The organism is Micromonospora sp. M61 (assembly GCF_018070245.1).
In the GTDB taxonomy this organism is placed as follows: domain Bacteria; phylum Actinomycetota; class Actinomycetes; order Mycobacteriales; family Micromonosporaceae; genus Micromonospora; species Micromonospora zamorensis.
The window spans coordinates 57,672-156,735 of the sequence record NZ_JAGPYA010000010.1; the positions used below are offsets into that span (position 1 = coordinate 57,672).

A 99,064-nucleotide genomic window follows, 5' to 3' on the forward strand; every position below is an offset into this window, starting at 1 on the left:
GCCGGTCGACGCCCGTCTCGGGCGCCGCTGCGGCCCTGGTGGCCCGGAAGGTCCGCGACAAGGCGCGGATCATCGCCTCGGGGATGCTGGAGGTGTCGGTGGCCGACCTGGAGTGGGAGAAGGGCGCGTTCCACGTCGCGGGCGACCCGGGCAGGTCCGTCACCATCCAGGACATCGCCATGCGCGCGCACGGCGCGGGTGACCTGCCCGAGGGCATCGAGGGTGGGTTGGAGGCGCAGATCTGCTACAACCCGTCGAACCTGACCTACCCGCACGGCGCGTACATCTGCGTGGTGGACATCGACCCCGGCACCGCGCAGGTGAAGGTCCGACGGTTCATCGCGGTCGACGACTGCGGCACCCGGATCAACCCGATGATCATCGAGGGGCAGGTGCACGGAGGGCTGACCGACGGGGTCGGCATGGCCCTGATGGAGATGATCGCGTTCGACGAGGACGGCAACTGCCTCGGTGCGTCCCTGATGGACTACCTGATCCCGACGTCACTGGAGGTGCCCGACTGGGAGACGGGGTTCACCGTGACGCCGTCGCCGCACCACCCGATCGGTGCGAAGGGCGTGGGCGAGTCCGCGACGGTGGGGTCGCCACCCGCGATCGTCAACGCGGTCATCGACGCCCTGAAGCCCTTCGGCGTACGCCATGCCGACATGCCGCTGACGCCGTCGCGGGTCTGGGACGCGATGCGCGGCCAGGCCCGGCCGCCGATCTGAGGGAGCCGAGATGACCACCATCGCGGAGCGCGCCCGGGAGCTGACCGACACCCGGGAGCCGTTCGTCCACGCCACAGTGGTCCGCGCCCAGGACCCGACGTCGGCCCGGCCGGGCGACGCCGCGGTGATCCGGTCCGACGGCTCGATCGAGGGCTTCGTGGGTGGGGTGTGCGCCGAGAGTTCGGTGCGCGCGGCGGCGCTCGACACCCTGCGCGACGGGACCGCCCTGCTGCTGCGGGTGCTGCCGGAGGGCGCGGTCCCGTTCCCGGAAACGCCGGGGGCGCGGGTGGTGGTCAACCCGTGCCACTCCGGTGGGGCGATCGAGGTCTTCCTCCGACCGATGCTGCCGGCGCCGGCTCTGCGTGTCGTCGGCAGCACGCCGATCAGCGCGGCGGTGGCCAACCTCGCCGCGTTCCTCGACTTCGACGTCGTCACGGCCGACGACTGCACCGGCTGCACCGCTGTCGTCGTGGCCGGGTTGGGCAAGGGCGAGCAGGAGGCGATCCGGGCCGCGCTGGACGCCGGCGTCGGGTTCATCGCGCTGGTGGCCAGCGGCAGGCGCGGCGCGGCCCTGCTCGACGAGCTGGGTTTGACCGACGAGGAGCGTGCCCGCGTCCACTCGCCGGCGGGTGTGGACATCGGCGCGCGTACGCCGGCCGAGATCGCCCTGTCGATCATGGCTGAGGTGGTCCGGGCGATCCGGGTGGACGGGTTGGCCCCGGCCTCCGGCGCGCCGGCCGCTCGACCCCAGCAGGCCGTCGACCCGGTGTGTGGGATGACAGTGCTGGTCGGGCCGGAGACGCCGCACGCGCGGGTCGACGGGCAGGACTTCTGGTTCTGCTGCGCCGGCTGCCTCGCGAGTTACACGGCGGCGTAGCCCGTGTTCCTGACCGGCCTGGTGCTCGCCGCGGGCGCGTCGGTGCGCCTCGGCGAGGCGAAGCAACTGCTGCCGTACCGGGGGCGGACGCTGCTCGACGCCACTCTCGACCTGGCCCGCTCGTGCGGCTTCGACCAGCTGCTCGTCACACTGGGCGGCGCGGCGAGCGGCATCCGCGACCGGGTCGACCTGACCGGGTGCCAGGTCGTGGAGAACCCGGCGTTCAGCACCGGCTGCGGGTCGTCGGTCAGCACCGCCGCGCGGGCGGTGGACCCGCGCGCCGACGCGCTCGTGCTGCTCCTCGGTGACCAGCCCGGCGTCCGCGCCGCAGACGTCCGCCGGGTCGCCGAGGCGGCCACCCCGCTGGCCGTCTGCCGGTACGCGAACGGGCTGGGCCACCCGTTCCGCTTCGGCCGGGCTGTCCTTCCCGAGCTGTACGACCTGCACGGCGACAAGGCCGTCTGGAAGCTGCTGCACTCCGGCCGCCACCCGGTGACCGAGGTGCCCGTCGACGGGCCGGTGCCGATCGACGTGGACACCCATGCGGACTACCAACGCCTGTTGGCGGGCGAGGCATGAGGGACGCCCTGGCCGTGCGGCACCGCCTCGACGCCGTCGACTACCTGGTCGACGACGGCCTGGCGATGGCCCTGTTCCTCGCGTTGCGCCTCGGTCGGCCACTGCTGCTGGAGGGCGAGCCGGGTGTCGGCAAGACCGCCGCCGCCAAGGCGTTGGCCCGCGCGCTGGAAACGCCGCTGATCCGGTTGCAGTGCTACGAGGGGCTGACCGCGGGCGAGGCGCTCTACGAGTGGAACTACCAGCGACAACTGCTGGCGATCCGGCTCGCCGAGGCACAACAGGCGCGGCTCACCGACGCGGACCTGTTCAGCGCCGAGTTCCTCCAGGAACGGCCGATCCTGCGGGCCGTACGCCACCGGGGGCCGGTCCCACCGGTGCTGCTGATCGACGAGATCGACCGGGCCGACGACGAGTTCGAGGCACTGCTGTTCGAGTTCCTCGGCGAGGCCGGCATCACGATCCCCGAGCTCGGCACGTTCACCGCCCGTACGCCGCCGGTCGTGGTGCTCACCTCCAACCGCAGCCGGGAGCTGCACGACGCGTTGCGCCGCCGCTGCCTGTACCACTGGATCGACTTTCCCGAGCCGGCCCGCGCCGTCGAGATCGTCCGCCGTGCCGTGCCGGGCGCCACCGAGCCGCTGATCCAGACGGCCGTCCAGTTCGTCGGCGGCGTACGCGGCCGCGAGTTGGAGAAGCCGCCCGGGATGGCGGAGACCATCGACTGGGTGGCCGCGCTGTCCGTGCTGGGCGTCGCCGGTCTCGCCGCCGACGACGTCGCGCTGACCATCGGCACCATCGCCAAGACCCCCGACGACCGCGCCGTGGTCGCCGCCGCGCTCGGCGCCTACCAGGAGAGCCAGCTATGAAGATCACGAACGAGTTCGCGGTCGCTGTCCCGATCGACGAGGCGTGGGCGGTGCTCACCGATCTGGAGGGGATCGCGCCGTGCCTGCCGGGGGCCCAGTTGACCGGCGTCGACGGTGACGTCTACCGGGGCAGGGTGAAGGTCAAGGTCGGGCCGGTGATCTCGGAGTTCGCGGGCACCGCCCGGTTCGTCGAGAAGGACGACTCCGCCTACCGTGGGGTGATCGACACGAAGGGCCGCGACGCCCGGTCGACGGGGAACGCGTCCGCGCTGGTCACCGCTCACCTACGGCCGGACGGCGACCGGACGCTGGTCAGCGTGGACACCGACCTGAAGATCTCCGGCAAGCTGGCCCAGTTCGGCAGCGGCATGATCAAGGAGGTGTCGGGCAAGTTGGTGGCCCAGTTCGTCGCCAACCTGGAGGCCAAGCTCGCGGCCGACCACTCGGCCCCGGCCGTGCCGGCACCACGCGCGGACTCCGAGCCCGTCGCGCCGTCGTCCGTAGCGCCCGAGGCGCTTCCCGCCGCGTCCGCGACAGCGGTCGCCACCACACCCAGGACCGCCGCCGTCGCGCCGTCACCGATCGAGCCGTCACCAGCCTCTTCGACGGCGGCGTCGTCGCCGATCTCGCCGTCGCTGCCGTCGGCGGCGGCGTCGTCGGCATCGTCATCGTCATCGCCGTCAGCGTCGTCGGCATCGTCATCGTCGTCGGCGGTCGAGTCACCCGACGGCTCCACCCGCGTGGCGGTGGCTGCCGAGCCGGAGGCGCTCGACCTGCTCAGCATCGCCGGCGGTTCGATCACCAAGCGCCTCGTACCCGTCGTCGTCGGTCTCGTCGCCGTGGGCGCGGTGATCGCCTGGCTGGCCTCGCGCCGGTGAGCCCGGGCGTGCTGCGCGGGGTCGACCGGGCCGCGTTCGCGGTGGCGCTCGTCGGCCGGCTGCGACGAGCCGGCGTCCCGGCCGGCCTCACCGACGTCGACGACTTCGTCCGGGCGCTCGCCGCCAGCCCACCAGACTCGATGTCGTCGCTCTACTGGACGGCCCGGATCTGCCTGGTCCGACGACACGCCGACCTCGCCGCGTTCGACCGGGTCTTCGCGGCGATCTTCGCGGACCCCCCACCACTGCCCCGGCCGTCGCGGTCCGCGTCCCCGCCTGACGCTCACGACGACGTGTACGCGCGTGTGCCCGCCGACACCGACGACTCGGATTCCGGCGGTGGCCTGCCGTGGGCGACGCTGCCGCCAGCCGTGGCGGAGACACCGGCACACGACACAGCGCTGCTGCTGCCCGAGCGGCGCCCCAGCGCCCTCAGCGGGCTCGCCGACCGCCCGTTCGACGCACTCGACAGCGCACAGGTCGCACGGCTCGGCGACGCCCTGCGCGCTGCCGTCGCCGGCTGGCCGACCCGGCGTACCCGGCGATTCGCCATCGGCGTGGCCGGTGCCCGGGTCGCGCTGCGGCCCACCATCGCCCGGGCCCGCCGCACCGGATGGGAACCCGTCGAGGTCGTCCGCGAGCGACCGGTGCGACGACCACGCCGGGTCGTGCTGCTCTGCGACGTCAGCGAGTCGATGCGGGCGCAGGCGACCGCGTACCTGCATCTGATGCGGGCGTTCGCGGTGGTCGCCGACGCGGAGGTCTTCGCGTTCGCGACGACGCTGACCCGGCTCACCGTGGTGCTGCGACACACGTCGGCGGCCGAGGCGGTCGCGCAGGCCAGCGCCGCCGTGACCGACCGGTACGGGGGCACCCGGATCGCCACGAACCTGCGCTCCCTGCTCACCTCCCACCACGCGGACGCCGTGCGCGGGGCGGTGGTGGTGATCGGGTCGGACGGCTGGGACAGCGACCCGCCGGACGAACTGGCGGCCGTGATGGCCCGGCTGAGCCGCCGCGCGTACCGGATCGTCTGGTTGAATCCCCGCGCCGGCGCACCCGGCTTCACCCCCAGGGTCGGCGGCATGGCCGCCGCTCTCCCCTACTGCGACCGGATGCTGCCCGCCGGCACCTTCCAGGACCTGCTGGTCGTCGCCCGTCAACTCCAGAGCGTCACGTGCACCGACGGCCGGAAGTGGCCGACGCTGACGCCCGCGCCGCGCATCATCGCCTGAATCGCCCTCGGCGTCGACGAGAAGCGCGACAGCTCGTCGGCGGCCGACATCGCGTCGGGGGTGGCGAGCACCTGCGAGTGCCACACCGCCTCCATCGTCGCGTTCGGCCCCGCCACCTGCGCAAGATGCCCCTGCCGGACGTCCGGCGCGACGGTGAACGCGAGGGCCGGCGAGACGCCCTTGCCCCGCTTGGCCTCCCCCAGCGCCGCCGCGTGGCTCTGGAAGATCTGCTGCCGCTCGTCCGGCACGGCGAGGCGACGCAGCATCGCCGGCACCCCACCCAGATCCGTGGTGGCGGACGGCCCGAGCAGCCAGGTCTGCTCCCGCAGCTGCCCGGGGGACGCCGGCACACCGGCCAACGGGTGCTCCGGGCCGACGACGAGAACGAGGCGGTAGTTCATCACCGGCCGGCTGGCGGTGGCGCTGTCCACCACCGGCGGTTGCGGGCCGATCGCGATGTCCACGGCCCGAGCCAGCAGCAGCGACCCGAAGGCACCCGGGCTGCGTACGCTCAGCTCGACGTCGAGGTCGGCGGCCCGCTTGGCGAAGAGCTCGATCAGACCGGGCGCGGCGAACTCGGCGAACAGGCTCGACGCGGCGACCCGCAGCAGCCGCCGGCCACGCGTCGCGGCGCTCACCTCCCGGATCGTACGGTCCTGAAGCCCCAGCAGCTCCGCGGCGCGACTGGCCAGCCGCAGCCCGCCGGGGGTGAAGGCGAGGCCACCCGCCGTCCGGGAGAAGAGCTTGTCGCCGAACTCCCTGCGCAACTGGGCGATGTGGAGCGACACGGCCGACTCGGAGACCTGCAGCTCCGCGGCGGCCTGCTTGACGGACCCCAGCCGGACCACGGCGACGTACGCGCGCAGCTGCGTCGGGGTCATCGGTGTCACCCACCTCCCGCGCGATCGCGTGGCTCGGCTCTCCGTCGAGACGAACCCCGATCATGCCCCGGTGACGTGTCCACCGCCATCAGTGATTCACCCGACCGACGTGCTCGTCGTCGACGATCGGGGGCTCGACGCGGCGCGGGGCCCTCGCTGCGGTCGGGCTTGCCGCCCCGGCGGTGGGGTGAACGTACCCGTCCGGAGCCAGCGGAGGCCGCCAGGGCGCCGAAACAGCTTGTCCACGCGTCGGTGCGGGCCTATCGTCGTCAGGCGCCTTCCGGTGCGCAGGCAACGGCTACTTCCGCTCTCAACGGGGAGACGTGGGTTCGAATCCCACCGCCACCTTGGGTGGCGTCGACCAGCGGCCCAGGTCACCTTGGCCCGCAAGGGCCGGTCGCCGTCGCCGCTTCGATCTCGGGAGGCGCGCTCACGCCGCACGCCCGGTGCGACGGACACGGCTACTTCTTTGGCGAAGGCCCGGGAAGGGCCCGCGGTTCGAACCCGCGAAAACCGTGTCCACTTTTGATCTCGGGTGTGTGGCGTGACCAGGCGGGCACCACTGCCCTCCCGATCACAAGATCGCAAACTCCGTTGCCCGGCCGTCGGCGCCACCGCTAGCGTCATGACCGCACTTCCCGGTGCGCAGGTGACGGTTACATCTGGAGGGGTTCCGACCTCGGTGAAGGACCATCCGTCGCCGACCTCGATCTCGGGAAGCGCGACGACACCACACACCCGGTGCGCAGGCAACGGTTACTTCAGGGGTCCGCAGATGGGGGTTCGAGTCCTCCGCCACCTTCGGGTGAATAGTTCAACGGACAGAACGGCGGACTAGTCCGTGGCCGATTTTGATCTCGGGTGTGCGGTGGGGTGGCGTTTCCGAGCTGATTGACGTGGGGGACGTCATGGCCAAGTTCAACATCAAGCTGCGCAAGGGCCGCCAGCAGCCGGCGACCGCCCAGGGCGCGCCCGGCTTCGCCCGTGAGCCGCGCGTCGAACTCTTCCTGCTCGGTGTCTCCATCATGGTCGGCGAGGACACCTTCTACGAGGGCGCCACGGACCGGGACGCTCGCTTCCGAGACCTGGTCGCCACCGTCGCCGTAGCTGACCCGGACTGGTTCGCTCGCTTCGTACCGTGGCTTCGGTCCGTCGCCATGCTGCGCTCGGCGTCCGTGGTGGCGGCTGTCGAGGGCGCTCGCGCCCAGGTTGCCGCCCAGATTCCGGGTTCGCGGGCAGTCGTGGACGCCGCGTTGCAGCGTGCGGACGAGCCCGCAGAGGCTCTGGCATACTGGCTGGCTCGCCATGGCCGGGCACTACCCAAGCCGGTGAAGCGGGGCATCGCCGACGCGGCGGTCCGGCTGTACACCGAGCGGAGTCTGCTCAAGTACGACTCCGTCGGCAGCCAGGTGCGCTTTGGCGATGTCATCGACCTGACGCACCCCACCGCGAAGGACGAGCGGCAGGGCGACCTGTTCCGGCACGCGCTGGATCGGCGGCACCGGCGGGACAACCCGCTGCCGGCGTCGCTCGGGATGCTGGCGGCCCGGGACACGCTCATGGCGTTGCCCGTCGAGCAGCGCAGGGAGGTCACCGATCCGGCGGTGCTGGGCGCGGCCGGCATGACGTGGGAGGCCCTGGCGGGCTGGCGACAGAGCGCAATGGACGCCTCGGCATGGGAGTCCGTCATCCCGACCATGGGCTATTTGGCGTTGCTGCGCAACCTGCGCAACTTCGACCAGGTCGGGGTCAGCGACACCGTGGCGGAGACGGTGGCGGCCAAGCTCTCCGATCCGGGCCAGGTTGCCGCCTCTCGGGTGCTGCCGATGCGCTTCCTTTCGGCGTACAACGCGGCACCGAGTCTGCGGTGGGCGTACCCGCTGGAGAAGGCCTTGCAGCATGCCCTGGCCAACGTGCCTGCTCTGGGCGGGCGGACCCTCATCCTCATCGACACGTCGGGCTCGATGCAGAGCCCGTTCAGCAAGGACGGCACGCTGCTCTGCTGGGACGGCGCCACGGTGTTCGGCCTGGCGCTGGCCGCCCGGGCGCGGGCGGCCACGGTGGTGTCGTTCTCCAATGACAGTCGGGTGTTTCCGTCGTTGGCGGGCGAGTCGGTGCTCGCGGCGGTGCGGCGGTTCAAGGACGACGGCTACTTCTTCGGCATGGGCACCGACACCGAGAAGGCGGTGCGCAAGCACTACGACCGGCACGACCGGGTGGTCATCCTCACCGATGAGCAGGCCCATTGGCACAACGCGGCGGACGTGGCCGCAGCGGTGCCCGCTGAGGTTCCCGTGTACACCTGGAACCTGGCCGGATACCGGGTCGGGCACACGCCGACCGCAGCGAACCGGCACACCTTCGGCGGGTTGTCCGACGCCGCGTTCGCGATGATCCCGCTCATCGAGGATGGCGTTAACGAGCGGTGGCCCTTCTGAACGTCGGGACGCCGTGACGGCTCCTTTCCGGTACGCGGGCAGTGGCTACCGCCGCTTCGGATCGTCATGCGGCGGTGGCTGTCGCAACCCTCCCCGGGACACGCAGTACACGTCGCCGGCGTTGGTCCGGTGCGGCAGGTCGCGCAGGTGTGCTGCCACGTCGCTCGCGGGTAGCCACCTCTCGAAGGTCATCGACTTGTCGTCGCCCAGCGCCACGTCGAAACCGTCGAAGCCGAGCGCGGTCAGACGGTCGAGACACCGGTAGGCAACCGCACGTGCGATCGTGGTGAACTCGAACGACAGAGCGGGCAGCGGCCGGCTCAGACCGGCCAGCACCTCGTCCTCGAAACCCTCCACGTCGATCTTGGCGAAGCTCGGTACGCCGTACTCGTGGATCAGCGCGTCGACGGTGACCACCGGGACCTCGATGTCCCCGTCCCACACCTGGCCCTCCCAACCGCCCGCGCCGTGCGCCGCCCGGATGAAGTCGGACGAGGCGGTCGACACGGTGGGGTTGGCGGAGTTGACGTGCAGCCGTGTGCTCCCGGCGGCCGCGCCACATGCCCCTTCGACCAGCGTCACCTGGTCGTCGTCGGCGTAGATCGTCCGCAGGGCGCGCAAACACAGCGGCTGCGGCTCCACGGCGACGACCCGGGCTCCGAGTCGACGGAAGCTGCCGATGTGGTCGCCCACGTGGGAGCCGATGTCGAAGACGAGGTCCCCCGAGGTGACGAACCGGGAGTAGAACGCGTCCATCCTCGCGTCCCGCTGTGGGTCGCCGTAGTAGACATCCAGCGACCGGTGCAGGAGGGACATGGCCGGATCGGCCCGGAGCGCAGCGATCCTGGCCTCGGTGGTAGCCGTCATCTGTCTGTCGTCCAGTCCGTGAGTGGGGCGCGAGGTGGCCGGGGTTACGGCCCGAAGGCGGTCAGGAACCGGTCCCGGAAGGTGTCCATCCGCCAGACCGGTGCCTGTGGCCCGGGCTTGAGCCCGTCCTGCCAGCCCCACCCGGTGATCCGGTCCAGGACGCCCCGGTCCCGGGTGATGATCGTGATCGGGACGTCGTGGCTGGCGTTCTCGCCGGTGACGACCGCGGCGGGCTGATGGTCGCCGAGGAAGATGAACACGAGATCGTCGTCGCCGTAGGTCTGGACGTAGGAGACGAGCGTGCTCAGCGTGTACTGGATGGACTGCCGGTAGTCGGCCCGGATCTGGGCGGTGCTGCGCCGCCGCTCATCCTCCTCGCCGGCGGTGCCACGGTAGATCGCCCCGTCGCCGACGGTGGCCCAGTCGACCAGTCGCGGGACGGGCGTCCACGGTGCGTGGCTCGACACCAGCGCGAGCTCCGTCATCACCGGGTTGCCGTCCTGTTTCGCCTGCTCAAGGCGCTGCCAGCTGGACAGCGTGAACTGGTCGGGCATCGTGCCGAAGCTGAACTTCGGACCACGGTACCCGAGCGCCCTGGCGTCGTAGAACCGCTCGTAGCCGAAGAAGGAGCCCTCCGGCCACGCCCTGCTGACGGCGGGCATCACGCCGACGGTCTGCCAGTTGGCCCGTCGGAAGGCGCCGTTGAGGGTCATCCGGTCACTCGCCAGCAGGGTGCGGTGCCGCTGGTCGTTGTCGATCCACAGACCGGAGAGCAGGGTGTCGTGCGCGAGCCAACTGCCGCCGCCGAACGTCGGCGAGGTGAGGAAGCCGGACTGCGCGGCGAATCCCGCCGCCTGCAACTGGCTGGTGCCGCTGTCCAGGACGGCGCCGACCTGCGGGGCGAACTCCGGGTCCTCGACGGCGTCCCGGCCATAGCTCTCCACGAAGGCGATGACCACGTTCTTGCCCCGCAGCGCGGTGAGGAGTTGGTCGCCGGGAGTCTGCTCGAACCGGTCGTCCTCGAGTAGCGCGGCGAACTTCTCCCGGTCGTCGAGTCGCAGGCGCACCTGGAAGCCGTGGCCGTTTGTCAGCGTGGTCGCCGACGTGTCGGCGACCGCTACGCCCTCGACCACCCGCACGTTGAACGCGGCGCAGGCCACCCAGACGACCACCAGCGCCGCCACGATCCGGGTGGCCCCGGTGCGGTGCCCGATCACCAGCCGGCGCAGCCGCCGCACCGACAGCGTGACCAGGACCGGCAGGCCCACCGCCACCACCGCCAGGGCGATCGCGGCGCCGACGGCGGCGGGCCGACCGTACGACTCGCTGAGGAAGGCGAACGCCTCGTCCAGCAACGCCCAGTCGAGCACCAGGTCGAACGCCCGGCTGAGGGCGGCGGAGAACCCCAGGTCGAGCAACTTCAGCAGGCCGAGCAGACCGAGAGCCACGCCAGTGAGCGTCGCGACCAGCCGGCTCCCGCGCGATGGCAGCGCGAGCAGGAGGGCCACGACCAGCAGCGCCTCCAGGGGGATCCGCACGAACGCCGCCGGGGTGAGGCGACCGAAGTCGTACGGTGCGGTGAGCACGAGCAGCACCAGCAGCGCGGCCAGGACGGTCACGAGTCGGGCCCGGATGGAGCGGCCCGGCCGACCCTCGGGTGCGGTGCCGTCGGTCTCGGTGGCGTCCGACAGTTCGCCTCTCATCGCCCTCCGTCCCTGGCTCGACTGCTGACGTACGCGCGTCAAGAGCGACAACCCGGGCATCCTTCCATGATCTTCGTGGGGCGTGGCATCCGGGCGGCTCAGACGCGGGCGGTCCCGCGTCGGGCCACGGCGACCGGCCTGTGCTCCGGCCAGGGCATCGCGTCAGGCGCATCGGGAACGTGTGCGACGTGCTGGGTGATGGCGGCGTGCTGGGTGACCGGTGCGTAGTGACTGGCCGGGGCATCGTGGGTGACCGGGGCGTCGTGGACGAGGGTGCGGCGCAGGTGACGGGTCAGCCACAGCCACGTGACGTCGCGCCCGAAGGACTCGACGAGCAGCGCCAGCGACACCACCAGCATGGCGGTCGTCAGCGGCCCGGGCAGCGCGTCACCCATCGCCACCGTCAGCACCACGCCCTGGATCGCCGCGACGACCTTGCGCCAGTAGCGCGGCGGCAGCGACCCGCGCATCCATCCCAGCACCCAGCTCGCGGCCACGAAGACGTACCGCATCGCGCCGATCGCCAACACCCAGGCACCCACCGAGGGGGCCACGTAGAGGCACAGCACCAGCACCAGGAACGAGTCGATCTCCATGTCGAAGCGCGCGCCGAGCTCGCTGGTCGTCCCGGTGCGTCGGGCCGTGTAGCCGTCCACCGCGTCGAGGACCAGCGCCACGGTGGTGAGGGTGACCATCAACGCGACCGGCGCCGGCCGGGTGAACGACTCCGCGGCCAGGGCCGTCACGCCGCCGACGAGGATCGCCCGGCTCAGAGTCACGCGGTCGGCCGGGCTCAGACCAGGCGCGGTCGACCGGGACATCCCCCGGCTGAGCAGGAGGCACAGGCCCACTCCGTAGGCCAGCCCCGCCAACCATCCCGCCGCGCCCAGACCGACTGTCCCCGCGAGCACCGCCAGCACGACGATCTGCACGATCAGCCCGACGAGCGGACCAGTTCGAACCGTTGACATCGTGCCTCCGCGAATCTGGTGTGTGACCCTGACCGTCATCACGGAAAATATGACCGATCGGTTCATTTTGAACGGGACTCACCATGTATACGGACGAACGTGCCCCGTCGGATGCGGATTAGTCGTAGACGGTGGGTGCAGCTCGTCGCCGCCGACGACGCCACGGACGCGACGACGGTGCCGAGGTCAGGCCACGCCGGCCGCGGGCGTGCCGAGGGCGTGGAGTGCGGCGGCGGTCACCGGGTCGGCCGGAAAGAAGGCCTCGACGGCCAGCCCCGAGACGGTGACGTCCAGCGGGGTGCCGAAGAGGGTGGTCGTGCTGATGAAGGCCAACTCCCGGTCGCCGTGGCGGTACCGCAGTGGGATGACGACACGCGACAGCTCGTCGCCGGTCGGTGCCCCGATGTCGTCGCCACTGGGATAGCCGCGAAGCTCGTCGAGCAGATCGGACAGGACCGGGTCGCTGGTCGCCGCGGCCTGTTGGCGCAACCGCGCGAGCAGGTGGGCCCGCCACTCGGGAAGGTTGAGGATTCGCGGGGCCATGCCGTCGGGGTGCAGGCTGAGCCGCAGCACGTTGACCGGTGGGGTGAGCAGGTGAGGTTTCGCGTCGGCGGTGAACAGGGCCACGGCGGGGTTGGCCTCGACCAGCTGCCAGTGCTGGTCGATGAGCACCGCCGGGTACGGGCTGTGCCCGTCGAGAATCTGCCGTACGGCGGCCCGGAACGGGGCGAGTTGCGGGTCGGTCAGCTCGTGGCTGGGGTAGGCGGGGGCGTAGCCGCCGGCGAGCAGCATCGTGTTGCGCTCGGCCAGCGGCAGGTCGAGCCGCTCCGCCAGCCGCAGGATCAGGTCCGGGCTCGGCCGGGATCGCCCGGTCTCCACGAAACTCAGATGCCGGGCCGACACACCCGCCTCGATCGACAGGTCGAGCTGACTCATTCCGCGGGTTCGACGCCAGTCGCGCAGCAACTCCCCCACCGGTCGGCCCGGCCTGGTCCTGGTCGTCACCCCCCGACCCTAGTGACCACACCGGAGGTACGCCCCATTACCTGCGACGTAATCGACAGCGCGCACCGACGCTCGCGATCATCTCTACGAAGCGTCCCCGACGATCGGAGAATCATGACCGCGTACGCGCTCGCTCATCTGCGTAGGGCACCTGTCCATGCCGAGGTGCTCGAATATCTGGAGCGCATCGATGCCACCCTGGCACCCTTCGAAGGTCGGTTCATCGTCCACGGTGGGCCGGTCGAGGTGCTGGAAGGCAGTTGGCCGGGCGATCTTGTCGTCATCGAGTTTCCCGACTCGACCAGGGCCCGCTCCTGGTACGGCTCCGATGCGTACCAGGAGATCAAGCAGTTGCGGACGAGGCACCTGGCCGGCGACGTGATCCTCGTCGAGGGGGTCGACGCCGACCACAGCTCCGCGGAGATGGCTGCCGCGATCCGCCGGGCCGATGGTTCCTGAGGTCGGGATCAGGCCTTCGGCAGGGTGAGCACGTCGGCTCCGTCGTTGGTGATGGCGATCGTGTGCTCGCTGTGCGCCGTCCGGCAGCCGGTCACGCTGCGCAGCGTCCAGCCATCGGCGTCGGTGACGAGCTTGGCGGTGTCCGCCATGACCCAGGGCTCCAGCGCCAGCAGCAGGCCCGGGCGCAGTCGGTACCCGCGTCCGGGCCGCCCGGTGTTGGAGACGTGCGGGTCCTGGTGCATGGTCGAGCCGACGCCGTGACCGCCGAACTCGGTGTTGACCGAGTATCCCGCCGCGGTGAGGACGGAGCCGATGGCATGGGAGATGTCACCGATGCGGGCGCCCGGGCCGGCGGCGGCGATCCCCGCGCTCAGTGCGCGCTCGGTCGCGTCGATCAGCGCGACGCTCTCCGGGGGCTGCACGTCGCCCACGATGAAGCTGATGGCGGAGTCGGCGACGACTCCGCCCAGGGAGACGGCGAGGTCGAGCGACAGCAGGTCGCCGTCGGCGAGGGTGTAGTCGTGCGGCAGTCCGTGCAGCACGGCGTCGTTGACCGACGTGCAGATGTAGTGGCCGAACGGCCCACGCCCGAAGGACGGCTCATAGTCGACGTAGCAGGACTGCGCCCCGGCCTCCATGATCATGCTGCGTGCCCACGCGTCGATCTCCAGGAGGTTCGTGCCGACCGCGCTGCGGCTCTTCAGCGTCCGCAGGATGTCGGCGACCAGGGCGCCGGAATCCTTCGCTCGCAGCAGGTCGGTGGGGGTCAGGATCTCGATCATGCAGCGCCTTCCTCGCACTTCCAATAACTATCCCGGCCATATTATCCCGGTACTAGAATCGGGCCATGGTCAGGTTGCCGCTCACTCCCGAAGAGGTCGAACGCGGACAGCGGCTCGGCGCCCTGCTGCGTCGAGCCCGGGGGGACCGTTCGATGCTCCTCACCGCACTGGACGCGGGTGTCTCGCCGGAGACTCTCCGGAAGATCGAGTCCGGTCGCATCGCCACCCCCGCCTTCCCGACCATCGCCGCCATCGCCGACGTCCTCGGCCTCTCCCTGGACGCGGTGTGGTCGGAGATCAACCACTCCGACGAGGGGGCCGGGCTGCCAGGCTCAGGTCGCGACACGGTCGAGCGGTTGGCCTCGTAAGGTCCGACACGAGCCCAAGATCCGCACAAGAACAAGGAAAGTGCTGCCTCACTCGCCGCCGAGGCACCTACATCCCCGAAGTTGTGCAGATCTTGGTCGATGCGGAGCGTGTTGCGGCTTCAGGGCGCGTCGGGTCCCCACCACGGCGTGAGGACGGCCGGGTCGGCGACGAACTGCTCCACCTGCGTACGCTCCGGGTCGGTCAGGGTCAGCGCCTGGAGGCGGGCGCCCCACTCGGGGACGCGCTCCGCCTTCCCCAACGCCACCGACAGCTCGATCAGGGCGGCCAACGCCATCGCCTGCTCGACCACCGGCGCGTCGTCGGCGCGGCGGCGCATTCCGGAGTCGAGCGCCCGGTAGGCAGCTCGGTCGTCCATCTTGAACTCGCGCAGGATCCGCGCGTTGTCGAGCACCCGCGCCAGGCCCTGCAACTCCGCCGACCCGCCGTACTCCAGGTCCTCCGGCTCGTCGCGCTGGATGAAGGTGATGGTGTTGCCCGACGGGTCGACGATGCTGAACCGCGACGCCCCGGCCCGGTAGCGGGTCATCCGGGGTAAACCCTTGACCAGCACCTTGCCGTAGCTGCGACGCATCGTCTCGGCGAACGTCGCGTGGTACGGCGCGACCGCGTCGACCATCACCAGGCAGCCGCCGGACGTCTCCTTCGCCGGGTCCAGGTCCTTGGGCGCGGGGCCGTAGTGCAGTTGGAACCCACTCCACTGCAAGGCCAGGTACACGTACGGCTTGAGCTGCTTGTAGGTCACCTCGAACCCGAGCGCCTGCCAGAACGCCAGGGTCTCCTCTGGCGCGGGGCAGGGCAGCAGCGGCAGTGTCGTCTCGTTCGGCCGGACGCGATCCTCTGTGGTCGTCACTGTTCGCTCCCCGTGTGGTCGGCAGACCGGCCATTGTGCCAGCGCGGGCGACGGTCCTCGGCGGGATTCGCCTCCTACCCAGGGAGGAGACCCCGCTCCGACCGCCGGCCACAACCGGGGCTCGCGGTCGGACGCGAGCGGCGGGCACTGTCGCGACCATCTACAGACATGACAATCGATCTGCGCCGGACGGCACGCTGGCACCGCCCACTGATGTTCCTCGTGTACGCGATGGCGGCGCTCGCCGTGGTCTGCGCGGTCGGCATCGTCGTCGACCCACGCGTCCTGGTCGGGGCGCCGATCTGGCTCAAGCCGTTCAAGTTCGCGGTGTCCTTCGTGCTGTACGGCGTCACCCTCGCGTGGATGCTCTCGCTGCTGCCCCGTCGGAGCCGGCTCGCGGAGCGGATGGCCACCCTCATCGTCGCCGTCGCGGCGGTCGAGAACGTGGTGATCGTCGGACAGGTGGTGCGTGGGCAGACCAGCCACTTCAACGACAGCACCCCTCTGAACACCGCCCTCTTCGCGGCGATGGGCGCGGCGATCGGCGTGCTGTTCTTCGCGCACCTCGTCCTGGGGATCGTGGTGTTGATCCGCCGGATTCCCGACCTGGTTGCCCGCCGCGCGGTCGGCTGGGGTCTCGGCCTGTCACTGCTGGGCATGGTGGCGGCGGTGCCGATGGCACTGCCCGGTCAGGACCCGGGGATCGAGGGGGTCGCCGGGGCGCACAGCGTGGGTGTGCCGGACGGTGGGGCGGGTCTGCCACTGGTTGGATGGAGCACCATGGGCGGAGACCTGCGGATCGGGCACTTCGTGGGGTTGCACGCCCTCCAGGCCCTGCCGCTCCTGGCGATCCTGCTGAACCGGTTCGCGACGCGGTTGGACGAGCGCACCCGGGCACGGCTCGTGGTCGTGGCGGGCGCGGCGTACGGCGTACTCACTGTGATGTTGACCTGGCAGGCACTGCGTGGGCAGGCGCTGCTGCGGCCGGACGCTGTCACCCTCGCCGCGGTCGCGGCCCTGGTGGTCGCGACGGCGACCGCCGCCGCTCTGGTGCTGGCCCGGCGGCGCCGCTCCGACCTGGCGTTGGCCGCATGACCGAGATGCTGTTCGTCCTGACGTTCGCGGTGGCCGCGCCGTTCTGGGCCATGATGATCCTGCTGCCGCGATGGTCCTGGACCGCCCGCGTCATCTCGTCGCCGCTGATCGTGCTGCCGGTGGTGGTGATCTACGCGCTGCTGGTGATCCCGGCGTTCGGCGACGTGCTGCCGGCCGTGGCGTCGCCGACCCTGGCGGGGGTGCGCGACCTGCTCGGCACCTCCGACGGGGCGGCGGCGGGCTGGGCGCACATGATCGCGTTCGATCTGTTCGTCGGGCGCTGGGCATGGTTGGACAGCCGCGAACGGGGGGTGCCGGCGCTGGTGATGGCTCCGGTCCTGCTGCTGACCATCCTGCTCGGCCCGCTCGGCCTGGCCGCCTATCTCGCGGTCCGCACCCGGTGGCGGTTGCCGGAGGGCGCTGCCACCGAGCCACAGCACCTAGGCTGAGCCCGTGCGCTGGCTGGGTCGGCTGTTCAACACGCGCGACACGCTCGTGCGGCTGACGCTGCTCGACCTCGCCGGGGTGGGCTACCTGGTCTTCTGCACCCAGGCGGGCCGCACGCCGACGGTGACACAGTGGATCCTCGCGGTGGGCGCGTTCGCCGCGGCGCTGCTGCTGCACCGTCGGCCGGTCGCCAACATGATGGTGCAGGCCGCGTTGCTGGCCGCGGCGATCGCCCTGCTCGACGACATCATGATCAATCAGGTCGGTGCCAGCTGGGCGTTGATCGAGATCACCATCGGGGCGTACCGCGCCCGCACCATCTGGTTGGCCGCCGGGCTGCTGGCCGTGGTCGACCTGACCAACACGATCGGCGATCCGGCCGACCGGGTCGCCGCCGGCGTCGTCGGCCTGGCCCTGGAGGTCGGCATCCCGTTGCTGCTCGGCCTGGTCATCCGCGCCAACTGGAATCTCGCCCGACAGGCCCAGGAACGCGCCGTCGCCGAGCAACGGCAGCACGAGTCGGAGAGCCGCGCGGCACGGGCCGACGAACGCAGCGCCATCGCCCGCGAGCTGCACGACGTCGTCGCGCACCACGTCGCGTCGATGGTGCTGCGGGTCGGCGTGGCCCGGCACGTGCTCACCGACCTGGATCCCCGGATCGACGAGGTGTTCGACGACGTGCACGGCACGGGCACCGCGGCCCTGGGGGAGCTGCGCCGGCTGGTCGCGGTGCTGCGCGACCCCGACGGGGTACGCGGCGACGCGGCGCTGACCGCGATCGAGCCCTCCGCGTTGCCGGCGGCGATCGGCGCGGCGATCGACCGGGCCCGTCAGGCCGGCATCACCGTGGAGGCCGACCTGGACCCGGCGATCGGTTCGCTCGACGCGGTGCGCGGCATGGCGGTGCTGCGGCTGACCCAGGAGGCACTGACCAACGTGGCCAAACACGCGGGTACGTCCGCTGTGGCGCACCTCGTGGTCGCCGTCCGCGACGGCGTCGTGCACTGGGAGGTCGCCGACACCGGTCGCGGCGGGGTGCCGGCGGGTGTGCCGACCGGCGGTGGCCTGTTGGCCGGTGTGCCGACCGGCGGCGGGCACGGCATCACCGGGATGCGCGAGCGCGTCGAGGTCCTCGGCGGCCGGTTGGAGGCGGGCCCGTCCGGCACCGGGTGGCGGGTGCGCACCGCCCTCCCGGCCGTGGTGGCCGCCTCCGACCGGGCACCGGTCCGGTCGGTGCCCGGTGAACGCGGGGCCCCGGCCGACTCCCCCGCACCGGAGTCGGCGTGATCCGGGTGCTGCTGGTCGACGACCAGCACCTGATCCGGGCCGGGTTGCGGATGCTCTGTGCGTCCCAGCCCGACATCGAGGTCGTCGGGGAGGCCGACAACGGCCGCGAGGCGATCACACTGGCCGCCCGGCTCCTTCCCGACGTCGTCGTCATGGACCTGCGCATGCCCGGCGTCGACGGGATCACCGCGACCAGCCGGATCCTCGCCGCGCGACCAGCCGCCCGCATCCTGGTGCTGACCACGTTCGGCGACGACGACCACCTCTACCCCGCGCTGACTGCGGGCGCCTGCGGGTTCCTGCTCAAGGACGCGCCCCCGGCTGAGCTGCTCGACGGCATCCGCCGGGCGGCCGTCGGTGACAGTCCGTTCAGCCCGGAGGTGCTGCGACGCCTCGTGCAGCGTGCGGTGCACGCCCGCCCCGAGACACCACGGTCGGTGCAGGGCCTGACCGCCCGCGAGCAGGAGGTGCTGAACCTGGTCGCCGAGGGCCTGTCGAACACCGAGATCGGCGACCGCCTCCACATCGGCGTCACCACGGTCAAGACCCACATCACCAGCCTGATGACCAAGACCGACAGCCCCAACCGGGTCCGCCTGGCCCTGTTCGCCCGGGGCGTCTGACGTCAGGCCCGCATCCGGGCGGACACGCCGATGACGAGCACCAGCGGCACGATCAGCAGCGCCGGGGCGACGACCGCCAGGTGCAGGGCGACCAGTGCGCCGACGGCGGCGCCGACCATGAGGGCCAGCAACACCTGGGCCTTGGGGCGCAGGTTGCCCCACGGGCTGCGCGCGGCGACGCCGGCGATCAGGCTGGTGAGCGTGCCGGTCAGGTACGTGGAGGACAGGCCGGGCACGCCGAACCGTTGGATGGCACTGCTCTGCACGCCCAGCGCCACCGCCGACAGCATGAGCAGCGCGAGGTGGACACGCGCGTCGGCGGTGTGCAGCGTGACCTCCCAGACGACGAGGAACACGACGAACACCAGCAGCTCCAGGACGAGCGCCCAGGTGACCCGCCGGGGCCAGACCCTGTCGCCCGGTCGTGCCGAGCCGACGACGCGGGCGCCGGCGAGGACACCGACGATGAAGCTGACGATGGCGCAGCCGGACGTCAGGGCCAGCTCGGCGTCACCTCGGCCCGCCGAGAGTCCGAGCAGGACCATGTTGCCGGTCATGACGCTGGCGAAGGCGCCGCCGAGGGAGAGGAACCCGATGGCGTCGGCGCAACCGGTCAGGAAGGTGAGCACGACGACGAGCGCGTGCCGTCGACGCAGGAGGCGCGGGTCCTGCTGAGCCGCAGGGCGGGGCTGGATGACGTTGGGCACTGTGCTCGACACTGTCGGCCACCCTCCAAGAATTGTTCTTCGTATACACTTTGTCCGGACATGTTCACGGAGAGGCGACCAGGTGGCTGAAGATCTGCGGGACAAGCTCGGCGCGCAACACCTGCCGCTACGCGATCAGGTCCTCGCCGCCCTGCGCACCGCCATCATCGACGGCAACTACCTACCCGGTGAACGGCTCACCGAGGACCGGCTGGCGGAAGACTTCGGCGTCTCCCGCAACCCCGTCCGGGAGGCCCTGCGCGTCGCCGAGGCGGAAGGATTCGTCGTGATCCTCCCCCGCCGGGGAGCGGTCGTCGCCTCACCGAGCAGCGGCACCGTCGCCGACATGTTCGCCGTCCGCGTACGCCTGGAGACGCTGGCCGCCCGGCTGGCCGCCGAGCGGGCGACCGCCGCGGACGTGGTGGCCCTGCGTGCCCTGCTGGACGAGGGACGCGAGGCGACACAGCGGCAGGACCTGGCCCGGGTCGCCGAGCTGAACAGCACCCTGCACCTGCGCATCCTCCAGGTCAGCGGAAACCCCTGGCTGTCGTCGATCGCCAAGTCGCTCTACCTCCATGTCCAGTGGGTCTTCCGGCTCGGGGCGGCCGAACGCGCGCCACACTCGTGGGCCGAGCACATCCAGCTCGTCGACGCCATCGAGTCAGGCGACGGCGACCGCGCCGAGCGGGCCGCGCTCGACCACCTCGACGCGGCGTCCGCCGCGGCCCACGAGAACGCCGAGGGTGGCTACGCCAGGCCCTAACGCCCGCACGCGTAGCCCTGCATCCCCCGGGGGTTCGCCCCGGCGGAGAGCACGCCCGTCGCCGGGTCGCGGCTCACCGCGCAGAGCCGACCGAGGCTCCACGAGTCGGTGACCCGCACCTCGTGCCCGTACGCCCGCAGGGCCGCCAGCACGTCGTCGTCGAACCGGTCCTCCACCACCAGGACGCCGGGCTCCATGTCCCGTGGGTAGAACGACCCCGGCAGGCTGAGCGTGTGCCACGCCGGCGCGTCGATGGCCTCCTGGAGGGGCTGGCCGCCGACGAGGTGCCGCAGCAGGAACGGCAACTGCCACTGGTCCTGCTGGTCGCCGCCGGGTGTCCCGCAGGCCAGCACCGGCTCCCCGTCGCGGTGCACCATCGTCGGGCTCAGCGTCGTACGCGGCCGACGGCCGGGGGCCAACGACGAGGCCAGCCCCTCCTCCAGCCAGAACATCTGCAACCGGCTGCCCAGCGGAAAGCCGAGTTCCGGGATGGTGGGCGAGCTCTGCAACCAGCCACCACTGGGGGTAGCGGAGATCATGTTTCCCCAGCGGTCGACCACGTCCACGTGGCAGGTGTCGCCACGGGTCACGCCGTCCGACTGCACTGTCGGCTCCCCCGTCGTCGCATCCGTCGGGTCGGCACGCCGGCCGGCGCCGGGTCGGACGTGGGCCGCCAGCCGTGGCAGCGCCCCGTCGGGACGCCCCGGCCGCAACTGGGCCGACGCGTGGTCACCGATCAGGGCCGCCCGCTCCCGCGCGTACTCCCGGGAGAGCAGCGCCTTGGCGGGCACCTCGACGTCGTCGCCGTACCAGGCCTCCCGGTCGGCGAAGGCGAGCTTGAGCGCCTCGACCTGGGCGTGCACGCCCCGGGCGGTCGACGGGTCGTACGCGGTGGGGTCGTCGAGCGCGTCGAGGGTGGCCAGTGACTCCAGCAGCACCGGGCCCTGGCCCCAGAAACCGGTCTTCGCCACCGTGTAGCCGTGCCAGTCGAGGGTGGCGGGCGCCTCCCAGGTCGCCGAGTACGCGGCCAGGTCGTCACCGGTGATCAGCCCGGCGTTCGGCCGACCGCTGGAGTCCTGGAACGGCTGGCGGCTGAACGCGTCGATGGCCTCGGCGACGAAACCCGTACTCCAGGCGCGACGCGCGGCCTCGATCTGCGCCTCCCGGTCCGCGCCCGCCGACTGGCCCGCCTCGACCAGCCTGCGCAGGGTGCCCGCGTACGCCGGGTTGGTGACCATCTCCCCGGCGGCGGGTGGCCGGCCGCCGCGCAGCCAGAGCGCGGCGGAGGTGGGCCAGTGTTCCTCGAACAGCGACCGCACGGCCGCCACGGTGTCACCGACCCGGCCCACCAGCGGGTGTCCGGCGCCGGCGTAGCCGATCGCCGGCTCCAGCACCTCGGCGAGGGTGAGCGTGCCGTGCTCGCGCAGCAGCAGGAGCCAGGCGTCCACCGCGCCGGGTACGGCCGCCGCGAGCGGCCCGGCCCCCGGGATGAGGTCCATGCCGAGCGACCGGAAGTGCGCGATGGTGGCACCGGCCGGCGCGGGCCCCTGCCCGCACAGCACCTTCGGCGTCGGGTCCGCCGCGGTGGCCACGATGGCGGGCACCTCGCCGCCCGGCCCGTTCAGGTGCGGCTCGACGACGTGCAGGACGAACCCGGCGGTGACTGCGGCGTCGAAGGCGTTGCCCCCGCGTTCGAGGATGCCCATCGCCGCCTGGCTGGCGAGCCAGTGCGTCGAGGAAACCATGCCGAAGGTGCCCTGGAGCGTGGGTCGGGTGGTGAACGTCATGACAACACCTCACTGGGATCTGCGGTGCGAACGTCGGGGCCGGTGCCGTCGGGCCGGACCAGGTGGCACGCGGCCATGCCGTCGCCGATGGCCGTCCGCGCCGGCACCTCCGTCGCGCACCTGTCGAACGCGAGCGGGCACCGGGTCCGGAACCGGCACCCGGACGGCGGGTCGAGCGCGGACGGCAGGTCGTCGCCGAGCAGCACCGGCTGACGCTCGCGTTGGCGCACCGGGTCGGCCACCGGCGCGGCGGACAGCAGCGCCTGCGTGTACGGGTGGGCGGGCCGGGCGAAGATCCGCTCGCGGCTGCCCTGCTCGACGAGTTGGCCGAGGTACATGACGGCGATGTCGTCGGCCAGGTACTCGACAGCGGACAGGTCGTGGGTGATGAACAGGCAGGCGAACCCGATGTCGCGTTGCAGGTCGGCGAGGAGGTTGAGCACCGACGCCTGCACGGACACGTCGAGTGCGCTGGTGGGTTCGTCGGCGATGAGCAGCATGGGCTCGGAGATCAGTGCCCGGGCGATGCTGACCCGTTGGCGTTGCCCGCCGGACAGCTCGTGGGGGTAGCGTCGTGCCACCTCGGCGCGCAGGCCCACCCGTTCGAGTTGGGGGGCGACGCGGGCGTCCCGGTCGCGCCGGGAGATCCGGTTGCCGGCCAGCCGCAGCGGCTCGGCCACGATGTCGCCCACCAGCATGCGCGGGTCCAGGGACCCGGCCGGGTCCTGAAAGACGATCGACACCGCGCCGCGATGGGGGCGCAGTCGCCGTCGGGACAGGTGCGTGACGTCCGTCCCGGCGATCCGGACCGTCCCGGCGGTCGGCTCGACGAGCCGCACCACGCATCGACCCACTGTCGACTTCCCGGAGCCGCTCTCCCCCACCAGGGCGGTGACCCGGCCCCTCGGGATCGTCAGGGACACCCCGTCCACGGCGCGGACCGGGCCGAAGTGCATCACCAGGTCCTCGATCTCCAGGGCGTTGGGCTGCGGCGTCATCGGGTCGCCTCCTGGGGTGCCGTTGGTGCCGTTGTGCAGGGGTGCCAGCAGGCCGCCACGTGGTCCGTGCCACCGACGCCCTCCAGAGGCGGGGCGGAGTCGCGGCACGTCGCGTCGGCGGCCGGGCACCGGTCCGCGAAGGTGCACGCGTCGGGTTGGGTCGACAGGACGGGCACCAGCCCGGGGATCTCGGTCAAGCGGTCCGTGCCGGCGTGCCGGCCCGGCTGCGGTGACGCCGACAGGAGCCCGGCCGTGTACCGGTGCCTGGGGTGGGCGAACAGGTCGTCGACCGGTGCCCGCTCCACCACCCGTCCCGCGTACATGACGACGACGCGGTCGGCGATGTCGGCGATCACGCCAAGGTCGTGCGTGATGATGAGGATGCTCGTGCCGAGCCGGTCGCGCAGGTCCCGCAGCACCTGGAGGATGCCGGCCTGGACGGTGACGTCCAACGCGGTGGTCGGCTCGTCGGCCACCAGCACCTTCGGGCCGCAGGCCACCGCCATCGCGATCATCACGCGCTGGCGCATGCCACCGGAGAGCTGGTGCGGGTAGGTGTCGACCCGCTGCGCCGCGGACGGGATCCCGACCAGCGTCAGCAGCTCCACGGCCCGGGCCCGCGCGGCTCGTCGGGACATCCGTTCGTGGACCTGGAGCACCTCCCCGATCTGCCGCCCGACGGTGAGCACCGGGTTCAAGGACGTCATCGGCTCCTGGAAGATGTAGGCGATCTCCTGGCCGCGTACCCGGCGCAGCGCCGACTCGCGGGCGCCGACCAGTTCGACGCCGTCGAGGCGTACCGAGCCGGTGACCCGGGCGCTGCCGGGCAGCAGGCCGGCGATGCTCATCGCGGTGACGCTCTTGCCGCACCCGGACTCGCCCACCATCCCGACGATCTCCCCGGAGGCGAGGTCCAGGCTGACCCCGTCCACCGCCGAGACGGTGCCGGTCTCGGTCGGGAACGACACCGAGAGGTCGCGGATCGCCAGGACGGGCGCGGCAGTGCCCGCGGGGGCCGTGGTCATCGGCGGTCTCCCTTCGGGTCGAGGGCGTCGCGCAGGGCGTCACCGAAGACATTGAACGCCAGCGCCAAGCCCATGATCACGACACCGGGAAGGACGGCGGCCCACGGTGCCCGGGCGGCGAACTGCTGGGCGGTGGCCAGCATCGTGCCCAGGCTGGGCGCCGGGGGTTGGATGCCGAGGCCGAGGAAGGACAGCACTGCCTCGCCGAGGATCGCGGCCGGGATCGCGACGGTGGCCTGCACCAGGATCACCGACGTCGCGTTCGGCAGGATGTGCCGGGCCAGCACCCACAGGTCACTCGCCCCGTCGACCACGGCCGCCGCGACGAAGTCCAGCGACTTGAGGCGCAGCGTGTCCGAGCGGACGACCCGGATCACCCCGGGGATCTGGGCGATGCCGATGGCCACCGCCGCGTTGCCGAGGCTGGCACCCCGGATGGCCGCCAGCCCCACCGCCATGATCAGGAACGGGAACGCGAGCAGCAGGTCGGTGAAGCGCGAGATCATGGCGTCCCAGGCCCGGAAGTAGCCGGCCGCCAGCCCGAGTGGCACCCCGATGACCAGGGAGGTGGCCACCGCCAGGAGCCCCACCTGCAACGACGCCCGCGCGCCGAGCATGATGCGGGAGAGGACGTCCCGGCCGAGGTCGTCGGTGCCGAGCACGTGGCCGGAGGTGCCGGGCGGTGCGAACGTACGGGCGAAGTCGGTCTGGTCGACGGAGTAGGGCGCGATCCACGGCGAGAGCAGCGCGGTGGCCGCCGCCAGCGCGAGCACGACGAAGCTCACCACGGCGAGTGGGTTGCGGCGCAACCGTCGCAGCACCCGTGCGCGCCGGGTGACGCTGACCGAGGTCTCCGCCATCGGTACGGTGAGGACGGTCATGCCGGATCTCCCGTCACCCGGATGCGGGGGTCGATGACCGAGTAGAGCAGGTCGACGAAAAAGTTGATCACGATGTAGGCCGTCGCGGTGAGCAGGACGACGGCCTGGATCACCGGGTAGTCCCGTTGGAACACCGCGTCGATGGTCATCTTGCCGAAGCCCGGCAGCCCGAAGATCTGCTCGGTGACGACCGCGCCCGAGATCAGGCCACCGAGCTGGAGGCCCACGACGGTGACCACCACGATGAGACTGTTGCGCAGTGCGTGCCGGGTGATGACGGCGCGCGGCCGCAGGCCCTTCGCCTTGGCCGTGCGCACGTAGTCGGAGGAGAGCGAGTCCAGCATCGCCGACCGGGTCTGCCGCATGATGATGGCGGCGAGACCGGTGCCGAGGATCACCGCCGGCAGGACGATGTGGTGCAGGTTGTCCACGGGATCCTCCAGGATCGGCACGAAGCCGGAGGCGGGAAACAGCCCGGTCGCCACGGACAGGTAGAGGATCGCGAGCAGCCCGAGCCAGAAGTGCGGCACCGACAGACCCACCAGGGCCAGGCCGTTGGCGAGCCACTCCGCGGGCCGCCCACGACGCACCGCCGCGAGCACGCCCGCGCCGACCCCGAGCGCCGAGGCGATGAGGATCGCCAGGACGGACAGTTCGACGGTCACCGGCAGGGCGGTCGTGAGCATCGACGACACCGGCGTACCGGTGCGGATCGACACCCCGAAGTCGCCCTGCGCCATGCGCTCCACGTACTGCGCGAACTGGACCGGCAGCGGCTGGTCCAACCCGTAGTGCCGACGGATGGCCTCCAGCGCCTCCGGCGAGCGGTCCTCCCCGGCCAGCGCGAGGGCCGGGTCACCGGGCAGGGCCCGCACGCCGACGAAGACCACGATCGTCGACAACAGCAGTGTCAACGCCGACTGCCAGGCGCGGGTGAGCAGGTAGCGGGCCACTGTGACCTACTTGGCGAAGCCGGCGAAGGCCGCCCGGAGCACACCGTCCGGGAAGACCTGCAGGCCCTGGAGCTGCTTGCTCACGGCGGTCAGGTTGCGCTGCCGGTAGAGGTAGATCAGGGCGTCGTCCTGCTGAAGCAGGGTGACCGCCTGCCCGTACAGCTTCTTGCGCTCCTCGACGTCGCCGGCCTGGCGGGCCTGGGTCAGCAGGGTGTCGAGCTGCGGGTTGCTGTAGCCGGCGACGTTCTGGCTCGCCTTGGTGCCAACGAAGTTCGTGATGTTGGCGTCCGGGTCGATCCGCCCGCTCCAGCCGAGTTGCAGCAGCTCGAAGTTGCCGCGGTCCTGCTCGTCGAGGAGCGACGAGTATTCCACCGGGTTGATCTTCAGGTCGAACCCGCCGTCCTTGACCATCGACTGGAGCGCCTGCGCGAGACGCAGCGTGTCGGGCGTGTTCGAGGCCAGCATCGTCACCGTGTACGGCGTCTGCACACCCGCCTCCGCCAGCAGCTGCTTGGCCTTTGCGGGGTCGTGCGCCGGGCAGGTCTGCGCCTCCGCCGACGAGAACGCGCTCGCGGGCGAGATCGGTGAGCAGGCGACGGCGTGCAGACCGTTGAACACCGCGTCGACCAGGGCCTTGCGGTCGATGGCGTGCTCGAAGGCCTGCCGTACCTTGGCGTTCTGCGCGACCGGGCGGTTGATGGGCTTGGGTGCCGTGCCGATGCCGTCGACGTTGCCGATGTTGATGGTCAGACCCTGGTAGCCGAGCGACTGCGACTGCAGGACCGAGACCGCGGCGTCCTGGCGCAGGGCGGCGAAGTCCTGGGTGGAGACGCTGTCGGCGACCTGCACGTCGCCGGAGCGCAGGTTGGCGGCACGGATGCTCGCGTCGGTGAGGATTCGCCACGAGATGCTGTCGAGGTGCACCTTGCTCGCGTCGTAGTAGTTCGGGTCCTTCACGACCTCGATCGAGTTCTGTGGCACCCGCTTGGCGAACTTGAAGGGGCCGACGCAGACCGGCGCGGAGGCGAAGTCGTCACCCAGGCTCCGCAACGCCTGGGCACTCATGATCATGCCGGCGCGGTCGGCGAGGGCACCGAGCAGCGGCGCGAACGGCTGCTTCAGTCGAAGGACGACGGTCTGCGCGTCCGGGGTGTCGACGCCGTCGATGGGCCCGAGTTCGCTCTTGCGCGCCGACCGGGCGTTGGTGAGGTGGCGTTGCAGGGTGGCCTTCACCGCGGCCGAGTCGAACGGCGTCCCGTCCGCGAAGCGCACGCCCGGGCGCAGCGGGATGGTCACCGTCCGGCCGTCGCCGCTCGTGGTGGGCAGCGCGGTCGCGAGCTGCGGTACGACCTGCGCCTTCTCGTCGACGTCGTAGAGCTTCTGGCACATCGCCTGGAAGACGTAGCGGGAGTAGAGGCTTCTCGACAGTGTCGGGTCCAGCGCGTCGGGCTCTGCGGAGAGGGCGATTTCCAACTTGCCACCCTGCTTCACGGCGGCGGGGTCTGCCGGCGTGCCGAAGGAATCCTGGCCGGCCGACTGGTTGTCGCCGGACGTGTCGCCGCCGCTGTTCGACACCGGTGAGCAGGCAACGATCGTGCAGACAGCGGCGGCCGCCGCCACTGCGGCCCGGAGCACGCGGGGGCGGGGCAGGCGCGTTTCGCTGGCGGAGAGGTTCGTCATGGAGAGCTCCTCAGGTGGGCGATTTGGGGAGCGTATGTTGTATACGATGACCGCCGCAAGACCTCCGTGATTGGCTTTCGGCAGCCCAGAAGACCGCTGACATTTCCTGCCGACCGGGCGGCCAGCCGCCAGCCTTTCGGCGTCAGCTCAGGGCGCGGACCGGGTCGTGGGCGGGGCCGGGTCACGCCGCAGGAGGCTGAGCAGGACGACGACCGCGAGCACCGCCACCACCGCGCTGAAGACCTCGCCGGCGGGGCGCAGACCGATCGTCTGGATCAGCAGACCGACCCCGACCGCGGGCACGCCCAGCATGGCGAACAGGATGGCGAAGAACGTCGACACCGCCTCGGCCTGGTGCTGCGGCTCGGTCTTCATGGTGATCGTCGCGATGCCGTCGCCGACCGCCACCCCGGACGCGACCCCGATGAGCGCCGCACTCACGAGCAGCGTGGCCAGCAGCGCCATCCACATGCTGAACGCGAGCAGGCCGGCTCCCACGATCAGGCCGACGCAGGCGCTGGCCAGCGCGGCGCGCGAGGACAGCACGCGGGTCAGCAGCTGACCGAACGCGGCACCGGCGAAGGCCACGAAGACCACCAGCGCGGCCAGGGTGTGCGAGGTCTCGTGCAGGACCATGCCGAGGAAGAGCCCAGTTACCGACGTGAGCACCCCGAGCGCGGCGAAGCCCGCACCGGCGGTGATCGCCGAGCGGACGAAGGCACCGCGAATGGCCGCGGGCACGTGCAACCGTTGCACCCGCAGGGTCACCGGTGAGCGCTCGCGGACCGTCTCCGGCACGCCCCGCAACGCGATGATCGCCAGCACCGCCAGGATCAGCACGATGGCCCAGGGCAGCCGCAGCGGGTCGGGTGCCACGTCCGACACGATCCCGGCCAGCAGGGTGCCGGTGGCAAGACCGCCCAGGTTCGCGAAGATCGACACGGTGGCGGCTCGTTTCGGATGCCGCCGGTCGATCAACTCCGCCAGCGCCGCGGTCGCCGCACCGATGATCAGCGCTGCGGACAGACCGGCGAGGATCCGACCGACGATGATCATCGCCAGGTCCACGGCGAACAGGAAGACGGCGTCCGCGGCGACGGAGAGCAGCAGCGCGGCGAGGATGACCGGTCGACGGCCGATCTGGTCGGAGAGCCGCCCGAAGACCAGCAGCCCGACGACCACGCCCAGCGCGTACAACGCGTAGACCACTGTCACCGTCAAGGACGAGAAGCCGAACTGCATCTCGTAGAGCGGGTAGAGCGGGGTCGGCACGGTGGTGCCCACGAGCGTGATCCAGAAGGCGAACGCGACCCGTACCGCGCCGGACGTGGAACCGGAGCGTGTCACCCGTACAGCATGGGTCTTGACCTTGGCGGAGGTGCGGCATCGGCCCTAAACGCCCGCATCAGGTGGTGGCGGGGCAGGAGGGTTGGTGCGCTGCCGGCCGACACTCCCCCGCCTCGACCCCCGTCAGCTCGCCGGCCCGCCATCGGGGGGCCCGGGTTCCCGGGGGTGGTACTCGGGGCGCAGCTTCGCGCTGGCGAACGCCGCCTTCACCGCCGCCGAGAGCGCCGTGATGTCGTACGCGCCGTAGTGCCGCCGGCCGTTGATGAAGAAGGTCGGGGTGCCCGTGACGCCACTGAGGTCGGCGGAGTCGGTGTCCTCGGCGACCCGGTCGACACCCATCCGCTTGACCATGTGCTCCCGGAACTGGTCGACGTCCAGGCCGAGTTGTTCGGCATAGCCGAGCACGTCGTCGGGGTTGAGGGCGTCCTGGTGGGCGAGCAGCAGGTCGTGCATCTCCCAGAACGCCCCCTGCTCGCCCGCCGCCTCGGCAGCCTCGGCGGCGAGTTGGGCGTGCGGGTGGACGTCGGTGAGCGGCAGGTGCCGCCAGACGTACCGGACGTTGGCGAAGTCGGCGAGCAGTTCCCGGACCACCGGCTCGGCCTGCCCGCAGTAGGGGCACTCGAAGTCGCCGTACTCCACGACAGTCACCGGCGCGTCGAGCGACCCGCGCATGTGGTCGCGCTCCGGGTCGACCGGCAGCATCAGGTCGACGATCCCCTCGGCGACACCGAGCAGCGCGCGCGCCCGCCGTGCCGGCGACAGTCGCCCGACCGAGCGGAACACCAGCCAGGTGACGAGGGACGCCCCCAGTGTCGCGACGAGGATGCCGAGCTTCGCCTCATCCAGGGCAGGGCCGCTGAGGGCATGGGTGGCGATGAGGAGCGCGACGGTGAACCCGATGCCGGAGATCGTGCCGACCCCCACGACGGCGACCCAGCCGACCGGTGGTCGGAACCGGTTGCCGCTGAGCCGGGCCACCAGCCAGGAGACACCCACGATCCCCGCTGGCTTGCCGACGACGTAGGCGACCACGACGCCGAGCGTGACCGGGGAGACCACCGCCCTGGCGAGAAGATCCCCGTTGATCACGATTCCGGCGTTGGCCAGCGCGAAGAGCGGCACGACCACATAGCTCGCCCACGGGTGGTAGATGGTCTGCAGCCGCTCGTTCGGCGACAGCGCAGAGGTGAGCCCGGCCCGCGCCATCCGGGCCAGTTGCGGGGTGGGCTGTTCCCGGAAGAGGCGGAACTGGTCGCTCGCCCGCTGCAGGTCGTCGCGGCCGGGAGCGTAGGCGTAGGTCAGCAACCCCATCACCAGACCCACCACCACCGGATCGACACCGGACTCCGAGACCGCGACCCAGGCCGCCACCCCCAGCAGCGCGTAGACCGGCCCGAACCGCACACCCAGCGCCCGGACGAGCAGGACGACGCCGAAGATCCCCACCGCGGCGAGCAGCGCCGACAGCGAGGGATGATGCGGGTACGCGATTGCCAGCACCGCGATCGCGACCACGTCGTCGACGACGGCGACGGTCAGCAGGAACCCGCGCAGCCGATCCGAGAAGCGTGGCCCGAAGACGGCCAGCGCGCCGAGCGCGAGCGCCGTGTCGGTGGCCATCACCACTCCCCAGCCGGCGGCGGTGCTCTGCCCGACGTTGAACGCCAGATAGATCGCGATCGGCAGGAGCATGCCGCCGAAACCGGCCAGCATCGGCAACGCCAGTCGACGCCGCTCGCGCAGCTCGCCGATGTCGAACTCCCGGCGCAGTTCCAGCCCCGCGACCAGGAAGAAGAACGTCATCAGCCCGCTGTTGACCCAGGTACGCAGGTCGTGTGACAGGGACCAGTCGCCGAGCCGAACCGAGAGCGAGGTGCCCCACACCGACTCGTACGACGACACGTGCACGTTGGCCCACACGAGCGCCGCCACCGCGGCGACCAGCACCACCCGGGCGCCGCCGGTCTCGGTGCGCAGGAACGAGCGCAGCGGAGCGTTGAACCGACCCTCCCAGGCGGTTCGGCTGGTCCATCCCCGGTGCGGGTTGTCGCTCGTCACGGAGACAATCTTCGTTGACCTGATCGTCGCGTGGTCCGGATTGGGGCACATGGCGGCCGGCCGATACGAGCACGGGGTCGGGCGCGGGGCATACACGGAGCGCCACCAGTTGGTAACGTGCGGGTGATCACGCTGGCTGTCGTTGGCGGTGGTCCCCTGGGGAGGGTCGACATGTGGGCGGACGACGCTGCGCTCGACGCGGCCGGACACCGGCTCGACGAGTGGGAGTCGTCGCTCGCCGAACGGGCGGCACGGGCGAAGACGCTCTCGGCGAGGATGCAGGAGCTGACCGGCACCGCCCACAACAACGACCGGACAGTCGACGTCACAGTCGAATGCTCCGGCCTGCTGATCGGCCTGTGGCTCGACGAACGCATCCGGCAACAACCTGCGGCGCGCACCGCCCAGCAGATCCTGGAGACCACCCGAGCCGCGCGCACCGACCTGCTACGCCAGGTCCGCGAACTGACAGTGGAGTTCCTCGGCGACGACGCGAGCGCCAAGGCCATCATCGAGTCGTACCGCAGCCGGCTGGCTGGTGACGAGGGTTCGAGCGATGCCGACCGGTGACGGCATCCACGTCGACCCGGACGACCTGACCGCCCACGCCGCCCGCCTCGACCGCTGCGCCGGCAGCCTCGACACCTCCCAACGGGCAGGCCAGCACGTCCGGTTGGGCGCCGACGCGTACGGTCAGCTCTGCGCCCTGATGCCGACACTGCTCGACGGCCTCCAGCGAACCCTGGTCGACGGCATCGGCGCCGCCGCCGCGTCGGTGCGGGACACCGCCGGCAAGCTGCGGGTCGGAGCAGACCGCTACCGAAGCTCCGACGCCCACGCGAAGCAACTGCTCGACGGAGTACGGCAGCAGCACCTCGATGAGGTGCGGCGGCAGCCGTGACGTCCAACCCGCTCGTCGCCGCCGCAGCGGACACTCCACCCAGCGCATGGGCGGGCATCTGGATCTGCGAGGACATCGAACTCATCGCCCAGGGCGTACGCAACGGCAGTTGGATCGACGGCAGCCTCGGCGTGGTGAGCGCCGGCCTGGACGCCCTCGCCTTCGTCTCCGACCCGGTCGGCGCCCTGCTCCAGTACGGGATCGCCTGGCTCATCGAGCACGTCAAGCCGCTCAGTGAGGCGCTGGACTGGCTCGCCGGCGACCCGGCGCAGATCACCGCTCACGCCCAGACCTGGCGCAACGTCGCCGCATCGCTCCGCGAGGAAGCCGGCGCGCTGACCCGCGCCGTCCGCACCGACGTCGCCGGGTGGGGTGGCAGCGCCGGCCCCGCCTACCGCGCCTGGGCCGCCGAACAACAGCAGGCCATCACCGGCCTCGCCCAAGGCGCCGACGCCATGGCCGCGATCACCGAAGGCGCCGCCGGCCTGGTGGCCGCCGTCCGGCTCCTGGTCCGCGACGCCATCGCCACCTGCGTGTCCCGTCTCATCGTGTACGCGGGCGAACTCGTCGTCACCGGCGGACTGGCCGCGCCGCTGGTCGTGGAGCAGGTCACGACTCTGGTGGCGTCGTGGGCGGCGCGGATCGCGCGGCTGTTGCGGGGGCTTCTGGCCAGCCTCCGACGGTTGATCCCGGAGGTACGCCGGCTCGGCGACCTGATCGACAAACTCAAGCAGGCACTGGGTCGACTCCAGCGTGCCGGGGCAGACCCGGGCGACCTCAGTCGGGTTCGCGGTCGCGGAGCTGGTCCTCGAATGCCCATGAGGATGGAGGCGGTGACGAGCCTCGCCGCCAAGTACGGGATTGATATCACCGACATCCGGCTCACCATCAACAATCGGGTTTCTGGTGTGTGCGGACTGACGAAGCCTGACGAGTCGGTCATGCTCTGTCGAGAAGCCTTCCGCAGTGAGGAGGACCTGGCCCGTACGCTCGAACACGAGCGGTTCCACGTCGCCGATCTCCGCCAGGGGCGCCCGTACCCGGCCACCCGTCATGAGATCGACGCCTTCGAGGATCGGGCCTACGCCCATGAGGAACAGTGGTGGACCAACCACTCGGTCAGGCCGGAAGGAGCGCACTGATGGCCACGTTCGATGAGTGGTTGACGGCATACGACGTCGTCTACCGCGCGCTGCCGGCGACCTCCGATCTTGCCTGCCCGAACTGCGGTCACCGGACCCTACGGATCGTCTTCACGGCACGGCCCGCTGCCGAGTACGGGTATGTCTCGTTCTGGTGCGACACCTGCCTGGAGGGGATTTACGTGTCCCGGGCACCTGTTCCGGTCGGTGTCACCGCACGATCGACAGACGAGCCGGTCGAGGAACGCAACCGTGGTATCCCCGACTACCGCCTCGTGACGTAAGAACCCGTTCACCGGCGTAGGCGGCGGGAGCAGGCGCCGTCGTGGCCGTCGTGGAACAGGCAGCGCCGGCCGCCACACAGCCGTAGGCATCTGCACCTCGGATGGTGACCATCTCATTCCCGCCAAAGGAAGGTTGCCATGTTGGAGCTGTACGACGTGGTTGAACTCCGAGAAGCCATTCCGGGAGAAGAACTGCCCGCGGGGGCAACGGGAGCCGTCGTGCATGTCTTCAACGGCCCCCCGCCTGCGTACGAAGTCGAGTTCGCCGACGCCGATGGCCGTACGGTCGCCATGGTCACGCTCCGAGCCGACCAGGTAGTTCAACGCGGGGCCGGACGAAGCCCAGTGAACGGATAGATCCACTGCGGATGTGATGCCGAGATCGCCTGCACGCAATCATCGTTGATGATGACTGAATGTGACATCACGTTGGGCGCGGGAAGTCGGCTAACTTGCATCACCATCCGAGACTTCGTGCCGCTTTGCCGCCACCCGCAGCGCTGCCATCACGACGTGCCCTGGGTAGTCGATCAGCGTGGGGTAGCGCCGACGGAGGTAACAGTCCCAATAGCTGGCAACCCGTTGGCCGGTGAGCGCCACGAACGCCGGGTTCTCGGCCGCAAGTCGCCCGTAGACGGCTTCCGTCGGACTGTGTGGAACGACCAGTTCCGGCGCGAGAACCCGCCGAATGACCGACACAATCTCGTCCACGTACTCGCCCACCAACTGCACCACGAACGGCGCCACCCACGGTTGGATCAAGCCGACCACCCGCTCCAGCCGCCGCTGCCTTACCCGGCCATCGTGGTGGCGGGTGTACAGGCAATCGAGCACCGCACGCTGGGTGGCAGACAGCGTCGCCTCAGCGGCAACGGACGGCGCGTCGGAGTAGATCCGGGATGGAATCACGACCGTCTCGCCATCGACCAGCACACGGAATGGCGACGTCGGCGCGTGCGGCGCCGGCGGTAGGACTGCCAACGCCTTTCGTACGTCATCACCTAGACGACGTGGGAAGGCAGCATCCAAGGCTGCCGTCTCACCCAACTCCGAGCTCACGAATTGCACGGCCGATCGTAGCCCCGGCGGCGCCGGAGCCATTACGAGACATCGCTTAGCCGACCAGATGCTCCGCTCACGCCTGTTACCGATACGAATGGTGACTCTCGTCAGCTTCGGGTAAGGCGGCCCTCCTGGTCGAAGCGGAGGCGTCCGCTGGTCACGGCGACGTGCAGCCCGTACCGGAGTAGCTTGTCGATTTTCTCGGTGCGGCGGCGGTAGCCGAGCCGTTCCAGGCCGGCGCGCAGCAACCGTTCCTCGTCCATGCTCGGCATGCCCTGGAGCACGTGCACGAAGGCGTTGGCCACCTCCTCGGGTGGCACTTCCTCGAACGCGCGGTCGTTGCTCGCCTGCGTGACCCGGTACGCGCGGTACGTCTGCGGGTCGGCGCCTTCGGGCCACGCGTACCGACTCACGGTCGGGTGCGTGTAGAGCCGGCGGGAGTCGACGAGCGACAGCACGGCGGTACGGCGGTCCTCCCGGGTGCGGAGGAAACCGAACCGGGCGAGGGCGAGGCGTGCGAGCCGGTGCTGCTCGATGGGCCCCTCAGCCTCGATGATCTCGCGGAGCGCGTTCCGCATCAGGTCACGTACGCGCCGGTCGGTGGCCAGGAGGTCGAGGTCGGCCTGGTCTCCGAGCGAGGTCGGAACGTACGGAACGAATGGGCTCACCGTGATGGTGTCCGCGGCCGAGGTCGCCGTGGTCGTGGCGGCCAGTGCGGTGACGGGTGCCGCCGATTCGCCCCGGAGCGGCTCCTCGTCCACCGCGAGGCGCGGCTGCGGCAACTCGGCGGTCGGTGCCGGGTGCAGCGGCTCCACATCCGTTTCGGAGCGCGGCTGCGGCAGCTCGACGGCTTCGGGCGCCGCTGCGACCGGTGACGACTCGGGCTCGGCGGTCGTGGGGGCGTCGGCCCTGGTGACCGCTTCGTCGACCCGGTCGAGCAACGCCGACCGGTCGTGGATCCACGCTGGCAGCCAGAACCGCACGACCTCCGGCCAACCCATGATCGAGCGGAGGAGCGTGGGCGCCGAGTCCCGGTCGGCCACCGTCGGGCGTGCGCTCCAGTCCGGGCCGTCGAGCATGACGGCCACCTGCCACAGTGGTGAGCCTGGTCTGCGTACGGCGATGTCCACTGTGAAGTCGGAAAGGCCGTGCGAGGTACGGACCTCGTGGCCGCGGTCGCGCAGCGCCGCGGCCACCTCGTCGCGGATCCGGCTGCGCCGCTCGGTGCGGTCGGTGGCGAGGTCGCCCAGGCGCTCCGCGCCGGCGGCGGCCATCTCGCAGTACGCCCGCAGGTGCTGGGTGCCCAGCGCGGACGTGCGGGACAGGTCGATGTCGGACGGGTCGAAGGACGAGTAGAGGATGACCTGACGGCGGGCGCGGGTGATGGCCACGTTGAGCCGCCGCTCGCCGCCGGCCTGGCTGAGCGGGCCGAAGTTCAGCGGAAGCTGGCCGGTTTCCAGGTTGGTGGAGAAGGCCAGCGAGAACAGGACGACGTCGCGCTCGTCGCCCTGCACGTTCTCCAGGTTCTTGACGAAGATCGGCTCCGCGACCGCGCCGGACAGGTGCTCACGGATGATCGGGTCGGGGCTCTCCTCCAGCAGGTTGAGGATGAGGTCCCGCTGCTGGATGTTGAAGGTGACCACGCCGACGGACTGGGTGGCGGTCGCCGGGTCGTGCAACCGACGGGTGATGTCCGCGAGGATCGCCCGCGCCTCGACCTCGTTGGTGCGGGATCCGCCCCGGTCGTACCGGCCTTCGACGCGCCGCCAGCTGACGCCGGCCGAGCTGGCGGCACCGGGCGACGGGAGGCTGGAGAGCTTGTTGTCGTAGTAGTAGCGGTTGGAGAAGGCGATGAGTGACTCGTCATGACTGCGGTAGTGCCAGGAGAGCCACCGTTGTGGCAGTCCCGACTCGACGGCCTCGCTGAGAATGCTCTCCAGGTCCTCCGGCACCGGGCCGTTGCCCTCGTCGACCTCGTCGACGCTGTGGCTGGCCTGCATGATGCTGCTCGGCGGCATCTGCCGGGAGTCACCGACCACCACCACGGCGCTGCCCCGGCCCATCGCGCCGATCGCCTCCGCCACGCGGATCTGCGAGGCCTCGTCGAAGATGACCAGGTCGAAGCGTTGGCTCCCCGGCGCCAGGAAGTTCGCAGCGGACGCGGGGCTGACCAGCACGCACGGGGTCAGTGCGAGCACCGCGTCCGCGTACTGCTCGAACAGCTCCCGGAAGGACCGCCCGCCCCGCTTTCGGCGCAGCTCGGCCGCGAAGTCAGCGAAGCGACCACGCCGGTCGGCAGGGCTGAAGGGGCGGCGGCGGACCAGCACCGACGGCAGCTGCGTCGGCAGCGCGGACCGCAGCTCACCGGCGGCCGCCTCGAACTGGCTGATCTCGTCGTCGTGCAGTTCCGGGTCGAAGTACTGCAGGCCGCCGGCCCGTACCCGCTCGGCGAGGGACGCCGTCGCGACTCCCCGCCGGTAGACCTCCTCGGCGAGATGCGCGGGCACCTCGGCGCGCAGCAGCTGGTCCCGATAGTCGGTGAGACCGGCCGAGGCGAGCACGTCGGCGTGGGCCAGGACGGTCGCCCATCGGCGCAGTGGGAACAACTCCTCGGCCTGCACCTCGTGCAGCCAGGCCGCCCCGTCGCGCTGCCAGGCGTCGGTCCAGTGCGAACCGGCGGCCCACAGGATCAGCTCGGCCTCACCGGAGCGCAACACCCCGCGCCAGGCCCGCCACCGGGAGGCGAACCGGTCGAGGAGCACCGCGTGAACATCGGTGAATCCGCCGTGAAACAGCTCCCAGGCCTGCGGGTTCCGGGCCAGGAGCGTCCGGCCGACCCGGGTCGCCTCGATCGCCTCGGTCAGCCGCTCCTGCGCGTTGGGGTCTGTGGGCTGCCACTGCGACAGCCGCAGCCCGCCCACCGCGACGAAGTGCTGGTAGAGGGCCGCCGCATGCGCCTGGGCGGCCACCAGCCGGCCGGTGGCAACCTCCACCCGCTCGACGTCGAGCGTCGCACCGGCAACCAGGTGCACCGCCAGCCGATCCACGATGGCCTGTCGACGCTTGCGCTTACCGATCAGCTTCTTCGCCACCTCCTGGGCCTCACCGTGCCAGGCGGTCAGCTCCGGTCGAGCGAACACGTCCGGCCGGAAGGTGGCCAGCTCACCGGCGAAGCCCTGCCGGAAGGCCGCCAGGTCCGCCTGGAGCCGGGCCACCGCCTCGTCCCACCGTCGGTCGCTGGCGTGCAGGGTGGCCTGCCGGTCCGGCAGCAGTCCGCGTACGGCGAGCCAGGCGCCCGCCTGCAGCTCGCTCACGGTCTCCGGGGCGGGCAGCGTCCGCAGCAACTCGACCAGGTGCGGGTGGGCGGCGAGGTCGGCGCGGAGGCGTTCGAGCTCACCGGCGATCTCGGTGACCGCGGCACCGTGCAACCCGTCGAGGGTGCGGCAGCCGCTGATCGCCCACGGGTGCGCCGTCCGGAGTCGGGCCGATCGTGCGGCCGCCGGGAACTCCCGCAGGGACGTCTCGACCTGCGCGCGGGCCGGGGCGGGTGAGTGCAGGTAGGCCACCGGGATCGGGGCGACCGGGCCGCCCCCGTACGCCAGGGTCTGCTCGTAGGCCGACCAGAGCGACATCCCGACGGGGTTGGTGGTGTGCACCTGGGCCGGGTATTCGGTCAGTGGGGCGAGCCGCGTCCGGTAGGCCGTCTCGACGGCGGTCCACGTCCCGTCGCCGCCCTGGTCGTACTGGTCGAGCGCGTCGCGCAGCTGCTGGCGGATCGCGTTGAGGGACTGCTTGCGCCCGTGCAGGTCGAGCGCGAACGGGCCGAGACCGATCTGCTTGAGGCGGCGCTTTACCACCTCCAGGGCGGCCTGCTTCTCGGCGACGAACAGCACCGACCGGCCCGCGCTGACCGCCCGCGCGATCATGTTGGTGATGGTCTGGGACTTGCCGGTGCCCGGCGGGCCCTCCAGGACGAAGGAGTGGCCCCGCTCGGCGCGCACGATGGCCTGCATCTGCGACCCGTCGGCGGGGATGGGCAGGTGCAGGTCGGCCTCGTCGACAGCGATCTCGACGTCGTGCTCCGGGCGGGCAGGATCGTCGAACGTGGCGCCGGAAGACTCGACAAGGTGCCGGACGACCGGGTTCTCCATGAACCGGGGCCAGTGGTCGGTGAGGTCCCGCCACATCTGGAAGGTGGAGAACTGCAACAGTCGAAGGCTGGCGGTCTCGTCGATGCGGTAGTTGAGCCGGTTGTCGAGCAGCCCGGTGTTGATCGCGGCCAGGGTCTTGGCGATGTCGATGCCGTGCTCGTCGAGGACCGGTCGCTCCAGCTCCGGGATCCGCACGCTGTGCTTGACCCGCAACCACTCGATCAGGCAGTAGTTCGGGCTGGCGACCTCGGTGCCGTCGATGACCATCGCGTACGGGCGACGGCCGCTGCCGCCCTCGATGCGCACCGGCAGGAGGAACAGCGGCGCGTACGCCTCTCCCCCGGTCGTCTTCGTGTGCACCAGGGTGCCGATGGTCAGGTACAGGTAGTTGCTGCCGGTCTCCTGCTCCATCGTGCGCGCCTCACGCTGCAACGCGCGCATCGCCGTCTTGTAGCGGGCGTCGGTGACCGCGCCGTAGACCCGCCGGTCGGTACGCAGCTCCCGGGTCAGGATCTCGGCGTCGAGGTCCTGCGCCCGACGTGCCCCGGCCAGCTCGTGGACGTGGCTGATGTCGTCCTGCGGAATGACCTGCACCTGACGGCCATCGTGGATGAGGTCGTCGAGCAGGGCCAGCGCACCCGCCGGCACGTGCAGATCCAGGCCACGGCCACGCTTGGGCAGGTTGAGCAGCGGGTTGCGCAGGCTCAGGTCGAGCAGCGACTTCTTCCACTGCTGGATACGCGCCGGTGACCCGTCGGACTGCTGCGGCACCTCCTCACCCTCGTCGGCGATCTGGCGCAGTTTCGCGGCGGCGACGCCGGGCGGAAGGTCGAGGGACGCTGTTATCTTCGGCGTCGCCTCGGCGTCGACCGCGGCGGGCGCGATCAGTTCGTCGGGCGACGGCAAGGGCTGAATGCCGGAGCGATGGGCCAGGTGCACGTCGACGACGCCCTGCATGCGTTCGCTGTCGCCGCGGAAGTGGCCGAGTCCGACGCGTACCGCCTCGGTGAAGGTCGCCGACTGCGCGCCCGGCCCGATGCGGGTCAGCTCGACCGGCACGGCCCGGCCGGAATCCACCATCGAGATCAGCAGGTTGGTCTCGGTCACGGCGGCCGAGCGCAGCCGCTCCTCCTCCAGCAGGAAGCCACCGAAGGCATGCCCCGCGCTGATGAAGATGAGCGGGTGCAGCCCTGTCGCCTCCAGACACGCGGCGTACGTGACGGACAGGTCGAGGCAGTTGCCGAGCCGACCGTCGAGCACCGCCGCGGTGGTGCGCACCTTCTGGCCGGTGTTCTCGAAGGACGCCGGCAGAGTCTGGTAGGTGATCTCGAGTTGGCGCAGCGCCTCGTACACGGCACCGGCGATCAGCGCCGCCCGCTCCGAACCCTCCTGATAACCCTGCAACGAGCCGGAGCCCGTCCGCGCGAGCAGGAGCTGGGCGGCTGCCCGCAGGACCGCCTCCACCGCCCGGGTGTTCGGCTGCACGAAGGCAGCAAGGCTGTCGTACAGGGCGGGGCTGTTGAACCACTCGTTGTGCGCCAGCACTCTGGACGGGGCGACCAGCCGCAGTGTCTGCTCCTGCGCTTGCACCCGGAGGGTGTAGTCGACCGGGAACGCCTCGTCGGTGCGGTACAGGAGCACGCGGTCGGGCGTGAAGTCGCGGAAGTCGTCCCAGCTCGTGCTGGCCCCGGGCCGCAACGGCGCAGCGAGGGTACGCGTCCACGGCTCGGTCAGCGCGCCGTCCGGGCCACGCAGTTCCAGCGTCAACGCGACATCGGTCAGCTGCACCGCACCTCGGTTGACGAGCGTGAGGTGACGGACCAACGGCACCCGGTTGTGCACCAGGGCGGCGTTGATCGCCGGCTGCACGATCAGCCCAACCTCGAGCTGATCGTCGTCGGCGGTGAACTGCGCGAAGACGCTGTCGGACATGGGCGTTTCTCCAGGTGGGGAGACCAGGGAGGGCCAGCCTAGCGGTCAACCGACCGGTGGAGACGGCCCCGGCCGCAAGACGATCTTGGAAGCCGTTTGACGATCTTGGAAGTCGCACGTCTGAGGCAGGATGTGCGCCATGACGACGCAACACCAGCACCTGGTCTACGGCCACGCCACGGCGCACGACTGCCTCGCCTTCGCTGACGCCGGCACCGCGACCGAGGAGGCCGCGGAGATCCAGGCGCTCGCCGCCGCGCGAACCTGGGGCGAGGCCCGCCAGGTCCGGACGACCCACCTGTGGAACCCTGCCGGCCCGGAATACCACGAGCCGGAGGACGGGTACGCCGACGACAAGCCCTTCACCATCACCGAGGTGGGTGCGGTCGAGGACGGAACCTGGCCGCGGATGATCACCGAGCGGGCGTTCACGCTGCTGCCGCCGGACCTGCAGGATCGGTACGGCAAGCGTCAGGTCACCGTGCACGACGGCGACTACCTGGAGATCCCTGTTGCTGGCGAGGCCGAGCTGGTTGCGGAGCTGCGACAGCGCGGCTACGAGGTGACCCGCGACGACGAGCTGATCAACCTACTCGACGGCTTCAGCCTGGGCTCGCTCACCGCGTGAGGCCTGACGGAGACCCCGGCATCGCCTCCGAGGGTTGACGCTGGTCGGCCGGCCCGACACGTGCCGGAGTCTCCGTCGCTGGTGCTCAGCGTCGGCGCTTGTTCAGACTCGGAAGGCCACCCGACACGGTCCGCACAGTGCCGTCCGGGTTGCTCCGGCCCGGCTTCTGTTGGGCCTCTGCCACTCGCCGCCCGGCGAGGTCGGAGGCGCTCAGGTTGACGACGACCGGGTCTGTCCGCCGCCAGCTCTGTAGCTGAGCCTGAGCTTGCTGGCTGTCGGTGGCGCCCGTCAACGCGCGGATAGCCGGCATTGCCCGGGACGGGTCAGCGAGCAGGAGATAGGCGACGTCGGCTGGGGTCAGATTGCGCGGCGAGGCGTTGCCGGCCGGAACGAGTGACCCATGGATCTCCCCATTCTCAATCCACAGCCACACCGGTCTCCGGCCATCGCCGGCTCGCATCACCGGCGTCGTCGACGGGACGCTTAGGTTGGTGGAGGTCTGCCGGGCCGAAAGGTGGGCTCGTAAGGCGGCCGCCAGCTGCGCCCGTTGCCGCGACAGGGCCGCAACGTCGGCCGCCGGGCGGGACAGAGACACCTGACCCGGCGATGCCACCCCGCGGACTTGCGGCGGCCTGGTCGGGGAGGCTCGTCGTTCCCCCGCTCGCCGTCCGCCGGCTCGCCGTTCCTCCATGAACCAGCCGGCGAACTTCCACTGCTCCCGCGTGAAACCGACCGGGATGGCCTCGGTCAGGTCCGGCGCCGACGTGTCCTGAATGGAGAGTTGAGCGTGTCGCTTCGCCTGTTCGGTCGCGGTGACTGACCAGATGCCGAGGATCGCGGCCAGCGGTATCCGCCTAACGTAGGCCTTCGGCCACGGCAGCAACCGCCAACGCCGGAGGACAAGGTGCTCCTCTTCGAACCTGGCGTCCCAACGCCGAGCGACCATCCACGCCACCTCCCGTGCTGCGCACGCTAGCGGCCTGATGATCATCACCGCACTCGGCACAACGGGCAGTTGAGGTGCCGGATCGTCTGGTTGCGTCAGCGGCGCAGCCGACGGGTGCAGTCGCCGTCGTGGCCGTCGCGGAGGAGGCAGCGCCGGCCGCCACGCATCCGCAGGTCGCAGAAGACCCGGTGGCGGAGGAACTGCTGGTCCTCCTCGGAGACGGTCGTCTCCCCCGGGTCGGCCATCGGCAGCACCAGCATCCACCGGCCGATGACCCTGGCCAGCCGTTGCGCGGCAGGCAGGTCGTTGGCGACGACGGGCAGGTGAATGACGTACCGCTGGCTCATCGGGCCTGGTCCCGCTCGTTGCGGGCACGGGCCTGATCGGTCTGCCAGCGACGCAGCGCGCCCTTGATCCGGGCCGTCTCGCGGCGGCTCTCGGCGAGAGCCGCGTAGACGGCTGCCATGTCGACGGCGACCCGGTCGAGGAAGGCGTACACGTCGTCGGGGTTCAGACCGCGACGCCCGAGCCCGGTCGGCGCGAAGCGGCGCTCGCGCACCTGCCACGGCAACAGACTGGTGTACGCGGCAGAACGGTAGGTCGCGCCACCGCCGACTGGGGTTGGTCGCTGGTTGCGAGCGTTCATGTCCATCCGCCTTCCTGATCGTGGACAGGGCGGGCATGCTCGCCCATCTGGTGCGGCAGACACACCCCGCCCGGACACCGCAGCTGCTCTCGGCGGTACGGCATCACGCCCGCTCAACGTGGGTTGTTCGGGGAAGCACGGCGGCCGTTCGGGGGGGACCGGCCGGCCGCCGTGCTGGGATCAGCCTGCGATGGGCGGGAGTGGAGACGCAATGTTTCAGGCAGCGATTTCGCCGGTGTGCATTGATTTTCTTTGCTGCAATCAGTGTGAGTTGCAGGAGAGGCTGATGCAGTGTTGCGGGGTGGAACGTCAGCGGATTGAGAGCGGACCGCTGGCGTCGGTGGATTCGCCTATTTCAAGCTTGCATGCCAACGCCTGCTGTCGGCACTCCTCGACAAGATCCTGCTCCTCGTCCGACTGATCGAGGTCTCGAGCCAGCGCCGCGAACGCGTGATGCGCTTGCCGGAAGTCACCTGCGAGCATCAAGAGGTTCGCGAGATCCACTCGTAGCGCCACGATCTCGGTGGCGAGCCGCTCGCCACCTTGGGGCACCATGCGGAGGGCCCGCTCCAACATCTCGGCTGCCTGCACGAAACGCTCGTTCTCGGCGAGCTCCCTCGCCTGCGCCCGCAACTCCACCAGGTTCTGTGGGGATCTCTGCAGCGGAACCGGGACGGGGGCGGTGTGCGCGGCAGTGCTGGAGAACGTGTTGTCCGTTCGGGCGGCCACCAGCCCCGGAGAGTCGCCGTCGTCGAGGAAAGGCATCAGGAGCTGACGAACCTCACCGGCCGATGCTGGTCTTTCCGCTGGGTCCTTGGCCAGCAGGCAGTAGATGAGGTGCGCCAGGTCATCGGGGACGTCCGATCGATATTCAGTGATGATGGGAATGGGCGCATTGATATGACGGCGCATCATGTCCGGGGCGTTTACCGCCTCATACGGAGGGTTCCCACCAAGCATCTCGAAAAGGATGCAGCCCAAGGCGTACAGGTCGGCAGAAGGCCCGACAGGGCCACCCTGGGCCTGCTCGGGTGCGATGTAGGCGGGGGTCCCGAGCGTCCGCCCGGTTGCGGTGAGGCGGGATGCCTCGGCCGGGCCGAGCAGCGCCGCCACACCGAAATCGAGCACCTTGACCACCTTCGACGGGGTGATCATGAGGTTCTGGGGCTTCAGGTCACGGTGTACGAGGGAGGCGGCGTGGGCGGCCACGAGCACCGAACAGACCTGCGCGGCAATGGAAGCCGCCTCGCCGACAGGCAGTCGTTCCTGCTCGGCGATGTGGTCGGCGAGGACGATCCCCGGCACGAGCTGCATGACGAGGAAGAGGTCTTCACCGTGCACGCCCAGGTCGTGCACGGCCGGCACGCCAGGATGGTCGAGCCTGGCGGTTGCTCTCGCCTCCCGCCGGAAGCGCTTGCCCGCCGTCTCACGCTCGTCCTCCGGCACCTCCAACTGCCAGAGAAACTTGATCGCCACCGGCCGGTCGAGTCGCTCGTCGAAGCCGGCCCAGACCTGACCCATTCCTCCGCGACCGACCGGATACGTCAACTCGTACCGATCACCGACACGATCCCCCGCCTGCACCTACAGCCTCCCCGCATCCCACGCCGATCCCGCTGAGCAGGAGCGGCAATCAGGCTAGCTGTCGCTGCACGAGCCGCCCGGTCAGGAACGGGCTGGGCGTGCCGTGCCAGAACACCGCAAGCTCGTCACGCGCACGGGTGGCGGCGACGAACAGCAACGACCGGTCACGCTGGCGTTCGCGCTGGTAGCGCTTCGGGTCGGTGTCCCGGTACCTGCTGATCATCTGCCGAGGCACCAGGCCGTCGCTGACCCCAGCGATGATCATGCGCTGATACTCGAGGCCCTTGAACCGGTGCATGGTGCCGATGTGCACGCCGTCAGGGCGCTTCGGGCCGTCCGGGCCGATCTCCACCACGTCCAGGCCATCAGCCTCCAGTCGGCTGATGACCTCCGCCGCCAGGTCCCTGGTCGGTACGCAGATGGCAACCGAGCCGTCCGTCGGACTGCCCCAACCGCGTAACTGCTCGACGATCAGATCCCGCTCCTGCGCCCACGTCGCGGCGCCACGGAACACGGGTCGGCCACCACGCAGCAGCGACCGGTAGCCGGCCAGGTCCTCCTCACCGCCGTCGAGGTCGTCGTACACCTCCCCCGTCATGATCTGCAGCGCATCGGCGAGGATCTGCCGGGTCGTGCGGTAGCTCAGGGTGAGCCGGGACGACCGACCGCGAATGTTGACGCCGAGGCTGCTCAACGTGACGTGGTTGTCGTAGATGCGCTGGTGGGTGTCGCCGGTGAGGAACATGTCGTCCGGGCCTGGGGCGACCATGGCACGCAGCATCTTCCAGTGGGCGGCGCTGAGGTCCTGCGCCTCGTCGACCACCACGTGGCGGTAACGCGGCCGGTAGAACCCGCCGGACGACTCGCCGGCGACGCCAGTGTTCTGGGCTGTGCGGTCCATTTCGAGGCGGGCAGCCCGTTGTGCCACCTGGCGCCAGGTCCAGACGCCGCGATTCTCCAGCCAGGTGGTGAAGCGTTCGGTCAACTGCCAGATCTGGTCCCGCTCGATCCGCGAGAGGCTGCGACCGCGGTTGGGGCGGCGGGCCTTGAAGTAGTCCGTCCGCGAGTTGAGCACCTGACCGAGGATCACCTGGGTCCACTCAGCGGCAAGGAACTCCGCCTCCCAGGCAGTCTCGCCGGTCTCGATGAGGAACTCGTCCCACAGCTCAAGGACCCGATTGTCATCCACCACCCGGCGGCTGCCACCTGCCTTGGCTTCGGCCACCACCCTGCTGGCCAACCGGTCGATGTTGACGATGTCGACGCGCGACACCAACTCCTGCCCACCCAACGCCATGAGCCGGGTCCGCAGGTCGGCAGCCAGATTCCGGTTGAAGGTGGTGAGCAGGATCGGCTTGTCCGATCCGTCTGGCAACTGCCGGGCGAGGTGCGCCACGCGGTGCAGAGCGACGATCGTCTTGCCGGTGCCCGGGCCACCACCGACCCGTGCCGGACCGTTGTAGCGGCGCTCGACCAGCTTGCGCTGAGTGGGGTGCAGGAAGATCTGCCACCGTTCGAAGGCTTCGCCGAGCATCGCCTGCAACGCCTCGTCGTCGGTGGTCACCTGCGTGGCGGGCCGTTCCACTGCCGCCTCGAAGTCCTCGGGGTCGACTGGCTCGTCGGCGCGGACCGGGTCCGTGACCTGTTGCAGCACGTCGTCGTAAGGGGTGCCGTCGAAGAGCGCGAAGAGCACGTCGGTGGTGAGCTGCGGCGCCCGGTCCAGCAGTTCCAGCAGCTCGGCCTCGGTGGTCAGTTCCCGGATCTGTGGTAGCAGCGGCTCGGATACGCCGAGATCCACCAGCTGGGAGTCGGTGTACGTGTCGAAGAGTGGTTTCTGCGCGGGCTCCGGTTCCACATCCGGCGGCACCACACGACCGATGATGCTGTCACCAACGGGCGCCATGTCGATGACCTCGATGCCGCCGGTGATCCGGTTGATGCGGTACGCGTACCGGGAGAGGTCGTCATACACCTCACCGCGGTGCTTGACCGCGACGAGCAGGTAGTCGCGCTCGGAGATGTGCAGCAGCAGCGCGCGATAGTCCTTGTTGACCCGGGCGGACATCAGCCGGGAGTCGCTGTTGAGCGCCTTCAGGTTGAGCCCCGGGTTCTCCGGGTTGTGCCGGAACTTGTGCATGAACTCGTAGACCGCTCCGATGTCGGCGCGGGTGAGCTTCATGACCTCCTTGTCAGCGCGGTCCAGCATCCGCAGTGTCGTTGCTCCGGTGCTCATCGACGTTCTCCCCCGCTCGTCGCCTTGATCTCTGCGGCCAACTCGTCAACCGACCACTCCCGAGCGGTACGGGCGTGCCAGCCCGCTTCCGCGTACGCCCGGTCGCGATCTTCCGTCTCCGGGTCGTCGGACGGACCGGTGAGCACGATCGCGATCCGCCGGTCGGGCCAGGCCAACTCAGCCTGCCAGCCCTGGTCGCCCAACTCGTAGCCGACGACCGGTGCGGGCAGATCCTGCCGCGCGAGCTGTTGGACCAGTTGGTCCAGGGTGTTCTCGGCCGGGTCCAGATAGCGCAGGACGTCCCGCCACGGCGACTCCGTGTCGAGTGTCTCGGGCTCGGCGACCGGCTGCGCCGAGACGCCAAGCCACGTTGCCGTCTCCTCGTCAAGCGGCAAAGCGCGTTGAGCGAGCACGAGCCCGGTGCCCTCGGTGACCGCCATCGAGGCCGGCTCGAAGGCATCAAGTGTGGACACGGCGAGCTGGCCTGCATCGCCGCCACCATTGCCGAGGAACTGGATGACGTTGCCCCAGGCAAGCCACGCGGCCCAACGGTCCTTGTGGCCCTCGTCCGCCACTGCGGCGGGCAGATCGTCGATGACGGCGAGAGCTGACATCGTCGCCATCGGTTTGCTGCGCGCGTCGAGGACGATCGTCACCGGGCAGCCTGCGTTGTCCTGAGATCGGGCGACCATGATGTGCCGCGCGGTCGACGGGGGCAGAGAGCTTCCACGCAGAGCGGCGTTCAACCTTTCCGCGACGCCTACGGAGTCGGTGGTGCTGTTGTCCCGGGCCTGCTTGAGCATGCCCCACAGAGCGGCTTCCGCCCGCCGCTGCCAACGGTCGAGATCAGGATCGGCGAGGAAGCGCATGAGCTGTTCGATCGGATTGACCCAGATCGTCTCCTCAAGCTCTGCGGGATCCGCGCCAGGAAGCATGCCGCGGAACTTGTCCCTGGCGGTCTGCTTGCTCAGTCCGCCGTACGGCATCCACCGCCCCTGCCCCTCCGCGCTCCCCCAGGTCTTGACGTCGTCCCAGGTGGCCGCGAAGACCAGGTAGCCGTGGGCGCGCAGCCGGGCACGTTTCTCCGCGTCGTCGGCGAGCCGGTTGTACTGGGATGAGGCGTGGTACTTGAACCCGTCCAGATAGACCGCCACCTCGGGTGAGGGGGCGTCGAGGCGCTTGAAGTGGACGTCGGGGCGGGTGCCCCGAACGGTGTTCTGCAGCTTCATCTGCCAGTGGGTGACGCTCTGGCCGTTGTCGCGGACGAACCGAAGGTCGGCGATGCGCGCGCCGTCATGATCGGTGCGCCGGTCGATCCGCAGGCCCGAGTTGGGTGTCTCGCCAAGCGCCAGCAACTTGGTGAGGAAACGCATCTCCAACTCGCTCTCGACCTGATGGATCAGCGAGATCTCGTCCGTACGGGTGCCCTCCTGGACGTCCCAACTGTCGAGGAGCTTGTCCAGCATGCCCAACGCCTCGTCACGGCTCATCAGGGCGAAGTGCTCGTTGCGCGCGTGACGGAGGAGACAGCGGTGACACACCGCCCTGCCTTCGTTTCGGCAGACGCAGTCGGCAATTCGCTGCCGCGCGAGTTCCAGGACCGCGCGGAACTCCTCCGGTTTGGCGAGGCGGTGCAGATAGCCGGTGCCCTGCGGCTGAGTGTCGTAGACGACCACGAAGTTCCGTGTTCCGTCGCTCTGCCCATCCGGCATGGTGGCCGACACGGCTTGAAGGTGCGCCGGGTCGCCCCCGTACTGCGCGGCGATGCCGAGGCGGATAGCCGCGGCGAACGACGCGATGCGCTCCTGCACGACGGCGGTCGCAGCGGGGATAAGGATGCGCAGCGCCTCGGTTTCCAGCTCGTGGGCGAGGATGAGATCGACGTGGGTGTCTGCAGCGGCAGCCGAGCGCCGGTGCGGGCACCAGGGCCGGTGGTGCTCGGCGCCCTTCACGACGGTCGACCCGGAGGCCTCTGCGGCGAGTTGTTGGCCTACTGCGGGGACGCCATCAACAGTGGTCCCGCCGCATGCGGTGCAGGTGTGGAACCGATTGATCCGCACCTCTTCGCCCGCGAAGAGTTCAGCCGCCCGGTCGTAGCGCTGCGCTCCAAGGTTGAAGTGCCGGATCATCGCGTGCCGGCTGTAGTCGACACCGAACGTGTCATGAGCGTGCCGCCAGGACGAATCAACCTTGGCCGGATCCACGTCGACGGCGACGGTGGTGGCGTAGAACCGTCGGTCCCGGTCGTCGCTGTCGTCACGGATGCGGGCGTCGTCGCGCTTGTCGCGGCTCAGCACCCGGGTCGGCTGGAGCACCTGGAACAGTCGTCCGTGATCGGCGATGCCCGGGTCCGCGCATCGCGGGCAGGCGCTGGTGTCCTCCTTGGCAAGGTGGGTGCGGACGTAGCCACACTGCGCGCAGATCCGCCACTGCTCGTACGCCGGCCGGTCCGCCGGACCGACGTCGAGCCCGGAGATCTCGTGTTTGTAGCCCCGCACGTAGTAGCTGTTGCCGGGTGCGATCTCGACCAACGCCTGGCGGGCGGGACGTGCGTACTCGCGAAGTTCGCTGTGGAACCGACGGTCGCCGTCGGTCTTGTCCTCCCAGGTCAGGGTGGCTTCCAGGTCAGTCCGGCTGTCGATGAGCGCATAGTTGGGCAGCAGACCGAACTCGACCAGGGTGCCGTGGGCGGCAGCCGCGCTGACCTCTCGCAGGCGGCGGCGGACTGCACCCTCCTCGGCCTTCAACATCTTGATCTCGCGGGCGTGGTCCGGGTCGCTGGGCACCAACGTGCCCCGGGCGGTGGCAAGCTCCTGCATCCGACGACGCAGGTCGGCCAACCGGAATTCCCAGATCTCGTCGGCTTCCTTGACCCGGTGGACGATGCCGTCCACCGCGAACTCACGCAGCTGGTCGGCGGCGGCCCGCAGGACCTTGTCGCCGAAGAGGGCCAGGAATTCCTCCACCAGTCGGCCGCCGTCGCGTCGACCAGCTTCGGCGAGGCCCGTCAGCCAACCCGTCGGGCCGAACAGCACGTGCGCCCGCCGTGGCATCGGCAGCACTCCGGCGAGTCGTCCGCGGGCGGCCAGGTCGATCAGGTGAGCCAGGTACTGGCGGCGCAGAATCTCCACGGCGGAGAGAAAGCAGCCGGGCGGGACGATCTGGCCGGCGATCATGTCGCGGGGATCGGTGAGGTAGTAGCGATCCCGCTCGGTTCGTCCCACGAGGGTCAGCACGAGCGCGTTGCCGCTCTTGCGGCCGGCGCGGCCCGCCCGCTGGACGTAGTTGGCCGGACCGTGCGGGAGCGAGGCGAGCACCACGGCGGAAAGGGCACCGATGTCGATGCCCATCTCCAGTGTGGGCGTGCAGGAGAGCACGTTGGGGTCGGTGTAGCGCTCGCCTTCGCGGAACTGCTTCTCCACCGTCTCCCGCTGGGCGCGGGTGAGCATGCCGGTGTGTTCGCCGGTGACCACCCGGAACACCGGGCTGTCCAGGTAGAGCCGCCGGTAGTAGTCGTCGGCTGCGGTGTCGTCGTGGGCGGCCTGGAGTTGGCCGCGGCAGCGGTACTGCCGGCACGGCTGGCCGAGCCAGTCGGCCACCCGGTCGGGGTGCTCGGTCTGCTGCCAGTGGCAGGTGTCGCAGCCCACTCCGGCAGTCACGGCGGAAGCGTCGTCCAGTCGGGTCACCCGCAGGTGGCCGGGCATCAGCCCGTACACCTTATTGCCGTCCTCGGTGTCGCCAACGGCGACCACGCCGTCTGCGGCGAGGGCCGGCAGCAGCTGGCTGAGGAAGCCGGCAGCGTCACCGGAGTCGAGGCCAAGGCAGCGCGACGTCCAGTCCTGATACCAGTTGCCGCGCGCGGTGATCACGTCGAACTCCGAGCGGGACTTCGGCGTGGCGAGCAGGAACGCGGGCGCGGACAGACCCTTCGGGAAAGCGGGCATCCCGGCGGGCCGGCCGCCCCAGATCTGCCATCGGGTGCCGCCGCGCTTCAGGTACGGCACCAGCCACTCGTGGAACACCGCACCCCGGGTCCGTAGCCGTTCCAGCAGACCGCGGAGGAAGGCGAGGTAGCGGGCGTCGTCCGGCGCCATTCCGGCCAGGTGACCGGGGCCGGTGAGGTGGACGTCCCGGCAGATCGCGGCGGCCCGCGCCGGATCATCGAGGGCAACCTCGACGGCGACACTGCGGGTCAACTCCAGGGTGCGGCCCTGCCGGGAACGCAGCCCGGTCTCCATCACGGTCGCGAAGACGAGCCGCTCACTGATCAGCTCCCACGTTTCCCGGCTGCCGCTGTGCTCACCGGCAAGCAGGCTGTCGACACCGGGCTGATCGTGCAGGTCTGGCGGCACCACGGTGGAGAGGATTTCCGGCTGTGCCGCCGCCTCGACCATCTTGGCGAACAGGTCGTCCAACCCGACCGACTTTCCCGACTCCAGCCGGCTGGCGAGCAGGGAACGCAGCGAGAACGAGTAGGACCGGTTCGCGACGAAACCAGCCCGGTGCGCGGCGTCCTGCACCGAGTCGTTGAAGAGCAGCGTCTTCTTCTCGGCCTCGTCGAGTTCCCCACCGGTGAAGAGTTGCGTGATCGCCACCGAGGCGAGGGTGGCCAGGCCGGCGCCGAGGAAGCGGATGCCGTGGTCCAGCTCGCAGGACGGGCAACGGTCCTTCTCGGCGCCGTCGATGTCGAGAACGTCGCCGAGCACGACGACGGCGTCGTCGGTGGGCTCCCGGTCCCGCTGCTCGTCGAAGGGGCGCACTCGACGGCCGTACTCCAGGACCAGCAGGCCACGGGAGCGCTGACGTACCTCGTCCTCGGTCGCGGCGATCAGCGCGCGGACCCGGCGCTTGTCCCGACCGACGCTGGCGCGGTAGATCTTGTCCGGGTCGGTCTCCAGCTCCTGCGGGTCCTTCTCCGGTGACAACGCCATCCAGCCCGAGCGACCGCAGTGCCGGCAGTAGATGGCCGGCAACCGTGGGTAGCGGTTGTCGGCCACAACCACGTCCGCGTCTGTGGCGTACGGATCCAGCTCCCGCGGCGCTTCGCCGTACCAACCGAAGGCGGCCTGGTGGGAAGTGCCGCGCAGCAGGCGGGAGACAGCGCGTACCCACAGGTGGGTTTCGATGTTCAACAGAGGGCGGCCGGGAGCCTCCGGGTTCTGCGCCACGGAGAGCAGGGCGACGAAGCGGGCGAGAGCCTTCGCCGTGATCTCGGGCGGGGTCTTCATCACGCTGCCCCAGCCGGTGGCGTTCTTCCGGGGCAGCACGTCGATGATCTCGTCGAGGGTGCACGGCCGCGCCTGGAGCGAGTCGAGCACCGCCTTCGTCAACGGATGCTGCCGGAGCACGTCACCGAGGCGGGTCGGGTTGTCGAGGCAGCGCTCGCCGAGGACCAGCTCGGCAACCTCGGCCATCATCGCCTCGGGGTCACGGTCGTCGACGGCCGCGAGCTGCTCGGGGGTGGGCAGTGGCAGGCTGAAGTCCTGGCGGGCGATGAACTCGCCAGCCTCGTAGCGGTCCTCCCCCACCAGCGACCCGGCGTCGAATGCGACGCCGAACACCTGCTCTGCGACCTCACGGATCGCGGTACGACCGTCCCGGCCGCCGCCCTCACCGAGCGTCGCGGAGGTCGCCACCGGGCAGATCGGCCCGAGCGGCCGCTCCGGCTCATCGAGGTCGAGCGCGGCGGCGAGCCGCCGCAGCAGCATCGCCACGTCGGTGCCCTGCGCGCCGTCGTAGGTGTGGAATTCGTCCAGCACCACGTACGCCGGCTCGGCGCCCTCCCAGAGCGGCAGGTCGTCGGCGCGCTGGAGCAGCAGGTCCAACATCTTGTAGTTGGTGATCAGGATGTCCGGCGGGGTGCGACGCATCTCCGACCGCTTGGTGAAGACATGCGCGTACTCGATGGCCGCAACGTCACCGATGTAGAGACCAGCAGTGACCTGGCTGAGCGCCGGGTCGGAGAGCAACTCGTTGATGCGAGACGTCTGGTCCGTCGCGAGGGCGTTCATCGGGTAGAGCAGGATCGCCTTGACTCCGGCCCTGCCCTGCTGCTTCTGCCGCCGGCAGTGGTCGAGCACCGGGATCAGGAACGACTCCGTCTTACCCGAGCCGGTGCCGGTGGTGATCAGGGTCGGCTGGGCGGCCCTGCCCTTCGTCGACAATCGGGCGAATGCGTTCGCCTGATGCAGGTAAGGGGTGAAGCCGGCCGGCGCCCAGTCCAGGTTCGCCCGCCAGTCCCCCTCCGCCGGGCGGAAGGGGGTGCGGATCCGCAGGTAAGGGCCGCGGAAGATACCCTGCTCCGGGTGGGAGAGAAAACCCTCCAAACCATGACGTACGCCGTCCTCGGTCAACCCGAAGGTGGTGGTCAGGTACTGGGTGAGGGTTCGGCGCAGGGTGTCGGCGGCGAGGGTAGGCCTCATGAACGGATCACCGCCGCATGCTACTTCACCCCTTACCGCGGTTGACCTGCGCAACAGTCCGTCACGGCAATGAGTCGGATTCGCGACAGACATGCGCCGGATCTGACGCTGAACGCGCCCCCACCACGAGTTATGTTGCGGCAAGCACCCTTCCACTCCTGCGGGCAGCAGTGGAAGGGTGTACGGCTCTTTGTAATCCGCCCTATGATCACGGGCCGGAATGGATCCGGAACGGATGAGGTGACGGCTTCCGATGGTTGCAGCGGCACAAACGAATCTGCAAGGCCTGCTCGAAGGTACGAAGCAATACCAGGTGCCCCTCTACCAGCGAACGTACTCCTGGCAGGACCACCATCTGGAGCGCCTGTGGGACGACATTATCCGGCTTACCGAAGATCGTGCTGAACACCCGAAGACGACCCATTTCATTGGCTCGCTGGTACTGGCCCCCAGCCCCAACAACGGTCCCGCCGGTGTCGTCGAGTTCCTGGTGGTCGACGGCCAACAGCGGTTGACGACGCTCTCGATCCTGCTTTGCGCCATCCGGGATCACCTGGTGGCCACCGACGGCGACCAGCACCGTGACCGACTCAACGACCAGTATCTAATCAACAAGTACGAGCCCCTGCGACGGTTGAAGCTCGTCCCCACCCAGGCCGACCTCGACGCCTATTTGGCCTGCGTGGACTCATCGGCGCAGGCTGGTGGAGGCGCGGTCGGCGCCGCGTACGAGTTCTTCCGTACCCGGCTAGCGGAGCCGGCTGTGGCGGTGCAGGTGTACCAGGTCGAGAAGGCGGTGATCTTCGGGTTGGCGCTGGTCTCGGTCATTGCGCATGCCGACGACAACGTCTACCGGATCTTCGAGTCGCTGAACAACACGGGCCTCAAGCTGACCCAGGCCGATCTGCTGCGCAACTACCTGTTCATGCGCCTGTCGAACCGCAGCAAGACCGTCTACGACGCGCACTGGCTGCCGTTACAGAAGCGGTTCAACTCGACCGAGTTAGAGAACTTGTTCTGGCTAGATCTGGTGCAGCGCGATCCGCGGATCACGCAAGGTGACACGTACGCGCGGCAGCAGGCGCGGCTCGACCGGCTCAGCACGGAGGACGACGTCGAGGCCGAGGTGCGTCGGTTTGGTCACCTGGGCACGCTGCTGGAGAGCATCCTGCATCCCAGCAAGGAGCAGGACCCGGGCGTACGTCTCCGGCTGGAACGTTTGCAAGCCTGGGGCAGCAGCACCGTCAACCCACTGCTGCTGCATCTGCTGGAACGGCGCAGCCTGGGCACCGCGACCAGCGCAGAGGTTGCCTCCGCGATGCGGTACGTAGAGAGCTTCCTCGTCCGGCGGCTGCTCATTGGCCGCGCTACGGCCAACATCAACCGCAACCTGGTATCCATCGTTACCGAGATGAACAAGGACCTGCCGGTCGACCAGGCTGTGCACGCCTACCTGTCAGACGGGCGCAAGTACTACGCGACGGACGCAGACGTACGTCACGCGGTCCGGTCGCTGCCGTTCTACACCAACGGGCGGGCGTCGCAGCGTTCGCTGGTGCTGCGCTGGCTGGAGGAGTCGTACGACAGCAAGGAACCGGTCTCCCCGGCGAAGCTGACCATCGAGCACGTCCTGCCGCAAAGCATGGGTCCAGAGTGGCAGCGCATGCTCGCTGCGGACCTCGAACCCCACGAGAACGTCGTCGAGGTACACGGTGCCCTGAAACATACTTTGGGCAACCTCACCCTGACCGGTTACAACGCCGAGTTGGGCAACAGCCCGTTCGCGGTCAAGCGGGTCGACCTCGCCAAGAGTGGAGTCCGCCTCACTCGGGACATCATCGCCTGCGAACGCTGGGGACGGCCGCAGATTCATGCCCGCGCTGATGCCCTCGCCGAGCGGATCATCAACCTTTGGCCGGGTCCCACTGGGTCGACGGTGGATCAGTCTGAGGTGCGCTGGGACCTCATGGAAACGGCGCTCGCCGCGATGCCGGCCGGATCCTGGACAACCTACGGGGACCTCGCCGCCTTGATCGGCACCGCGCCCCAGCCAGTCGGCAACCGGCTGCGCGCCGTCCCGGTGACTAATGCTCATCGGGTGTTGCAGGCCGAGGGAACGAAGGCCGGTGGGTTCCGTTGGCCCGACGGACGAACGGACGACCCTATCGCGGCGCTACAAGCCGAAGGGGTCTTGTTCGACCAGCAGGGTCGGGCGGACCCGACCCAGCGCATCGACCTCGATGAGCTGGCGCAACTGAGCGGCTTAGCCCCCGACGAACTGCCCCGACGGCTGCCTCGGCCGCGACCTGGTGACGGGCAGTCCCGTGCCGACCGCTTCGCTGAGCAGATCGGAGTGTTGCAGGACGTCTTCGTCGCCGGAGCTGCCCTGACGCTGCTCGACCGATGGACCGAGATGGGCGGCACGCTCCTCTACGGCGGTGGAGCGGAGACGTCCTGCTTCCTGATGGCCCGCGAGCGTGGCCACCGCGACGGCGACATCTGGCCCGTGACGCTCTATCCCAGCGGAAAAGTCGAGGTGGTCTTCCAACACCTGGCCAGTCGCTTGCCATTCGACGACGTGACGCTACGTGAGCAATTCCGGCAACGACTAAATCAGCTTCCCGGCGTGAGCATCGCCGCCGCGAAGCTCACCCTGCGCCCAAGCTTCCCCCTGACCGTCCTCGCCGACAGCGCCACCGCCACAGCCCTCTTGGAGCACCTGCAGTGGTTCTACGAGCAGGCTCACCAATCCGAGGAAGAGGACGAGACTCTCACGGTCTAGCGGGCGGCAGACGTCTTCTCCGATCTGTCGATCTGCCTTAACAACAGTCGAGGGGTAGCACCGTGTCCGCGCTCACCAGTGAGGTAAGGGACGCCAAGAGCCCGGTGGCCCGGTGGCTTCGGTCGACGTTCCCGCACCACCACGACGTACAGGCCGATTACCGGGAGGCCATCGGCTTGGCCCGGGTACTGCCGTCCCCTACGGTCGCTCGCTGGACGCAGGGAGCGGCCATCGACTGGTGGTTGCGATTCCTGATCGACCCTGCCCCTTCGGTCCGGCTCGCAGTGGCCGGGATGCGCTCGCGGCGAGCACCATGCGAACGGGCTGGCCTGGAACTGCTGCACGATCTGGGCGCGGTCGATGACGGCGGCAATCACACCGGGCCGATCCGCCCTGCCCGGCTCATTGAGCGCCCTGATGAGTGGTGGGCACGAATGTCCTACGCGCTCGCTCTCCTGGTCGAGCTGTACCGGGCGGCTCGGGTAGACGGATCCCGCCTGATGCAGCTCGGCCCGGACAGTCGGGCGTCCGACCTGCTGGCATTGGCCAACGCCGACGAGGTCGCCGACCTGATCGCGATGCGCGACCTTGCCGTGGAGACGCTGCTACCAGGGCTGCCGCTCGGACCCGTGGCCACCGGATCGACGTTCGAGGGCAGCGCCGACCTCAACGCTGACGCCGACCTCATCGTCGGCGGCGTGCTCGTCGACTTCAAGGCCACCCAAGGAAGGGCCCGGTCGGACGGCAGTCGTGCGGCCGGGCTGACGAGGGCCGACATCGACCAGTTGCTGGGGTACGTGCTGCTGGACTACACCGATGCCTTCGCACTGCACTCGGTGGCCATTTACGCCGTCCGCCATGGACACTACGCCGCATGGCGCTTGGACGACCTGTGCGCGGAACTCGCTGGACGGCCAATTGACCTCGCCGCGATGCGGCAGGAGTTCGCACAGGTGGTGCGGGTCGAGTTGCCGGGTTACCGCAGGGCGTCAATCGTCGACCGAATCCAACGGCGGTTCGCCGCCAGATAGTCGATCACCAGTCGCGGGCCCAGTCCGGTGGCGGCACGACCGCGAGTTGCGGTTCACCGCTGATCGGTTCGAGAGCATGCACGACCCGCAGGTCCCCGTCGGCCGCAGCGTCCTCGTCGGTGATGACCCTCCCACTGCTGCCATCAATGCTGACCAGAAGCCACCGGTCGGGGTGGATGCTGCCATCGTCGACCAGCGCCCGCACTCCGAAGGTTCGGGCCAAGGTGGCGGCCAGCTCCCGCTCCCCCTGCCCGGTGGCGTCGGCGAGTTCGGCGTCACCGGTCAGAATCCAGCCGAAACCCTCGCCCTCGTCTGGAGGATTGAGCATCGCGACCGGCCGAGGGCCGTCGACTGCTCGGTCCTCGGTCCTCCCCACGTAGACCGCGTCCGGCGGGATGCCGAAGTCCTCGCTCAGGCGTCGGCGCAAGGCGTCTGCGGGTAACTCGCCCTCGAAGCGGACCTGATAGCGCAACGACTACCTCCGGTCTCCGTCGAACTCTCAGTGCACTCAACCATTCGTCATCCGAGTAGGACGAACGGCCCCTTCCGACGCAACTCCGCCGTCAATAACATCGACCGGTCCGCAGCCGGCCGGCGCCGGTTATTCGTCCGGTTGTACGTGCTTCTCAGCCGAAAACCTGCTTCGCGTGCGGCGTGGTGCCGTCGCTGCTTGGGACGTGCCGCTGCTCCTGACGTCAGCGGCGGGCCGGGCCGTCGCCGAGATGGATGCCGCCATGGACGTCTCGCGCCTGCACTACCGACCCGTGAACGTCACCGGAGACTGAGTTCGCGACGCCGCCGGCGCCTTCGGCAAGGGTGACCTCGACCTGCGACCACCGCGCACGCAGCTCAGCACCGAAGGCCCTGTCGCGGCGCGATTCACTGTCGAGCAGCTCGGCGAGGCGACCCACGGCCTCCGGTGACGGCTGCTGCAGAGCGCCCTCAATGACGGCATGTGAGGACGGATCGTGCTGAAACCGGGTGCGTAGAAACCCGATCAGGGAGGACACCGCCGCCCGCCCACTCTGGGCCAGCTCGGTGGTCGCCCACGCGATGAGCGTCGTCGCCGCGGTGACCATGATCGGGTCTGTCATGCGTCCGCCTTCCGCCATCGCGCCCGGCTCGTGGAGACGCAACACGGGCGACAGTCATCAAGAAGATTCAATGTTACCCTCGGTGCTCGCATGAACACCTGATCTCGGAGGTCGCCGTGAGCGGACAGCGTTGGGAAGCGGACCCTACCGCCGAGCTCACGCGCCGATGGGGCAAGTCCTCCCACGAGCTGGGCAACACCTCCGGCGACGGCAGCTGCCCCGACGTCTGGGAGTTGAGCAACGGCGACATCGCGGTGATCGGGCAGGACCTCACTGAGACGTATCAGGAACGACTCCCAGCCGGTGTCTCCGTGGATCCGGGCGAGCGGCTTATCATCATTCCCCGATCGACAATGATCGCGGCGAAGGTGGATATACCTGATGCATGACCTGTTCCGCGGGGATCCTGGCGAGCAACTTCGCCTGGCGGACTACTGGGCGGACTTTGAGGATCGGTTCTGGCAGACCGGCGATCCGGGCTTTTGGAAGCTGGAACGCCAGCAGACCTTCAAGGAGCCCGGCGACGAGGGTTGGCAGGCGTTTGCCGACGGGCGGTGGGAGGATTCGCTGCGAATCCTCGACGCGCGCCGCCCTGAATTTCAGAGCTACTACCGGCGGATCGCCGACAGCGGGTTCGCCACCCGACGGGTACGGGTCGCCGAAGAACCCCTCACCCCTTACCTTCAATGGGAGCTGCACGTGCTGCGACTGCGGCACGAGTACGGCGGTCTGACCCATGTGGTCGGCGCGGACGCGGTGGCGGCAGCCGAGTCGGGTGGACCGGTTCCGGAGATCTACACCCTCGGCACCGAGGTGATGTACGAGGCCGTCTACGACGCCGACGGTGTGCTGGCGTCCGCCCGCTGCTGGCGTGACCCTGACTTGGTGGCAAGCTGCCAATCCTTCATCGAGTCGCTCTACCAGGGCGGTGAGCCGCTCGACGAGTTCTTCGCCCGTGTGGTGGCGCCGTTGGGACCTCCCCGCGCGGGGTGAGAGATGGAAGGCGCCGGGTCAGACGGGGCCGGGCAGCGGCCCGCTCAGGTGAACCGGTCCGCGCTGTCCGGACCGGCGGAGCTGGTCCAGGCCCGCGACGTGTACGGCGGTGTGCACTTCCACGGCGAGGCAGCTTCCCAGGAGCGACCGCAACAACTCCCCGGTGATGTCCGCGGATTCGTCAACAGGGTGGAGGAGCTACAAACGCTCAACCGGCTGCTGACCGACGGGGAAGGGAGCGTCAATGTCAGCCTGTCGGTGATCACCGGGACGGCCGGCGTCGGTAAGACCTCAGTCGCCCTGCGCTGGGCGCACAGCATTCGGAGCAGGTTTCCCGACGGGCAGCTCTACGCCAACCTGCGTGGTTACGATCCGGGCCAGCCGGCGCAGCCGGATCAGATCCTCGACCGCTTCCTGCGGGCTCTTGGCGTTCCACCTTCAGCGGTGCCAGCAGATCTGGATGAACGGGCGGCGCTGTACCGCTCTCGACTGGCCGGCCGGCGCGTACTGGTGGTGTTGGACAACGCCGCAACCGCGCGTCAGGTGCGCCCACTGCTGCCTGGCACGGATCACTGCCTGGTCGTTGTCACGAGTCGGAACATGCTCTCCGGGCTGGCCACCCGCGACGGCGGTCGACGGCTGACGCTGCGCATGTTGTCCGAGGACGACGCCGTCACCCTGCTGCGCGCCATCACCTCGCCCTACCGCAGCGGCGACGACCCCGCCGACCTGAGAGAGCTGGCCCGACTCTGCGCTCGGCTGCCCCTCGCACTGCGCATCGCCGCCGAACGGGCGGCGAGCCGGCCATTCATGCCCTTCGGCGAGCTGATCGAGGATCTACGAGACGAGTCGGCCCTGTGGGACGCACTCACCGCCGAGGAGGACGAGGAGTCCGACGCCGTACGTGCGGTGTTTGCCTGGTCCTACCGCGCCCTGAACCCGACGGCCGCTCGGCTGTTTCGACTTCTCGGGCTGCACCCTGGCCCGGACTTCAGCGCCCCGGCCGCCGCCGCGCTGACCGGCGTGGCAGTGTCCCGCGTAAGGCAGCCGCTCGATGCTCTGGTCAGCGCGCACCTGCTGGAGCAGAGCGCTCCGGGACGCTACCAACTCCATGACCTGCTGCGCGCCTACGCGGTCGACCAGGTCCGGCACCTGGAGAGCGCAGAGGATCGGCAGGCAGCACTGCGCCGCGGGCTGAACTGGTATCTGCACACCGCCGATGCCGCGCTGGCCCGTACTCTGCCCTTCTACCGGACCGTACCGTTGGATCCGCTGACCGACGTCACACCGCTCGCCTTCGCGACCAACGCCGAGGCAGACGCCTGGTTCGACGCCGAACGGGACAACCTGGTCTCCGCCACACGAATTGCGGCCGATGCCGGCCTACCGCGGACCGCCTGGCAATTGGCTGCGCTGCTGCGCAGCGTCTTCATGCATCAGAACGCCTTCGAGAGTTGGTTCGCCACGGCCCGGATCGGGCTGGCGGCAGCCCGCACGCTCGGCGACCGGCGCGGCGAGGCGGAGGCACTGGAAAGCCTCGGCAAGGCCCACTTCCAAGCCCGCCAGCTCACCGAGGCCGCCGAACACCATCAGGCCGCACTGGTCATCCGGCGGGAGGTCGGCGACGAGTACGGCACAGCAGTGTCAATCAGCGCGCTCGGGTTGCTGGGTCTGCGCAGTCGTCGTCTCACCGACTCGCTCACCCACTTCGGCGAGAGTCTGGCGATCTTCGAGCGGCTCGGCAACCGGCGGTGGCAGGCCCTGCTGCTGAGCAACCTCGCCGAGACTCGCTACGAGCTGGGTGAGCTGACTGAGGCGGCAGCCTTGCTTGAGCAGGCGCTTGTGGTGCAACGGGAAATTGGCGATCGGGGGCAAGAGGGCAACTCGCTCTTCTTCCTGAGCATGACCCTGCGGGAACTCGGCCGCGTCGACGAGGCGTGGGCCGCGATCGAGTCAGCCATCGCCATCGCCGAGGGCGCGAGCCAGGTGTGGCTGGGGCATTGGCTGGTGGAGTATGCGCGAGTGCTGCGCGCTTCTGGTCGGCAGGCCGAGGCGCTGGAGGCCGTGCACCGGGCGGCCACAATTCAGCGCCAGCTCGGGGACCGCAGCCGCGAGGCGATGGCCCTCGATGGCGCCGGCGAGGCGTACCGGGAACTGGGGCAGGCGGACGAGGCGATCGCCTTCCACCTCCGCGCGGCGGCAGTCCACCGACAGCTCGGCGACAATTGGCAACTCGCCCTGACGCTGGACCACCTGGCCGCTGCGCTGACGGCGACGGGCCGCCCCGAGGAAGCCGGACAGCACTGGCGGGAGGCTCACGACCTGCTGGCCGGGTTCGACGACGCACGTGCTGCCGCGCTTCAGGAAGGCATCGCGGCGGCGCTATCGACCAGCACGGAGTGAGAGCCCTGCGTCGCCGGCCTGTCGGCCCGCATGGCCCGATGGGGTGCGGGGCGGTGCCCCGTTCGGTCCATAGACACTCCTGGTCCACGCTGGCAGGGTCCGATCATGACGTTCCGGCTACCTGATGCGCTCCGGACATCCGATGACGCTGCCGCCGTCGCCTTGCTGAAGCGTTACTACGGTGCGCCGTATCTCGGTCCCGGTTGTGCCGACGGTGCGAACTTCGACACCTGGGCGATCGATAGCGACCCCCATGCGCTTCACGGCCGATGACCTGATCGCGATCAAGTTCCTCTCCGTCGAGGCACCGAAGACAGCGGTACGTGCACTGCTCCGTGATCGCTCGGACGAGTTCTCCGGGCTGCTCGTAACCCTCGGCCCGGACCGCGACCTGGCCAACGAAAACGCACTCCTCGACCACACCTGGGCTGGCTGGCGGATCATGGATGAGCTGCGCTCAATCCCGGGTGTCGTACGACCACCGCGTCGAAGCTGCTGGCGCGGAAGCGGCCACGCCTGCGACCCATCTGGGACACGGTGGTCGCTGCCGTGACCGACACTGTCCCGGCCCAGTGGGAGCCGCTGCGCACGGCACTACACGCCAACAACCTCGCGCTGCACCACCGGCTGCTGCGCCTACGCGACGTGCTGCATCTCCCGGAGGAGATCGGCGCGTTGCGCATCCTCGACGTAATCGCGTGGCGCGAAGGCAAGGATCGCGGCCTGTAGGACGGAGAACCATGCCGGTCATTCACTGGATCTATCCGACGAACGAGAAGAGCAACTACTACCTCGACACCACGAACGGGGACACCGAGGTATCGCCGCAGCAGCTGTTCAACGACATCCAGCAAAGCCGCAGCGAGGTTGACCGGTGGGTCTTAGGAACGGGCTTCCGTCAGATGCGTCCTGGTGACGCCATCTGGGTCTACGCGTCGGCCCCTTACCAGTACATCTGCGCGCTTACTCAGGCCATCGACATCGATTCCGACGGTGACATCTGGCATGCTTCGCTGGTCTGGAACCTTGACGCGACCCAGCGCCTGATGCACGACCCGATCCTACGGTCGATGTTCGGCCAGATCGCGCAGAGGGCAGCTGTCCGAGCCAACCGGCACACCGCAGAGGTGCTTGACGACTGGCTGACGACCCAGCACCTGGCGCTTCCCGATCTGGATTCCAGAGCCAAGCCCTGGCGAAGACACCCGGCTCCGTACCCTGCGGACCATCGTTCAACGGCAAGGGCAGCACGCTTTTCGGCAACGTCTGCTCGACGCCTACGGCGGGCGGTGCGCCGTTACCGGCGAGCGAGCCGTGGAAGTCCTCGAGGCGGCGCACATCGACGGGTACATGGGACCGCACAGCCATCTGGTCCCCAACGGACTGCTTCTTCGCGCAGACCTGCGCACGCTGTTCGATCTGCATCTCATCGGAGTCGACCAGGAAGGCAAACTTGTCGTCTCAGAAGGCCTCGCCGGCTCGTCTTATGCAAAGCTGCACGGCAAGTGCCTTGGCCTTCCCTCTCGGGCGCAGGACCAACCCTCAAAGCGCCGCCTCGCCGCCCACCTCCGCCTGCTGAGCTAGTTCGCCGGGTGATCGTGCGGAGGGCCAGCTGGCAGACATGGCGGTGCTCGCGGAACTTCCCGGCATCGACGGGGGCAAGCGCAGAGCGTATGCCGACTGGATGGCTACCTACGTGGACACGCGCCTACCGATCATCGCCGAGATGAGCGAACACGTGGTCGGCGCCGCCTGGCTCCTCGTCGCGCAGCGAGTGCCCAGTCGACATCCAGCCAGTCGCGGTACGCGAGGATTACCCCAACCGCCGCGTCGGCGGGTGTACTGATGGCCGCGATCCTGACCGAGGCCCGAACTCGGGGCTGCTGCACGTAACTGTGAGAATCAATGCGACCGTACGCAAATTGCGCTTCTGGGAGTTACCCGCCGATGACGTCAATTAACCAAGCCCGGCACCGGTGACGACTGTCTACAGTTGTCCGACAAACGACGGGAGCAGTTGAGCCGGATAGCCGACAGGGTAGTTCTTCAACCACCGAGCTAATCTGCTTTCGGCGATTCCAAAACAGGCGGCCATCCCGAAGGAGAATGTCATGTTCATTGTGGCGACGCAGGATCCAAATACACGCGGCCAGTCTGAAGGACCCGAATCGGGTGCGGCTGCGTGGGGCGCGCTCCTGCCCATCGACGCCGGCCTCACGCAGGCCGAGGCGGATCGGCAGTTGGCCACCTACCTGGCCGGGGTGCAGGCGGGCGAGCCGCTGTGCATTCGTGCGCACGGCAACGACGAGGAGATCGGTGACGCCGAGGCCGGCGCCAAGGACTGGGGCTGGACCTACAAGAAGTTGGCCCGGATGCTGGCCACCCATCTGACCGCCACCCCGAGCGTCGTCCTGATCCGGTCGTGCGCCGAGGAGGTGACCAACTTCCCTACTCAAATGGCGGTCCGCTTGGAGTCGACCTGGCCGGGCGCGAACCACCTCGACGGGGTCGTCATCTACGGCTACAACACGTCTGTCAACATCAGCACGCCCGTCCCCTCGCCGCAGCAACTCACCAAGAATGTCCAGGTCCAGCCGGTCATCGTCTCGTTGTAACCCGCGGCTGCGCCTAGCAATTCATCCCGTACGCCCGACTCCTCTCAGTATTTCGGCCCGCCCACGAAGCGAGCTGGCGCATTCGCACGGCATTGACACTCAGAGATTCTTCGATCACTCTGGGTGCCTGTCTCGTGTAGTGCGTCAGCACCGGGGGTGGGCGTGGAGATTGATTCGCTCGTGCAATCCCTGAGCTACCCGTCGCTGCTGGCGCTCAACTCCTCCGATCAGCTCGTCGACGATGTGCTCCGGTATGCCGAGACACACGCCAAGACGCGCGAGGCGTACTGGCACCACAAGACGTTGACCCCGGTGGACGTCGGCAAGGGCGGGATGCGGACCAGCCCGGCACAGGTGTTGCACGAGCTGGGGGTCGCCACCACCCTGTTGACCGCGTCCCCGCTGTCGCAGGTGGCTCGGCACTGGGCCGCCGTCCGCTACTGCGCAACGCTCACCAAGAACGGAGGACGTCTCGCTCTGACGCCGGATGCCAACGAGGTCGTCTACCACCACAAGGTGACCCAGTCCGAGCAGTTGGGCATCGGCCTGGCCCTCGTCGTCGCCAAGAATCTGCTGCGCCGGCAGTATCGGGGCTGGACGTTCCACGCGGTCGACGCAGAGGTGGCGTTGAAAGCCGGGTTCGTGGACGGGGTCGGTGCGGTGGAGTCGGTCTCGCGCACCAAGAAGCGACCGGACTACATCCTGCTCGGCCACCACGCCACGAAGACCCGCAGGCGAATGAAGATCGTGATCCTGGAGTGCAAGGGCACCCACCAGCCGCCGAGCTTCATTCACGGGCAGCTGGCCCGAGCCGCCGTGCAGGTGGAGGCGCTGTCGGTGGGCGGAAGCCACCCACCGTCGCTGATGGTCGCCTCGCACCTCACCCAAACGGGGATCACCGCTTACGTGCTCGATCCGCCCGGGGATGACGAGTTGTGGTCCGGCGACGACGAGGAGCTGGACAACCTGTTGAGCACCAGCCCCGAGGACCAGTTCTGGCGACCGCGCACGGCCACCCCTGACGAGGTCGAAGCGAGACAGGCGCCTACCGGCCTGCCCTCCCCGGCCGACGAGACCGTCACCGAGCCGGACCTGGCCGAAGAGTTGCCGCCGGGCGCACCCCAGGTCTTCGACATACCCGAGCAAGAGCGTGGCTGGTTCACGCAGATCCTGACCCGCGCCGTGGCGGCCACCGCCCTGCTCTTCGCCGGAAACAGCGAAGCCGCCAGCGGCTATGCCACGCCCCGCCAGCGCGGAACGGAGGATCCGGCATTCCAGCCAGGGCTGTTCAACCTGGACCCTGCATGGGCGACGAGCAGCGCTGCGACGTTCGCGCTACCCAACGGGCTTTCTGCGGAGGGCACCCGGCACCGCGCGCCCCTGGGCCGGGGCCGGGTGCTGGAGGTCTTCCGAGGCGTGGAGAGCCGCCTCTACCGCGAGCTGGCCGACGGCCGGGTCGGCTCCTACCTGAGGGATGCGCCGATCTTCTTCGGCAGGCGAGCGGCGCTGCCGGCCGACGGCAGCGTGTACTCGTTCGGCCGGGATGGCACGGTCCTGGTCGTCCGGGTCCTCGACGGCGGCGGATGAGGCGGTCATCCGGCGCACCGGACACCCTGACGACAAGCATCAAAGGGTACGAATGGCAGCCCGCGCCGCCCAACTGGGACGCACCGCTGAGCGCCGAGCCGCGCCCGGTCCCGCCCCTGACGGCAACGCCTGCCTCGACGCCGCCAGCCCCAACTGGTGGTGGCGGTCTCGATCGGCGTCCGGCCGAGCAAGGACGTGCCCTGGATGAGGATCGGGCTGGTCATTCTCGGCATCCTGCTCACCTGCGGCCTGGCCCGGATTCGCCACGAACTCTAAACCTCGCCCAACACCATTCCACCCCCGACAGTACGCAGATCAGGCGCGTGTGGAAATTGCGCGCTCATGGCTACTGTCGGGAGTGTCTTGTATGGTCAGACGCGTAATCGATCCGCGTGACAGCACCCGATTGAATAGATTCTCGGCGGCAACGGCCGCACGTTTCACCGATGACGTCCGGATGTAACAAAATGCAACATGGAGAGGGCGGGAGCCGATGGCCGACGACATGGGATCGACAGTGCCGCGGCGGCAGCTCGGGCGGGCGCTGCGCGAGCTACGCACGGAGGCGCGGATGACGCTGGACGGCGCGGCCGAGGCGATGCAGTGCAGCCGGCAGAAGATGTGGCGCATCGAGACCGGCCTCGGCCCCGTCCGCGCCCTCGACGTCAAAGCCATGTGCGAGCTGTACGGGGCGACCCCCGACCTGGCCGGCGCCCTCACGGCCCTGGCCAGCGAAACCAAGGCCAAGGGCTGGTGGCACTCGTACGGCGACGCCGTCCCCGACTGGTTCGAGCTGTATGTCGGCCTGGAATCCGCCGCATCACGGCTCCGGGAGTACGAGGACACTCTGGTACCCGGGCTGCTCCAGAGCCGCGCCTACGCCCGTGGTGTCTATCAGCATCGCTCACGCATCTCGCCGGACGAACGAGAGAGGCTGGTCGAGGTCCGGTTGCAGCGTCAAGCGCTCCTGGAACGCCGCCTTCCGCCAGCGCCGCTGTTCGAGGTCGTCCTCTCCGAAGCGGTCATGCTCAGGGTCGTCGGCGACTCCGCCACGATGGTCGAACAGCTACGCCACCTACTCAACGTGGGTCGATTCCCGCACGTCTCGATCCGGGTGCTCCCCCTGACGGCCGGTCTGCACTTCGGTGCCGTAGCCGGCCCCTTCGTCATGTTGGACTTCCCGCTCCGCAACAGGGTTGTGCCGGAGCCGTCCGTCATCTACAGCGAGTCGCTGACCGGGGCGCTCTATCTCGATCGCGCGGAAGAGCTCGCCATCTACGAAGAGGTGTGGGCGAGCCTGACCTCGCTGGCCCTCGATGAGCAACAATCGAGGCAACTGATCAACAAGATCATCGGAGAGGTCCATCATGGCTGAACTGACCGGCGCCCGTTGGCGCAAGAGCACCCGCAGCGGCGACAACGGCGGGAACTGCGTGGAGGTCGCCGACAACCTGCCCGGCCTCGTCGCCGTACGCGACAGCAAGGACCCGGCCGGGCCTGCCCTCACCTTCGCCCCCGCCGCCTGGACCAACTTCGTCCTGGCCACCAGATCTGGGCACTGAGCTGCACGACGGACGGGAGTGCAGCTGGCGGACGCGCCGGACGCGCTCCCGTCGCGCAATCGGTCAGGAGACCGCGTCCCCAGTCGCGGGCTGAGCCACGTCCTCCAACAACGACCACCGGTCCCGCCACGCCCCCACGTCCTTCGGGTAGATGGCCGTATGCCGGCTCTCCGGGTTACGCGGGCGAACACCGCCGACGCTCGCCATGAACTCGTCGTGCCGCTCGCGCACCCCGGCACGCAGATCGTCTCCGGGCACGACGTAGAAGTCCCGACGTCCCTCGGTCACGTCCACGAGAACGTAGAGATCGACCGACATCGCCGTCATCTTGTCGATGTCCGCGATCATCCAGGCGCCCTGCGCGGCAACCTGCACAGTCGCAGTCCTACCGCTAATCGTCACGAAGGTCTGCGCACCGTGCAGGCTCGCCGAATGGCCGTGCAACAGAGCCTCAGCCACCGCAAGGTGCCGTCCAGCCTGGTGCTTCTGGTGGTTACTCGGAACCATCTGCTCTCCCTCGGGGGTGGAAGCGGGATGGCGGGCTACGACGGCTGCCAGCCCGCGTCGATTGCATCCTGAAGCCGCTTGCTGAACACAGCATGCGCCTGCCGATACTCGTTCTCCCGATCCGCCTTATAGAATGGTACTGCGTAACTCGTCGGCACCGAACCCCAATTTGAAGTCTCAAGGTAGGCGATCAGCTGCTCATAATGTTCCTTCCGCTGACCGAAGCCAAAGGCATATGGGTCTGCAGCGATCCTGCGACCCGCAGCATCGAACCACATCTGATCCTCGCGATCGGTCAGAATAGGATACCTTGACCGGAGTATCGCGATTAGCTCGTCGATTCCAATCCCGAGCCAAACCGCAACTAGGGCATCAACCTCGACGAGACCGGCTCGACGCTCACGCTCCGACCGCAAGGGGGTCGAGCGGCTCCAGGCAGGCTTGACTGCATCCCCAATCTTGGGGAGCGCAGGCCAACTTGCTGCCCATCGCTGCTGGCTCCATCCCGGGTCAAAGAGCCTGCTCCACAAAGCAGCGTAGTCAGAGGTTAGGCAATTGAGCCTTAGCGTCCGCAACAGCAGATCCCCAGCTAAAGGGTGATCGGCATCAGCTGCAGGCATCCAGTTCACTTCAGCTACGCCCAGATTTGCGCGCCCCGTGACGCGCAGAAGATAGTCCATCACTATCGAGGACCAAAATCCGGACGTGAGGGCAAGCTTAGCAGGGTCCTCAAACGAGAGCGAATGAATCAGATGAACGTGCGTTGGTCCAGGAGGAATGATGGCAGCGAACAAAGACCTCTCTGTGCTCTTAGGATCGATCATCCTTCGCCAAGCCAGCCGATAATGAGACGTGTATCGATCATTGCCGAACAAATCCTGACTCGCGAGGAATTCGTCCTCCGGGCAGGCCCGGACATACGTTGTCCGGGGAATCACTCGGTCCGGGAGCGATGGCAGATCCCAACTAACCCAGTCCTTCTCATGCGCATACGGCTCGGCCGGTTGCTTCATGAAAGGCGTCGCAATTCCGATGTGAGGGGCTTGAAGAATGGCATCGCTCATGCCAGGAGGTAGACCCACCTCGCGTCGAATCAGTCCATCCTTCTTGGCCTGACCTTCATCGAACCCAATACTGATCCACGGATGATGCCTGGATGTTCGTAGGGAAAAAGAGGAAATTGCCCTAATTGCATTGCTCTCCCCCTCCGTTATGGGGTACAGAAGGGGCGTTTGCTCCGCGGCTGACGTTTCGTCAGCCCGGAGCCGCCGCCACTCCGCGAGCCTAACCTGGTCGACCTTGATAATTCGGGACGAGTGGGGCCGGCAATCCCAACTGCCTCTGAATTTCTGGCCCGGCAGGGGACCACTCCCATCATGGCCGAGCGAATCGAGCAGAACGGTCGCGCGGTACAACTGACTTGCATGGAGGAACTCGATTGGTTGCGCTGCGCCATAGATGTGCATACCAAATTCAAGGGTTCGACCTGCGTCCGTGAACGCCCAATTGGCCGCGTTAATGAAACTGCCGTGGACCCTCAAGTGCTTATAGGCTGCCGCCCGGAGAGACCCGTCCTTCACTCCTCCAAAATGCGTATCGGGATGCAGGAGGCCTGCCGTGCCCCTGCCGCCAAGATGTGTCCAGACTTTAACCATGAAGGTGCGGTACAAGTCGGGCCTTGTTCCAGCAAGCAAGGGGTAGTTGACCGCTGAGCCGACCGAAGCAACGACTCCGGCGTTCACGGCCATTTCTGACCGGAAGTATTGGAGCGCATCACCCGACTCCAACACCAATGCCTTGCGCATGCGCAAGATTGCGACGTCCGGCTTGTGGGACAGTCGGAACCATGGATCCAATTCGGCAAGTAGATCCGATTCGTTCCAATCTGGCCGCACCCACGGCGGGTTGCCTACCTGGAGGTCGAAGCCGCCCTTTGCGAAGGCTTGGGCGAAGGTCAATTCCCAATGGAAGAAGCTTTGGTGCTCGGCGATCCGGTCGGCGGTGAGGAGCCACGGGAAGCGGTCAGTGAGGGTCCAGGGTGAGTCGACGCCGATGACCCCGTCGAGTTTCCTCTCGAACTCGCTCATTTCGCTCAGGCTGGTCAGCGTCCGGCCGTAGAACCGCTCGGTGTTTTCGTCCGCATCACTCCGGCCAATGAGCGCTTCGGCGAATGTCAACCAGTCATCGAGGCCGGACAGCGGCACCTGCTGGCGGAGCTGTTCCGCCACCGTCATCCGCCGAGTGCCCCCGGTCGGCTTGGTCGGCAGCTTCATCTGCTGCGGCTGCACGTTGCCGAAGAAGTCCGCGGTCTCATAGACCACCGGTTCGTCGTACGCCGGCTCGTCCTTGATGTGCGAGACCTGGACGGGTGCGGCCGGGTAGGCCGGGTCGGAGCCGTCGAGCAGCCCGACCTTGTCCAGCGGCCAGAACCACAGCGCGCACCACACGTCCATCAGCGTCTTGAGCCGCCAGTACGGCGTGCCCGGCGCGGTCAGGTCGGCGAGGATCTCCTCCCGGGGCACGGCTTCCGTGACCGGCGGCAGGTCCTCAGCACCCCAGACTGCGATGTCGCGGCGGATCTCCCGCTCGGAGATGTCGAGCCGCTGCTGCACCAGCCCCCACAGGAACTCAACTCGTCGCGCCAGTGCCTGCAAGCGCTGGACCTGCGAGTTCTTGCCCTTGGTCGACGGCGTGCGCTTCATCGCCGTACGCCAGGCTTTTAGTCTCGCGGTCTCGGCCGGCGCCAGCTCGCGGGCCTCCTTCTCCCCCGCTACCGCGCCCCAGCCGTCAGCGGGGAGCAGGAAGTGGTGGATGGTGCCCTCGTCGATCGGCCCGTCCCGGAAGGGCTGCTCCTTTGGGGCGGTGGTGAGCCACGACTTGTCGGCGAGCTGTTTCGGGCCGTAGGTCTTGCGGCCGGCGCCGATGAGGGAGTTGCCGCGTTGCAGGTGCAGGCCGAACCAGGGTGCCTGGAGGCCGGCGTGCATGACGTTGAGCCAGAGCGACACCTCGGCCAACTCGACGGCGGTGCGGTTGAGGTCGACGCCGTAGCTGTTGTGCAGGGCGATGTACGCCTTCACCCGTTGGAGTTCGAGGTGGTAGTCCTCCGGGTCGAGAGTGACGTCCAGTTCCTTCTGCCGGCGGCGCAGGTATTCGGCGGCGACCTGGTTGATCGCCTCGTTGAGGAATGCGCCGGAGCCGAGTGCCGGTTCGCAGATGGTCCAGTCCAACAGTTCGCGGGCCGGGGTGATGGTGTCGTCCTGGTCGAGCCGGTATTTGAGGGCGAGTTGGACGGTGACCTCGGTGAGCGACTGCGGGGTGTAGTAGGAGGCGCTGGTCTGCCGGTCCCGGCCGGCGAGCCGGTAGACGAACTGGCCGGGCTGGTAGCTGACCCGGCTGCGGACTCCGGTGTACGCGTCCTCCTTGTAGACGAAGACACCGTCGTCGTACTCGTCGACCTTGGAGGCCGGGATCATCCACGAGCCGTCCTTCGGGTCGCCGTTCTTGGCGACCTCGTAGAGCTGCTCGGTGGCGACGAAACCGGTGTACGACATCAGGCCCTCGTAGACCGCGCCGAGCTGGTTGATGCCGAGCTGGGCGTACGAGATGAAGCCGCCGCGGCGCTTCTTGCCGCCCTTGGTGAGCATCAGCCGGCGCAGCACCTCGTAGAGGACCTTGTTGCGTAGCCGCGTGTCGATCTTCGGGGCTTCGTCATCGTCGGGGTCGCTGCCCGGCTCGGCGATCAGCCGGCCGATGAGCTTGGTTTTCTCCGGCAGGAACAGGTCCGACTTCATCGGCTCGAAGCGCAGCCCCTCCCCCTCGCTGGCCTTGTCCTCTACGTCCGCGCTGCCGCGCGGCCGGTGCCCTTCGTTGACCATGCGGAAGAGCAGGTCGAGTGACTCGTACAGGTGGGTGCCGTCCTCGGCGGAGGGGGCGAGGCGGCGGGAGACGAGGTCGCCGAGGCGGGCGAGGCTGTAGCCCTCGACGTACTGGGGATCGTTGACCGGCAACACGCCCAGTTCGGGGCGCGCCTCGGCGTAGAGCAGGAACAGGATTCGGTAGAGGTAGCGCAGCGACTCCCGGCCCAACTCCTTGGCCAGCTCGTCGAGGTCCATCACCTGCTGCGGCTGGTAGCCGGCCCGCCGGATCTGGTCGAGGACCTCGTTGGCGATGAGTTCGACGGAGACCTTCAGGCCTTCGCGGAGTTCGCTGGAGACACCGACGGCGTGCTGGCGTGAGCCGGCGACCAGGTCGGCGAGGGGTTCGGTGCCGCCCTCGGCGGGTGGGCGGAGCGAGTCGGCGCCGAAGAGCGCGGCGACGACGTCGAGTTCCTTGTCGTCGTTGCGGGCGTACGCGGTGTCGAGGCTGACGGCCAGGTAGCGGCCCTCACCCCAGACGGTGCGGTCGGCGAGGGTGATCACGCCGCCGCTGAGGATCAGCACGTAGCGGGGCTTCGGGCTGTCGGCGGCGAAGAGCAGGGAGGTGAGCTTGGCGCCCGTCTCGATGGTCTCGGTGCTGGACAGGGTGAGCGGGTCGAGCAGGCGGCCGGCGTCGTCCGGGTCCTGTGCCGCCTCGGTGTCGACCGCCCAACCGCAGTCCAGCGCGACGATGCCGTGCGCGGTGGTCAGCTCGGCGTGGGCGACGTGGACCTCGTACTCCTGGCCGTTGCGCTCGACGGTGATGGTCTGCGGCTGCGGGTCGAAGCCGAGCGCCCGCAGCACGTCCTGGTGCTGCTTGCGCAGCCGCTCCGGGTCGAAGAAGTCGGCGTCGGTCAGCTCGGTCTTGGCGTCGAAGTACTGCCGACGCATGCCGCGCAGCCCGGCGCGTGGCGTGACCCGGTTGGCCTTCTCGTCCTCGGCCCACTGCTTGAGCAGACCGCCCTTGAGAGTGGTGGGCAGGATCTCGGCGAGGTAGTGCGCGGAGAGATACTCGCCGCGGTTGGTCAGCGACTCGAAGCTCATGCCGGCACTCCGCTACGCTCCGTGCCGCCCTGAGGCACCATCGCACTCAGCCTGATGATTCGCTCGCTACGCTCGCTCATGCGGCACTCTCCTGCGACGGTACGAGGACGGCGAGCACCCGCAGCAGCGGGTCGCCGGCGGTTTCCAGACGGTCGAGCAGGTCGTTCTGCTCCTGGACGGTGGTGTCGACGCGTTGGCGTCGCTTCTCCCTGTGCGCGCCGGGCAGCTCATCGAGGATGCTGGCCTGCTGGAAGGTCTTCAACTGCTGGCGGTGCCGCTGCAACGGCTCGGCGTTGGCCTCGGCCCACTCGGCGCGCTTGCCCTCCAGATACTGCCGGGCAACCTCGACGGCCTCCGGCAGCAGATCCTTGAGCGGGTCGATCGCGATGACCTCGGCGCGGTTGACCATCGCCGGACCGACGTTGGCCTCGCGCAGCACGTCGTCCATCGGTCGGATGGTCGGCGACGCGGGCAGGTCGGAGACGGCCATCCACTGGACGACCGTGGGTTGACCGAGGCGGTTGGCGTAGACGCCCTGGATCAGGAACGTCGGCGCGGTCACGTCGGCGGTGAGCACCGGGGCCTGTTGGCGGCCGAGCCGGATCAGCACCTTGTCGACCAGCCAGTCGACCATCGGGTGCACGTCGCTGAGGAAGGCGATGTCCGGCCACATCGGGGTCTTGCTCTGCCGGGCCTGGTCGAGCTTGCGCTGGGCGAGCGCGCGGTCGAAGGTGACCTTGAGTCGCAGGTCCTCGCCCTCACGGTGTGCCCGCAGGTAGGTGCGGGGCAGGTCGGTGAGCCGGTGCACCAGGTCGTCGGGGGCGAGGAAGGTCATCAGTTCGTCCTCGCGGCGCAGGTCGATGTGATCCTCCGGCCGGTCCTCGTAGATCTCGTACAGGGCGGCGTCGACGAAATCCTGCGTGGAGTCGAAGAGCTTCGGCACCTTTGCCTGGGGCACGTCCGCCGCCACGGGAGCGGTGCCGACCTCCCCGAAGAGGTCGGCCATCACGTCGACCTCGGCGTGGGCAGCCTCGTAGGACTCGTCCACCGACTTGCCGGCGAGCAGGTCCCGGACCAGCCGGTCCTCCTCGGCCTTGGCGTCGTACTGGCCCGTCACCGCCTCGACGCTGCCGAGGCTGCGGTGGGCGGTCTCCTCCCGGTTGAGGAGCTTCTCGGCGACCGTGCGGTCGTCCTTGGCGTCCTCGCGGTCGGAGGTGAGGATGAGCGCGCGGAACTGCGGCTGGTGCTTCTGCCCGTAGCGGTCGATACGGCCGTTGCGCTGCTCGATGCGGATCAGGCTCCACGGGATGTCGTAGTGGATCAAGTGGTGGCACTGCTGGTGCAGGTTGACGCCTTCAGAGGCGACGTCACCGGTGAAGAGCAACCGGACGTCACTGCCGGCCAGCTCGAACTCCTGCAGGATCGTCTGCTCGTCCTTGTCGGCCACACCGCCGTGCAGCACCCGGATCGCGTTCGGCTTGAGGCCGAGCATTCCGGGGACGACCTCGGCGAGCCACTTGATGGTCGGCACCCGCTCGGAGAAGACCACGGCCCGGGTGCTGCTGTTCTTGCCGACGCCGATCTTTCTCAGCTCGTCGACCAGGCCCTTGAGCTTGCTGGAGTCGGTGTCGGTCATCGCGGAGGTCAGCTCCGCGAGCCGGTCCAGGGCCGCCCGCTCGGTGCCGGTGGCCTTCTTGCGCCGGCTGGTCACCGTCTCGTGCAATGCCCGGTGCGAGGACAGAAACGACTTCAACAAGGTGTACGGGAAGAGCCGGTGCTGCCCGGTGATTGGCTCGTCGTTCCACTTGCCGGCCAACCACACATCGGTCAACTCGTCGAAGATCTGCTCCTCGATCGTGGTCGCCGTGCAGTGCAGGGCCTTGGACGGGCCGCGGTCGGCCCAGCGGTCGCCGATCTGGTCGCGTACCTCCGGGCTGATCTTCGTCCGGCGGAGGTAAAGGTGCGCGATGTCGCTGGCCTGGTAGTCCTTCTCGTTGGCGATCGCCGCCGGGTCGAGCAGCGAGATCAGCTGCGCGAAGGACTCCTTGTCGCCGTTGTGCGGGGTGGCGCTCGCCAGCAGCAACGCGTCGGTCTTCGCGGCCAGGCGGCGGGCCAGCTCGTTGCGCTGGGTGCCCTTGTTGATGAGGTTGTGCGACTCGTCGATGACGACGGCATCCCAGGTCGTGGCGTCGAGGTGATGGCCGAACTGGCCGGCGTCCTTGAGGGTGTCGACCGAGATGATGGCCCGTTTGAAGTAGGTGAACGGGTTACGCCCGGCGGGGATCTCCTGCTGAATGCGCTGGATGCCGGTCGAGTCGAGCCGGACCAGCGGGATCGCGAACCTGGTCCAGAGCTCCCGCTGGAACTGTTCGAGGACCTGCTGCGGCGAGACGACCAGGATCCGCTCACCTCGGCCCCGGCGGATCAGCTCGGCGAGGATCAGGCCGATCTCCAGGGTCTTACCCAGGCCGACGACGTCAGCGAGCAGGATCCGCGGCCGCAGGCCGGACAGGGCCAGTTCGACGGGTCGCTGCTGGTAGGTCAGCGGATCCAGCAGGAACCGGTCGGCGAGGGCCAGCCCGCGCTCGGTGCGGGGCAGTGGAGTACGCCGCAGCACGGCCTCCAGGAAGAGGCGGCTCTGCCGGAACCGCGACGAGGTGTCCTGGATGAGGTCCGTCTCCTCGGGCACCAGCGGCGTGATGTCCTCAAGCTTGGTGAAGAAGGTCGCCTCGACGTCCTGCACGAACTCGGATACGCCGACCGCCTTCACCATCGTGCCGTCCGCGGTGCCGGTCTTGACGCTGCGGATCAGCCACTCCTCGTCGCGGACGACGATGCGGGAGCCCGGGGCGAAGGTCGCGGCCTGGGTGGTGGTCATCGGTGGTGCCTTCCTACAGGGTCGAGCGGCGGGCGTACTGGCGGCGCATCTTGTCGACGAGCCACGTCACATCGGCTGGTGCGTTTGGCCGCTTGGCGTCGACCCTCGTGGGTGTCGTCACCGGCACCGGTACGGTGTCCGACTCGATGACCGGCGTGCTCTCCGGGTCCTGCAGCGGATCATCCAGGTCCGGAGGGACCAGCAGTTCCGTGCCACCGTCGTAGGTGAGTTCGGCGACTTCCTGGCGCAGGGCGTGGACACTCTTGCCGCTGGCGGCGGTGGCCACCGCGAGCAACCGGGCGCGAACGTCGGTCAGTCCGGGTCGCGCCGTAGGGTCGAAGGCGAGCATCGTGCCGAGCAACTGCACCAGCTCGGCCGGCACATCGGAGAGGTCGGGAAGGTCGCTGGGCTCGCTGATGCGCAGCAGCAGGTTCCAGGAGTTGGTCGGCGGGTAGAGCCCACGCCCGGTCAGGGCGAAGACCAGCGTCGCGGCGAGGGCGTAGACGTCGACCGCCGGAGTGAGGTCTCGCTCACCCTTGACCTGCTCGGGCGACATGTAGGCGGGAGTGCCGACCAGGGCGCCCGGCTCGGTCAGATAGTCGTCCCGCTCGATCAGCACCGCCAGGCCGAAATCGATCAGCTTGGGGCCGTCGGGGCCGAGGATGATGTTCTGCGGCTTGAGGTCGCGATGCAGCAGCTTGACCTGGTGCACCTTGGCGAGACCTTCGGCGAGCATCGCTCCGGCCATGGCGGCCAACGGCAACGGAAGCGGCCCTCGTGCGTCGACATGCTGTCGCAGTGTGGCGCCGGGGACGTACTCCACGGCGAGCCAGGCCGGATTCGCGTACGGGTCGGCGCCCTCAAGGCGGGCCACCCGGGACCCGAAGACCAGCTTGAGGCTGTCGACCTCGGCGGCGAACCGCTCGCGCACCGTCGGCGCCTCAATCAGGTGTTGCTTGATCACCTTTACGGCGACCCGCTCGGCGGTAGGCGACACCGCGAAGAACACGTCGCCCATACCACCCGAGCCGAGCGGCCGGACCAACTCGTAGCCGCCGATTCTGCCCAGCGTCATTCGTCCCCCTCACGATGACACCCGCCAAACTGCTCGTCTGCCCTCTCGGCTCGACGCATGGCGGACGCATGACCGTACAACGTTGAACTTTCGACGAGGAAGTGTCCGAATGGCGGTTCCTGTGAGACGTTGAATCCAAACTTCAGACGACTCGATGCGCCGCCGTCGGATATCTGACGACACCAGAAAGCTTGTCAGCTGTTCCAGAACATCAGGTCGCGGGCCTGCCGCGAACAAGCCGTCAGCTCCGGCACGCCCCGCGAAGGGACGACGTAGTCACGCTCGCGGATGAGTGCGAGGAAATCCGCCGGCAATGCGACGCGGTGACGCCGCACGTAGTAGGCGAGGTCCTTCCGCCAGAGCCAGTCGCCGTCGGTCATGACGGTCGAGCCGTTCATCACCTGCCGGGTCGAGTCGAAGGCGTCGTTGGCGACGTCCATCACGTCGATGAGGATGTGCCCCGAGTTCAAATAGCTGACCACCTGGGTGAGGTCGGGCAGTTCCTCGTCGGCGACGCTGTCGAAGATGCTCTCCTGCGGCTCGGCGGAGCGGACCGGTCCGAATTCGCGGAACATTCCCGCTGCCTTCAACTGGCCGCCGCTCATCACCGCCCACCATTCGGGTAGAGGGTCTTCCACACTCCGTCGCCCCGGATCATCGGGGTCTGCCCCACGGGGACCATACCGGTCGACACCGACCGCGTCCGTCGGTGCCGTCACCGGCACCCCGAGGGCGTCGGCGACCTGTTGCGCCGCTGGTGGCACGTCGGCTTCGACCGGGCCTCGTGGGCGCTGACGGTGCCGACCACCCTGCCAAGCCCCGAACGGTGACTCAGCACGCCGGACCGTGTGGTTGGCGGCCAGCACGGCCCCTCATCGGACGGCGTCGTCCGGCCGCACGACCCCCCGCGCCAACCCGTCAGCGGTGAGTTGCACCAGCTCCGCCCCCAAAACCGCAGTCTCCCGCACCGCCGCCTCAAACGCCTCAAGCCGCCGAAACGCTGCCCCGTAAGCCCGCTGCTCGTCCAGCGGCAACCGCCGCACCTGAGCCCGCCGGATGTCGAGCCGCATCGTCCCGGACAGGCTCGACGACTGCTTCTCGTTCGCCGACGTCCGCAGTTGACCGGCCAGGAACCACGGATCCAACGCCGCCGGATTGGGCCGCAACAGGTACAGGTTGCGCCCCAGCAGCGCCCCCTCGGCGGTGACCACCCGGGCAGTGAGTTGCCGCGCGATCATCGGCACCACCACGTCCCCGACAGCAAGCGGGATCTCCTGCCCGAACCGGTCGTCGACCCGTCCGGACGCCTCCACACCGGCGAGCACGTCCGGCACGGTGAGCACCGGCGGCCCGTCGGGCGCGGGTGCGGACGTGCCGGCGCGGACCGGGCCGATCAGTTGAAGGGCCCCGGTCTTCGCCAGCTCCCCCACCGTGAGGAAGAGGCCGTCCGCCCCGTCGGGAGCGGGTGTGAACTGCGGTAGCAGCTCCGGCAGCTCGCCGACGATGGCGGCCAGTCGTTCTCTGGTGCGTACCAGATGCTCTCCCGATGCCTCGCTCACGACGGCGGGTTGCCGGCGCGCGGGGGTGAGGTCGACTTCCTCGTCGAGCAGTTCGATGACCGGGACCGCGCGGGCGAACCCGGCCTCCTCGACGTCGCCGTCCGGGGCGGCGGCGAAGGCCCGCCACGCGTCCAGCACGCGCGGCGCGGTGTCGGCCAGGTCACCGCCGGCGGCGTCGATCAGCAGCGCCCGCGCCGGCGGCGGCGCGTCGGTCGCGGCGCGTCGCAGCACCCACAGGTGCAGGGGTACGCCGTGCGGCGCCGCCACGCCCGGCGGAAGCGCGATGACGGCGCGCAGGTGACCTCGGCGCAGCAACTCGCCGCGGATGCGTTTGCCGGCGCGGCGGCTGGCGACAGTGGGCGGCATCAGCAGGACGGCGTGCCCGCCGACCCGCAGGTGGGCGAGAGCGTGTTGGGCCCAGGCCAGCTCCGGTTCGGTACGGGGTGTGGTGCCGACGATCCAGCGGGGGTCGTGGCCGAGTTCCTCGTCGCCCCAGTTGGTGGCGCCGAACGGTGGGTGGCAGACGACGGCGTCGACGGTTCGGCCGGCAAAGGCGTCGGTGCGCAGCGAGTCCCCCGTGCTCACCTCGCCGGACACATCGTGCAGGGCCAGCCACAGGCTGGCGAGTTTGGCCAGGTCAGGGTCGAGTTCCTGCCCGTAGACGGAGGTGCTGCCGGCCCGGACGGCGGCCCGAAGGATGGCGCCGGAGCCGGCGGCCGGGTCGAGGACCGATCCGCCGCCGACGCTGGCGAGCCCGATCATCAGGTCGGCGAGGTCGTCGGGGGTGGCGAAGGGGCGGCCGGGGCCTGGTGCGGAGAACCGCTGCCACAGCTCGTCGAACGCGCCCTGCGCGCCCCGCTCGTCGACGAGGGCGTCGACGTCGGGCAGGAGTGGCGCGAGCTGTGCATCGGGGTGGCCGCTGCGGGAGCCGCGCTGTCGGGCCAGCAAGAAGGCGCCGACCGCGGCGAGACCGGCGGCCGGGGAGTCGCTGGCCGCGGCGAGGTGTCGCCAGAGCCGGTCGGCGGTGGCGAGCTCGGGGAGCTTGCCCTGGGTGCGTAGCCACTGCTCGACCTGGATCAGGTCGAACTCGGGGCTCGCCGTCGTCCCGCCCACCGGGGCGGGGAAGTCGGGATGCCGTTTACGCCAGTTGCTGACCGCAGCGCGACCGACGCCGGCGAGCCGGGCGATCTCCGCTGCCGTGATGGTCGGGTTCTCCTGCACGCCGAAAGTCTCGCACATCTGTCAAGCACGAGATTGTCCGTTGACAGTGTTGTCAGACGATGCTCTTATTGACCCCGCAACGCTCACCTCAGGAGGACAACGATGCGCAAGACCACGACTCTCGCTCTGATCGCCACCGGCCTCATCGCCCTGGGCTGCGGCTCCGGTGCCGCCGACAAGGCGAGCAGCTCCAGCGGCGACGAGGGCGGCGCCAAGGCGGGCACCTCCACCAGCGACAAGGGCGACGCCAAGGGCGAGGAGAAGCCGGCTGCGACGGCCAAGATCGGCCAGCCGGCCCGCGACGGCAAGTTCGAGTTCACGGTGAAGTCCGCCAAGTGCGGCGTCGCCAAGATCGGCAACGACATGCTTGGCCAGAAGGCGCAGGGCCAGTTCTGCCTGGTCACGGTCAACGTGAAGAACATCGGCAAGGAAGCGCAGATGTTCGACGGCAGCAGCCAGAAGGCGTACGCGGCCGACGGCACCGAATACTCCGCCGACTCCGGCGCGGCCATCTACGCCAACAAGAACGCCGAGACGTTCCTCAACGACATCAACCCCGGCAACCAGGTCAACGGCGTCGTGGTCTTCGACATCCCGAAGAACGTCAAGCTCACCAAGCTCGAGCTGCACGACTCGATGTTCTCCGGCGGCGTCGACGTCACCCTCGGCTGATCTCTCTCCCACCACACCGGGGCGGGCAACCACCGCCCGCCCCGGCTGTTCACAGCCCACCTGTTCACAGAAGGAGCCTCGCCATGACCGACCCGACCACCCCGAAGCCGCCCGACCCGCCCACCGAGCCGCCGCAGCCCTCGATGTCGCCTGTAGCCGGCCCGCCTCCCGAGGCCAACCCGGTCGCCGATGCCGGCACCGCCACCCCGGAGAAGCGGTCCAACGTGCGAGCCTGGGCGGTCGGTGGCATCGCACTCGCCGTCATTCTCTTCAGTGGCGGCGCTGTCATCGGCATGTTCAACGGTGACGAACCGAAGACGACCGCCGGTGCCACCAGCTCGCCTGCGACAAGTCCTACCAGCGCGACGCCGGTCGCCCCCACTACTGCGGCCCCGACCAGCGCGGCCCCCACCAGCGCCATCCCGAGCCCTACCAAGGTTGCCCCGCTGCCGAAGCCGAAGCCGCCGTCGTACAAGACGTTGACCGAACGGCAGTGGAAGCTGATTGCCAAGGACCCGGACGGCTACCTGGGGAAGACCTACGTCGTCTACGGGCGGGTCACCCAGTTCGATGCGGCCACGGGCACCGACAGCTTCCGTGCGGACGTCGCCCACCGTCGAATGGCCGAGGACTACGACTACGAGACCAACACCATCCTGAACGGGTCCGAGTCCGATCTCGAAAATCTCGTCGAGGACGACATCTTCCGCGCCAACGTGACGGTGCTCGGCTCCTTCAGCTACGACACCCAGATCGGCGGCGAGACCACTGTCGCGCTGCTCCAGGTCGACTCCTTCAAGGTCCTCTGAACTCCCCTGAGACGTGAGGAGGCGTCGTGCGCCCCGATGAGTTCCTCCGCGCCCTGACCCAACTTCCCCCGCCACTGCACGAGCGCGTCCTCATCCTTCGCCCCTACACCCGCGCCACACGTTGCGACGACTGCCAGGGCATCGGTGATGCCGTCCACCTCGCTCCCACCGCCGCCCACTATGACGAGCTGACGTCGGCCGGCGAACTGCTCGACGCCGCCGAGCGGCTCGCTGCCGAGCACACCGAGCATGTCCCGCCGTGCCCGGACCAGCAGCGCGGGCGCGGCAAGGTAGTCCGCTGGGCGCAGGCGTCCGGCCCGCTGGTGGCCGCAACCGACGCCAGTTGGAAGGGCCGCGCCGGTGGCATCGGCTACGTCGTCAGCGATGGCCGTTACGGTCTGCTCGGGCGGGGCACCGGCCGGCTCGACCCGACCGGTAGATCCCGGGTGCTCGTCGACGAACTGCGCGCGGTCGACTATCTGCTCACCGGGTATGACGAGGTGCCTGTGGGCATGGCCGTGCTGTTGGACAGCCTGACGGCCGTGCGGTATCTGCACCGCTGGCAGGGCGGCGAGACCGACGCGATGCCCGCCGGATACAACCTGCGGCAGCGCCGCTGGTCGGATCAACCGACCCTGGTCCGGCTCGCCGACCAGGTGGCCAACCGACCCGACCTGACCTTCGCGCACGTCAAGGGGCATAGCGGCCACGCCCTCAACGAGGCCGCCGACGGCCTGTCGCACATGGCCCGCCGCCGGCGGGAGGAGTCCTTCGACCTGCGTCCTCGGGCGCACGCCCTGGTCGACGCGTTCCTGCGCGACTGGCACGCGAACGCCACGGTCTGACCCGCGCAACCGCGGTAGCCCGCACATCCACCGCTCCCCCGGGCGGGCCGACGAGTCGTCGGTCCGCGGACACCACACGCCTGGAGACCACCATGACCCAGCCTCCGCAGTCCACCGCGCCCCTGATCGAGCTGATCTTCGACCGGCTCGCCGCCTCTGACGTACCGACCGAGACCGCCGAGCTGGTCCTCGCCGCGCTGACCAGCGAGGACGACCTGGCCGCCGCCCTCGCCGGCACCCCCACCCGACTCGACCCCCGCTCCCCCACCGGAGATGGTCCAGCGGAACGGATCTGGCTGAAGTCGGTGACCGTCGCCGGGTTCCGCGGCGTCGGCCCGGAGCGAACCCTCCAGGTCGACCCCGGCCCGGGCCTCACAGTGGTCGTGGGCCGCAACGGCTCCGGCAAGTCCAGCTTCGCCGAGGCCGTCGAGCTCGCCCTCACCGGTGACAGCGCCAGGTGGGCCGACAAGACGAGCGTCTGGCGTACGGGGTGGCGCAACCTGCACAGCCCGGACCCGTGCTGGGTCGACGTGGAGCTGCGCGTCGACGGGGTGGCCACGCCGACGCGGGTGAACCGTGCCTGGCCGGTGGGGGCCGAGCTGGCCGACGCCGAGGTGACCGTCACCAGCGCTCAGGGTCGACACACCGGCCTCTCGGAGTTGGGTCTGGCCCGCCCGCTGGAGCTCTACCGGCCCTTCCTCACCGCCGCTGAGCTGGGCAAGCTCGCCGCTGGCACGCAGAGCCAGCTCTTCGACGCGCTCTTCGCGATCCTCGGCCTGGACGCGCTCACCGACGCCGACCAGCGTCTGCTCCGCGCCGCCCGACCGCACGACACCACCATCAAGGAGGTACGCGCACAGCGCACCGCCCTGGTCGACGCGCTTGCGGGGATCGCCGACGACCGGGCCCGGCGGACCGCCGCGCTGCTGGGCGGCCGGGGTGCGGTTGACCTCGCCGCGGTGATGGCGATCCTCGACGAGCCGGACGAGGCGACGGCCGACCGGGAGGTGCTGCTCTGCCGGGAGCTCGCCGCTCTCGACATGCCGCCGGTCGACGAGGTGAACCGGCTGGCCGGTCAGCTGCGGGAGGCGGCGGCCGAGGCCGTGCGGTATGACGGTGGCCGGTCGCGGGCCGCGCTGCGCAGCGCCGAGTTGCTCCGTCTCGCCCTCGAACACCACGACGACGAGGGCGACGGGTCGTGCCCGGTGTGCGCCGCCGGCACCCTCGACGGTGGGTGGCGTGCGGCCGCCGCGCAGTCGCTCACCGAGCTGCGGCAGCGCAGCGTCGCCGCTCAGACGGCGACGACCCGGTTGACGGCTCTGCTGCGGCAGACGCACCACCTGATCGACGACCTCGCGGTGCCCGAGGGTCCGGGGTCGGAGGTGTCGGTCGGGGCGCTGCGCGATGCCGTGGCCGCGCTGCGACGCGTACCCGGGAAGCCTGCCGACCTGGCCGACCACCTGGCCGCGCGGTACCCGGCGGTGGTGACGGCGGCGGACGCGGCCCGCGCGTACGCCGAGGGGTTCCTGCGGCAGCGCGACACCGGTTGGCGGGCGGCGGCGGCCGACGTGCGCGAGTGGGTGGCCGCCGTCGACGGCCTGCCGGCGCGGGAGGCGGCCCTGACCCGGTTGAAGGCCGCGCGCGCGTGGCTGAAGGACACCGGTACGGGGATCCGCAACGAGCGGGTCGAGCCGTTCGCCGGGCACTCCCAGCGGATCTGGGCGCAGCTGCGGCAGGAGAGCAACGTCGAGTTGGGCGCGATGACGCTGGAAGGCGCGAACACCCGACGGAGGGTGGTCTTCCCGGTCAGCGTGGACGGCGCCGACAACGGCACGGCGCTGGGCGTGATGAGTCAGGGTGAGATGCAGGCCCTCGGACTGGCCACCTTCCTGCCGCGCAGCTGCGCGCCGGAGAGCCCGTTCCGGTTCATCGTGGTCGACGATCCGGTGCAGAGCATGGACCCGTCGAAGGTGGACGGGCTCGCGCGGGTGCTCGCCGACCTGGCCGAGCAGCGGCAGGTGGTGGTCTTCACCCACGACACGCGCCTGCCGGACGCGGTGCGCCGGCTCGACCTGGGCAAGGCGCGGATCATCGAGGTGACCCGGGCGGAAAAGTCGGTGGTGACACTGCGGCCCGGCTCCGACCCGGTGACCCGCTACCTGGACGACGCCCACGCGTTGGCGCGCAACGAGGAGATCACCGCCGAGGTACGCGGTCCGGTGGTCGCGGAGCTGTGCCGCTCGGCGCTGGAGGCGGCCTGCCACCGGGCGGTCTGGCGGACCCGGGTGGCGCGGGGCGTACCGCACGCCGACATCGAGAGCGCGATCGAGGACGCGTCCCGGCGGGTCGCCACCACCGTCGCGTTGGCGGCGTTCGATGACGCCGACAAGGGCGGCGACGTGCTCGGCTGGCTCGGCCGCCGGCACGGACGACGAGCGGTGAACGCCTACCAGGCGTGTCGGGAGGGCGTGCACGGGGCGTACCTGGCGGACCTGCCGGGACTGGTCGCGGACGCCCGCTTCCTCGCGGCGGCGTTGTCGTGACCGCGCCGACGCCCCAGCGCTGCCTGGCGGCGGCCGACCAGTTGCTGCGCGGCACCGGTCTGCTCGGTGCCGCCGCGGTCACCGCGGGCTGGTGGCCGCGGGCCTGCGCCTGCCTGATCCGGCTCGCCCTCGAAGGCGGCATCGACGGCTACTGGCGGCGGGTCAAGCCGACCGTGGCCGCGTGCCGGCAGGGTCGCGCGAAGCAGTTGATGCTGCGTGGCCGGCTCGGCCCGGGTGCCGAAACCGCCCGTCGGGTGGCGTTCGCCTGGGCGACGTTGTCCGCCGCCACGCACCACCACTGCTACGAGCTGGCCCCCACGGCGGCGGAGCTGCGGCGGCTGCACACCGAGGTGAGCACGCTGCTCGAACGACTGGAGCCCACGACGCGCGCCACGGACTGACCTCCGACAGACGACACGACCAAGAGGGATGCCACCTTGTCCTACCAGCCCGGATACGACCCGACCCGACCGCAGCCGCCGATCTCGGCCGTGCCCGCCGGCCCCTACCCTCCGACCCACTACCCGCCGCTGCTGCCCCAGATGGTCGTACTGGCCGCGCCGTCGTCCGACCTCGCCACCGCGTCGATGGTCCTCGGCATTCTCGGTTTCCTCGGCGGCTGGTGCCTGTTCGGACTGCCGTGCGTCCTCGCGGTCGTCCTCGGCCACATCGGCCTGCACGAGACCCGGGACGGCAGGAAGTCCGGGCGGGGCATGGCTGTGACGGGTCTGATCCTCGGGTACGTCTTCGTCGGCCCGATGATCGCGCTCACGGTCCTGATCTTCTTTGGCGGTGTCATCGGCGCCGCCGCCCCGATGGCGAACCCGTGAGTACGGAAGCCACCGCCAGCCGAGGCGACGTCCCAACCCGCGCGTGTGATCTGTTCAGTCATTCGCGTGTGGACACTACGCGCGATGAGGTACCGCTCCGGATGAGCCGGCGTGACCACGATGACACCTACTGTGATGCTCCCGTTATCGATCATGAAGGTTGTGAGATGGCGCCTGAGGCTGAGGAACCCCAGAACGAAGATCCCACACGCGACGACCACGACGCCCTCGATGGACCGGTTCCGGAAGCGGCCGTACGTGGGCAGCGGGTCCTCGACGTCCTGGACAAGGCAATCACCATCCAGAGCCCACTGGTGCGAAAGAACATCGCCCGGGCCCGCCAACGAAACCCAGAGGCGACACCAGCGGAGGTGATCCGCAATCTGGAGCGGATGTACGTCAGCGCCCTGGCCGGGACGGGCGCTGCGGTTGGAGGAGCTGCAGCTGCGCCGGGCGTCGGCACGGGCGTCGCACTGGCGCTGTCGGCCGGCGAAGTCCTCTCGTCTCTTCAGCTGAGCGCCCTCTTCGCGCTCTCGGTCGCCGAAGTCCACGGAGTCCGCATGGACGAGGTCGAGCGCCGCCGAACGATCGTCATGGGGATCATGCTTGGCGGATCCGGATCCGCCACCATCACCAAGGTCGCCGAGCGCACCGGGCAACACTGGGGACGTCAGGTTGTCGCCAAGGTGCCCATCGAAACGCTGCGTCAGATCAACAAGGTCCTGGGGAAGCACTTCATCACGAAGTACGGGACCAAGCAGGGAATCATCGTTCTCGGTCGAGCGGCGCCGTTCGGCATCGGCGCTGTGATTGGTGGTGGCGCCAACGCTGCCCTCGCCAGTTTGGCTGTGCGGGCCAGTCGTCGCGCATTTGGCCCACCTCCGCCGTCCTGGCCATGACTGACGCGGCTGAGTTGCCCGTCCAACTGCCAACAAGTCAAGGGACGTCTGGGCGAGCAGGTCAGTGTGACGGGTCCGGTGGCTTATGGTGAGAAATCGGGCGGTCCTCGAAGCCGGACGAGGCGGGTGTCCGGTCCGGGCCGCGGGTTTCACGCTGTTCGACCGGAGGGTGGACCGATGACGGAGAACGCCCGCGACGTCGACGACTGCTGAGATGGACTGGGCCGGATGGGCGTTGTTCGGGTTGGTCGCCACCGCGGCGCTCACCGCGGCGATGATCACCGCTCAACTGGCCGGTCTCACTCGGCTCGACCTTCCCCTGGTGCTCGGGGCCTTCGTCACCGGGGATCCCGACCGGGCCCGGGTCGTCGGGTTCTTCCTCCACCTCTGCGCCGGGCAGGGTTTTGCCCTCGGCTACGCGGCCACGTTCGCGCTGTTGCACCGCGCGACCTGGTGGATCGGGGCGCTGTTGGGGATTGTGCACGTCGGGATCGCGCTGACGGTGATTCTGCCGCTGCTTCCTGGTGTCCACCCGCGCATGGCCTCGCAACGGGCGGGGCCGGCCAGCACGGCGGTGTTGGAGCCGCCCGGGCTGTTCGCCCTCAACTACGGCATCCAGACCCCACTGGTCACGGTTGTCGTCCACGTCGTCTACGGGGTCTGCCTCGGGCTGCTCCTGCAAGCCAGGTGATCCGCAACCCGCTAGCGCGGCTCGTCGAGGAGCGATCTCCATGACTGGCGGGCCACCGATCAGCGACTACGGTCTGTTGGGCGACACGCGCACCGCCGCCCTGGTCGCGAGTGACGGCGGGATGGACTGGCTCTGCGTACCACGCTTCGACGGCGATCCCCTGTTCGGTCGGCTGGTCGGCGGCCCGGACGCCGGAACGTTCCGGGTCGGCCCGGCGCGGCCGGCCACGGTCGTCGAACGACGGTACCGGCAGCACACCGCCACGCTGGAGACCACCTGGGCGGTGGGCAACGGCCGGCTCCGCCTCACGGAGGCGATGGTGGCCGAGGTCAGCGGTCGCCTGCTGCCCACGTCGCTGATCGTGCGACGGCTGTCGGCCGAGCGGGCGGCGGTCGAGGCGGTGGTGGAGTTCGACCCCCGCCTTGGCGCACGGCACCGCCGGCCCCGGGCCCAGCACCGGCGCCAAGGGCTCGTGTGTGAGTGGGGGGCGCTTGCGGTCGCGCTGGACAGCACGCCCACGTTCAGAATTGAACCGGGTCGGCCAACCTCGATCACGGTCCGGCCAGGTCATCCGGTCACCCTCGTACTGGCCGTGGCCCACCGCGAACCGCTGATCCACGTCGACCCGACAGTGGCCTGGGAGCTGCTCATCGAGGACGAAGCTCGGTGGCGGGCCTGGACCGCGGAGATCGACGAGCGGTTGCCGTTCCGGGAACACGTCGTACGAAGCATGCTCACCTTGCGGCTGCTGACCTACTCGCCCTCGGGAGCGCCGGTGGCCGCACCCACCACGTCACTGCCCGAGGATCCCGGCGGGGGTCGAAACTGGGACTACCGCTATGTCTGGCCCCGTGACGCCAGCATCGGCGTCAGCGCCTTCCTCAGCGTCGGCAAGACCGACGAGGCTCGGGGTTTCCTCGCGTGGCTGTTGCACGCCAGCCGACTGCAACGGCCACGCCTGCCGGCGCTGCTGACCCTGCACGGCAGGCACGTGCCAGCGGAACGAGAACTGTCCGGTTGGCCCGGCTACCTCGACAGCCTTCCGGTGCGGATCGGCAACGGTGCCGCCGCTCAGCACCAGCTCGACGGCTACGGCTGGGTGATCGACGCCGCCTGGGCGTTCGCTCAGGCCGGACATCTCCTCTACGCCGAGACGTGGCGGGCGGTGCGCGGTTTCGCCGACGTGGTCGCCGACTGTTGGCAGGAGCCCGATGCCGGCATCTGGGAGGTACGGGAGCCCGCCCAACACGTCCATTCGAAGCTCATGGGCTGGCTCGCCCTGGACCGCGCCCTGGCCATCGCCGCCACGCACCACCTGCCGGACCGTCAACGTCGACGCTGGCAGGAAGCCCGGGATGCCATCGCCGCCGAGGTCCGGACGGGCGGCTTCGACCCGACGGCGGGCAGCTACGTCCGCAGCTACGGCTCGCAGGACCTCGACGCGGCCCTGCTCGTCCTGCCGCTGCTGGGGATGGACCGGGCCGATTCGCCCCGGGTGCGGGGCACCATCGACGCCATCCGGGACCGGCTGTCCGCCGGCGGTCCACTGCTCTACCGCTACCCGCCCGGACGTGACGGCCTTCCCGGCACCGAGGGCGCGTTCCTGCCCTGCTCGTTCTGGCTCGTCCAGGGTCTTGCCCGCACCGGGCGTCGCGGCGAGGCTGTCGAGCTGTTCCAGGCCATGGTCGACCACGCCAGCCCACTCGGCCTCTACGCCGAAGAGGTGGAGCCCGCGACGGGTGCCCACCTCGGCAACTACCCCCAGACGCTGACCCACGCCGCGCTCGTCCAAGCCGCACTCGCCATCCGGGACGCCCCCACTGGTGATCCCGGATCTGCCTGAGGCACCGTGCTGGCTGCAGACACGGCCTGCGGGACAGCTCGCACGAGTAGGGTTCCGATCATGACGATTCCCCACTTGACGGCAGCCGACGGCACCACTCTGCCGGCGATCGGGCTCGGCACGTACCAACTGAACGGCTCGGCTGGTGTCGACGCGATCGGGCAGGCGATCCGGGCGGGTTACCGGTTGATCGACTCCGCGGTGAACTACGAGAACGAGGGCGCGGTCGGCCGGGCGGCTCGTGCGGCGGGTGACGTGCGCGACGAGCTGGTCGTCACCTCGAAGCTGCCGGGGCGGCACCACCGCCACGACGAGGCGCTGACCACCATCGAGGAGAGCGTGTTCCGCACCGGCCTCGACCGGATCGACCTGTATCTGATCCACTGGCCGAACCCCAGTGTCGACCTGTACGTGCAGGCGTGGCAGGCGCTGATCGAGGCGCGCGAGCGCGGCCTGGTCCGGCACATCGGCCTCTCCAACTTCCTGCCCGAGCACATCGACCGGCTGGTGGCCGAGACCGGGGTCGCCCCGGTGGTCAACCAGATCGAGGTGCATCCGTACTTCCCGCAGCAGGAGGCGCTCGACTATCACCGGGAGCACGGCATCCTCGTGCAGGGCTGGAGCCCGCTCGGCCACGGCAACGACCTGCTGCAGCACCCCGCCATCGTGGAGATCGCGACCGCCCACGGCGTCAGCCCGGCGCAGACCATCCTCGCCTGGCACGTGGCCCGCCAAGTGATCCCGCTGCCCAAGGCCGCCTCCCCGCAGCGGCAGGCCGAGAACCTGGACATCTTCGGCATCAAGCTCACCGACGGTGAGGTCGAGGCCATCACCGCGCTGGGCCGCCCGGACGGGCGGCTCGCGGACCAGGACCCCGCGGTGTACGAGGAGTTCTGATCGCCCTCGACCATGCGCGACCAGCACCACGGAGCGTGAGGTCTGAGGGACCGGACGCGGTGATGAGCGTGATGACTGTGAGGCATCAATATGCCTGTGAGTCATCACGCTCATCAGCACATCGGCCGGCAAATCCACGGCGCGCGAACGTCGCCGGTCAGGCCGCCCTTTCGCCGTCGCGGGCGAGCCGTCGGTGCCCGCTCGGGCTCATCCCGTGGACCCGTTTGAAGGCCGCGCTGAAGCCGAAGGCGTCCGCGTACCCGAGTTGGTGTGCCACGGCGGCGACGGTCGCCGTCGATTCGGCCAGCATGTCCGCAGCCAGGGTCATTCGCCAGTCGGTCAGGTAGGTCAGCGGCGGTTCACCCACCAACGCGGTGAACCGTTTGGCCAGTGTGGACCGTGAGACTCCGGCCTGCCCGGCCAGGCTGGCCAGGGTCCACGACCTGCCCGGGTCGTCGTGCATGGCCCGCAGCACCGGGCCGACGGTGTCGTCGCTCAGCGCGCGGTACCAGCCGGGAGCCTCGGCGTCGGGCTGGTCGAACCAGTCCCGCACCGTGCACACCAACAACCAGTCCAGGAGGCGGTCCAGCACGATCTGCCGGCCGGGCCGGCCCGCGTCGAGTTGTGCGTCCAGGTAGTCGCGCAGCGAGGCACAGTCGTGGTCGTCCGGCACGACGACCACCGGCGGCAGCGCACCCAGCAGCCGCTGGGGCACCCGACCCCGGACGTGGTACACGCCGACCAGCAGCACCAGGCGCTCGGTGTGATCCGCGTCCACCGTCCCGGTCCGGCCGCGCCGCACGTCCCGAAGCTCGCCGGGGTCGAAGCTCGACCGCGGCTCGGCGGAGAACGTGAACGGCGTCGGCCCGCGTACGGCGGCGACCTCACCGACCCGCACCAGGCGGGGCTTGTCGCTCTCCGGGTGCGAGATCCAGCCCTCACCCCGCATGGGGACGCAGAGCGTCAGCGGTGCGCCGTCGGTGAACCGCAGTGCCCACGGCGGCGTCAGCTCCGACCGGCCGAAGGCCGCACCGTCGGCGTGTACGCCCCGCAACAGGGTGTCGAACGGGTCCATGGCCCCGACGATAGAGCCCCGGCGACAGGGCGCGGACGATCGGACATGCGCGGCGTACGACAGCGCATGTCCTGCCGGCGGCCGGGCGAGTTGACTCGTGACCATGACGACGGACGCACCTTCGATACTCGTGATGGCCGGGACCGGCAAGACCGGTCGCCGGCTGGTACGGACGCTGCGAGCCACGGGCCGGCACGTCCGGGCGGCCTCCCGCTCCGGTGAGGTGCGGTTCGACTGGTCGCGGCCGGCCACCTGGCAGCCGGCGCTGGCGGGAGCTTCGGCGGTCTATCTGCTGGCTCCGGAGGACCCCGCGCTGGCAGCCGACTTCGTGACGCAGGCCGTCGACTCAGGTGTCGGCCGGTTCGTGGCGCTGTCCGGGCGCGGGATCGACCAGATCGGTGACTTCTCCCCCGGCATGGTCGCCGCCGAGGAGGCGGTGCGGAAGTCCGGCGTTCAGTGGACGATTCTCCGGTCGAACAACTTCAGTCAGAACTTCAGCGAGGACCTGTGGCGCCAACCACTGCTCGACGGTCGGCTGGCCCTGCCGATGGGCGCCACCCCGGAGCCGTTCGTGGATGCGCAGGACATCGCCGACGTGGCCGCGACGCTGTTGACGTCGCCCGGTCACCACGAACAGGTGTACGACCTGTCCGGTCCTCGCGCGCTCACCTTCGCGACGGCGGTGGCGACGATCGCCGAGGCGACCGGTCGCCCGATCCGCTACGTGCAGCTCACACCGGAGCAGTACCGGGCCGAACTTCTCGCCGAGGGCCTTCCGCCGGAGGTGGTCACGGCGATGGACGTCCTGTTCGCCGGGATGCGTGCCGGTCATCTCGCCGAGCCGGCCGACGGGGTGCGGCGGGTCCTCGGGCGTGACCCGCTCGACTTCGACACCTACGTCGCCCGGGCGGCGGCAGCCGGCGCGTGGTCATGACTGCGGGCGGCGCTGATCGGAGCTGCGGGCGGTGTGAGAGCGGCGTAACAGGTGATCTGCCCGCATACCATCAGCACCCCGACGTACCGTGAGATCGTGCCGACGAGAGACGTACTCACCAAGGCTGACCTCGCTGAACTTCGCCGCTCAGCGCTCGGGACGGCCAACCCGCTCGGTGTCGCCGCCGACCTCGCCGAGGCGGCCGAGCAGGGCCGGCTGGAGGATCCGGACGACGCCGGGGACGCCCTGACCCTGGCCGCCGAGATCGCCGAGATCCGGGCGAGACCCGATGCCGCCCTGCGGTACGCGGAGCAGGCTCTGGCGGCGTACCCGTCCGGGGATGATCCTCGGGCCGGCTTCGCTCGGGCGCTGCGGGCCCGGGCGCTGTTCCGGGCCGGCGGTCGGGACGACGAGACGGTGGCGGAGCTGACCGCGCTGCGCCCGTTGCTGCTCACGCAGCCCGACGCTCCCGCCTACGTGAGTGCGGCGCTGGACGCGGGTGGTCGTTCGGCGATCGCCGAGACGTGGCTGAGCGAGGCGGTCGACAGCCTGCTCAGCGAGCGCGCGACCGCGGCGTCCGGGCCGGCCAGCACCGCGATCGACCCGGTGGTGGATCTTGGCCCGCCGGAAGCGCCCGGTGTCGTCTTCTTCCTGCTGCAACAGCGGCACCGGGTACGCCGGAATCTCAACCTGCCGCACGACCGGCAGGACGACCTGGCGGACCGGTTGGAGACCCAGCTCGTGCGCCGGGTCGGGGAGCGCAGGGACGCCGAGTCGGACCTGCTCTTCTGGCCTCGGGCCGAGTTCGACCGGCTGCTCGCGGAGCACGCCGCGCTGAGTGAGGTGTACGGGCCGGACTGGGACGCGCACCGGGGCCGGCTGGAGAAGGAGCTGGTCCGGCTGAGGGGTGCCGGTCAGGCCGGGTTGGGCGTGTTCCGCGCCACAGTGGACGGGTTGAACGCGTTCGCCGGTCGACGTGACGGCGACCCGGCCGACGCGGCGGTCCGGGCGGGGTACGCGGCCGAGGTGCAGGCGCGACCCAGCGCGCGGATCGCCTGGCCGCCGGAGCGCAACGACGCCTGCTGGTGCGGCTCGGGTCTCAAGTACAAGAAGGACTGTCTGCCGCGCTCCCGGTAGCCGAGGGGGGCGGAGCGGCGCTGCTGATGGCGGCGCTGGTCGGCGTCGGTCTCTGGCAGTATGCCGACCGCCCGGACGACGCGACTCACGACAGTGCCGTGGTCGACGCCGTCGGCAATCTTGGGGGCTGACACGTCCCTTGGGTACCGTTAGCGTCCTTTCCTGGACGATCGACGTCCGGCCCGTGTCAGGAGGAAACGGCGATGTTCGAGGAGTTCATGGGCATCCCCGCCCACCCGCTGGTGCTGCACGCCGCTGTGGTGTTCGTGCCGCTGCTGGCCCTGCTGACGGTCGGCTACGCGCTCGTTCCGCCGATCCGGCCGCACACCCGTTGGGTGCTGGGGCTGCTCGCCGTGGGTGCGCCGCTCGCCGCCCTGCTGGCGAAGCTGTCCGGTGATGCCTTCTTCGAGCGCATGCGCGCCGCCAACCGGGTCACCCCGGAGTTCGCTCCGACGATCGAGGCGCACCAGGAGTTCGGCGACATCACGCTGTGGGCGACCATCGGGCTGGCGATAGTGGCGCTGGCCCTGGTCCGGTTCGTGCCGCCGAGGGGCGGCGAGGCGACCACCACCGACGGCGGGCGGTCCAGTCGGTTGCTGACTCCGGCGTTGCAGGTGTTGTCGCTGCTGGCCGCCGCCGTCACCGTGTACTACGTGATCCGTACCGGCGACTCTGGCGCGAAGGCGGTCTGGGAGGGTCAGTGAGCTGTCCCGCCGCGGGTGCCGGATCGACGCGGAGCTGCAAGCGGTGGAGCGGCCCGGCCGGAGCCGGGCCGCACCAGTGCGCGGACCGTCAGCCGGCGTTGTACGCCCGGATGATGGTCTGGTCGATGCCGCTGCCGCCGTTGGCGGCGGCCTTCACCCGCAGCGAGACGGGCTGTCCGGTGGTGGCCGTCGGCAGCACGACCCGGTAGGTGTCGCCGGTGCCGGTGACCCGGGCCGACGTCCAGGTGGCACCGTCGTCCGTCGAGGTCCAGACCTGGAACGACGTCACCTTCTGCGCCTTGATTCCCCGCATCTGCCGGACGGCCAGCTCGGCCGTCCCGCCGGTGGCGTGGTTGAGGGTGTCCATCGGCAGCGCGTAGTCCACCGCCAGCAGGGGCAGCGGCACACTGCCGGTGCCGTCCGGTCCGGCCGACCGGAACGTCCACGACGTGTTGACCCTGGTCGAGATCGGCAGGATCAGGCTCGTGTCGACGTCGAGGGTCAGCCGGTAGTCGGCCATCTGCTGCGCAACGGTGACGTCGGCGAGCGGGCGGTCCCGCTCGTCGATCAGCTTGCCGTTGCGGTACACCGACAGCTTGCGGTTCACCCCGATCGAGCCGCCCTGGAGGCAGTCGGCCCGCTGGTGCTGGTCCGTCAGCGACACCAGGTCGATGTGCAGGTTGCCCCGGGTACGCGACGGCGCGGTGGCGCAGCTGGACTCGGCCCCGGCCGGGTCGTCGTACCAGCCGGAGTGCAGCGGCTGCCGCGCCCAGACCTTGCTCTGCCGACTGCCCGGCTGGTAGCTGCGCGGCGCCTCCTGCGCCGACAGGCCACCGTAGACACCCTCGTCGGCCCACAGGTAGCCGGGTGAGAGGTAGTCGGTGCGGTACGGGGGCAGGTTGCCCTCGTGGGTCTGCGTCACCGGCACCCCGTCGGGCGTGAAGCCGCTGCGGATCAGCTGGGTGACCATCCCCTCCGAGTCCATCTGGTGGAAGCGCTCCTCGATCCGGGCGAGCTTCGCCTGTTCGGCTCTGCTCACTCGGAAGGCGGGGTCGGCCGGTACTTCGCCCGCGTACTCGTGCACCAGGTTGTAGCGGTACGGCCTGGCGGTGCCGGCCGGCGAGTCGAGGTTGACGGCCGCCCAGGTGCGCCGGGACCCGACGCCGGGTTTCGGCAGCGCGGTGGTGCGGACCGTCGTCTGGGCCCCGTACCCGCTGACCTGGTGCCACCAGGACAGCCCGTTCGGGGCGGTCTGGACGTTGGTGAGGTCGGTGCGGGTGGGCGTGGTGGGCACCCCGTCGACAGTCGCCGTCACCGGCCTGGCCCGCGCCGGGTCGAGCGTCACGCTTCGGGCACCGCGCACGTCCAGGTCGGGCTCGGCGGCGAGTGTCGTCTCCAGCACGTCACTGTCGACGTAGTAGGCGACGGATGAGCCGAGGATCGCGTACCGGCCGGCCGGCACCCGCAGCGTGAAGGTGTCGCCGGGCGTACCGCCCGCACCGCTGTAGTAGACCACCGGGTCGGTGAGGTTGGTGACCAGCAGGTTGATCCAACTCTCCGCGCCCTCCTTGAGGCCGGGCAGTGGCTTCGTCCGGATCGTCAGGTCATAGCTGGGCTGCTCGACGTAGAAGCTCACCGGCGTGGTCGAGACCAGCTTGCGCCCGGCGGTGCGGGCGGTGACGGTGGCCAGGTAGAAGCCCGGCCGGGCGGCCAGCGCCGCGCGGTTGATCCGCACTGTCGCGCCGGCGGTCGCGCCGCGCTTGAGCGTCACCCGACTCGCCGACAGCGACGCCGCGCCCCGCGGCACCGACTGGCCGTCGTGGTTGACGACCGACACGTCGAGGTCCAGCACGGTCGTCGACTCACCGGTCCAGCTCAGCTTCGCCTCACTGGTCCCGGACTGCGGGTACGCGAAGGTGCCGAGGTTGACCACCGGCTGGTCGCTGGTCGGGCCGCCGAGGGCCCGGGCCGCGTTGAGCCGGCCAGCACCGACGGCGTAGGCGTCGACGCCGCTCAGCGGGTCGGCGGCACCGACGAGTGCGGCCTTGAGCTGCGCGCCGGTCCAGTCCGGGTGCCGCTGGGCGAGCAGCGCGGCGGCGCCCGCCACGTGTGGGCTGGCCATCGAGGTGCCGCTGATGGCCTCGTAGTACCTGTCGATCGGGTCCTGGAGGTTGGTGCCGGCGGCCCGTGCGGCGACGATGTCGACGCCGGGTGCGACCAACTCCGGCTTGGCCACGTTGCTGGTGACCAGCGGCCCACGGCTGGAGAAGTCGGCGAGCTTGTCGTTCCGGTCGACCGCGCCGACGGTCAGCGCGCTGGCGGCCGACCCCGGCGAGGAGATGGCCCCACCGCTGTTGCCGGCGGCGATGACGAAGAGCGCGCCGGTGGACCTGCTCAGTCCGTCGACGGCCAGCGAGAGCGGGTCGTTGCCGTCGTCCGGGTCGCTGCCGCCGAGGCTCATGTTGATGACGTCGGCCCGGTTGGCGGCCCACTCCATGCCGGCGATGATCCCGGAGTCCGCACCGGAACCGTGGTCGTCGAGGACCTTGCCGATCACCAGCTTGGCGTCGGGCGCCACGCCGCGACGCTGACCGCGGGCGGCCGCGCCGGTGCCGGCGATGGTCGAGGCGACGTGCGTACCGTGGCCGTTGTGGTCGACGGCGTCACCGCCCTCGGCGGTGAAGTCGGCCCGGTCGGCGACCCGGCCGACCAGGTCCGGGTGGGTGAAGTCGGCACCGGTGTCCAGCACCGCGACAGTGGTCCCCCGGCCGGTCCAGCCAGCCTTCCAGGCGTCGGGCGCGGCGATCTGGCCGAGGTTGCGGTCCAGGCCGGCGTGCTGTCCACCGCCGGTCAGGGCGGTGGCGCGGACCTTGCGGTCCAGCCAGACCTTCTTCGCGCCGGCGAGCAGCGAGTCGGTCGCCAGCTTCGCGGTGGCCGGGCTCTTCTTGGGTACGTGGCCGGCGACCGCGCCGATGCTGGGCAGCGACAGCACGTCACCGAGTGCGGCCACCCGGGCGGAAGCGGTGGCGGGCTGCACGATGACCGGCAGGTCCGTGGTGTTCTCGTCGTCGTACCCGTCGGCGATCAGCGCGGTGACGTCGAACAGGTCGGGGTCGAGGACCGGACCGATCTGGGACGCGACGCGGGCGGGTACGACGTGCAGGTGACCGTCGGGGCCGCAGGTCTGCTGGATGACCGCGTTCTCGTCGGCCGGCCGCACCGTGGCCTTGGGGCATCCCGATCCGGTGCTCCGTACGGTCACCACGTCCCCGGTCAGCAGGGTGACGGTGTGCGTCTTCCCGTCGACCGAGGTCCTGGATGTGCCGGTCGTGCCGATACCGCCTGGGCCGGCCGTGGCAGGGCCGCCCGGTAGGGCGGTCAGCGTCGTGGCCGTGACGGCGATGGCCAACAGCCACCGCGTTTTCCTGAGCATGGTGCTCCTCGTCTAATGTGGACGAAGCCGTCTCTTCGGGCGACTTCCGGCAAGATCATATGCACGAGACTGTGATCTTCGGAGGCCCCGGAACGAGGAGTTTTCCGGCTCGCGCGAAGGATGCATCCCCGTCCGAGGGGATCGACGGGACGCCAGCGCCGTCCTAGCATGGCGACGAATGGATCTTCGAGATCGGCCCCTGCCGACCCCGGCAACCAGCCCAACCGAAGGGAGACGCGCATGCGTCGACCCCGTCATCTGGCACTTCTGAGCATCGGTGTGTCCGGCGCTCTGGTGTTCAGCGCAGCCCCCACAGCAGCGGCTGCCCCGCCCACCGCGACCACGCCCACCGGCATCGTGGTCAGCGACGGCATGACCCAACCGGTGTTCTCGCTCGCCGACGCTATCGAAGAGCGGGTGTTCGTCCAGACCCCGGTCGACACCGACCACGACGGTCGACCCGACCGGGTGGCGATCGACATCTCCCGACCCCGGGAGACCGCCACGCAGGGCTTCAAGGTGCCGGTCATCTTCGAGCACAGCCCGTACCGCAAGGGCACCTGGGGTGACGTCCCGTACCCGAGCGTGCTGGTCGACGAGCTGCCGCAGAACGGTCTGACCGACCGTTCCGGACGGCGGGCGCTCGACGTGGGCACCCAGCGCGCCCAGGCGAAGGCCAACCTGCCCGGCTCGCTGGACGACTACTACGTGCCCCGCGGGTACGCGGTGGTGCTCGGTCAGAGCGTCGGCACCGGCGACTCGGACGGCTGCCCCACCAGCGGCGACCAGGCCGAGACGCTCGGCACCAAGGCGGTCATCGACTGGCTCAACGGCCGGGCAAAGGGGTACGACGCGAACGGCGCCCCGGTCTCCGCCGGCTGGACCACCGGCGCGGTCGGCATGACCGGTGTCTCCTACAACGGGACGCTGCCCAACCAGGTGGCCACCACGGGTGTCAAGGGACTCAAGACCATCGTGCCGGTCTCCGCGATCAGCAGCTGGTACGACTATTACCGGGCCAACGGTCTGGTCGTCGCCCCCGGGACGTTCCAGGGCGAGGACCTCGACATCCTGGCCCAGTACACCGCCGGGCAGGCACGGGCCGAGGGGCAGTGCGCCGACGAGCTGGCCGCCATCACCGAGGAGCAGGACCGGGTCACCGGCGACTACTCCGAATTCTGGCAGGACCGGGACTACCTCGACGCCCGCAACGTCAAGGCGAGCGTCTTCGTCGTTCACGGCCTCAACGACTGGAACGTGAAGACCGAGCACTTCGCCGGCTGGTGGGACCAGCTCGCGAAGCGCGACGTACCGCGCAAGATCTGGCTGCACCAGGGCGGCCACGGCGGCCCGGGCAGCAGCGCGTCGGTGACCCTGCCGAGCGGCCAGACGTGGACGTACAAGCAGACCGAGAACCGCTGGTTCGACTTCTGGCTGTGGAACGTGCGCAACGGCATCATGGACGAGCCGACCGCGGTGCTCCAGCGCGAGGACCGGGCCTACACCACGTACGCCAACTGGCCCGACCCGGCCGCGCGTGAGGTCGGCTTGCGGTTCGCAGCCACCGACGCCACCGCCCCGGGCACGCTCACCACGGGCAAGCCGCCGAAGGCCAAGGTCGAGCAGAGCTTCGTCGACGAGGGGCGGACCATCCACCCGGACACCCTGGTGTCCAACCCGGACATGGCGAGCGCGAACCGACTCGCGTACCGCTCCCCCGAGCTGACGCAGAGCGTGCGCATCTCCGGCCGTCCGGAGATGCGGCTGCGGATGGCGATCGACAACAAGCCGGACGCGAACCTCACCGCGTACCTGGTCGACTATGGCCCGGCCGGGTCGACCGCCGCGCCGACAGTGGTGACGCGAGGTTGGATGGACCCGCAGAACCGCAAGAGCGCCGCACGCACCCAGCCGGTCAAGCAGGGCAAGCTGTACGACTACCGGTGGACCATGGAGCCGAAGGACTACGTCTTCCCGGCGGGCCACCGGATCGGCGTGGTCGTCTTCTCCAGCGACCAGGAGTACACCCTGCTGCCGTTGGGCGGCACCCAGCTGCGGGTCGCACCGAACGACAGCGAACTGCGGCTGCCGGTGGTCGGCGGGCGGAGCGTCCTCGGGTTCTGATCTGGCCCTCGTGCGACAGGTGGGGCAGTCCGACGCGTTCGGGCTGCCCCACCCGCGTGTCCGGCGGTGTCCGGTATCCCCACCCCGGTCAAGATCCGCGCAACATCAGGGAACTTGCTGCCTCGGCGTGGTCTGAGGCAGCCCCGTGCTCAGCCGGTGGAAGCAATCTGGCTGGTCAGCAGCTCGGCGAAGACTTCTTTGGGTTTCTTGTAGCCGAGGATACGGCGGGGTCGGTTGTTGAGTCGGTCGGCGATGGCGTTGAGGTGGTC

Annotated in this window: 77 protein-coding genes, 1 tRNA gene and 2 pseudogenes (1 of these 80 running past the window's edge); 46 read left to right on the forward strand and 34 right to left on the reverse strand. The window is 69.7% G+C overall.

What is annotated here, in order from left to right; genetic code table 11:
- The 6 genes in view from KBX34_RS08045 to KBX34_RS08070 are tightly spaced (at most 10 nt apart) and all read left to right on the forward strand, a layout consistent with a single transcriptional unit that may run on beyond the window.
- Window positions 1-731, forward strand: partial view of an aerobic carbon-monoxide dehydrogenase large subunit gene (locus tag KBX34_RS08045; protein ID WP_210924152.1) — the 3' portion only. Its footprint begins 1,660 nt before the window's first position; the window shows 731 of its 2,391 coding nt (coding positions 1,661-2,391); the start codon falls outside the window, past its left edge; it ends in the stop codon at window positions 729-731.
- A gap of 10 nt (window positions 732-741) precedes the next feature.
- Window positions 742-1,608 (forward strand): XdhC family protein, encoded by an 867-nt coding sequence (locus tag KBX34_RS08050; protein WP_210924154.1) that lies wholly within the window; start codon window positions 742-744, stop codon window positions 1,606-1,608.
- 3 nt (window positions 1,609-1,611) lie between these two features.
- Window positions 1,612-2,187 carry an NTP transferase domain-containing protein gene (locus KBX34_RS08055; protein ID WP_088948679.1) on the forward strand — a complete coding sequence of 192 codons (576 nt, stop codon included), beginning with the start codon at window positions 1,612-1,614 and terminating at the stop codon, window positions 2,185-2,187.
- Window positions 2,184-3,053 carry a MoxR family ATPase gene (locus tag KBX34_RS08060; protein ID WP_088948680.1) on the forward strand — a complete coding sequence of 290 codons (870 nt, stop codon included), beginning with the start codon at window positions 2,184-2,186 and terminating at the stop codon, window positions 3,051-3,053. The genes KBX34_RS08055 and KBX34_RS08060 overlap by 4 nt, the downstream gene beginning before the upstream one ends.
- Window positions 3,050-3,931, forward strand: coding sequence for an SRPBCC family protein (locus tag KBX34_RS08065; protein ID WP_210924156.1), 882 nt, complete (start codon window positions 3,050-3,052; stop codon window positions 3,929-3,931). Before KBX34_RS08060 ends, KBX34_RS08065 begins: the two co-directional genes overlap by 4 nt.
- The gene (locus KBX34_RS08070) at window positions 3,928-5,166 is read left to right on the forward strand and encodes a VWA domain-containing protein (protein ID WP_210924157.1); all 1,239 of its coding nucleotides are present in this window, start codon (window positions 3,928-3,930) and stop codon (window positions 5,164-5,166) included. The genes KBX34_RS08065 and KBX34_RS08070 overlap by 4 nt, the downstream gene beginning before the upstream one ends.
- On the opposite strand, the gene KBX34_RS08075 is transcribed toward KBX34_RS08070, so the two are convergent.
- Window positions 5,091-6,047, reverse strand: a complete 957-nt coding sequence (locus KBX34_RS08075; RefSeq protein ID WP_088948683.1) for a LysR family transcriptional regulator — start codon at window positions 6,045-6,047, stop codon at window positions 5,091-5,093. The genes KBX34_RS08070 and KBX34_RS08075 overlap by 76 nt on opposite strands.
- 282 nt (window positions 6,048-6,329) lie before the next feature.
- Here KBX34_RS08075 and KBX34_RS08080 point away from each other — a divergent pair.
- Both KBX34_RS08080 and KBX34_RS08085 read left to right on the forward strand, forming a co-directional pair.
- A tRNA-OTHER gene (locus KBX34_RS08080) sits at window positions 6,330-6,392 on the forward strand.
- 551 nt (window positions 6,393-6,943) lie between these two features.
- Window positions 6,944-8,485 (forward strand): TROVE domain-containing protein, encoded by a 1,542-nt coding sequence (locus KBX34_RS08085; protein WP_307871354.1) that lies wholly within the window; start codon window positions 6,944-6,946, stop codon window positions 8,483-8,485.
- Between the two features lie 45 nt (window positions 8,486-8,530).
- Here the strand turns inward: KBX34_RS08085 and KBX34_RS08090 are convergent, their stop codons facing one another.
- From KBX34_RS08090 to KBX34_RS08105, 4 genes and pseudogenes are all read right to left on the reverse strand, one after another.
- The gene (locus KBX34_RS08090; protein WP_210790255.1) at window positions 8,531-9,352 is read right to left on the reverse strand and encodes an FkbM family methyltransferase; all 822 of its coding nucleotides are present in this window, start codon (window positions 9,350-9,352) and stop codon (window positions 8,531-8,533) included.
- A gap of 44 nt (window positions 9,353-9,396) precedes the next feature.
- Window positions 9,397-11,055, reverse strand: coding sequence for a sulfatase-like hydrolase/transferase (locus KBX34_RS08095; protein WP_210924159.1), 1,659 nt, complete (start codon window positions 11,053-11,055; stop codon window positions 9,397-9,399).
- A 278-nt stretch (window positions 11,056-11,333) separates the two neighbouring features.
- Window positions 11,334-12,065, reverse strand: a pseudogene (locus tag KBX34_RS08100) (CDP-alcohol phosphatidyltransferase family protein); the annotation flags it as partial.
- A 147-nt stretch (window positions 12,066-12,212) separates the two neighbouring features.
- Complete coding sequence (locus KBX34_RS08105) at window positions 12,213-13,031, reverse strand: helix-turn-helix domain-containing protein (protein ID WP_210924163.1); 819 nt, start codon at window positions 13,029-13,031, stop codon at window positions 12,213-12,215.
- Window positions 13,032-13,145: 114 nt separating this feature from the next.
- On the opposite strand from KBX34_RS08105, the gene KBX34_RS08110 reads away from it, so the two are divergent.
- The gene (locus KBX34_RS08110; RefSeq protein ID WP_210924165.1) at window positions 13,146-13,490 is read left to right on the forward strand and encodes a DUF1330 domain-containing protein; all 345 of its coding nucleotides are present in this window, start codon (window positions 13,146-13,148) and stop codon (window positions 13,488-13,490) included.
- Between the two features lie 8 nt (window positions 13,491-13,498).
- Here the strand turns inward: KBX34_RS08110 and map are convergent, their stop codons facing one another.
- Window positions 13,499-14,272: a type I methionyl aminopeptidase gene (gene map, locus KBX34_RS08115; RefSeq protein ID WP_210924167.1), complete on the reverse strand. Its 774-nt coding sequence runs from the start codon at window positions 14,270-14,272 to the stop codon at window positions 13,499-13,501.
- Window positions 14,273-14,337: 65 nt separating this feature from the next.
- Between map and KBX34_RS08120 the strand changes: the two genes are divergently transcribed.
- Window positions 14,338-14,640, forward strand: coding sequence for a helix-turn-helix domain-containing protein (locus KBX34_RS08120; protein ID WP_088948691.1), 303 nt, complete (start codon window positions 14,338-14,340; stop codon window positions 14,638-14,640).
- A 119-nt stretch (window positions 14,641-14,759) separates the two neighbouring features.
- On the opposite strand, the gene KBX34_RS08125 is transcribed toward KBX34_RS08120, so the two are convergent.
- Complete coding sequence (locus KBX34_RS08125) at window positions 14,760-15,512, reverse strand: glyoxalase (protein WP_210924169.1); 753 nt, start codon at window positions 15,510-15,512, stop codon at window positions 14,760-14,762.
- A 168-nt stretch (window positions 15,513-15,680) separates the two neighbouring features.
- Here KBX34_RS08125 and KBX34_RS08130 point away from each other — a divergent pair, with 168 nt between their 5' ends.
- The 4 genes from KBX34_RS08130 to KBX34_RS08145 are packed head-to-tail and all read left to right on the forward strand — an operon-like array spanning window position 15,681 to window position 18,964.
- Window positions 15,681-16,607: a hypothetical protein gene (locus tag KBX34_RS08130; protein WP_210924170.1), complete on the forward strand. Its 927-nt coding sequence runs from the start codon at window positions 15,681-15,683 to the stop codon at window positions 16,605-16,607.
- Entirely contained in the window at window positions 16,604-17,056 is a 453-nt protein-coding gene (locus tag KBX34_RS08135; RefSeq protein ID WP_210924172.1) for an ABA4-like family protein, read from the forward strand. Before KBX34_RS08130 ends, KBX34_RS08135 begins: the two co-directional genes overlap by 4 nt.
- A gap of 4 nt (window positions 17,057-17,060) precedes the next feature.
- Complete coding sequence (locus KBX34_RS08140) at window positions 17,061-18,341, forward strand: sensor histidine kinase (RefSeq protein ID WP_210924174.1); 1,281 nt, start codon at window positions 17,061-17,063, stop codon at window positions 18,339-18,341.
- The gene (locus KBX34_RS08145; protein WP_210924176.1) at window positions 18,338-18,964 is read left to right on the forward strand and encodes a response regulator transcription factor; all 627 of its coding nucleotides are present in this window, start codon (window positions 18,338-18,340) and stop codon (window positions 18,962-18,964) included. Before KBX34_RS08140 ends, KBX34_RS08145 begins: the two co-directional genes overlap by 4 nt.
- Before the next feature lie 2 nt (window positions 18,965-18,966).
- On the opposite strand, the gene KBX34_RS08150 is transcribed toward KBX34_RS08145, so the two are convergent.
- A complete protein-coding gene (locus KBX34_RS08150) occupies window positions 18,967-19,683 on the reverse strand; it encodes a YoaK family protein (RefSeq protein WP_210924179.1) in 717 nt (238 codons plus the stop codon).
- A gap of 70 nt (window positions 19,684-19,753) precedes the next feature.
- Here KBX34_RS08150 and KBX34_RS08155 point away from each other — a divergent pair, with 70 nt between their 5' ends.
- Complete coding sequence (locus KBX34_RS08155) at window positions 19,754-20,434, forward strand: GntR family transcriptional regulator (RefSeq protein ID WP_210924181.1); 681 nt, start codon at window positions 19,754-19,756, stop codon at window positions 20,432-20,434.
- On the opposite strand, the gene KBX34_RS08160 is transcribed toward KBX34_RS08155, so the two are convergent.
- The 8 genes from KBX34_RS08160 to nhaA form a co-directional block, all read right to left on the reverse strand.
- Entirely contained in the window at window positions 20,431-22,221 is a 1,791-nt protein-coding gene (locus KBX34_RS08160) for a gamma-glutamyltransferase family protein (protein ID WP_210924183.1), read from the reverse strand. The two genes, KBX34_RS08155 and KBX34_RS08160, sit on opposite strands and share 4 nt — an antisense overlap.
- On the reverse strand, window positions 22,218-23,219 hold the full coding sequence (locus KBX34_RS08165) for an ABC transporter ATP-binding protein (RefSeq protein ID WP_210924185.1): 1,002 nt from the start codon (window positions 23,217-23,219) through the stop codon (window positions 22,218-22,220). Before KBX34_RS08165 ends, KBX34_RS08160 begins: the two co-directional genes overlap by 4 nt.
- The gene (locus KBX34_RS08170) at window positions 23,216-24,244 is read right to left on the reverse strand and encodes an ABC transporter ATP-binding protein (protein ID WP_210924187.1); all 1,029 of its coding nucleotides are present in this window, start codon (window positions 24,242-24,244) and stop codon (window positions 23,216-23,218) included. The genes KBX34_RS08165 and KBX34_RS08170 overlap by 4 nt, the downstream gene beginning before the upstream one ends.
- On the reverse strand, window positions 24,241-25,125 hold the full coding sequence (locus KBX34_RS08175) for an ABC transporter permease (protein ID WP_210924189.1): 885 nt from the start codon (window positions 25,123-25,125) through the stop codon (window positions 24,241-24,243). Before KBX34_RS08175 ends, KBX34_RS08170 begins: the two co-directional genes overlap by 4 nt.
- A complete protein-coding gene (locus KBX34_RS08180) occupies window positions 25,122-26,078 on the reverse strand; it encodes an ABC transporter permease (RefSeq protein WP_088948703.1) in 957 nt (318 codons plus the stop codon). The genes KBX34_RS08175 and KBX34_RS08180 overlap by 4 nt, the downstream gene beginning before the upstream one ends.
- Window positions 26,079-26,084: 6 nt before the next feature.
- A complete protein-coding gene (locus tag KBX34_RS08185) occupies window positions 26,085-27,758 on the reverse strand; it encodes an ABC transporter substrate-binding protein (RefSeq protein ID WP_210924191.1) in 1,674 nt (557 codons plus the stop codon).
- 147 nt (window positions 27,759-27,905) lie between these two features.
- Complete coding sequence (locus KBX34_RS08190) at window positions 27,906-29,105, reverse strand: MFS transporter (protein WP_210924193.1); 1,200 nt, start codon at window positions 29,103-29,105, stop codon at window positions 27,906-27,908.
- Between the two features lie 123 nt (window positions 29,106-29,228).
- Window positions 29,229-31,163 carry a Na+/H+ antiporter NhaA gene (nhaA, locus tag KBX34_RS08195; RefSeq protein WP_210924195.1) on the reverse strand — a complete coding sequence of 645 codons (1,935 nt, stop codon included), beginning with the start codon at window positions 31,161-31,163 and terminating at the stop codon, window positions 29,229-29,231.
- 171 nt (window positions 31,164-31,334) lie between these two features.
- Between nhaA and KBX34_RS08200 the strand changes: the two genes are divergently transcribed.
- The 5 genes from KBX34_RS08200 (at window position 31,335) to KBX34_RS34400 (ending at window position 33,847) form a co-directional block, all read left to right on the forward strand.
- On the forward strand, window positions 31,335-31,733 hold the full coding sequence (locus KBX34_RS08200) for a hypothetical protein (RefSeq protein WP_088951823.1): 399 nt from the start codon (window positions 31,335-31,337) through the stop codon (window positions 31,731-31,733).
- Window positions 31,720-32,064 carry a type VII secretion target gene (locus tag KBX34_RS08205; protein WP_210924197.1) on the forward strand — a complete coding sequence of 115 codons (345 nt, stop codon included), beginning with the start codon at window positions 31,720-31,722 and terminating at the stop codon, window positions 32,062-32,064. Before KBX34_RS08200 ends, KBX34_RS08205 begins: the two co-directional genes overlap by 14 nt.
- Entirely contained in the window at window positions 32,061-33,206 is a 1,146-nt protein-coding gene (locus tag KBX34_RS08210; protein ID WP_247671588.1) for a WXG100 family type VII secretion target, read from the forward strand. The genes KBX34_RS08205 and KBX34_RS08210 overlap by 4 nt, the downstream gene beginning before the upstream one ends.
- Window positions 33,206-33,490, forward strand: coding sequence for a hypothetical protein (locus tag KBX34_RS08215; protein ID WP_088948708.1), 285 nt, complete (start codon window positions 33,206-33,208; stop codon window positions 33,488-33,490). The genes KBX34_RS08210 and KBX34_RS08215 overlap by 1 nt, the downstream gene beginning before the upstream one ends.
- Before the next feature lie 138 nt (window positions 33,491-33,628).
- Complete coding sequence (locus KBX34_RS34400) at window positions 33,629-33,847, forward strand: DUF4926 domain-containing protein (protein ID WP_210924199.1); 219 nt, start codon at window positions 33,629-33,631, stop codon at window positions 33,845-33,847.
- A 90-nt stretch (window positions 33,848-33,937) separates the two neighbouring features.
- On the opposite strand, the gene KBX34_RS08225 is transcribed toward KBX34_RS34400, so the two are convergent.
- Together KBX34_RS08225 and KBX34_RS08230 are read right to left on the reverse strand one after the other, a co-directional pair.
- The gene (locus KBX34_RS08225; protein WP_210924200.1) at window positions 33,938-34,549 is read right to left on the reverse strand and encodes a hypothetical protein; all 612 of its coding nucleotides are present in this window, start codon (window positions 34,547-34,549) and stop codon (window positions 33,938-33,940) included.
- Between the two features lie 110 nt (window positions 34,550-34,659).
- Window positions 34,660-40,635: a DUF4011 domain-containing protein gene (locus KBX34_RS08230; RefSeq protein ID WP_210924202.1), complete on the reverse strand. Its 5,976-nt coding sequence runs from the start codon at window positions 40,633-40,635 to the stop codon at window positions 34,660-34,662.
- Between the two features lie 139 nt (window positions 40,636-40,774).
- Between KBX34_RS08230 and KBX34_RS08235 the strand changes: the two genes are divergently transcribed.
- Entirely contained in the window at window positions 40,775-41,263 is a 489-nt protein-coding gene (locus tag KBX34_RS08235) for a hypothetical protein (RefSeq protein WP_210924204.1), read from the forward strand.
- An 85-nt stretch (window positions 41,264-41,348) separates the two neighbouring features.
- Here KBX34_RS08235 and KBX34_RS33435 read toward each other — a convergent pair whose 3' ends face one another.
- The 6 genes from KBX34_RS33435 to KBX34_RS08265 form a co-directional block, all read right to left on the reverse strand.
- Window positions 41,349-42,209: a hypothetical protein gene (locus tag KBX34_RS33435; RefSeq protein ID WP_247671589.1), complete on the reverse strand. Its 861-nt coding sequence runs from the start codon at window positions 42,207-42,209 to the stop codon at window positions 41,349-41,351.
- A 95-nt stretch (window positions 42,210-42,304) separates the two neighbouring features.
- Window positions 42,305-42,556 carry a hypothetical protein gene (locus KBX34_RS08245; RefSeq protein ID WP_210924206.1) on the reverse strand — a complete coding sequence of 84 codons (252 nt, stop codon included), beginning with the start codon at window positions 42,554-42,556 and terminating at the stop codon, window positions 42,305-42,307.
- Window positions 42,553-42,861 carry a DivIVA domain-containing protein gene (locus KBX34_RS08250; protein ID WP_210924208.1) on the reverse strand — a complete coding sequence of 103 codons (309 nt, stop codon included), beginning with the start codon at window positions 42,859-42,861 and terminating at the stop codon, window positions 42,553-42,555. Before KBX34_RS08250 ends, KBX34_RS08245 begins: the two co-directional genes overlap by 4 nt.
- Before the next feature lie 303 nt (window positions 42,862-43,164).
- Window positions 43,165-44,439, reverse strand: coding sequence for a serine/threonine-protein kinase (locus KBX34_RS08255; RefSeq protein ID WP_210924210.1), 1,275 nt, complete (start codon window positions 44,437-44,439; stop codon window positions 43,165-43,167).
- Between the two features lie 49 nt (window positions 44,440-44,488).
- Window positions 44,489-46,672, reverse strand: a complete 2,184-nt coding sequence (locus tag KBX34_RS08260; protein WP_210924212.1) for a UvrD-helicase domain-containing protein — start codon at window positions 46,670-46,672, stop codon at window positions 44,489-44,491.
- Entirely contained in the window at window positions 46,669-53,094 is a 6,426-nt protein-coding gene (locus KBX34_RS08265) for a DEAD/DEAH box helicase (RefSeq protein ID WP_210924214.1), read from the reverse strand. The genes KBX34_RS08260 and KBX34_RS08265 overlap by 4 nt, the downstream gene beginning before the upstream one ends.
- Before the next feature lie 253 nt (window positions 53,095-53,347).
- Here KBX34_RS08265 and KBX34_RS08270 point away from each other — a divergent pair, with 253 nt between their 5' ends.
- Window positions 53,348-55,876 carry a DUF262 domain-containing protein gene (locus KBX34_RS08270; protein ID WP_210924216.1) on the forward strand — a complete coding sequence of 843 codons (2,529 nt, stop codon included), beginning with the start codon at window positions 53,348-53,350 and terminating at the stop codon, window positions 55,874-55,876.
- A gap of 434 nt (window positions 55,877-56,310) precedes the next feature.
- Window positions 56,311-56,907, forward strand: coding sequence for a hypothetical protein (locus KBX34_RS33440; protein WP_247671590.1), 597 nt, complete (start codon window positions 56,311-56,313; stop codon window positions 56,905-56,907).
- A gap of 4 nt (window positions 56,908-56,911) precedes the next feature.
- Here the strand turns inward: KBX34_RS33440 and KBX34_RS08280 are convergent, their stop codons facing one another.
- The gene (locus KBX34_RS08280; RefSeq protein WP_210924219.1) at window positions 56,912-57,379 is read right to left on the reverse strand and encodes a hypothetical protein; all 468 of its coding nucleotides are present in this window, start codon (window positions 57,377-57,379) and stop codon (window positions 56,912-56,914) included.
- Window positions 57,380-57,602: 223 nt separating this feature from the next.
- Window positions 57,603-58,001: a hypothetical protein gene (locus tag KBX34_RS08285; RefSeq protein WP_143743236.1), complete on the reverse strand. Its 399-nt coding sequence runs from the start codon at window positions 57,999-58,001 to the stop codon at window positions 57,603-57,605.
- A gap of 116 nt (window positions 58,002-58,117) precedes the next feature.
- Here KBX34_RS08285 and KBX34_RS08290 point away from each other — a divergent pair, with 116 nt between their 5' ends.
- The 9 genes and pseudogenes from KBX34_RS08290 (at window position 58,118) to KBX34_RS08335 (ending at window position 67,161) form a co-directional block, all read left to right on the forward strand.
- Complete coding sequence (locus tag KBX34_RS08290) at window positions 58,118-58,390, forward strand: hypothetical protein (protein WP_088948721.1); 273 nt, start codon at window positions 58,118-58,120, stop codon at window positions 58,388-58,390.
- The gene (locus tag KBX34_RS08295; protein WP_210924221.1) at window positions 58,383-58,994 is read left to right on the forward strand and encodes a DUF6879 family protein; all 612 of its coding nucleotides are present in this window, start codon (window positions 58,383-58,385) and stop codon (window positions 58,992-58,994) included. The genes KBX34_RS08290 and KBX34_RS08295 overlap by 8 nt, the downstream gene beginning before the upstream one ends.
- Window positions 58,995-59,042: 48 nt before the next feature.
- On the forward strand, window positions 59,043-61,397 hold the full coding sequence (locus KBX34_RS08300; protein WP_210924223.1) for a tetratricopeptide repeat protein: 2,355 nt from the start codon (window positions 59,043-59,045) through the stop codon (window positions 61,395-61,397).
- Window positions 61,398-61,650: 253 nt separating this feature from the next.
- Window positions 61,651-62,126: pseudogene (locus KBX34_RS33445) on the forward strand (DUF6308 family protein).
- A 537-nt stretch (window positions 62,127-62,663) separates the two neighbouring features.
- Complete coding sequence (locus KBX34_RS08315) at window positions 62,664-62,981, forward strand: HNH endonuclease (RefSeq protein ID WP_374223669.1); 318 nt, start codon at window positions 62,664-62,666, stop codon at window positions 62,979-62,981.
- Window positions 62,982-63,508: 527 nt separating this feature from the next.
- Window positions 63,509-64,012, forward strand: a complete 504-nt coding sequence (locus tag KBX34_RS08320; protein ID WP_210924230.1) for a hypothetical protein — start codon at window positions 63,509-63,511, stop codon at window positions 64,010-64,012.
- A gap of 162 nt (window positions 64,013-64,174) precedes the next feature.
- On the forward strand, window positions 64,175-65,599 hold the full coding sequence (locus tag KBX34_RS08325; protein WP_210924232.1) for a hypothetical protein: 1,425 nt from the start codon (window positions 64,175-64,177) through the stop codon (window positions 65,597-65,599).
- Between the two features lie 493 nt (window positions 65,600-66,092).
- A complete protein-coding gene (locus KBX34_RS08330; protein WP_210924235.1) occupies window positions 66,093-66,974 on the forward strand; it encodes a helix-turn-helix transcriptional regulator in 882 nt (293 codons plus the stop codon).
- Window positions 66,967-67,161 (forward strand): DUF397 domain-containing protein, encoded by a 195-nt coding sequence (locus KBX34_RS08335; protein WP_210924237.1) that lies wholly within the window; start codon window positions 66,967-66,969, stop codon window positions 67,159-67,161. Before KBX34_RS08330 ends, KBX34_RS08335 begins: the two co-directional genes overlap by 8 nt.
- A gap of 63 nt (window positions 67,162-67,224) precedes the next feature.
- Here KBX34_RS08335 and KBX34_RS08340 read toward each other — a convergent pair whose 3' ends face one another.
- The 6 genes from KBX34_RS08340 to KBX34_RS08365 form a co-directional block, all read right to left on the reverse strand.
- Complete coding sequence (locus KBX34_RS08340) at window positions 67,225-67,536, reverse strand: hypothetical protein (protein WP_210924239.1); 312 nt, start codon at window positions 67,534-67,536, stop codon at window positions 67,225-67,227.
- A 167-nt stretch (window positions 67,537-67,703) separates the two neighbouring features.
- The gene (locus KBX34_RS08345) at window positions 67,704-72,626 is read right to left on the reverse strand and encodes an Eco57I restriction-modification methylase domain-containing protein (RefSeq protein WP_210924241.1); all 4,923 of its coding nucleotides are present in this window, start codon (window positions 72,624-72,626) and stop codon (window positions 67,704-67,706) included.
- A 76-nt stretch (window positions 72,627-72,702) separates the two neighbouring features.
- Entirely contained in the window at window positions 72,703-75,504 is a 2,802-nt protein-coding gene (locus tag KBX34_RS08350) for a helicase-related protein (RefSeq protein ID WP_210924243.1), read from the reverse strand.
- Between the two features lie 13 nt (window positions 75,505-75,517).
- Window positions 75,518-76,579 carry a serine/threonine-protein kinase gene (locus tag KBX34_RS08355; protein WP_210924245.1) on the reverse strand — a complete coding sequence of 354 codons (1,062 nt, stop codon included), beginning with the start codon at window positions 76,577-76,579 and terminating at the stop codon, window positions 75,518-75,520.
- A 194-nt stretch (window positions 76,580-76,773) separates the two neighbouring features.
- Window positions 76,774-77,184 carry a hypothetical protein gene (locus KBX34_RS08360; protein WP_210924246.1) on the reverse strand — a complete coding sequence of 137 codons (411 nt, stop codon included), beginning with the start codon at window positions 77,182-77,184 and terminating at the stop codon, window positions 76,774-76,776.
- Between the two features lie 267 nt (window positions 77,185-77,451).
- A complete protein-coding gene (locus tag KBX34_RS08365; protein WP_247671592.1) occupies window positions 77,452-79,377 on the reverse strand; it encodes an N-6 DNA methylase in 1,926 nt (641 codons plus the stop codon).
- An 84-nt stretch (window positions 79,378-79,461) separates the two neighbouring features.
- Here KBX34_RS08365 and KBX34_RS08370 point away from each other — a divergent pair, with 84 nt between their 5' ends.
- From KBX34_RS08370 to KBX34_RS08415, 10 genes are all read left to right on the forward strand, one after another.
- On the forward strand, window positions 79,462-80,031 hold the full coding sequence (locus tag KBX34_RS08370; RefSeq protein ID WP_210924248.1) for a DUF4352 domain-containing protein: 570 nt from the start codon (window positions 79,462-79,464) through the stop codon (window positions 80,029-80,031).
- An 83-nt stretch (window positions 80,032-80,114) separates the two neighbouring features.
- Complete coding sequence (locus KBX34_RS08375; RefSeq protein ID WP_210924250.1) at window positions 80,115-80,840, forward strand: hypothetical protein; 726 nt, start codon at window positions 80,115-80,117, stop codon at window positions 80,838-80,840.
- A 26-nt stretch (window positions 80,841-80,866) separates the two neighbouring features.
- Window positions 80,867-81,685 carry a ribonuclease HI gene (locus KBX34_RS34205; protein WP_210924252.1) on the forward strand — a complete coding sequence of 273 codons (819 nt, stop codon included), beginning with the start codon at window positions 80,867-80,869 and terminating at the stop codon, window positions 81,683-81,685.
- A gap of 92 nt (window positions 81,686-81,777) precedes the next feature.
- Window positions 81,778-84,228, forward strand: coding sequence for an AAA family ATPase (locus tag KBX34_RS08385; protein WP_210924254.1), 2,451 nt, complete (start codon window positions 81,778-81,780; stop codon window positions 84,226-84,228).
- Entirely contained in the window at window positions 84,225-84,629 is a 405-nt protein-coding gene (locus KBX34_RS08390; protein ID WP_210924256.1) for a hypothetical protein, read from the forward strand. Before KBX34_RS08385 ends, KBX34_RS08390 begins: the two co-directional genes overlap by 4 nt.
- A 36-nt stretch (window positions 84,630-84,665) precedes the next feature.
- Entirely contained in the window at window positions 84,666-85,058 is a 393-nt protein-coding gene (locus tag KBX34_RS08395) for a DUF4190 domain-containing protein (protein WP_210924262.1), read from the forward strand.
- A gap of 167 nt (window positions 85,059-85,225) precedes the next feature.
- Complete coding sequence (locus tag KBX34_RS08400) at window positions 85,226-85,957, forward strand: hypothetical protein (RefSeq protein WP_099854608.1); 732 nt, start codon at window positions 85,226-85,228, stop codon at window positions 85,955-85,957.
- Window positions 85,958-86,171: 214 nt separating this feature from the next.
- Entirely contained in the window at window positions 86,172-86,648 is a 477-nt protein-coding gene (locus KBX34_RS08405) for a hypothetical protein (RefSeq protein ID WP_088948745.1), read from the forward strand.
- A 40-nt stretch (window positions 86,649-86,688) separates the two neighbouring features.
- Window positions 86,689-88,491: a glycoside hydrolase family 15 protein gene (locus tag KBX34_RS08410; RefSeq protein WP_210924264.1), complete on the forward strand. Its 1,803-nt coding sequence runs from the start codon at window positions 86,689-86,691 to the stop codon at window positions 88,489-88,491.
- A gap of 60 nt (window positions 88,492-88,551) precedes the next feature.
- Window positions 88,552-89,388 (forward strand): aldo/keto reductase, encoded by an 837-nt coding sequence (locus tag KBX34_RS08415; protein WP_210924267.1) that lies wholly within the window; start codon window positions 88,552-88,554, stop codon window positions 89,386-89,388.
- Between the two features lie 157 nt (window positions 89,389-89,545).
- Here the strand turns inward: KBX34_RS08415 and KBX34_RS08420 are convergent, their stop codons facing one another.
- A complete protein-coding gene (locus KBX34_RS08420) occupies window positions 89,546-90,463 on the reverse strand; it encodes an AraC family transcriptional regulator (RefSeq protein ID WP_210924269.1) in 918 nt (305 codons plus the stop codon).
- Between the two features lie 103 nt (window positions 90,464-90,566).
- Between KBX34_RS08420 and KBX34_RS08425 the strand changes: the two genes are divergently transcribed.
- From KBX34_RS08425 to KBX34_RS08435, 3 genes are all read left to right on the forward strand, one after another.
- Window positions 90,567-91,397 (forward strand): NAD(P)H-binding protein, encoded by an 831-nt coding sequence (locus tag KBX34_RS08425; protein WP_210924271.1) that lies wholly within the window; start codon window positions 90,567-90,569, stop codon window positions 91,395-91,397.
- A gap of 96 nt (window positions 91,398-91,493) precedes the next feature.
- The gene (locus tag KBX34_RS34210) at window positions 91,494-92,534 is read left to right on the forward strand and encodes an SEC-C metal-binding domain-containing protein (protein ID WP_210924273.1); all 1,041 of its coding nucleotides are present in this window, start codon (window positions 91,494-91,496) and stop codon (window positions 92,532-92,534) included.
- A gap of 203 nt (window positions 92,535-92,737) precedes the next feature.
- Window positions 92,738-93,238 (forward strand): DUF2231 domain-containing protein, encoded by a 501-nt coding sequence (locus KBX34_RS08435; protein ID WP_088948750.1) that lies wholly within the window; start codon window positions 92,738-92,740, stop codon window positions 93,236-93,238.
- Between the two features lie 88 nt (window positions 93,239-93,326).
- Here KBX34_RS08435 and KBX34_RS08440 read toward each other — a convergent pair whose 3' ends face one another.
- Entirely contained in the window at window positions 93,327-96,671 is a 3,345-nt protein-coding gene (locus KBX34_RS08440; RefSeq protein ID WP_210924275.1) for a S8 family peptidase, read from the reverse strand.
- A gap of 240 nt (window positions 96,672-96,911) precedes the next feature.
- On the opposite strand from KBX34_RS08440, the gene KBX34_RS08445 reads away from it, so the two are divergent.
- Window positions 96,912-98,795 (forward strand): Xaa-Pro dipeptidyl-peptidase, encoded by a 1,884-nt coding sequence (locus tag KBX34_RS08445; RefSeq protein ID WP_210924276.1) that lies wholly within the window; start codon window positions 96,912-96,914, stop codon window positions 98,793-98,795.
- The last annotated feature ends 269 nt before the right edge of the window (window positions 98,796-99,064 follow it).

Coding starts and splice junctions, on each gene's coding strand:
- KBX34_RS08245 (WP_210924206.1), bottom strand. CDS start 42,556: ATGAGCCAGCGGTACGTCATTCACCTGCCCGTCGTCGCCAACGACCTG.
- KBX34_RS08060 (WP_088948680.1), top strand. CDS start 2,184: ATGAGGGACGCCCTGGCCGTGCGGCACCGCCTCGACGCCGTCGACTAC.
- KBX34_RS08370 (WP_210924248.1), top strand. CDS start 79,462: ATGCGCAAGACCACGACTCTCGCTCTGATCGCCACCGGCCTCATCGCC.
- KBX34_RS08185 (WP_210924191.1), bottom strand. CDS start 27,758: ATGACGAACCTCTCCGCCAGCGAAACGCGCCTGCCCCGCCCCCGCGTG.
- KBX34_RS08285 (WP_143743236.1), bottom strand. CDS start 58,001: ATGACAGACCCGATCATGGTCACCGCGGCGACGACGCTCATCGCGTGG.
- KBX34_RS08110 (WP_210924165.1), top strand. CDS start 13,146: ATGACCGCGTACGCGCTCGCTCATCTGCGTAGGGCACCTGTCCATGCC.
- KBX34_RS08260 (WP_210924212.1), bottom strand. CDS start 46,672: ATGAGCACCGGAGCAACGACACTGCGGATGCTGGACCGCGCTGACAAG.
- KBX34_RS08175 (WP_210924189.1), bottom strand. CDS start 25,125: ATGACCGTCCTCACCGTACCGATGGCGGAGACCTCGGTCAGCGTCACC.
- KBX34_RS08265 (WP_210924214.1), bottom strand. CDS start 53,094: ATGAGGCCTACCCTCGCCGCCGACACCCTGCGCCGAACCCTCACCCAG.
- KBX34_RS08445 (WP_210924276.1), top strand. CDS start 96,912: ATGCGTCGACCCCGTCATCTGGCACTTCTGAGCATCGGTGTGTCCGGC.
- KBX34_RS08090 (WP_210790255.1), bottom strand. CDS start 9,352: ATGACGGCTACCACCGAGGCCAGGATCGCTGCGCTCCGGGCCGATCCG.
- KBX34_RS08295 (WP_210924221.1), top strand. CDS start 58,383: ATGCATGACCTGTTCCGCGGGGATCCTGGCGAGCAACTTCGCCTGGCG.
- KBX34_RS08235 (WP_210924204.1), top strand. CDS start 40,775: ATGACGACGCAACACCAGCACCTGGTCTACGGCCACGCCACGGCGCAC.
- KBX34_RS33435 (WP_247671589.1), bottom strand. CDS start 42,209: ATGGTCGCTCGGCGTTGGGACGCCAGGTTCGAAGAGGAGCACCTTGTC.
- KBX34_RS08350 (WP_210924243.1), bottom strand. CDS start 75,504: ATGACCACCACCCAGGCCGCGACCTTCGCCCCGGGCTCCCGCATCGTC.
- KBX34_RS08120 (WP_088948691.1), top strand. CDS start 14,338: ATGGTCAGGTTGCCGCTCACTCCCGAAGAGGTCGAACGCGGACAGCGG.
- KBX34_RS08435 (WP_088948750.1), top strand. CDS start 92,738: ATGTTCGAGGAGTTCATGGGCATCCCCGCCCACCCGCTGGTGCTGCAC.
- KBX34_RS08170 (WP_210924187.1), bottom strand. CDS start 24,244: ATGACCACGGCCCCCGCGGGCACTGCCGCGCCCGTCCTGGCGATCCGC.
- KBX34_RS08075 (WP_088948683.1), bottom strand. CDS start 6,047: ATGACCCCGACGCAGCTGCGCGCGTACGTCGCCGTGGTCCGGCTGGGG.
- KBX34_RS08165 (WP_210924185.1), bottom strand. CDS start 23,219: ATGACGCCGCAGCCCAACGCCCTGGAGATCGAGGACCTGGTGATGCAC.
- KBX34_RS08405 (WP_088948745.1), top strand. CDS start 86,172: ATGGACTGGGCCGGATGGGCGTTGTTCGGGTTGGTCGCCACCGCGGCG.
- KBX34_RS08065 (WP_210924156.1), top strand. CDS start 3,050: ATGAAGATCACGAACGAGTTCGCGGTCGCTGTCCCGATCGACGAGGCG.
- KBX34_RS08375 (WP_210924250.1), top strand. CDS start 80,115: ATGACCGACCCGACCACCCCGAAGCCGCCCGACCCGCCCACCGAGCCG.
- KBX34_RS08335 (WP_210924237.1), top strand. CDS start 66,967: ATGGCTGAACTGACCGGCGCCCGTTGGCGCAAGAGCACCCGCAGCGGC.
- KBX34_RS08160 (WP_210924183.1), bottom strand. CDS start 22,221: ATGACGTTCACCACCCGACCCACGCTCCAGGGCACCTTCGGCATGGTT.
- KBX34_RS08410 (WP_210924264.1), top strand. CDS start 86,689: ATGACTGGCGGGCCACCGATCAGCGACTACGGTCTGTTGGGCGACACG.
- map (WP_210924167.1), bottom strand. CDS start 14,272: ATGATCGAGATCCTGACCCCCACCGACCTGCTGCGAGCGAAGGATTCC.
- KBX34_RS08095 (WP_210924159.1), bottom strand. CDS start 11,055: ATGAGAGGCGAACTGTCGGACGCCACCGAGACCGACGGCACCGCACCC.
- KBX34_RS08365 (WP_247671592.1), bottom strand. CDS start 79,377: ATGTGCGAGACTTTCGGCGTGCAGGAGAACCCGACCATCACGGCAGCG.
- KBX34_RS08130 (WP_210924170.1), top strand. CDS start 15,681: ATGACAATCGATCTGCGCCGGACGGCACGCTGGCACCGCCCACTGATG.
- KBX34_RS08270 (WP_210924216.1), top strand. CDS start 53,348: ATGGTTGCAGCGGCACAAACGAATCTGCAAGGCCTGCTCGAAGGTACG.
- KBX34_RS08400 (WP_099854608.1), top strand. CDS start 85,226: ATGGCGCCTGAGGCTGAGGAACCCCAGAACGAAGATCCCACACGCGAC.
- KBX34_RS08415 (WP_210924267.1), top strand. CDS start 88,552: ATGACGATTCCCCACTTGACGGCAGCCGACGGCACCACTCTGCCGGCG.
- KBX34_RS08440 (WP_210924275.1), bottom strand. CDS start 96,671: ATGCTCAGGAAAACGCGGTGGCTGTTGGCCATCGCCGTCACGGCCACG.
- KBX34_RS08050 (WP_210924154.1), top strand. CDS start 742: ATGACCACCATCGCGGAGCGCGCCCGGGAGCTGACCGACACCCGGGAG.
- KBX34_RS08355 (WP_210924245.1), bottom strand. CDS start 76,579: ATGACGCTGGGCAGAATCGGCGGCTACGAGTTGGTCCGGCCGCTCGGC.
- KBX34_RS08205 (WP_210924197.1), top strand. CDS start 31,720: ATGCCGACCGGTGACGGCATCCACGTCGACCCGGACGACCTGACCGCC.
- KBX34_RS08250 (WP_210924208.1), bottom strand. CDS start 42,861: ATGGACATGAACGCTCGCAACCAGCGACCAACCCCAGTCGGCGGTGGC.
- KBX34_RS08420 (WP_210924269.1), bottom strand. CDS start 90,463: ATGGACCCGTTCGACACCCTGTTGCGGGGCGTACACGCCGACGGTGCG.
- KBX34_RS34400 (WP_210924199.1), top strand. CDS start 33,629: ATGTTGGAGCTGTACGACGTGGTTGAACTCCGAGAAGCCATTCCGGGA.
- KBX34_RS08330 (WP_210924235.1), top strand. CDS start 66,093: ATGGCCGACGACATGGGATCGACAGTGCCGCGGCGGCAGCTCGGGCGG.
- KBX34_RS08200 (WP_088951823.1), top strand. CDS start 31,335: ATGTGGGCGGACGACGCTGCGCTCGACGCGGCCGGACACCGGCTCGAC.
- KBX34_RS33440 (WP_247671590.1), top strand. CDS start 56,311: ATGTCCTACGCGCTCGCTCTCCTGGTCGAGCTGTACCGGGCGGCTCGG.
- KBX34_RS08230 (WP_210924202.1), bottom strand. CDS start 40,635: ATGTCCGACAGCGTCTTCGCGCAGTTCACCGCCGACGACGATCAGCTC.
- KBX34_RS08425 (WP_210924271.1), top strand. CDS start 90,567: ATGACGACGGACGCACCTTCGATACTCGTGATGGCCGGGACCGGCAAG.
- KBX34_RS08360 (WP_210924246.1), bottom strand. CDS start 77,184: ATGAGCGGCGGCCAGTTGAAGGCAGCGGGAATGTTCCGCGAATTCGGA.
- KBX34_RS08345 (WP_210924241.1), bottom strand. CDS start 72,626: ATGAGCTTCGAGTCGCTGACCAACCGCGGCGAGTATCTCTCCGCGCAC.
- KBX34_RS08385 (WP_210924254.1), top strand. CDS start 81,778: ATGACCCAGCCTCCGCAGTCCACCGCGCCCCTGATCGAGCTGATCTTC.
- KBX34_RS08135 (WP_210924172.1), top strand. CDS start 16,604: ATGACCGAGATGCTGTTCGTCCTGACGTTCGCGGTGGCCGCGCCGTTC.
- KBX34_RS08215 (WP_088948708.1), top strand. CDS start 33,206: ATGGCCACGTTCGATGAGTGGTTGACGGCATACGACGTCGTCTACCGC.
- KBX34_RS08320 (WP_210924230.1), top strand. CDS start 63,509: ATGTTCATTGTGGCGACGCAGGATCCAAATACACGCGGCCAGTCTGAA.